Source organism: Dyella sp., from assembly GCF_051954575.1.
Classification (GTDB): domain Bacteria; phylum Pseudomonadota; class Gammaproteobacteria; order Xanthomonadales; family Rhodanobacteraceae; genus Dyella_B.
On the sequence record NZ_JBQCHP010000028.1, the window covers coordinates 1 to 115,343 of the forward strand.

General features: G+C 63.2%; 89 protein-coding genes, 2 pseudogenes and 1 riboswitch. Of the genes and pseudogenes, 34 read left to right on the forward strand and 57 right to left on the reverse strand.

Features of this window, described 5'->3' with window-relative positions; all coding sequences use genetic code 11:
- Positions 1-223 precede the first annotated feature (223 nt).
- From ACTHNE_RS03385 to ACTHNE_RS03410, 6 genes and pseudogenes are all read left to right on the forward strand, one after another.
- Positions 224-1,036 (forward strand): AraC family transcriptional regulator, encoded by an 813-nt coding sequence (locus tag ACTHNE_RS03385; protein ID WP_324937073.1) that lies wholly within the window; start codon positions 224-226, stop codon positions 1,034-1,036.
- 42 nt (positions 1,037-1,078) lie between these two features.
- Positions 1,079-1,693, forward strand: coding sequence for an NAD(P)H-dependent oxidoreductase (locus tag ACTHNE_RS03390; protein WP_324937071.1), 615 nt, complete (start codon positions 1,079-1,081; stop codon positions 1,691-1,693).
- A gap of 162 nt (positions 1,694-1,855) precedes the next feature.
- Positions 1,856-2,539: pseudogene (locus ACTHNE_RS03395) on the forward strand (DEAD/DEAH box helicase); the annotation flags it as partial.
- A 174-nt stretch (positions 2,540-2,713) separates the two neighbouring features.
- Positions 2,714-6,541: pseudogene (locus ACTHNE_RS03400) on the forward strand (Lhr family helicase); the annotation flags it as partial.
- A 91-nt stretch (positions 6,542-6,632) separates the two neighbouring features.
- Positions 6,633-7,124 (forward strand): YcxB family protein, encoded by a 492-nt coding sequence (locus ACTHNE_RS03405; protein WP_324940455.1) that lies wholly within the window; start codon positions 6,633-6,635, stop codon positions 7,122-7,124.
- Between the two features lie 52 nt (positions 7,125-7,176).
- On the forward strand, positions 7,177-7,527 hold the full coding sequence (locus tag ACTHNE_RS03410) for an STY0301 family protein (protein ID WP_440268562.1): 351 nt from the start codon (positions 7,177-7,179) through the stop codon (positions 7,525-7,527).
- Between the two features lie 128 nt (positions 7,528-7,655).
- Here the strand turns inward: ACTHNE_RS03410 and ACTHNE_RS03415 are convergent, their stop codons facing one another.
- From ACTHNE_RS03415 to ftrA, 3 genes are all read right to left on the reverse strand, one after another.
- The gene (locus tag ACTHNE_RS03415) at positions 7,656-8,027 is read right to left on the reverse strand and encodes a nuclear transport factor 2 family protein (RefSeq protein WP_440268563.1); all 372 of its coding nucleotides are present in this window, start codon (positions 8,025-8,027) and stop codon (positions 7,656-7,658) included.
- A 128-nt stretch (positions 8,028-8,155) separates the two neighbouring features.
- Positions 8,156-9,739 (reverse strand): S10 family peptidase, encoded by a 1,584-nt coding sequence (locus ACTHNE_RS03420; protein ID WP_324940464.1) that lies wholly within the window; start codon positions 9,737-9,739, stop codon positions 8,156-8,158.
- An 88-nt stretch (positions 9,740-9,827) separates the two neighbouring features.
- The gene (ftrA, locus tag ACTHNE_RS03425) at positions 9,828-10,817 is read right to left on the reverse strand and encodes a transcriptional regulator FtrA (protein ID WP_324940467.1); all 990 of its coding nucleotides are present in this window, start codon (positions 10,815-10,817) and stop codon (positions 9,828-9,830) included.
- 77 nt (positions 10,818-10,894) lie between these two features.
- On the opposite strand from ftrA, the gene ACTHNE_RS03430 reads away from it, so the two are divergent.
- Entirely contained in the window at positions 10,895-11,287 is a 393-nt protein-coding gene (locus tag ACTHNE_RS03430) for a rhodanese-like domain-containing protein (RefSeq protein ID WP_440268564.1), read from the forward strand.
- Positions 11,288-11,369: 82 nt separating this feature from the next.
- Here the strand turns inward: ACTHNE_RS03430 and eda are convergent, their stop codons facing one another.
- From eda to zwf, 4 genes are all read right to left on the reverse strand, one after another.
- Positions 11,370-12,020 carry a bifunctional 4-hydroxy-2-oxoglutarate aldolase/2-dehydro-3-deoxy-phosphogluconate aldolase gene (gene eda, locus ACTHNE_RS03435; protein ID WP_440268565.1) on the reverse strand — a complete coding sequence of 217 codons (651 nt, stop codon included), beginning with the start codon at positions 12,018-12,020 and terminating at the stop codon, positions 11,370-11,372.
- Positions 12,021-12,107: 87 nt separating this feature from the next.
- Positions 12,108-13,919, reverse strand: a complete 1,812-nt coding sequence (edd, locus tag ACTHNE_RS03440; RefSeq protein WP_440268566.1) for a phosphogluconate dehydratase — start codon at positions 13,917-13,919, stop codon at positions 12,108-12,110.
- A 243-nt stretch (positions 13,920-14,162) separates the two neighbouring features.
- The gene (gene pgl, locus ACTHNE_RS03445; RefSeq protein ID WP_324940478.1) at positions 14,163-14,858 is read right to left on the reverse strand and encodes a 6-phosphogluconolactonase; all 696 of its coding nucleotides are present in this window, start codon (positions 14,856-14,858) and stop codon (positions 14,163-14,165) included.
- Positions 14,855-16,345, reverse strand: coding sequence for a glucose-6-phosphate dehydrogenase (zwf, locus tag ACTHNE_RS03450; RefSeq protein ID WP_324940481.1), 1,491 nt, complete (start codon positions 16,343-16,345; stop codon positions 14,855-14,857). Before zwf ends, pgl begins: the two co-directional genes overlap by 4 nt.
- Positions 16,346-16,607: 262 nt before the next feature.
- On the opposite strand from zwf, the gene ACTHNE_RS03455 reads away from it, so the two are divergent.
- The 5 genes from ACTHNE_RS03455 to ACTHNE_RS03475 all read left to right on the forward strand — a co-directional run bounded on the left by ACTHNE_RS03455 (position 16,608) and on the right by ACTHNE_RS03475 (position 31,227).
- Positions 16,608-17,360 (forward strand): GntR family transcriptional regulator, encoded by a 753-nt coding sequence (locus tag ACTHNE_RS03455; protein WP_126684833.1) that lies wholly within the window; start codon positions 16,608-16,610, stop codon positions 17,358-17,360.
- Between the two features lie 130 nt (positions 17,361-17,490).
- Positions 17,491-17,717, forward strand: a riboswitch (cobalamin riboswitch).
- A gap of 130 nt (positions 17,718-17,847) precedes the next feature.
- Positions 17,848-19,749 carry a TonB-dependent receptor domain-containing protein gene (locus ACTHNE_RS03460; RefSeq protein ID WP_440268567.1) on the forward strand — a complete coding sequence of 634 codons (1,902 nt, stop codon included), beginning with the start codon at positions 17,848-17,850 and terminating at the stop codon, positions 19,747-19,749.
- A gap of 324 nt (positions 19,750-20,073) precedes the next feature.
- Positions 20,074-23,265, forward strand: coding sequence for an efflux RND transporter permease subunit (locus ACTHNE_RS03465; RefSeq protein ID WP_440268568.1), 3,192 nt, complete (start codon positions 20,074-20,076; stop codon positions 23,263-23,265).
- 234 nt (positions 23,266-23,499) lie between these two features.
- Positions 23,500-26,688 carry an efflux RND transporter permease subunit gene (locus ACTHNE_RS03470; protein ID WP_440268569.1) on the forward strand — a complete coding sequence of 1,063 codons (3,189 nt, stop codon included), beginning with the start codon at positions 23,500-23,502 and terminating at the stop codon, positions 26,686-26,688.
- Between the two features lie 507 nt (positions 26,689-27,195).
- Entirely contained in the window at positions 27,196-31,227 is a 4,032-nt protein-coding gene (locus ACTHNE_RS03475; protein WP_440268571.1) for an RHS repeat-associated core domain-containing protein, read from the forward strand.
- Between the two features lie 117 nt (positions 31,228-31,344).
- On the opposite strand, the gene ACTHNE_RS03480 is transcribed toward ACTHNE_RS03475, so the two are convergent.
- The 12 genes from ACTHNE_RS03480 to ACTHNE_RS03535 form a co-directional block, all read right to left on the reverse strand.
- Positions 31,345-33,459: an HlyD family efflux transporter periplasmic adaptor subunit gene (locus tag ACTHNE_RS03480; RefSeq protein ID WP_440268572.1), complete on the reverse strand. Its 2,115-nt coding sequence runs from the start codon at positions 33,457-33,459 to the stop codon at positions 31,345-31,347.
- A 6-nt stretch (positions 33,460-33,465) separates the two neighbouring features.
- Positions 33,466-34,854, reverse strand: a complete 1,389-nt coding sequence (locus tag ACTHNE_RS03485) for an efflux RND transporter periplasmic adaptor subunit (protein ID WP_440268573.1) — start codon at positions 34,852-34,854, stop codon at positions 33,466-33,468.
- 8 nt (positions 34,855-34,862) lie between these two features.
- Positions 34,863-35,618, reverse strand: coding sequence for an efflux RND transporter periplasmic adaptor subunit (locus ACTHNE_RS03490; protein ID WP_440268574.1), 756 nt, complete (start codon positions 35,616-35,618; stop codon positions 34,863-34,865).
- Positions 35,615-37,156 (reverse strand): TolC family protein, encoded by a 1,542-nt coding sequence (locus tag ACTHNE_RS03495; protein WP_324940507.1) that lies wholly within the window; start codon positions 37,154-37,156, stop codon positions 35,615-35,617. The genes ACTHNE_RS03490 and ACTHNE_RS03495 overlap by 4 nt, the downstream gene beginning before the upstream one ends.
- 27 nt (positions 37,157-37,183) lie before the next feature.
- Positions 37,184-45,541 carry a DUF4347 domain-containing protein gene (locus ACTHNE_RS03500; RefSeq protein ID WP_440268575.1) on the reverse strand — a complete coding sequence of 2,786 codons (8,358 nt, stop codon included), beginning with the start codon at positions 45,539-45,541 and terminating at the stop codon, positions 37,184-37,186.
- Between the two features lie 739 nt (positions 45,542-46,280).
- Complete coding sequence (locus ACTHNE_RS03505) at positions 46,281-46,895, reverse strand: phage tail protein (protein ID WP_324947116.1); 615 nt, start codon at positions 46,893-46,895, stop codon at positions 46,281-46,283.
- A 71-nt stretch (positions 46,896-46,966) separates the two neighbouring features.
- The gene (locus ACTHNE_RS03510) at positions 46,967-47,284 is read right to left on the reverse strand and encodes a DUF6916 family protein (RefSeq protein WP_324947114.1); all 318 of its coding nucleotides are present in this window, start codon (positions 47,282-47,284) and stop codon (positions 46,967-46,969) included.
- Positions 47,285-47,325: 41 nt separating this feature from the next.
- The gene (locus ACTHNE_RS03515) at positions 47,326-47,814 is read right to left on the reverse strand and encodes a GNAT family N-acetyltransferase (protein WP_440268576.1); all 489 of its coding nucleotides are present in this window, start codon (positions 47,812-47,814) and stop codon (positions 47,326-47,328) included.
- Positions 47,815-48,258: 444 nt separating this feature from the next.
- Positions 48,259-48,708 (reverse strand): hypothetical protein, encoded by a 450-nt coding sequence (locus ACTHNE_RS03520; protein ID WP_440268577.1) that lies wholly within the window; start codon positions 48,706-48,708, stop codon positions 48,259-48,261.
- An 80-nt stretch (positions 48,709-48,788) separates the two neighbouring features.
- Complete coding sequence (locus ACTHNE_RS03525) at positions 48,789-50,828, reverse strand: alkaline phosphatase family protein (RefSeq protein WP_324947108.1); 2,040 nt, start codon at positions 50,826-50,828, stop codon at positions 48,789-48,791.
- A gap of 198 nt (positions 50,829-51,026) precedes the next feature.
- Positions 51,027-52,673: a multicopper oxidase family protein gene (locus ACTHNE_RS03530; RefSeq protein ID WP_440268578.1), complete on the reverse strand. Its 1,647-nt coding sequence runs from the start codon at positions 52,671-52,673 to the stop codon at positions 51,027-51,029.
- 73 nt (positions 52,674-52,746) lie between these two features.
- The gene (locus tag ACTHNE_RS03535) at positions 52,747-53,277 is read right to left on the reverse strand and encodes a lipocalin-like domain-containing protein (protein WP_440268579.1); all 531 of its coding nucleotides are present in this window, start codon (positions 53,275-53,277) and stop codon (positions 52,747-52,749) included.
- Between the two features lie 94 nt (positions 53,278-53,371).
- Between ACTHNE_RS03535 and ACTHNE_RS03540 the strand changes: the two genes are divergently transcribed.
- Positions 53,372-54,232, forward strand: coding sequence for a LysR family transcriptional regulator (locus tag ACTHNE_RS03540; protein ID WP_324947101.1), 861 nt, complete (start codon positions 53,372-53,374; stop codon positions 54,230-54,232).
- 291 nt (positions 54,233-54,523) lie between these two features.
- Here ACTHNE_RS03540 and glnA read toward each other — a convergent pair whose 3' ends face one another.
- Positions 54,524-55,933 carry a type I glutamate--ammonia ligase gene (glnA, locus tag ACTHNE_RS03545; protein ID WP_324947099.1) on the reverse strand — a complete coding sequence of 470 codons (1,410 nt, stop codon included), beginning with the start codon at positions 55,931-55,933 and terminating at the stop codon, positions 54,524-54,526.
- Positions 55,934-56,209: 276 nt separating this feature from the next.
- Here glnA and ACTHNE_RS03550 point away from each other — a divergent pair, with 276 nt between their 5' ends.
- Entirely contained in the window at positions 56,210-57,007 is a 798-nt protein-coding gene (locus tag ACTHNE_RS03550; protein WP_440268581.1) for an undecaprenyl-diphosphate phosphatase, read from the forward strand.
- Between the two features lie 84 nt (positions 57,008-57,091).
- Here the strand turns inward: ACTHNE_RS03550 and ACTHNE_RS03555 are convergent, their stop codons facing one another.
- On the reverse strand, positions 57,092-58,072 hold the full coding sequence (locus ACTHNE_RS03555; RefSeq protein WP_324947095.1) for a LysR family transcriptional regulator: 981 nt from the start codon (positions 58,070-58,072) through the stop codon (positions 57,092-57,094).
- Between the two features lie 166 nt (positions 58,073-58,238).
- Between ACTHNE_RS03555 and ACTHNE_RS03560 the strand changes: the two genes are divergently transcribed.
- The 3 genes from ACTHNE_RS03560 to ACTHNE_RS03570 all read left to right on the forward strand — a co-directional run bounded on the left by ACTHNE_RS03560 (position 58,239) and on the right by ACTHNE_RS03570 (position 64,360).
- Positions 58,239-59,501 carry an efflux RND transporter periplasmic adaptor subunit gene (locus ACTHNE_RS03560; protein WP_440268582.1) on the forward strand — a complete coding sequence of 421 codons (1,263 nt, stop codon included), beginning with the start codon at positions 58,239-58,241 and terminating at the stop codon, positions 59,499-59,501.
- A gap of 220 nt (positions 59,502-59,721) precedes the next feature.
- Positions 59,722-62,907 carry an efflux RND transporter permease subunit gene (locus ACTHNE_RS03565; RefSeq protein WP_440268583.1) on the forward strand — a complete coding sequence of 1,062 codons (3,186 nt, stop codon included), beginning with the start codon at positions 59,722-59,724 and terminating at the stop codon, positions 62,905-62,907.
- Position 62,908: 1 nt separating this feature from the next.
- Positions 62,909-64,360 carry an efflux transporter outer membrane subunit gene (locus ACTHNE_RS03570; RefSeq protein ID WP_440268584.1) on the forward strand — a complete coding sequence of 484 codons (1,452 nt, stop codon included), beginning with the start codon at positions 62,909-62,911 and terminating at the stop codon, positions 64,358-64,360.
- 152 nt (positions 64,361-64,512) lie between these two features.
- On the opposite strand, the gene ACTHNE_RS03575 is transcribed toward ACTHNE_RS03570, so the two are convergent.
- From ACTHNE_RS03575 to ACTHNE_RS03595, 5 genes are all read right to left on the reverse strand, one after another.
- The gene (locus ACTHNE_RS03575; RefSeq protein ID WP_440268585.1) at positions 64,513-65,682 is read right to left on the reverse strand and encodes an AI-2E family transporter; all 1,170 of its coding nucleotides are present in this window, start codon (positions 65,680-65,682) and stop codon (positions 64,513-64,515) included.
- Positions 65,679-65,981, reverse strand: a complete 303-nt coding sequence (locus ACTHNE_RS03580) for a hypothetical protein (protein WP_324941044.1) — start codon at positions 65,979-65,981, stop codon at positions 65,679-65,681. The genes ACTHNE_RS03575 and ACTHNE_RS03580 overlap by 4 nt, the downstream gene beginning before the upstream one ends.
- Positions 65,978-66,448, reverse strand: coding sequence for an ABC transporter ATP-binding protein (locus tag ACTHNE_RS03585; RefSeq protein ID WP_324941041.1), 471 nt, complete (start codon positions 66,446-66,448; stop codon positions 65,978-65,980). The genes ACTHNE_RS03580 and ACTHNE_RS03585 overlap by 4 nt, the downstream gene beginning before the upstream one ends.
- 73 nt (positions 66,449-66,521) lie before the next feature.
- A complete protein-coding gene (locus tag ACTHNE_RS03590) occupies positions 66,522-66,884 on the reverse strand; it encodes a DUF883 family protein (protein WP_324941038.1) in 363 nt (120 codons plus the stop codon).
- A 363-nt stretch (positions 66,885-67,247) separates the two neighbouring features.
- Complete coding sequence (locus tag ACTHNE_RS03595; RefSeq protein WP_440268586.1) at positions 67,248-67,871, reverse strand: YbhB/YbcL family Raf kinase inhibitor-like protein; 624 nt, start codon at positions 67,869-67,871, stop codon at positions 67,248-67,250.
- Positions 67,872-68,002: 131 nt separating this feature from the next.
- On the opposite strand from ACTHNE_RS03595, the gene ACTHNE_RS03600 reads away from it, so the two are divergent.
- Positions 68,003-69,481 carry an AAA family ATPase gene (locus ACTHNE_RS03600; RefSeq protein WP_324941032.1) on the forward strand — a complete coding sequence of 493 codons (1,479 nt, stop codon included), beginning with the start codon at positions 68,003-68,005 and terminating at the stop codon, positions 69,479-69,481.
- 76 nt (positions 69,482-69,557) lie between these two features.
- On the opposite strand, the gene ACTHNE_RS03605 is transcribed toward ACTHNE_RS03600, so the two are convergent.
- From ACTHNE_RS03605 to ACTHNE_RS03615, 3 genes are all read right to left on the reverse strand, one after another.
- The gene (locus tag ACTHNE_RS03605) at positions 69,558-70,559 is read right to left on the reverse strand and encodes a YheT family hydrolase (RefSeq protein ID WP_324941029.1); all 1,002 of its coding nucleotides are present in this window, start codon (positions 70,557-70,559) and stop codon (positions 69,558-69,560) included.
- A complete protein-coding gene (locus tag ACTHNE_RS03610) occupies positions 70,556-71,356 on the reverse strand; it encodes a lysophospholipid acyltransferase family protein (protein WP_324941026.1) in 801 nt (266 codons plus the stop codon). The genes ACTHNE_RS03605 and ACTHNE_RS03610 overlap by 4 nt, the downstream gene beginning before the upstream one ends.
- A 67-nt stretch (positions 71,357-71,423) precedes the next feature.
- A complete protein-coding gene (locus tag ACTHNE_RS03615; RefSeq protein WP_324941023.1) occupies positions 71,424-72,026 on the reverse strand; it encodes a TetR/AcrR family transcriptional regulator in 603 nt (200 codons plus the stop codon).
- Between the two features lie 75 nt (positions 72,027-72,101).
- On the opposite strand from ACTHNE_RS03615, the gene ACTHNE_RS03620 reads away from it, so the two are divergent.
- On the forward strand, positions 72,102-73,391 hold the full coding sequence (locus ACTHNE_RS03620) for an MFS transporter (protein WP_324941020.1): 1,290 nt from the start codon (positions 72,102-72,104) through the stop codon (positions 73,389-73,391).
- Here ACTHNE_RS03620 and ACTHNE_RS03625 read toward each other — a convergent pair.
- Positions 73,388-73,864: an Lrp/AsnC family transcriptional regulator gene (locus ACTHNE_RS03625; RefSeq protein WP_324941016.1), complete on the reverse strand. Its 477-nt coding sequence runs from the start codon at positions 73,862-73,864 to the stop codon at positions 73,388-73,390. The genes ACTHNE_RS03620 and ACTHNE_RS03625 overlap by 4 nt on opposite strands.
- A gap of 140 nt (positions 73,865-74,004) precedes the next feature.
- On the opposite strand from ACTHNE_RS03625, the gene phhA reads away from it, so the two are divergent.
- The gene (gene phhA / locus ACTHNE_RS03630; RefSeq protein ID WP_324941013.1) at positions 74,005-74,898 is read left to right on the forward strand and encodes a phenylalanine 4-monooxygenase; all 894 of its coding nucleotides are present in this window, start codon (positions 74,005-74,007) and stop codon (positions 74,896-74,898) included.
- A gap of 72 nt (positions 74,899-74,970) precedes the next feature.
- Here the strand turns inward: phhA and ACTHNE_RS03635 are convergent, their stop codons facing one another.
- From ACTHNE_RS03635 to ACTHNE_RS03685, 11 genes are all read right to left on the reverse strand, one after another.
- Positions 74,971-75,633, reverse strand: a complete 663-nt coding sequence (locus ACTHNE_RS03635; protein WP_324941010.1) for an SGNH/GDSL hydrolase family protein — start codon at positions 75,631-75,633, stop codon at positions 74,971-74,973.
- 62 nt (positions 75,634-75,695) lie between these two features.
- The gene (locus tag ACTHNE_RS03640) at positions 75,696-76,382 is read right to left on the reverse strand and encodes an RES family NAD+ phosphorylase (protein ID WP_324941007.1); all 687 of its coding nucleotides are present in this window, start codon (positions 76,380-76,382) and stop codon (positions 75,696-75,698) included.
- Positions 76,383-76,476: 94 nt separating this feature from the next.
- Positions 76,477-76,872 carry an MbcA/ParS/Xre antitoxin family protein gene (locus ACTHNE_RS03645; protein WP_324941004.1) on the reverse strand — a complete coding sequence of 132 codons (396 nt, stop codon included), beginning with the start codon at positions 76,870-76,872 and terminating at the stop codon, positions 76,477-76,479.
- Between the two features lie 80 nt (positions 76,873-76,952).
- On the reverse strand, positions 76,953-78,698 hold the full coding sequence (locus ACTHNE_RS03650) for a DUF885 domain-containing protein (protein ID WP_440268621.1): 1,746 nt from the start codon (positions 78,696-78,698) through the stop codon (positions 76,953-76,955).
- A gap of 14 nt (positions 78,699-78,712) precedes the next feature.
- The gene (locus ACTHNE_RS03655; RefSeq protein ID WP_440268587.1) at positions 78,713-80,362 is read right to left on the reverse strand and encodes a SulP family inorganic anion transporter; all 1,650 of its coding nucleotides are present in this window, start codon (positions 80,360-80,362) and stop codon (positions 78,713-78,715) included.
- Positions 80,359-80,973, reverse strand: coding sequence for a ParB-like protein (locus ACTHNE_RS03660; protein ID WP_440268588.1), 615 nt, complete (start codon positions 80,971-80,973; stop codon positions 80,359-80,361). Before ACTHNE_RS03660 ends, ACTHNE_RS03655 begins: the two co-directional genes overlap by 4 nt.
- 146 nt (positions 80,974-81,119) lie before the next feature.
- Entirely contained in the window at positions 81,120-81,824 is a 705-nt protein-coding gene (locus ACTHNE_RS03665; protein WP_324939885.1) for a helix-turn-helix transcriptional regulator, read from the reverse strand.
- Positions 81,825-81,937: 113 nt separating this feature from the next.
- A complete protein-coding gene (locus ACTHNE_RS03670; protein ID WP_324939888.1) occupies positions 81,938-82,564 on the reverse strand; it encodes a glutathione S-transferase family protein in 627 nt (208 codons plus the stop codon).
- 22 nt (positions 82,565-82,586) lie between these two features.
- Positions 82,587-82,991: a GFA family protein gene (locus ACTHNE_RS03675; RefSeq protein WP_324939891.1), complete on the reverse strand. Its 405-nt coding sequence runs from the start codon at positions 82,989-82,991 to the stop codon at positions 82,587-82,589.
- A 22-nt stretch (positions 82,992-83,013) separates the two neighbouring features.
- Positions 83,014-83,253, reverse strand: coding sequence for a hypothetical protein (locus tag ACTHNE_RS03680; RefSeq protein ID WP_324939894.1), 240 nt, complete (start codon positions 83,251-83,253; stop codon positions 83,014-83,016).
- 9 nt (positions 83,254-83,262) lie between these two features.
- Positions 83,263-83,883: a DJ-1/PfpI family protein gene (locus tag ACTHNE_RS03685; protein ID WP_324939897.1), complete on the reverse strand. Its 621-nt coding sequence runs from the start codon at positions 83,881-83,883 to the stop codon at positions 83,263-83,265.
- Positions 83,884-84,024: 141 nt separating this feature from the next.
- Here ACTHNE_RS03685 and ACTHNE_RS03690 point away from each other — a divergent pair, with 141 nt between their 5' ends.
- Positions 84,025-85,041: a class 1 fructose-bisphosphatase gene (locus ACTHNE_RS03690; RefSeq protein ID WP_440268589.1), complete on the forward strand. Its 1,017-nt coding sequence runs from the start codon at positions 84,025-84,027 to the stop codon at positions 85,039-85,041.
- A gap of 245 nt (positions 85,042-85,286) precedes the next feature.
- On the opposite strand, the gene ACTHNE_RS03695 is transcribed toward ACTHNE_RS03690, so the two are convergent.
- The 3 genes from ACTHNE_RS03695 to ACTHNE_RS03705 all read right to left on the reverse strand — a co-directional run bounded on the left by ACTHNE_RS03695 (position 85,287) and on the right by ACTHNE_RS03705 (position 88,968).
- Complete coding sequence (locus tag ACTHNE_RS03695; protein WP_324944676.1) at positions 85,287-85,841, reverse strand: hypothetical protein; 555 nt, start codon at positions 85,839-85,841, stop codon at positions 85,287-85,289.
- A gap of 49 nt (positions 85,842-85,890) precedes the next feature.
- The gene (locus ACTHNE_RS03700; RefSeq protein WP_324944673.1) at positions 85,891-86,772 is read right to left on the reverse strand and encodes a 2OG-Fe(II) oxygenase; all 882 of its coding nucleotides are present in this window, start codon (positions 86,770-86,772) and stop codon (positions 85,891-85,893) included.
- A gap of 138 nt (positions 86,773-86,910) precedes the next feature.
- Positions 86,911-88,968, reverse strand: a complete 2,058-nt coding sequence (locus tag ACTHNE_RS03705; protein WP_324944669.1) for a M3 family metallopeptidase — start codon at positions 88,966-88,968, stop codon at positions 86,911-86,913.
- Between the two features lie 92 nt (positions 88,969-89,060).
- Here ACTHNE_RS03705 and ACTHNE_RS03710 point away from each other — a divergent pair, with 92 nt between their 5' ends.
- Both ACTHNE_RS03710 and ACTHNE_RS03715 read left to right on the forward strand, forming a co-directional pair.
- A complete protein-coding gene (locus ACTHNE_RS03710; protein WP_324944666.1) occupies positions 89,061-90,827 on the forward strand; it encodes a patatin-like phospholipase family protein in 1,767 nt (588 codons plus the stop codon).
- 9 nt (positions 90,828-90,836) lie between these two features.
- Positions 90,837-91,370, forward strand: coding sequence for a gamma carbonic anhydrase family protein (locus ACTHNE_RS03715; RefSeq protein ID WP_324944663.1), 534 nt, complete (start codon positions 90,837-90,839; stop codon positions 91,368-91,370).
- 636 nt (positions 91,371-92,006) lie between these two features.
- On the opposite strand, the gene ACTHNE_RS03720 is transcribed toward ACTHNE_RS03715, so the two are convergent.
- The 6 genes from ACTHNE_RS03720 to ACTHNE_RS03745 all read right to left on the reverse strand — a co-directional run bounded on the left by ACTHNE_RS03720 (position 92,007) and on the right by ACTHNE_RS03745 (position 98,590).
- Positions 92,007-92,522 carry a hypothetical protein gene (locus tag ACTHNE_RS03720; RefSeq protein WP_324944660.1) on the reverse strand — a complete coding sequence of 172 codons (516 nt, stop codon included), beginning with the start codon at positions 92,520-92,522 and terminating at the stop codon, positions 92,007-92,009.
- 152 nt (positions 92,523-92,674) lie between these two features.
- Complete coding sequence (locus tag ACTHNE_RS03725) at positions 92,675-92,971, reverse strand: hypothetical protein (RefSeq protein ID WP_324944658.1); 297 nt, start codon at positions 92,969-92,971, stop codon at positions 92,675-92,677.
- A 95-nt stretch (positions 92,972-93,066) separates the two neighbouring features.
- Positions 93,067-94,839: a peptide-N4-asparagine amidase gene (locus ACTHNE_RS03730; protein WP_440268590.1), complete on the reverse strand. Its 1,773-nt coding sequence runs from the start codon at positions 94,837-94,839 to the stop codon at positions 93,067-93,069.
- 104 nt (positions 94,840-94,943) lie between these two features.
- Entirely contained in the window at positions 94,944-95,204 is a 261-nt protein-coding gene (locus tag ACTHNE_RS03735) for a YkgJ family cysteine cluster protein (RefSeq protein WP_440268591.1), read from the reverse strand.
- 1 nt (position 95,205) lies between these two features.
- Positions 95,206-96,042, reverse strand: coding sequence for a shikimate dehydrogenase (gene aroE, locus ACTHNE_RS03740; protein WP_324940224.1), 837 nt, complete (start codon positions 96,040-96,042; stop codon positions 95,206-95,208).
- Positions 96,043-96,136: 94 nt separating this feature from the next.
- The gene (locus ACTHNE_RS03745; RefSeq protein ID WP_324940221.1) at positions 96,137-98,590 is read right to left on the reverse strand and encodes a TonB-dependent receptor plug domain-containing protein; all 2,454 of its coding nucleotides are present in this window, start codon (positions 98,588-98,590) and stop codon (positions 96,137-96,139) included.
- A gap of 439 nt (positions 98,591-99,029) precedes the next feature.
- Between ACTHNE_RS03745 and ACTHNE_RS03750 the strand changes: the two genes are divergently transcribed.
- On the forward strand, positions 99,030-99,287 hold the full coding sequence (locus ACTHNE_RS03750; RefSeq protein ID WP_324940218.1) for a hypothetical protein: 258 nt from the start codon (positions 99,030-99,032) through the stop codon (positions 99,285-99,287).
- Positions 99,288-99,436: 149 nt separating this feature from the next.
- Here ACTHNE_RS03750 and ACTHNE_RS03755 read toward each other — a convergent pair whose 3' ends face one another.
- The gene (locus tag ACTHNE_RS03755; protein ID WP_324940215.1) at positions 99,437-100,921 is read right to left on the reverse strand and encodes a RimK family protein; all 1,485 of its coding nucleotides are present in this window, start codon (positions 100,919-100,921) and stop codon (positions 99,437-99,439) included.
- 353 nt (positions 100,922-101,274) lie between these two features.
- Here ACTHNE_RS03755 and ACTHNE_RS03760 point away from each other — a divergent pair, with 353 nt between their 5' ends.
- Positions 101,275-101,751, forward strand: a complete 477-nt coding sequence (locus ACTHNE_RS03760) for a GNAT family N-acetyltransferase (RefSeq protein WP_324940213.1) — start codon at positions 101,275-101,277, stop codon at positions 101,749-101,751.
- A 6-nt stretch (positions 101,752-101,757) separates the two neighbouring features.
- On the opposite strand, the gene ACTHNE_RS03765 is transcribed toward ACTHNE_RS03760, so the two are convergent.
- Complete coding sequence (locus tag ACTHNE_RS03765) at positions 101,758-102,447, reverse strand: hypothetical protein (protein ID WP_324940210.1); 690 nt, start codon at positions 102,445-102,447, stop codon at positions 101,758-101,760.
- Between the two features lie 97 nt (positions 102,448-102,544).
- On the opposite strand from ACTHNE_RS03765, the gene lptM reads away from it, so the two are divergent.
- From lptM to ACTHNE_RS03800, 7 genes are all read left to right on the forward strand, one after another.
- A complete protein-coding gene (lptM, locus tag ACTHNE_RS03770; RefSeq protein ID WP_324940207.1) occupies positions 102,545-102,724 on the forward strand; it encodes an LPS translocon maturation chaperone LptM in 180 nt (59 codons plus the stop codon).
- Positions 102,725-102,740: 16 nt separating this feature from the next.
- Entirely contained in the window at positions 102,741-103,580 is an 840-nt protein-coding gene (dapF, locus tag ACTHNE_RS03775; RefSeq protein WP_324940204.1) for a diaminopimelate epimerase, read from the forward strand.
- Positions 103,581-103,671: 91 nt separating this feature from the next.
- Positions 103,672-104,355, forward strand: a complete 684-nt coding sequence (locus tag ACTHNE_RS03780) for a DUF484 family protein (protein ID WP_440268592.1) — start codon at positions 103,672-103,674, stop codon at positions 104,353-104,355.
- Positions 104,356-104,363: 8 nt separating this feature from the next.
- The gene (xerC, locus tag ACTHNE_RS03785; RefSeq protein WP_324940198.1) at positions 104,364-105,275 is read left to right on the forward strand and encodes a tyrosine recombinase XerC; all 912 of its coding nucleotides are present in this window, start codon (positions 104,364-104,366) and stop codon (positions 105,273-105,275) included.
- A gap of 97 nt (positions 105,276-105,372) precedes the next feature.
- The gene (gene hslV, locus ACTHNE_RS03790) at positions 105,373-105,924 is read left to right on the forward strand and encodes an ATP-dependent protease subunit HslV (protein ID WP_324940195.1); all 552 of its coding nucleotides are present in this window, start codon (positions 105,373-105,375) and stop codon (positions 105,922-105,924) included.
- A 59-nt stretch (positions 105,925-105,983) separates the two neighbouring features.
- Entirely contained in the window at positions 105,984-107,324 is a 1,341-nt protein-coding gene (gene hslU / locus ACTHNE_RS03795) for an ATP-dependent protease ATPase subunit HslU (RefSeq protein ID WP_440268622.1), read from the forward strand.
- A gap of 109 nt (positions 107,325-107,433) precedes the next feature.
- Positions 107,434-108,048, forward strand: coding sequence for a hypothetical protein (locus tag ACTHNE_RS03800; protein WP_324940192.1), 615 nt, complete (start codon positions 107,434-107,436; stop codon positions 108,046-108,048).
- A gap of 169 nt (positions 108,049-108,217) precedes the next feature.
- Here the strand turns inward: ACTHNE_RS03800 and ACTHNE_RS03805 are convergent, their stop codons facing one another.
- On the reverse strand, positions 108,218-108,904 hold the full coding sequence (locus ACTHNE_RS03805; RefSeq protein ID WP_324940189.1) for a glutathione binding-like protein: 687 nt from the start codon (positions 108,902-108,904) through the stop codon (positions 108,218-108,220).
- A gap of 122 nt (positions 108,905-109,026) precedes the next feature.
- Between ACTHNE_RS03805 and rbsK the strand changes: the two genes are divergently transcribed.
- Entirely contained in the window at positions 109,027-109,923 is an 897-nt protein-coding gene (rbsK, locus tag ACTHNE_RS03810; protein WP_324940186.1) for a ribokinase, read from the forward strand.
- On the opposite strand, the gene mnmE is transcribed toward rbsK, so the two are convergent.
- The 4 genes from mnmE to rpmH are packed head-to-tail and all read right to left on the reverse strand — an operon-like array spanning position 109,924 to position 113,610.
- Positions 109,924-111,276 (reverse strand): tRNA uridine-5-carboxymethylaminomethyl(34) synthesis GTPase MnmE, encoded by a 1,353-nt coding sequence (gene mnmE / locus ACTHNE_RS03815; RefSeq protein WP_440268593.1) that lies wholly within the window; start codon positions 111,274-111,276, stop codon positions 109,924-109,926. It abuts the gene before it with no gap.
- Between the two features lie 53 nt (positions 111,277-111,329).
- Positions 111,330-113,045: a membrane protein insertase YidC gene (gene yidC / locus ACTHNE_RS03820; RefSeq protein ID WP_440268594.1), complete on the reverse strand. Its 1,716-nt coding sequence runs from the start codon at positions 113,043-113,045 to the stop codon at positions 111,330-111,332.
- A 34-nt stretch (positions 113,046-113,079) separates the two neighbouring features.
- Positions 113,080-113,460, reverse strand: a complete 381-nt coding sequence (gene rnpA / locus ACTHNE_RS03825) for a ribonuclease P protein component (protein WP_440268595.1) — start codon at positions 113,458-113,460, stop codon at positions 113,080-113,082.
- A gap of 15 nt (positions 113,461-113,475) precedes the next feature.
- The gene (rpmH, locus tag ACTHNE_RS03830; protein ID WP_007510029.1) at positions 113,476-113,610 is read right to left on the reverse strand and encodes a 50S ribosomal protein L34; all 135 of its coding nucleotides are present in this window, start codon (positions 113,608-113,610) and stop codon (positions 113,476-113,478) included.
- A 181-nt stretch (positions 113,611-113,791) separates the two neighbouring features.
- Between rpmH and dnaA the strand changes: the two genes are divergently transcribed.
- On the forward strand, positions 113,792-115,135 hold the full coding sequence (gene dnaA / locus ACTHNE_RS03835; RefSeq protein ID WP_440268596.1) for a chromosomal replication initiator protein DnaA: 1,344 nt from the start codon (positions 113,792-113,794) through the stop codon (positions 115,133-115,135).
- Positions 115,136-115,343 lie beyond the last annotated feature (208 nt).

The following is a 115,343-nucleotide window of genomic DNA, read 5'->3' on the forward strand; positions in this document are numbered from 1 at the left end:
GAGGGCCTGTCTGCCCTGCGCCCCCCAACACACCCTGCGGGCCTTCTGGACGTCATGCCGGGTGCGTGGAATAGATCAGAGCATCCCTAGGTTTCATAGAAAAAGCCGCGAGCGGCAGCAGCGGCGGGGAATCCGACGGACGCATCGGACAGTGCTGACAGCTTAGGCAAAGCTGCTGACAAGCTGATAACGTTATTTGGCCAAATAATGTCGAGACTCGGCCATGCAACGGACCAAGCAGGAGCTTTACGAACTGATCGAACGCCTGGATGGCCCTGCCCTGATCGCCTACTGGGATGACGGCGAAGCCTTCAGCGAATACACCCAGGAAACCAAGCAGTACGACTGGCACAGCCACGCGCGTGGCCAGTTCTTCTGTGTGGAAAGCGGCCTGGTGCACATGCATACCGAGCACGGCTCGTGGCTGTTGCCGCCGCATCGCGCCGGCTGGATGCCGCCTGGCGAATTGCACAAGGTAAGCATCAACGGTCCGCTCACCGGCTGGGGCGTGTTCCTGCACCCGGACATCTGCCCCTGCCTGCCCGATCGGCCCGGCGTGATCGGTGTCAATGCATTAATGCGCGAGCTGGTCCACCGCGCCAGCTCCTGGACCTGGAACCCCGAGCTGACCGAGCGGCAGGAGCGCGTGATGACCGTGCTGCTGGACGAGATCCGCAACGCGCCGCTCGAGCCGCTGCATCTGCCGATGCCGATGGATCGCCGTCTGCTGCGCATCGCGCGCGCCGTGCTGGAACAGCCGCAGGACAACCGCAGCCTGGAGGAATGGGCAGCATGGGCCGGCCTTTCCGTGCGCACGTTGAGCCGCCTGTTCCGCGCCGAAACCGCGCTGAGCTTTGCGCAATGGCGCCAGCAAGCGCGGCTCACCAAGGGGCTGGAGCAATTGGCCGACGGCTTGCCGGTGGCGGCGGTGGCGGACGGATTGGGTTATGCCAGCACCAGCGCCTTTATCGCGATGTTCCGGCGCTGCTTCGGCCATCCGCCGGCGCGCTATTTCGGGCAACGCGCCACGGCCTGAGGGGCAGCGGCACTTTCAAAACCTGCCAACACGACGCCAGCCATGCGCATTTTTTCCCTGCTCGCACATCCGCGCCCGAACAGCTTCTGCCATGCGCTTTCTGAACGCGCCAGGCAGGCGCTCTCGATGGCCGGACACGCCATCTCGCATCACGACCTGTATGCCGAAGGCTTCGATCCCTGCCTGAGCGCGGAAGAGGCGTACAGCATCGGCGACACGCTCGAAGTTGCCTTGTCGCGCGCGGACGACCCGGTCCTGCAGGGTCATCGAACCGAGATAGGGCAGGCGGACGGCCTGCTGATCGTGCATCCGAACTGGTGGGGCAAGCCGCCGGCGATCCTGGCCGGTTGGCTGGATCGGGTGCTGGTGCCTGGCGTCGCCTATCGGCTGGCTTCCGCCGATGGCATGCCCGAGGGCCTGCTTTCGATCAGGCAGGCGCTGGTGCTCAATACCTCCGACACGCTCGCGGAGCGGGAAGCGCGCGACCTGGGCGATCCGCTGGAACTGATCTGGGGCCGCTGCGTGCTGCCCTATTGCGGCGTGCAGGCCTACCGGCGGCATATCTTCAGGCCGGTGGTAGGCAGTTCGGACGCGCAACGTCTGTCCTGGCTTGCGGAAACCGAAAGCCTGTGCGGTGCGGCTTTTTCGAGCGGCTGAGGCGCAGCACCGACGTCTCAACGCATGAGACGCCCGCGCCCGAGCATCGCGCCTAGCCGGCAAGCGCGGGACGCCGGTCGCCAGGGCCGGCCTTTACCGCGCTGCAAACCGTCCCTATATATGATTGACGCCCCGCCCCCGCACCGCAGCGGGTCATCATCCATGCCTCTGCACGATTTCCATCCCGCCGTCGCCGCGTGGTTCGAAACCACGTTCCCTGCGCCTACTTCCGCGCAGGCCGGCGCATGGCCGGCGATCAGGGCAGGGCGGCATACGCTGGTGGCCGCACCAACCGGTTCGGGTAAAACATTGACCGCCTTTCTCGCGGCGATCGACCAGTTGGTGCAGGAAAGCGTCGCGCGCGGCGGCACGCTGCCGGACGAAACGCGCGTGGTGTACGTGTCGCCGCTGAAGGCGCTTTCGAACGACATCCACATCAACCTGGAAGCGCCGCTGGAAGGCATCGGCCTCGAACTGGAAAAGCTCGGCCTGCCCGGCGCACCGATCCGCACCGCCGTGCGCACAGGCGACACCCCGCAGGCCGAACGCAGCCTGATGCGCAAGGCGCCGCCGCATATTTTGGTAACCACGCCCGAATCGCTGTACGTGCTGATGGGATCGCTGTCCGGCCGCGAAATGCTCAAAAGCGTGCGCAGTGTCATCGTGGATGAAATCCATGCGGTAGCGGCGAGCAAGCGCGGGGCGCATCTGGCGTTGACGCTGGAGCGGTTGGAGGCGCTGTGCCAGCGGCCGTTGCAGCGGATTGGCTTGTCGGCGACGCAGAAGCCGATCGAGGATGTCGCCAAGTTTTTGGTAGGCGAGGGCACCGGTTTGGCTCCCTCTCCCCTCCGGGGAGAACATTCCGTTTCTTCCCTTTCCCCAAGGGGAAAGGGGAGGGGTGAGGGGCAAACCTCGCTTGAAACCCCTGCAGAGCCACAGCCTGTTATCACCGACCTCTTCGCAAGAGTAACCCCTCACCCCAGCCCTCTCCCCGAAGGGGAGAGGGAGAAAAGCACGGCATGCACCATCATCAACGTCGGCCACACCCGCGCGCGAGACCTCGCCATCGAGGTACCGCCGGTACCACTCGAAGCGGTGATGTCCAACGACAGCTGGGACTTGGTCTACAACCAGCTCGCGCAACTGGTCGAGCAACATCGCACCACGCTGGTGTTCGTCAATACGCGGCGCATGGCCGAACGCGTGGCGCGGCATCTGTCCGAACGCATCGGGCTTGAACACGTCGCCGCGCATCACGGCAGCCTTGCGAAAGAACATCGCCTGGATGCCGAGCAGCGCCTGAAGCGCGGCGATCTCAAAGTGCTGGTGGCGACTGCATCGCTGGAACTGGGTATCGACATCGGCGACGTCGACCTGGTGTGCCAGCTTTCCTCGCCACGCTCCATCGCCGCGTTTCTGCAGCGCGCCGGCCGTTCCGGCCACGCGGTGAACGGCACGCCGAAGGCGCGGCTGTTTCCCAGCAGCCGCGACGACCTGATCGAATGCGCCGCCTTGCTCGACTGCGTGCGTCGCGGCGAACTCGACACCCTGGTGCAGCCACCGCAACCGATCGATGTATTGGCGCAACAGATCGTGGCCGAAATCGCCTGCGCGGAATGGGACGAAGACGCACTGTTCGACCTGGTGCGCCGCGCGTATCCGTATCGCACGCTGCCACGCGATACCTTCAACAACGTAGTACGCATGCTGGCCGACGGCTTCAGCACGCGGCGCGGTGCACGCGCGGCATACATCCATCGCGACGCGGTGCATCGCGAACTGCGCGCGCGACGTGGCGCGCGGCTTACCGCCGTTACTTCTGGCGGCACCATTCCCGACACCGCCGATTACCTGGTGGTGCTGGAACCGCAAGCGACCATCGTCGGCACCATCAACGAAGATTTCGCCATCGAAAGCATGGCCGGCGACATCATCCAGCTCGGCAACGTCAGCTATCGCATCCTGCGCGTGGAGCGCGATCGCGTGCGCGTGGAAGATGCGCAAGGCGCGCCGCCGAGCCTGCCGTTCTGGTTGGGCGAGGCGCCGGGACGCAGCAATGAATTGTCCACCGGTGTATCGCGCTTGCGCGAAGAAATTTCCACGCGCATCGATACCGATGGCGTGCAGGCGGCGTTCGACTGGCTGCGCAACACGCTGGGCCTCAACGAATCGGCCGCGCAACAGATCGTGGAATACCTGGCCAAGGCCAAGGCCGCGCTCGGTGTGATGCCGACGCAATCCACGCTGGTGTTCGAGCGTTTCTTCGACGAATCCGGCGGCACCCAGCTGGTGATCCACACACCGTGGGGCAGCCGCATCAACAAGGCGTGGGGCCTGGCGCTGCGCAAGCGCTTCTGCCGCCAGTTCAATTTCGAACTGCAGGCGGCGGCGACCGAAAACGCGATCGTGCTGTCGCTATCGACCAGCCATAGTTTTCCGCTGATCGAAGTGGCGCGTTACCTGCACAGCAATACCGCCGAACACGTGCTGGTGCAGGCATTGCTCGATGCGCCGCTGTTCCCGGTCCGCTGGCGCTGGAACGCAGTCACCGCGCTGGCGCTGCCGCGCTATGCCGGCGGCAAGAAAGTACCGGCGCCGCTACAGCGCATGAAGAGCGAAGACCTGCTCGCCACCGTCTTTCCCGACCAGGTGGCATGCCTGGAAAACATCGTCGGCGAACGGGAAGTGCCCGATCACCCGCTGGTCAACCAGACCTTGCACGATTGCCTGCGCGAAGCGATGGACGTGGATGGCCTGCTGGAGATTCTCAAGCGGATGGAGTCCGGTGAGATAACCGTCGTTGCACGCGATCTCACCGCGCCCAGCCCGCTCGCCAGCGAAGTGCTCAACGCTGCGCCGTATGCCTTCCTCGATGACGCGCCGCTGGAAGAACGCCGCACGCGTGCGGTGCAGACGCGGCATTGGAACGGTATCGAAGATTCCGACGACCTGGCCAAGCTCGATCCGGAAGCGATCGCCGCGGTGCGTGCGGAAGCGTGGCCCCAGGTGCGCAGTGCGGATGAAATGCATGAAGCGCTGAATGTGCTGGGCTTCGTGACCGAAGAGGAAGCGTGTGCCAACGATGGCTGGCTGGATTGGCTGCACAAGCTCGCGAACGTTCATCGCGCGACGCGTCTCACTCCCTCTCCTACGTGCAGTAGGGAAGGGCCGGGGAGGGGTGAAGCCCCCAACCTCGCGGCAAGCTCGGACAACCCCACCCCAACCCTCCCCTGCACGCAGGGGAGGGGGCAGGATGGTGGTGGCATATGGATCTGCGCCGAAAAACTCCCCATGTGGCACGCGGTGCACGCGCATGCATCCATGCAACCCGCAGTCACTGCTCCCGCCGAATACGCCGCGCAAACCTGGACCCGCGAAGACGCCCTGCTCGAAGTGGTGCGCGGCCGCCTCACCGGCCTCGGCCCCAGCACCGTCGCTGCACTCGCCGCATCGATGCACGTCGATGCCACCGACATCGATCTCGCCCTGATCCGCCTGCAATCGGAAGGCTACGTGATGCAGGGCCATTTCACGCCGGATGCCAGCGACATCGAATGGTGTGAACGCCATCTGCTCGCACGCATCCACCGCTACACCATCGGCCGCCTGCGTCGTGAGATCGAACCGGTCAGCCGCCGCGATCTCATGCGCTTCCTGCTCGAATGGCAGCACACCACGCCCGGCACCAAGCTCAACGGCCCCGAAGCACTCAGCGCGGTGCTGCGCCAGTTGGAAGGCTACGAAGCCGCCGCGGGCGCATGGGAAAGCGAACTGCTCGCTTCGCGCATCACCGATTACTCCAGCCGCTGGCTGGACGAACTGTGCCGCGCCGGCCGCATCGGCTGGAACCGGCTGCGCAGCGGTGGCGGCAGCAGTGGACCGGTACGCGCGACGCCGATCGTGCTGTTGCCGCGCCGGCAGTTGCCGATCTGGACGTCGTTGGCGGACCGCAACCAGGGGCAGGACGCGCTGCTTTCTTCTCGTGCGCAGGCCGTCGCCGATGCATTGGGCGCGCATGGCGCATTGTTCTTCGATGAACTCGTAGACGCCGCGCATTTGTTGCGTACCGAACTGGAAGATGCACTCGGCGAACTGGTATCCGCCGGACGCGTCACCTCCGACAGCTTCGCCGGTTTGCGCGCCTTGCTGACGCCGGCCGCGAAGCGCGACTCGCCGCGTCATCGGCGCGTGCGTCGGCATACGTTGAGCGAGATCGAAGACGCCGGTCGCTGGTCACTCGTACGAAAGCTTCCTGCGCCCTCTCCCCTCCGGGGAGCCCATGCTCTTTCTCCCTCTCCCCTGCGGGGAGAGGGGCGGGGTGAGGGGCCAACCTCGCCGGAAGCCAAAACCTCCGACGAAACCATCGAACACACCGCCCGCGTCCTGCTCCGCCGCTACGGCGTCGTCTTCTGGAAACTGCTCGAACGCGAAGCCCCATGGCTCCCCTCATGGCGCGAACTCCTGCGCGTCTACCACCGCCTCGAAGCCCGCGGCGAAATCCGCGGCGGCCGCTTCGTGGAAGGGCTGGTCGGCGAACAGTTCGCCCTCCCCGAAGCCATCGCCCACCTGCGCAGCATCCGCCTGCGTCCGCCCGAACAACAACGCATCACGCTGAGCGGCAGCGATCCCCTCAACCTGGTCGGCACCGTCCTCGCCGGCGACCGCCTGCCAGCGCTGGCAGGCACGCGAGTGCTTTACGAAGACGGCATGCCCGTGGCGGCCCTGGTTGCCAACAAACCGCAGTGGCTGATCGAGGGCGATCTTGCGCAGCAGCGGCGCTGGTACAACGCGCTATTGCGGCGACCGGAGCCGGATGGGACCAGCGATGTAACATACGTGCATCGCTGATCTCGCATAATCTTGACCATCGGAAACAAGCTGCTTTCCCGTGGCCTGCGTGACCAGGCCTGACCGTCGGCTCTTTACTCGGGCGTTAGCCATGGAACTTCGAGCAAGCCTCACATACAGCCCATCGTTGATTCGCCAAGCCGTATGGGCGTTTTGGCGGCGTGTCGTGGGCCTTCAATTTCCGGCGGCGTTAATCCTTATCACGATCGGCCTGGTTGCTTTGCTTCGCTCAGGAGATCGCTCCTGGCTCGTTGGCGTTGTGGCCAGCGTTCTGATTCTGGGCACGCTCTTCATGGTTGCTCTTTTTCTCGTCCATTACCGCAATTCAACCCAAAAGCTGCGCGCAATGGGAGCGCCGCAAGCGGAACTCATTGCCACGCACTCCAGCCTGTCCCTATCTTCTGGAGCGGGAACCGTATCGCTTCCCTGGTCGTCCGTTTCCGAGGTCTGGCAGTTCCCGACCTTCTGGCTTCTGCTGTTCTCAAAAAACCAATTCAGCACCCTGCCGCTTGCGGATGTCTCTACGGAACTTCGGAAGTTCATGCTTCAACGTGTAGGCGAAGCCGGCGGAAAAATCAGCTGATAGACGCTGCGCTGGAGCGCACATGGCGATTCGAATAACGGAGACAAATTCTATGTCATGGAATAAAGGCCTCGGGCTTCTGACATTGATAGCCCTGCTGGGCTGCTCGATGCAACAGCCGACCATGACGGCCGCCGTATGCCCCGCGCACCCCGATCATCCATTGCGTTTTGTGGAAGTGTTCGACGGCGCGCCCAGCGACATGGCCTCGCTCGTTCCTGATCAGCCCGGGGCATCGGCCGGCTATTGGCAGCTTGGATATGTCTATGACGCTGGCCGGTTTGTCACGGTCCGGTGCAAGTACGCCGATGGGAAGGTTTCGGACACGAAGTTACCCAACAAAATCAATCGATGTGATTACACGATCGATTCGAAGAAAATCCTGAAGCTGGATTGCAAATAGAAGGAATCGAAGCGCTGAGCAGACTGCTGCCGGGGTTCGGGGCGGCTAGCGCGCGCAGAATCGGCCGTATATGCACTTGCATTGCTATCGCTGGCCAGCGAGCGATAACAACTTTTCCCCGTAGCTGATCACTCGCTGTAGTCAGCGATATAAACCAGCAAACCATCACGCTCGCGGTATTCGCTGCGCCCATCCAACGCAATGCTTTGGCCTGCCCGAATGCCATTGGGCAGGTCCACCGCGAAGGTGCCCTGGAAATGAATGTCCGCGTACGCCACGCCTTCGGCTTCGCTGTAGCGGGCGATGGTCTGGTGGCGGGCTGAAAACAGGTGGCGGGAGCTTTCCGCCAGATGGCGCAGTTCGGCTGCACCCACGGTACGCACGCTGAGCACGCCGGCGGTGTAGTTTTCGAAGATCACTTCGCTGTGCATGGTGGCGAGCATGGCATCGATGTCGATGCGGTTGTAGGCGTCGATATAGCGGTCGATGAGCGCTCGCATGGTGTTCTCCGTGGGACCGTCGCGAGCATAGCGGAGTTGGGCGTATAGGGGACCGTCGTCCCTCCCGGGAAGGACGACGACGCACGACGTAATGCCATTCCGGCGAAACCGGAATGGCGAACGATGCCTCAGTGTTTCTTGACGTTGTCCGTCTGCGCAATGAACTGCGCCACGTTATCGTGCAGCAACTTCAACGATTCCTCGTGCGCGTACACCATGTGCCCCGACGGATACCACGCATAGCGGATATTGTTCATCAACGCCGGCTGGATCGGCATGTGCTGCATTTCGTAGTCGGCCGCGTAGAACGGCGTGGCCAGGTCGTAATAGCCGCCGTTGAGGAAAACCTTCAGGCCGGGGTTGGTCTTCATGGCTTTGGCCAGATCCGGCATCACGTTGACGGCGCCATCGTGACCGTTGTGCTTGAAGTTCCAGTCGTTGACGTCGGCGAATTCGTGATAGACCTGGTCCTGGCCGTATTTGAGATCCTTGCGCGCGTAGTCATTGAAGGCGGCGATGTAGGCGGAGCTGATCGCCGACGATTGCGGATCGTATTCCGCTTCCTTGCTCAACGGATCGAGCGAAGGGCCGGCGAAGCGCGAATCCAGGCGGCCGGTGGTGTCGCCGCTGTCGCCCAGCAGTTCGTGTTCGAACATGCCGCCGGTGACGCGCAGGTTGGCCTTCAACAGATATGGCACGGAAAGGCCGGTGTATTGATGCAATTTCTCGGCGATCGCCTGCTTGCGCGCATCGTCCAGGCGCGCGCCCTGCATCAGCGCCTGCGCATAATCGCCGAGCGCGAACTGTTCCACTTCCTGCAAGAACGGCTCCAATGCGGCCGGTTGCTGCGGCAGTTTGTGGTGGTAGTACGCGGTGGCGGCGAAGGTGGGCAGGCCAAGTTCGTAAGGCAGGTCGACGCCGGGGTTCTGTTCGGCGCCGTCGATGCTGGTGTCGAAGTTGAGAATCTGCGACAGCAGGATCACGCCGTTGAGATCGACGCTCTCTTCGTTTTCCAGGTCGTTGGCGAGCACCGCCGAGCGCGTGGTGCCGTAGCTTTCGCCGAACAGGTATTTTGGCGAATTCCAGCGGCCGTAGCGCGACAGGAACTGCGTGATGAATTGCGCAAAGGCGTGGCCGTCGCCGTCGACACCGTAGATTTCCTTGCGGCGGTCCTTCATTTGCTCTTCGCGCTTGGATGCATCCGGATCGTTGGCGATCAAGCGGCTGAAACCCGCGCCGGGTGCATCGATGAAGACCAGGTCGGAGGCGTCGAGCAGGCTGTAGTCGTTGTTGACCAGTTGATAGGGCGCGGCCGGCGTATGGCTATCGTCCATGGTCACCACGCGGCGCGGCCCGAATGCGCCCATGTGCAGCCACACCGTCGCCGAACCGGGCCCGCCGTTGTAGATAAAGGTGACCGGGCGCTTGGCGGCTTCTTCGCCCTTCTTGAAATAGGCCACGTAGAACATGCTGACGGTAGGCTCGTTTTCCTTATCGCCCTTGCCGTGCAGCACGATGGTACCTGCTACCGCCTTGTAGGCGATGCGCTTGCCTTCCACGCTGACCGAGCCTTCGCTGGCCGAGGCCTGCGGATGCAGCAGGTAGCTTTCCGGTTTCGCTTCGTCCGCGGGGGTCTTGTCTTTCTTGTCGGCGGCGTGGGCCGTGCCGAGCAGGAGCGCGGTCAAGGCGAGAACGAGCGGAAGCTTGCGCATGGGGAATCCTTGGCGATGCGGCGCAGGCAGCGCGCCGGGATCCGCAGCTTAGGCATTGAGCCCGTCCGGTTTCATACGCCAGAAGTCACTATGCGGCATGCGCGAAGCGCTCGCGGTAGCGCGCCGGGCTTACTTTCAACGTGCGCCGGAAGTGGTGGCGCAAGGTATCGGCGCTGCCGAAGCCACAGGCATCCGCAATGCGCTCGACTGGCCACTGGCTTCCTTCGAGCAATTCGCGCGCGCGGCCCAGGCGTTCCTGGATCAGCCATTGCTTGGGCGAGCAGCCGGTGGCTTCTTCAAAACGGCGCAAGAAGGTGCGTTCGCTCATGCGTGCGTGTTCGGCCAATGCATTCAACGGCAACGGCTGGTCCAGGTGAGCGCGCATCCATTCCAGCAGTTTGCCCAGTGCGGAGCCTTGCTCGGGCAGAGGCGCCGGAATGAATTGCGCCTGCCCACCATCGCGATGCGTCGGCACCACGGCCCGCCGCGCAACCTGGTTGGCGATGCGCGGACCGTAGTCGCGGCGGATCAGATGCAGCGAAAGATCGATCGCCGCGGCGCTGCCCGCCGAGGTCAGCACATGGCCGGCGTCCACGTACAAGACATCCGGCTCGATGCGGATGCGCGGATAACGCTCCGCCAGGGCCTGTGCATAACGCCAATGCGTGGTGGCGCTGCGGCCATCCAGCACGCCGGCCGCCGCCAGCACGAATACGCCGGAACAGAACGACAGCAGGCGCGCGCCGCGCTTGTGCGCGGCACGCAAGGCCTCGAGCAGGGCCGGCGGCGGCGCGGCATCCGCACCACGCCAGCCGGGCACGATCACCGTCTCGGCCTGCGCCAGCAGTTCCAAGCCGCCATCCGCCTGCACGCGTATGCCGCCCGCGGCGCGTAGCGGCCCGCGCTCCACCGCGCACGAGGCGAAGGTGTACCAATGCTCGAATTCCGGCCGCGGCAAGCCGAACATTTCCACCGCAATACCGTATTCGAAGGTGCAAAGGCCGTCGTAAACCAAGGCGACAACGCGATGGTTGCCCGGGCCAGGACGAGGGCGGGCGCGTTTTGGCGATTTCTTCATGGTGGCTGGCATTCTTGCCAATGTCGTGCTTGTGCGCCAGTGCCCAAACTGTGCCCATGTTCACCACGGAGCACCTCATGAGTACTGTCGTCACCCGCGTTCCGGCCGCACAGAGCGCACAAGCGTTGGCCCATTTCGAAGCACGCCTCGGCTTCGAAACCGATTGCGCCGATGTCTGGTATGCCACGCAGCATGAAACGAAGGATTTCGTACTGCTGGACGTGCGCACGCCCACGCTCTATGCGGCCGGCCACGTGCCCCGCGCGATCAACATGCCGACGCGCACGATCAGCGAACAGCGCCTGGCCGAGTATTCGCCCGATACGACGTTCGTGGTGTATTGCGCCGGTCCGCATTGCAACGGCGCGAACAAGGCCGCGGTGAAGCTAGCGCAGCTTGGCCGGCCGGTGAAGGAAATGCTCGGCGGTCTTACCGGGTGGATCGATGAAGGGTTCGGACTGGAGCGCTGAAATGCCGTGTAGGTTGGGGTGCAAACCCCAACATCGCAATCCTCACGGCATAGCCATGTTGGGGTTTGCACCCCAACCTACGTCAGGCGCGTAGCGCGGCGGCTTCGCGCGCCAACTGCTCGATGCCGGCCCAGTCGCCGGCCTTCAGCTTGTCGGCCGGCGTAAGCCACGAACCGCCCACGCACAGCACGTTCGGCAAGGAGAGAAAATCCTTCGCCGTGTTCAGCGCAATGCCGCCGGTCGGGCAGAAGCGGATCTGCGGCAGCGGGCTGGCCCAGGCGCCGAGCAGTTTCGCGCCGCCGGCGGGCACCGCCGGGAAGAACTTTAGGTGACGGTAACCGCGTTCGAGCAAGGCCATCGCTTCGCTGGCGGTGGCGATGCCAGGCAGCAAGGGCAGGGTGCTGTCATCGGCGGCGGCCAGCAGGTTCGGCGACATGCCGGGCGACACTGCGAAGCGCGCGCCGGCGCGTTCGGCGGCATGCAGATCGTTGGCGGTCAACACGGTGCCGACGCCTACGACCGCGCCTTCCACTTCTTGTGCGATGGCGCGGATCGCGTCCAGCGCCGCAGGCGTGCGCAGCGTCACCTCGATCGCCGGAATACCGCCGGCCACCAGCGCGCGCGCCATCGGCACGGCGTGCCTGGCGTCTTCGATGATCACTACCGGGATCACCGGCGCCAGGCGCATGGTGGCTTCGACGTGTTGTTGCTTGGTTTCGATGTTCATGGTCATTCGGGGCAATGTAGGTTGGGGTGCGAACCCCAACGTCGTGGTATCCATGTGGATGGCAATGTTGGGGTTTGCACCCCAACCTACGTGTTAGAGCACACCGGCGCCGAGATCGGCAGCTACCGCGTTACGACGGAAGATGCCGAACAGTTCGCGACCCATGCCGTGCTGGTGCCTGGAAAGATCCTCGACTACCGGCGTGCGCGCTGCGAATTCCGCGGCATCCACCAACACATCGAGCGTGCCCTTCTGCGCATCCAGGCGAATGATGTCGCCCTCGCGCACCTTGGCGATCGGGCCGCCATCGTCCGCTTCCGGCGTCACGTGGATCGCTGCCGGCACGCGACCGCTGGCTCCCGACATGCGGCCATCGGTCACCAATGCAATGCGATGTCCGCGATCCTGCAGCACGGCAAGCGTCGGCGTGAGCTTGTGCAGTTCCGGCATGCCGATCGCGCGCGGACCCTGGAAACGCACCACGGCGATGAAGTCCCGGTTGAGCTCGCCGCGGTCGAACGCGCGCTTGATGTCGTCCTGGTCGTGGAACACCACCGCCGGCGCTTCGATCACCAGGCGGTCATCCGGCACGGAGGACACCTTGATCACCGAACGGCCAAGATTGCCGTCGAGCATGCGCAGGCCGCCATCGGCGCGGAACGGTTCGCTCGCGCTGCGCAGCACGCCGCGATTGCCGCTTTCCTTGGACACCGGTCTCCAGATGAGCTTGCCCGCTTCATCCAGCGACGGCACCGTGGCGTAGCCGGAAAGATCGCAGCCGGCGATGGTGCGCGCATCGCCGTGCAGCAGGCCGGCGCTCAGCAGTTGATCGATCAGGAAGCCCATGCCGCCGGCTTCATGGAAATGGTTCACGTCGGCGTAGCCGTTCGGATACACGCGCGCCAAGAGCGGCGCGACCGACGACAGCGCGTCGAAATCTTCCCAGCGCAGCGCAATGCCGGCTGCCTGTGCGATCGCCACCAAGTGCAGCAGATGATTGGTGGAACCGCCGGTGGCGTGCAGGCCGACCACGCCATTGACGATGGCGCGCTCGTCCACGATATGGCCGATCGGCAAATGTTCGCCCGCCTTGCCCAGCGCGGCGCAGCGGCGCACCGCTTCGGCGGTGAGCGCATCGCGCAGCGGCGTTTCCGGCGCGACGAAGCTGGCGCCCGGCAGGTGCAGGCCCATGATCTCCATCAGCATCTGGTTGGAGTTGGCGGTGCCGTAGAAGGTGCAGGTGCCGGCGGCGTGATAGGACGCCGCTTCGGCTTCCAGCAATTCGTCGCGGCTCGCCTTGCCTTCCGTATACGCCTGGCGCACCTTCGATTTCTGCTCATTGCTGATGCCGCTGGGCATCGGGCCGCTGGGCACGAACACGCCAGGCAGATGGCCGAAGCTCAACGCGCCGATCAGGAGCCCCGGCACAATCTTGTCGCAGATCCCCAGATACAGCGCTCCGTCGAACATATCGTGCGACAGCGCCACCGCCGTGGTCATCGCAATCAGGTCGCGCGAGAACAGCGACAACTCCATGCCGGCGCGGCCTTGCGTAACGCCATCGCACATCGCCGGCACGCCACCTGCGACTTGTGCGGTGAAACCGGACTGGCGCGCCGCCTCGCGGATGAGTTCCGGATAGCGCTCGTACGGCTGGTGCGCCGAAAGCATGTCGTTATACGCGGTGACGATGGCCAGGTTCGGCGTGTGGCCTTCGCGCAGCGCGGCCTTGTCGTTTGCGTTGCAGGCGGCGAAGCCGTGCGCGAGGTTGCCGCAGGAGAGCCGGGCGCGATGCGGGCCGTCGATGATGGCGTTGTTGATGCGTTCCAGATACGCGGCGCGCGTAGCGCGGCTGCGTTCGCGCAGGCGTTCGGTGACTTCGGCGACGACGGGGTGCAGGCTCATTTCATGCTCCGGCCGAGCGGGCTCGGCGTTGATGCTGTTTGTTGCTCGTAAAAGCGCTTGTCTTTCCGGCCGTGTTCGAACGTGCCTAACCGTCATTCCGGCGAACGCCGGAATCCAGTTTGCAGACGTTGTGCGAAGCACTCAAAAACAATGCTGTGTGCTTCGCACGATTCACTCGGCTGGATTCCGGCGTTCGCCGGAATGACGAACCGTAAACGTGCGGGACCGCGAAGGCTCGCCCCATCACGGACACCAATAGATATCCAGTGGACGACCCGATTGCAGCACGCTGGCAACCGGCAACGTGCTGCCGGGCTTTTCCGCCGCCGCCAGTACGTCGCGCTTATCGTTGCCCTGGATATGCAGATAAAGCGAATGCGCCTTCAACAGCACCTCCAGCGTGAAGGTGATGCGCGGCTCGCCGGCGCCCGGCGCGCGCATCGGCAACACCAGCGCGGTATTGGAGATATCGAGCGCTTCGCTCAGGCGATCGCCGCCTGGAAAGAACGAAGCCGTATGCCCATCCGGACCCATGCCAAGCACGATCACGTCGAACGGTTGTCCCAGCGCCTTCACCCGCGCGCGCACTTCGCCGATGCCGGCTTCCGGCGTGGCGGCATCGGCATACAGCGGCACAAATTCGGCGTCAGCGGCCTTGTGTTGCAGCAGCAGGGATTTCACCAGCCGCGCGTTGGAACGTTCATCGGTCTCTGGCACCCAGCGTTCGTCGACCAGGGTGACGGTGACGCGCGACCAGTCCAGCGCTTCGTTCGCAAGTGCTTCGAACAGGCGCTTGGGCGTACTGCCGCCGGATACCGCGAGCAACGCCTCACCGCGCGCATCGATCGCTTCGCGCAGCTTGCCCGCGATGCTGGCCGACAAGGCCTCGGCCAGCGCATCGCCGTCATCGAAAGCGTGCAGGGCGTGCTGCCCGCTCACTGTTCGAAATCCTCGTCCCAGGTGCGGCCGTCGCGTTCGATCAAGGCCACCGCGGCGCTCGGACCCCAGGTGCCGGAAGTGTACGGACGCGGCGCTTCGCCGCTCGCCGCCCATGCGGCCAGGATCGGATCGGCCCAGTTCCATGCCGCTTCCACTTCGTCGCGACGCATGAACAAGGTGGGATTGCCGCGCACCACGTCGAGCAGCAGGCGCTCGTACGCATCGGGCTGCTGCACGCCGAAGGCCTCGGCGAAGCTCATGTCCAACGGCACGTGGCGCAGGCGCAAGCCGCCAGGGCCAGGATGCTTGATGGTCAGCCACAGCTTCACGCCTTCATCCGGCTGCAGGCGCAGCACCAGGCGGTTCTGCGCCAGCGGGCCGGCGGAGGCGGTGAAGATGGAGTGCGGCACCGGCTTGAACGCCACCACGATCTCCGACACGCGATCGGCCAAACGCTTGCCCGTGCGCAGGTAGAACGGCACGCCGGACCAGCGCCAGTTGGCGATTTCCGCCTTCAGCGCGACGAAGGTTTCGGTATTGGAGTGATCGACCTTCGACTTGGCGGTGCTGTTCAAGTCGTCGATATAGCCGGGCACGCTCTTGCCTTCGCCGACGCCGGCACGGTACTGGCCGCGCACGGTGAGCTGGGAAGCATTGCTTTCGTTGATGGGTTTGAGCGCGTGCAGCACCTTGAGCTTTTCGTCGCGCACCGCATCGGGCGACAGCGAGGACGGCGGCTCCATCGCCACCATGCACAACAGCTGCAGCATATGGTTCTGCACCATGTCGCGCAGCGCGCCGGCGTGGTCGTAATAGGGGCCGCGACGTTCCACGCCCAGCGTTTCGGCCACGGTGATCTGCACGTGGTCGATATGGCCGGCGTTCCACAGCGGCTCGAACAGCGCGTTGCCGAAGCGCAGCGCCAACAGGTTCTGCACCGTTTCCTTGCCGAGATAGTGATCGATGCGGAAGGTCTGCGATTCGGCGAACACCTGGCCGACGTCGTCGTTGATGCGATTGGCGCTGGCCAGGTCCTTGCCGATCGGCTTTTCCAGCACCACGCGCGACTGGCCCTGGTTGAGGCCGTAGCCGCCCAGGCGCTGGCAGATGTCCACGAACAGGTCGGGCGAGGTGGACAGATAGAACACGCGCACGTGATCGGGACATTCGCCCATCAACTTGGCGAAGTCGTCCCAGCCGGCGTCCTTGCGTGCGTCGAGGGGGCGGTAATGCACCAGCTTGAGGAAAGCGTCCAGCTGGTCGCCCTGCTTGGCCGCCGCGCCGTTGAGCGCGCTGCGGATCTGCGCGCGGTAGCCGTCGTCGTCCAGGCCTTCGCGGGCCACGCCGATGATGCGGCTGCCCGGCTGGATCTGGCCGTCGGCGAAGCGGTGGAAGAGGGCAGGGAGCAATTTGCGGACGGCCAGATCGCCAGTGCCGCCGAAAATCACCAGGTCGAACAGCTCGACCGGTAGCGCGGGTGCAGTCACAACTCACCTCTATGCATGCGGGCAGCCGCGACAATGCGGCCGCCGGGGAACCCCGATGGTACCAATGCCGTACCAGGCAATACCAGTCCTTTGTGCGGTGCAAACGTATGCATTGTTTTCATAAGCCAGGAATCGTAAATCGAGAATCGTAAATCGTAAAAAATGACTTGCGCGGGCGACGGCTCTGCTCGATTTCCGATTGACGATCCCCGATTCACGGACAGGTTGTCCCACTGGTCACGCATTGGTATGGTTCGCAACTATGCAGAACGCCCTGGCCGAGGAATACCGGCGACTGAGCCGCGATACCACCACCCACCAGCCGCTGGCTTACCTGCGGTTGCGGCGGGCCATTCGCAACGTGATCCAGCATCGCGACATCGAACCGGGCCAGACCCTGCCGAGCGAACGCGATTTATCGCAGGCTTTGGGTTTGTCCCGCGTGACCGTGCGCAAGGCCATTTCGGGTTTGGTCGAAGAAGGCCTGCTCACCCAGCGCCACGGCGCCGGCACCTTCGTGGCCGAGCGCATCATCAAGCCGATGTCGCGCCTGACCAGTTTTACCGAAGATTTGCGCGCGCGCGGCCTGCATCCACGCTCCGAATTCTTCGAGCGCAGCGTGGGCGAGGTGACGCCGGAGGAATCGATGGCGCTCAATCTTTCGCCCGGCGTGCTGGTGGCGCGGCTGCATCGCGTGCGTTATGCCGAAGACGAACCGCTGGCGATCGAGCGCAGCGTGGTGCCGGCCAGCGTGCTGCCGGATCCGCATGAAGTGCACGACTCGCTGTACGAGGCGCTGGAGAAATACGACTGCCGCCCAGTGCGCGCGCTGCAACGCTTGCGCGCGGTGTTGCTGGGTGCGCGACAGGCGCGCTTGCTGCACGTGAGCGCCGGCAGCGCCGGCCTGCATATCGAGCGCCGCGGTTTTCTCGACGATGGACGCGTGGTGGAATTCACCACCTCGTGGTACCGCGGCGATATTTACGATTTTGTGGCTGAGCTACAGACCGATTGATGGTGCATCACCGTCATTCCGGCGAAAGCCGGAATGACGACTAGGTAAGGTCACACATGGCCGCAAGTATGTAGATGGTTGTGCTCGTTGGGGAAAAGCGACCGAATTGCCCTCACCGCCCCCACCCGCTACAGTTGCGCCCGTTCCAGGTGTCCCTAGGCCCAAGCCTACGGGATGAAACGGGAAGCCGGTGCGCTGTTCGCACAGCAAGGCCGGCACTGCCCCCGCAACGGTAAGCGAGTTCTTTTCGAACGATCGACACGCCACTGTGCTTTGCATGGGAAGGCATCGTTCGATGGCGTGCATTGATGCGCGCCACTCGCGAGTCCGGAGACCGGCCCGGAACAGGTTCTGGCACTCGCGGTGGGCGGGGCACGGAGATCGCGCCGCGGTACCGCCGCCTGCCCGCCTTCCGTTTCCTTCGAATCATTCGAGCGCCGGCTTGCTCATGCTTACGCCGCGCGGGGACGCGCGGCAGGGGATAGCCATGTCGTTGAAGAAGAACACGCTCGCAGCCGCGCTGCTGCTTTCGTTGGCCGCGCCGGCCGCCCATGCCGAATCCGCGCCCGACCAGAACGGCACGCTGGCGCCGGTGATCGTCACCGCTACGCGTACCGCCATCACCGCCAACGAGGCGCTGTCGTCGGTCACGGTGATCACGCGCGAGGACATCGATCGGTTGCAACCGGTTTCCATCGCCGACCTGCTGACCGGTCTGCCGGGCGTGTCGATCGGGCAGACCGGCGGTATCGGCCAGCAGACGTCGCTGTACCTGCGCGGCACCAATGCCACGCACGTGCTGGTGCTGATCGACGGCATCCGCGTCGGCTCGGTCAGCATCGGCTTGCCGGCGCTGGAGCAGATTCCGGTGCAGGCGATCGATCGCATCGAGATCGTGCGCGGTCCGCGCGCCAGCCTTTATGGTTCCGACGCACTCGGCGGCGTGATCCAGGTCTTTACCAAACATGGACAGCCGAACGGCGGCATCGCGCCATCGGTGAGTGTGACCGGCGGCAGCCATGGTTATGCGAGCGGGCAGGCGGGTGTTTCCGGCGGCGATGCGCATCTTTGGTACAACGCCAGCCTCGGCGGTACCTATACCGGCGGCATTCCTGCCTGCCGCATGGGTGCGGCGGAAGTGGGCGTGGCGTGTTTCGTCGACGATCCGCGCAACGACGCCTATCGCAACTGGAACGGCTTCGCCAACATCGGCTATCGCTGGGACAACGACACGGAGCTGGCCTTCAACTGGCTGCGCAGCAAGAGCAATGCGCAATACGCCGGCAGCCCCTACGGCGGCAACGACGGCATCGAAGAACAACGCGTGGCCGGCGCGCGCTTGAGCTTCTCGCCGCTGTCGATCTGGAAGGTCACGCTCAATGCGGGTCAAAGCCGCGACGACAACGCCACCTTCTACCAGGGCAGCTATTACGGCCAGTATTACCCGCGCATGGGCACCGGTTACTTCAATTCGCGCCGCAACCAGGCGTCGTGGCAGAACGACATCACACTGGCTATCAATCAATTGTTGACGGTGGGCGTGGACTACCAGCAGGAACATATCGCCAGCGATATCGCGTTCCAGCAGACCACGCGCGGCGACACCGGCACGTTCGCGCAATACCAAGCCACGTTCGGCCAGCACGAAGTGCAGCTGTCCGCGCGTCACGATCACAACGACCAGTTCGGCAACCACAACACCGGCGCGGCGGCGTGGGGGTATCACTTCCGGAACGGCCCGGTGCTGTCGGTGAGCTATGGCACCGCGTTCCATGCGCCGACCTTCGACGATCTTTATTTCCCGGCGTTCGGCGGCGTACCCACCGCCAATCCCAACCTGAAGCCGGAAACCTCGCGCAGTGCCGAAATCGGCCTGACGCAGCAGCTGGAGCACTGGAACTGGGGCGTGAATGCGTACCAGACCAACATCAATAATCTGATTACCTTCGACAGCAACTTCGTGCCGCAAAACCTGAGCCGCGCGCGCATCCGCGGGCTGGAAGGGCAGTTCGGTTTCAACCTGGACGACTGGCGCGTGCAGAGCTATCTCACCCTGATGCAGCCGAAGAACGACGATGGCGGACCCAACAACGGCAAGCTGCTGGCACGGCGTGCGCAGCGCACGGGCCGCGTGGATATCGACCGCAAGCTGGGCCAGTTCAACCTCGGCGCCACTTTCTTCGCGGCCAGCAAACGCTACGACGACACCGCCAACACCCGCCGCATGGGTGGCTACGCCACCACCGATCTGCGCGCCAGCTATGCCTTCGCGCCCGGCTGGCAGGTGGAGGCCAAGCTGGCGAACGTGTTCGATCACCGCTATGAGACGGCCTATTACTACAACCAGCTGGGTCGCACCTGGTATGTGACGGTGCGGTACGGGCTGTAAGCCGTAGGTTGGGGTGCGAACCCCAACGTTGCCACGCGAAACGGGATGGCGATGTTGGGGTTTGCACCCCAACCTACAAAGCTACGGATTACGGCGCTGGGGTTCGGGTTCGGCTGCGCCTCAGCCCAGCCTACAGAGGGTTTATGGCTGAATAAGGTGGCCATGCCTTTCGGCACGGCCGGACTTCAGGCACATTTGCACGGTTGGCCCCCAAGGCATAAAGGTGCCCATGAATGTGCCCTCCTTCTGGATTGCGCCACGGACCGCGCTGGATGGGCGGGGCCATGGCTTGCGTCTGCCTGGCGCGCCTGCGCGGGTGATGCCATGAATATCTTCGCGCCCATCATCCGCCGCCCCATCGGCACATCGCTGTTGGCGATCGGGCTGGTCATCGCCGGTTTCTGCGCCTATCTGATGCTGGGCGTGGCGGCGCTGCCCTCGATGGATTTTCCCGTCATCGTCGTCAACGTGGCCCAACCCGGCGCCAGTCCGGAAACCGTCGCCACCACAGTGCTGGCGCCCTTGGAGCGCCACCTTGGCCGCATTGCCGGGGTGGACGAGATATACGGCAACGCCTACCAGGGCGGCGCATCGGTATTCGTGCGCTTCGAGCTCAGCCGCAAGCTGGACAAGGTGGCCGAGGATGTGCAGACCGCGATCAACGCGGCGCAACCCGATCTTCCGCAGCTGCCGAGCCCGCCGCAGTACTTCAAGGCCGATACCTCGCAGATCCCGGTACTGCACCTGGCGCTGACTTCCACCAGCCTGGCGCCAGACAAGCTGTTCGATCTCACCTCCACCCTGCTCAGCCCGGTCTTCGCGCAGATTCCGGGCGTCTCGCAAGTGCAGGTGTTCGGCGGTACGCCGCATGCCGTGCGCGTGGATGTGAACACCTCGGCGCTATCGGCCAAGGGCCTGACCGCCAACGACATCCGCAACGCGCTGATCGCCGCCAACGTCACCTCGCCGCAGGGCACGCTGAGCGATGGCCTGACGCAGATGACGGTTACCGCCAACGATGCGCTGCATACGCCGCAGGACTTCGCCAACCTGGTGATCGCCACGCGCAAGGGCGTGCCGGTACACCTGTCCGACGTGGCCACGGTCCGCAGCGGCGAGCAGGACAAATACCAGGCCGCCTGGTTCAACGGCATGCGCACCGTCGGCGTGCAGATCAACAAGCGTCCCGACGCCAACGCCGTGGCGACCGCCATGGCCGTTCGCGCCAAGCTGCCGATGCTGGGCCGCTATCTGCCGGCCGACGTGCAGATGACCCCGATCTTCGATTTCACGCAAGGCACCAAGTCGGCCTTGCATGAGGTGGAGGTTGCCCTGCTGATCAGCATCGTGCTGGTGATGCTGGTGATGCTGGTGTTCCTGCGCAAACTGCGTCCCACGCTGATCGCCGCGCTGAGCGTACCGCTGTCGCTGGCCGGCGCGTTCGTCGTGATGTGGGCCTTCGGTTACACGCTCAATACGCTGTCGCTGGTGGCGCTGGTGCTCTGCATCGGTTTCGTGGTGGATGACGCCATCGTGGTCATCGAGAACATCGTGCGCCATATGGAGCATGGTGAAACCGCGCTCGATGCGTCCTTGCGCGGCGTGAGCGAAATCGGCTTCACGGTCATCTCGATCACGCTGTCGCTGATCGCCGTATTCGCGCCGTTGTTGTTCGGCGACAACATGCTGACGGTGCTGCTGCGAGAATTCTCGGTCACGCTCTCGGCCGCGGTGGTGATTTCCGCGATCATCTCGCTGACCCTTACGCCGGCGCTGTGCGGCCGCTTCCTGAAACCGGAAAAGCCCTCTACCAAGTCGTCGCGCCTGGAGCAGGCGCTGGTGCGCTTCGATCGTTGGCTGCATGGTCATTACGAGCGCGCGCTGGACTGGTCCATGCACCATCGCCGCCTGATGCGCTGGCAACCGCTCACTCTGTTGATTCTCACCATCGTGCTGGCCATGGCCGTGGTGAAGACTGCGGGCGGCACCTTCATGCCCGACCAGGACACCGGCCAGCTCGCCGTGCGTATTCGCGCGGACGCCAATATCTCGCCCGCCGCGCTCACCAAGCTGGTCGAGCAGGCCAACAAGCTGTTGAAGGACGATCCGGCCACGCTCGACGTATTGACCATCTTGGGCGGCGACCAGGGCAATGGCGCCGCCGTGGGCAACAGCGCCTCGATCTATGCGGATCTCAAGCCGCGCGGCAACGGCCCGGGCGAGCGTCCCGACGACATCAAGGAAGTGATCAAGCGGTTGCAGAAGAAGTTCGATCCGCTGCCCGGCATGAAGGCCTATTTCAACCCGATCCAGTTCTTCAACGGCGGTGGCGCCGGCGACAATACCGGCCAGTACGAATTCCAGATCGTCGACACCACCGGCCGCAACAATCTGCAGCCGATCACGCTGAGCATGGTGCAAAAGCTGCGCACCATCCCGAAGTTGAGCGACGTCAGCAGTAATTTCGACCTGGTCGGCAAGCAGCAGCAGATCCGTATCGACCGCGAGAAAGCCGGCCGCCTGCACGTGGGCATCGGCGACATCGACTCGGTGCTGCTCAATTCGTTCGGGCAGAACCAGGTATCCGTGATCTATTCGGATATCAACCAGTACCGCGTGGTACTGACCTCCTCCAGCTCCGAATCGGTCAACGCGCAAGGCCTGCTGAACCTCTATGTGCGCAATACCCAGGGCCAGATGATTCCGCTGTCTGCGCTGGCGACGATCGAGCCGGATCTCAGCCCGCTGGGCATACGCCATCACAACCAGCAGCAGGTGGCGACGATCAACTACAACCTGGCGCCGAAGATCCAGCAGAGCGAAGGCATCGCCTTGGTGGAGCAGGCGGCGCTGGCCGTGCATCTTCCGCCCGGGGTGAAGCTGGATTTCACCGGCGCCAACCAGCAGATGCAGCAGGCCAAATCCAATGGCACCATCCTGCTGATCTCCTCGATCGTGGCGATGTACATCGTGCTCGGCATTCTTTATGAAAGCCTGGGTCATCCTTTGACCATTCTTTCCACCTTGCCGGCCGCAGGCGCGGGCGCTTTCCTAGCCATGCTGGTAACGCATACGCCGATCTCCTTGATGGCGATCATCGCCGTGCTGATGCTGATCGGCATCGTGAAGAAAAACGCGATCCTGATGGTGGACTTCGCCCTGGTCGCGCAGCGAGAGCATGGCTTGCCGGCGCCGGAAGCGATTCGCCAGGCAGCTTTGGTGCGCTTCCGGCCGATCACCATGACCACGCTGGTGGCGATGGGCGCGGCGTTGCCGCTGGTGATCGGCTTTGGCATCGGATCGGAGATGCGCCAGCCGCTGGGTATCGCGATCGTCGGCGGCTTGCTGGTATCGCAATTGCTCACGCTGCTGAGCACGCCGGCCATTTACTTGTGGTCGTACGATCGCGGTTTGCGCAAGGCAGCGCGCAAGGCGCGGCGCGAAGCGAAGCGGCGTTTGCGCGAACTCGGCCAGCAGGCGCCTGCCATCGAAGCCCTGGCCGACGAGGCCACATAATGTAGGTTGGGGTGCAAACCCCAACGTTGCCATGCATGACGATGTTGGGATTTGCATCCCAACCTACGGCAGGCTTACGGTGCGCGCCATGCCTTTCGGCACGGCCCGACTTCAAGCACATTGCGTGGCACACGCGGCAGCGTATGAAGTGCATATGGATACTTTCGATACGCGCAACAGCCGTTCACGCGGTTTGTACATGGCCGTCATTCGTGCGCACAGGCAGGCGCCGGCATGAATATTTTCGAGCCGATCATTCGCCGCCCAACCGGTATTTCGCTGCTTGCCATCGGCTTGGTGCTGGCGGGCTTCTGCGCCTATCTGCTGATAGGTATCGCCGCTTTTCCCTCGATCCAATTTCCTGTCATCGCAGTGGCTGCCACGTTACCCGGCTCCAGCGCGCAGACCGTGGCCGCAACCGTCACGGCACCGCTTGAACGTCAGCTGGCGCGCATTTCCGGCATCCAGCAGATGACTTCCAATTCGAACGCCGGCGGCACGCTGATCCTGATCCAGTTCGACATGTCGCGCAGCGCGGATCAGGCCGCGCGCGACGTACAGGCAGCACTCAATGCCGCCTCACCGGATCTGCCGGCCGTCATGGCATTGTCTCCGCCACAGTATTTCAAGAACGATACCTCGCAGATTCCCGTGCTGCTGATCGCCATGACGTCGACCAGCATGCCGCCAGACAAGCTTTACGACCTGGCCAACACATTGATGCTTCCGGCCGTGGCGCAGGTCACAGGCGTGTCGCAGGCGCAGTTGATCGGCGGCTCGCCGCACGCTGTGCGCATCTCGCTTAACAACAGCGCGCTGACTGCCAAAGGCTTGACCGCCAACGATGTCGCCAACGTGCTGCGCGCTGCCAATGTCACCTCGCCGCAGGGCGTCCTGAGCGACGGCATGACGCAAATGACGGTATCGGCCAACGACGGTCTTCAGACGCCGTCCGATTTCGCCTCCCTCGTCATCGCCAACCGGAAAGGCGTACCGATACATCTTTCCGATGTCGCCACCGTCAGCAGCGGCCAGCAGGATTCCACCCAGGCAGCCTGGTTCAACCATCGCCGCGGCGTGATCATGCAGGTGCAGAAGCGTTCCGATGCAAATGCCGTGCAAGTGGTGCAGGCCATCCGCGATGCGCTGCCCAAACTGCAGAAGCTGGTGCCGGCCGACGTGCAGATCACCCCGATTTTCGACCTGACCCTGTCCACCAAATCCGCCCTGCACGAGGTGGAGATCGCACTGCTGATCAGCATCGTCATGGTTGCGCTGGTGATGCTGCTGTTTCTCAGGCGCGTTCGCCCCACGCTTATCGCCATGCTCAGCGTGCCGCTGTCGCTGGCCGGCGCGTTCGTGCTGATGTACACGCTCGGCTTCACGCTCAACATGCTGTCGCTGATCGCGCTGGTGCTGTGCATCGGCTTTGTGGTGGACGACGCCATCGTGGTGATCGAGAACATCTTTCGCCATATGGAGCAGGGCGCGAAACCATTGGATGCCGCCTTGATCGGCGTGGGCGAGATCGGCTTTACGGTGGTCTCGATTACCCTGTCGCTGGTGGCGGTGTTTGCACCGATGGTGTTCGGCAACAGTCCGATGGTGATGTTGCTGCGTGAGTTCTCGGTCACGCTGATCGCCACCATCGTGATTTCGGCGCTGGTGTCGCTCACCCTCACGCCAGCCCTGTGTGGCCGCTACCTGGTGCAGGAGACGCGCGAACGGCCAGCGCCCGGCAAGCTGGAAATGGCCGTGGAACGCATGGACCGCTGGATGCTTCGCATCTATGCGCGCGCGCTGGATTGGGCGATGCACCATCGGCGCGTGATGCGCTGGCAACCGCTGATCCTTATCGTATTGACGGTCGGCTTGGCGATGGCCGTGGTGAAGACCGCGGGCGGTGCACTGATGCCGGAGGGCGATACCGGCATGTTGCAGGCGGACATGGTGGCCGATCCGAATATTTCTCCCGACGCGCTCGCCAAGCGCGCGCAGGCGGTACAAGCCGTGATGCTGGCCGACCCGGCGGTGATCGACGTCGCGTCGTTCCTGGGCGGCAACAATACCAATGGCGCGGTGGGTAACGAAGCCTCGTTCTTTATCGACCTCAAGCCGCGCGGCGATGGTCCCGGGCAGCGCCGCGATGCGGCGGACAAAGTGATCAAGCGGCTCAACGAGCACTACAAGAAGCTGACCGACGTGAACGTCGCCGTCACCAGCCTGGGCTTTTTCAACGGCGGCGGCGGAAGCAGGGCGAAAGGCCAGTACGCCTTCTCGCTCACCAGCACCACCAGCCAGCCCCTGCAGCAACCCAGCCTGCGGCTGGCGCAGGTGATGCGCAAGATGAAGCAGTTCAAGGACGTCAGCACCAGCTTCGACAATATCGGCAAGCAGCAACTGGTGGAGATCGATCGCGATGCCGCGTCGCGGATGCAGGTCACTGTCGGGCAGATCGACCAGGCGCTGACCGATGCATTCGGGCAGACGCCGGCATCGGTGATCTATTCGGACATCAACCAATACCAGGTGATCCTGATCGCTGACAACGCCTATTCACTGAGCCCCGGCACCTTGCTGAACCTGTATGTGCGAAGCAGCACCAACAAGATGGTGCCACTCTCGGCCATGGTGCATATCCGCCCACGCATCGAACCCATCGGCATCCAACACTACAACCAGCTGGAATCGGCAAGCATCAACTACAACCTCGCCGACGGCGTCAGCCAGGCCGATGGCCTGAAGTACGTCGACCAGGCCATGTTCGCCGCACGACTGCCGCCTGGCGTGATGAAACAGTACACCGGCGACAACCAGAAGCTGATGGAAGCGGCCACCAACACGCTCGTCATGTTCATGGCGGTGATCCTGGCGATGTACATCGTGCTGGGCATTCTGTACGAGAGCCTGATCCATCCGCTGACCATCCTCTCCACCCTGCCCGCCGCTGGCATGGGCGCCTTTCTCGCCATGCTGATCACGCACACGCAATTGAGCACGATGTCGGTGATCGCGGTGCTGATGCTGATCGGCATCGTGAAGAAGAACGCGATCCTGATGGTGGATTTCGCCCTGGTCGCCGAACGCGAAGGCGGCCTGACACCACCCGAAGCGATCCGCGAAGCGGCACTCGTGCGCTTCCGTCCCATCACCATGACCACCCTGGTGGCAATGGGTGCGGCGCTGCCGCTGGCGATCGGCTTCGGCATCGGCTCGGAGATGCGCCAGCCGCTGGGCATTGCGATTCTCGGCGGACTGCTCGTATCGCAGCTGCTGACCTTGCTCAGCACGCCTGCGATTTACCTGTGGCAGCACGACCGGCGTGTGCGCAAGGCGGTGCGCCGCGCACGGCGAGAGGAGAAGCGTCGCTCGCATCAATTGGGTAAATCGGCCGTGACGCCTAGCGCCGAACAGACTGGGTGAGATGCAACAGTCTTCTTGCGGCTATATATATCCGCCCTGACAGCCGAGGATGATTTGCGACAGGTGCGCCGCTGACGTCCTCCGTTTCCGAGGCGCTGACGAAATGTGACACCCCTGTTTCCATCGCCTAACGGCGCCGGCTTCATGTGATATCGTGGCGCGGTTCACGGCTGGCTATGCAGGGGAGCTACGGCCATGGTTGTTCCATGTTTCATCGCGTTGTCGATACCGACCTTGTGCGGAATGCGAGTGCTGCATCAGCGCGACCGAATTCCGCTTCGCACGCACCGCTTCGTGCACCGGTCGATGGCAATCGCCGTCGCGCCGCCGGATTGATATATCCCCTATTCAAAATCCCAGCAGGCAATAGGAACGCCGGGCGCACGTCTCTGTGAGATTTTTTGCCCCGGCCCTGCTTCGCAGATGAATTCGGTGCCGGCGATCGTAGCGCGTCGGCATATTTGCGGCGGGCCGGGTTACTTGGACGGTAACTTTGGAGAATGATGGATGAGTATTCCTTTTCGCGCATTATCGCTGGCCATTCTTTTTGCATGCACCGCCCAGGCTGTGCATGCCCAAACGACCAGCGGCCAGTCGTCTTATTTTGGGGCTCCTTACACAGCCAGCAATCTTCCCGGACCGAACTCGTTCCAGGATATCGCCAGCGCGATGCGCGCCATCGATAACACTTACCTTGTCATCGATCCCACGCACGGCTGCGCGCCGATCGTGCATAAGCTTACAGACCCGCTCTCGTCAAAGCCGTACGGCAACGTGCTGACCGATAGTCCTAATGCACCTTGCAGCGGCAGCAACAGCGTAATGGCGTCGCTTTACTCTTATGCACCTGGAAAGAACCTGGGCAGGATCCGCGATGGACAACCGCAAGCGTCTTCTCTTGACGGCAGCATCCATTACGGCACCGGCAACGAATTTCTGGAAGAGGAAGACGCTTCGCTTGGTGCGCTCAGTTTTCGGCGCTATTACAACAGCCACCCCGCGACGGCCAGCTCGCATATCGGCAACCATTGGCGGCACAGCTTCGATCGCAGTCTGTCGTACGTCGCCTCGTCGGACGGCGCGGCGGCTATCGTGACGGCGTTTCGCGCCGACGGTTTGCAGGAGACCTTCAACCTGCAATCCGGTCAGTGGGTGGCCGATCCCGATATCGCCGATCGCCTGACTTCGCAGACGGACAACAGTGGCCACATCACCGGCTGGACGCTCCTCGATGCGGTCTCGCGCAATGTGGAAACCTACGATGCCAACGGCCTGCTGCAATCCATCGTACGCCCAGATGGGCAAGCGGTGGTGCTCAGCTACAGCACTGCGGCCATGCCGGCGCCCGGTACGTCGGCACTGGGCTTGCTGTTGCAGGTATCCGATTCGCATGGACGAGCCATCCGCTTTGCCTACACCAACCAAGGACAGATCCAGACGATACAACTGCCTGATGGCCTGATGCTCGGCTACAACTACGACGCCAACGGCAATCTGTCTGCCGTACGCCAGACTGACGGCTCGAATCACTCCTATATGTACGCCGAGATGCAGTATTCGAGCACCAATCTGCCGTATCTGCTGACCGGCGAAACCGATGAAACGGGCAATCGCGTCGCTACCATGACATACGATTACAGCGGTCGCGCGACAAGTTTGAAGTTGGCATACAACAGTTCGGCGCTGCAGGTCTCCTATGCAGGCCCCGGCCAGGCCACGGTGACATACCCGTCAGGGGTGCAAGTGGGACTCCAGTTTGTCGCACCCTTTGGCACCCTGCATGTGAATGCGTTGAACGCATCCTGTTCGTCCTGCACTCAATCGTATTACGCCACGGCTGCGTTTGACGGAAACGGTTACCCATCAAGCAGAACGGACTTCAACGGTAATACGACGCAGATGCTTTATGACGCGAACGGCCTGTTGCAACAACAAATTGAAGGGGCGAATTCACCCACGTCGCGCATTACGAAGTTCACCTGGGATACCAACTTCCGTGTACCTCTTACACGCACTATCAGCGATGCCTACGGTACGGTGCTGAGCAGTACCCAATGGGCGTACGACGGCAATGGCAGGATGATGGCGCGTTGCGAAACCGATCCAGCGCAAACAGGATCGGGTTATAGCTGCGCCTCTAGCGGCCCTGTGCCCGCCAGTGTGAGGCGCTGGACTTATGTCTATTGCACTGCGATAGACAACGTGCAATGTCCGCAAATCGGTTTGTTGACGGCCGTGATAGGGCCGCGCACCGACATACAAAGCAGGACGACTTACAGCTATTACGCCAATGGAGACCTGCATTCGATCACCGATCCACTGGGGCATGTCGCCACGATGGTCGGTTACGACGGGGATGGACGCGTCACACATATGATCGACGCCAATGGCGTCGCTACGGATTTCAGCTATACGCCGCGTGGTTGGCTGGCCTCTCGCGCCGTGAATGGTGCAACAACCACCCTTTCCTATACTCCCTTTGGCATGGTGGCCTCGATAGCCGATGCGGACGGCGTTACCACGCGCTACAACTACGACCCCGCCCATAACCTCGCTCTGGTCATGGATGCGATGGGCAATGCCGTGCAATACAACGTGGACCCGTTCGGCGAAATCATTGGGGAATACACCTATGACAGCAGCAATCAACTGCGCCGCACTCAGTCTCGTTCCTGGAACCCTCTGGGGCAAATCACCCAGCTTACCGATGGCCGAAACCAGGTATTCAATGCCAACTGGGGCGACAGCTACGACCGCGATGGCAACCTGACGCACAGCGCGGATGCGTTGAACACCCAGCATATGGCGGCTTACGACAGCCTCAATCACCTGCTCCGTACGGTGGACAACGGCAATGACGGATCCACGTCGAACGTAACGGTCAATTACATGTACGACCCGCTGGGTCATCTCATGAGCATGACGGATCCATCCGGCTTCATGAGCAGCTATCACTATGACGGGCTGTCCGATCGTATCGACGAAATCACGCCCGATGCGGGCCACGTCGGCAGGGCGTATGACCAGGCCGGCAACCTGATGACGATCTGGGATTCGATGCGCAGTGTCAATTACAGATACGACGCACTGAATCGCATCACGCAAGCCAGCTATGTCGATGGCAGCAGCAGCGTCTTCTATTACGACGAACCGAACGGCACCACCGGTTGCAGCAACTCCTACCCCATAGGTCGCCTGACACGTGTAATGGAAGCTGCGGTGACGACGACGTATTGTTACGACGCGCAGGGACGCGTAATCCAGAAAATGCAGACCGTCGTCAACGGCAAGATCGACAGCACGACATACGATCGCACTCCAGCAGGACGGATCAAGGGCATCACCTATCCCAGCCAGAACCATCTGTACTACAGCTTCGATCCTGATGGCCGCATTCAGGGCATCTCGATGTCGCTGGCCAATGGCGGCGCCAACACTCCGGTCGTCAGCAATGTATCGTATCTGCCGTTTGGTCCAGTGCAGTCTTATACGCTCGGCAACGGCCAGATGATCACCCGGACCTACGACACGAGCTACCGGGTCAGCGATCTGAGCAGCCCTGCCTTCCAGCTGCATATGGCGCGAGACCCTGCCGGCAATGTGATCGCCATCGGCAGTGGACCGAATGCAAACCCTGTCATCGAAACCTATCGTTACGATGGACTGAATCGCCTGACCACCATCGCCGATGCCAACAACAATGTCATCGAAAGCGTTTTCTACAATCAGGCAGGTGACCGCCTGAGCAAGAGCGGGACTGGCCTGGCGACCGGCAGTTACAGCTACAACAATGGCACGCATCAATTGATCGCCGCAGGCAATGCCATGCGTAATGTGGATCCTGTCGGCAACACGACGTCGATCGCACAGGCCGGCAACACCTACGGTTTCAGCTACGACCCGCAGAATCATCTGGGCCTGCTGCAACTCAATCAAACGCCGCTGGCGTTTTACAGCTACAACACCAAGGGCGAGCGTGTTGCCAAGACGATCAACAATGTCTCACAACGATACGTCTATGACGGTCAAGGTCGCCTGCTCGGTGAGTATGGCAACAGCAATCGCGACTATATCTGGCTCGACATGATTCCAGTGGCAAATGCCGACATGAGCCCGGCAACGAGCTCTCTGGTTTTTGTCACCGCAGATCATCAGGGCACGCCACGCGCCATCAGCGACGCCAGCGGCAATACGATCTGGCAATGGCCTTATGCCGGGGGCAATGCCTGGGGTGAGCTGTCGCCGAAGAGCAACGGGTATGTGTATAACCTGCGCTACACCGGCCAGTACTTCGATAGCGAAAGCAATTTGGTATATGCAGCCGGCCGTTTCTACGATCCGACCACAGGGCGTTTTCTGCAAAACGATCCGTGGGGCACCGGCAACAAGATGGGGGCGTATATCTTTGCGCGGAACAATCCCCTGGCTGATCAGGATGCCAGGCCGTTGCCCACGAGCCAAGGCAATATCCTGAGTGGCTGGCTCGCCACCTCGCCGGCATGGATGGAATCCGCGATCGAGCCGTCGATGCCTCATTGAGCTCAACGTCGAGCATGGGCAGACAGGAAGTCTGCCCATTGCTGCCAGCACCGTTGGACAAAAGTCCTTCGCCGGTATGGTTATCGGCCTAGGAAATGTGTCGTATCTGCACGTACCTCAGCTGCTGGCCTCCCGCTCCAGTGCCGCTGTCAGGCGCATCAGCATGCGCCAGGCGTAACTTTCGTGGGCGTTGCCAAGGTTTGCCGTACCTGCCATCTGTCGGCTGAGTCCCGCATGTTCCTGGCAGTCGCCAATGCGTACCCGATAGGTGGTGACGAGCGGTATCAGTTGATGCGTGGTCGGCTGCTTCTCGGCCGGCACCGGACCGCCGTAAGGGCTGCCGATCGAAGGCTCGTCGAGCGTGGCGAGATTGACACGGTCCACCGCCGTAACCCGGCAATGCAGCGTGCCTGTCTCCGCGATGGTGGCCACGAAACGGGCCGCATCGCCCGCAGCGACATGGCCGACGCCTTCTTCGCCGACAAACGCCTCGCCCTTGATGCCGTCCGGGCCGATCACGTCGAACAGATGCTCGCCGCGCGCCAGCCACGTGCCGGCGGCGAGCCCTTCGTTATCGATCTGCACAGCGCCATCGAACGGCGCGCGCAAGGTGAGCTGCCGGGTTTCGCGCTCCAGGCCCGCCACGGTTTCGCGAGCCGCTTCCCAGCGCTTGCGCAAGGCGACGCCTTCCTGCAGCAATTGCGGGTTGAACGGCTGCTGCTCAACTTGCCAGCGCAGCTGTGCTTCCTCCACGCGCGCGGCGTTCAGGCGATAGGCGAGGTCTGGCGAAACGAGCATGGCAAGCACATCGCCTGCATGAACGTGCGCGCCATCGCGTGGCAACGGAGCATCTGCCGATATATAACCGGCTTCCGGTGCGTACAGCCCTTGCGCACGCAACGGACCCAGTACCGCTGGCGCTCCGATACCACCGTGCCAGGGCAGGACCAGCCATGCCACCAGCAAGCTGGCCAATACCGTGCTGCGCACCGTCTGCCTGCGCCAGCGCAGTGCGTCGCGCCTGCGCCAGCAGGCTTTCACTTCGGTAACGACCGGCCGCACGATGAACCAGCCAAATTCCACCGCAAACAGCAGTACGCCCAGCGCCTTGAAGAAGGCGTGGTAGACGATCAGCGCGATCGATAGAAATACCACCAGCCGGTACAGCCAGGTCACGAAGGTGAAGGCGATCAGGAAGCGGCGACGTGCTGGCGTGCACGGTTCGGGCTGGGGGTCGCCAAAGCCGAACAGCCATTCGCGCATCCACCAACGGCCGAAGGCAAAGGCACGATCATGCAGATTGGGCATGCCCAGCCAATCGGAAAGCAAGAAGTAACCGTCGAAACGCATGAACGGGCTGGCGTTGATGGTGAGCGTGCTGATCCAGGTAGTGGTCGCCAGCAGAAAGGCGGCGGCACTGAGCGGCCCGTCGGGCAGCAGGCTCCAGGCAAGCGTGGCGAATGCGGCCAGCGCAAGTTCGGCAAGCATGCCGGCGGCGCCAATGTGCAGTCGCGCGCGGCGGCTGCGCACCTTCCACGCTTCGGTGGTATCGGTGTAGAGCATCGGCACCATCACCAGCAACGCAATGCCCATCGTGGGCACGCGACAGCCATAGCGATAGGCCGTAAAAGCGTGGCCGAATTCGTGCAATACCTTGGCGAACGCAAGCGTAAGGCCAATCGCCAGCAACCCATGCCAATCGGCATACGCGCGAAAGGTGTGGGTGAAGGCATCCCAGCGGCGCGAGACCAGCGCCAGCCCAAGCACCGCACACACACCTACGATCGCCCAGAACGCAGGCCGATAGACGAACTCGACGTAACGCGCACCGCGGCGCAGGAACGGCATCGGGCGCCACAGCGGAACGCGGATCAGCAAATAATGCTTGAGCAGCCACATGGCGCGCGTCACACGACTTGCCTCCGCCACCGCACGCAGGCGCTCGGTGCTGTCAGCGGTAGCCGCTACAAACAGGTTCGCGCTCTGCAGCAGGCGCAGCAGAGCGTCGAAATCGTCCAGGCTTACCGTGAGCGTGGTGTCGCGGTTGACGGCCTCGACGATCTTCTGCGGGTCATCGAGCGACCAGCGCGAAAGTATTTCGAAGGCAGGCCAGCCCAACTGGTAGAAATGGTTGGCGGCCGGGTCGTGCAGCATCCAGGTAGGGGAACCATCGGGTGCGGCCGCACCGCGCGACACGCTCAATTCCTGGCGCAATGAAGGCAATCGTGCCATGCGCGCTTACCAGCCCAGCCACTGCCGCAGGGTCGCCAGCGGCCGGCGCAGCAGGTAATACGCCAACGGTACCCAGCGGCCATGGATGCGCGTGGTGCCCATCATGCCCAGCGCCGGGCGCGATCCATCGCCGATGAAACTGGCCTTGATGCGATAGGCAAGCACACCATCGGCGGTGGGTTCGGCCCGATAGGCAATGGTGTCGATGCGCGCCTCGTAGCTCACCAGGGGAGAGCTCTTGGGATAGAGCGTCAGAGTACTGCCCGGTTTCACCTCGACGTTTTCCGCCACCGGCAGATAGGCGGTCAGTTCCACATGCGCAGGATCGGCCAACAACATGACTTTCTCGCCCACCGATACGGCGCGGCCGTTCCAGTCGTTGGGATCGGAAAACACCGCTACGCCGGCGCGCGCCGCCGTAACGTGCAGGCGCGCCAGCTGCGCCGCCGCATAATCGAGTTCCACTGCACTCGCTTCGAGCTTGCCTTTCTTCAGTGCAAGGTCGAGGCGATCCTTGTCGTCTGTCACGGCGAGCTGCGCCGTCTGGCGATATTCTTCCTGCGCCGCGTCGAAATTCTTGCGCGCCAGCGCGTTGCGCGAAGCAAGCGTCGTCGCGTCAAGCGAAAACAGCGGTGTGCCGGCGCTGACGCGCTGGTTCGGCTGTACGTCGAGCCGATCGATCACGCCGTCCAACGGCGAGCGCACCACGAACGGATCCTTGGCCGTCACCTCGCCCGGCGCCAGCACGCTCAAAGGCACTGGCGCGAAACATGCGAGCGCCAGCGCGATCAACACGCGTTTGCGCAGCTTGCCCTTGCGCAAAGCATTCGACGCGCGTGCGAACGATGAGGCGTGCGGTTCCAACGCACGCAGTGCATGCACCCAAACTTGCGCCAGCTCGGCCAGCAAGACCGTATCGTGGGCGCCGAAGGGCTCTTCGCGCGCAAACACGATCGCGCCCATCACGCGCTGCGAATCGACCAGCGGCAACCATAGCGCGTGGGCTGGCCACCATTCGCCCCAGTCGGCGGCGAGTTCGGCCGGCAGATCAGTGGCCGCAAATGGACGAGGCTGCACGTACCCGGGAACGGCGTCGGATGGCTGTACTGATGCTTGCTCGGGCAGCTGTCGCGCCAGTATGCGGCACACCGCGCCCAGCCACTGCACATAAGGAGCGCCTGGATCGCATTGCGGCAAACCCGAGACCGCGGCGACGGCGCCCGGCAACGCGCCGCCCGCACGCCACCACGCTGCCTGGCGATACGGCACCAGGGCCTGGGTTTCGTTGACGATCGTAAAGGCAAGCGCCGCTTCGTTGGCCGCCGCGCGCGCGCGCGCCGACAGCTGCCACAGCAACGCAAGCCGGCTCGCTTCGATATGGATGTTCCCGGTCATGATAGTCGCTACTGGCCGGCGAACTTGGCCCAGCCGCTCATGCCGGGCAACAGCTCGGGTGCGTCGCCCGCCAGCGCGGCGGTCACATCCACCGTCTGCGATACCGGATCGACGCGCGCCCCGATGCGTACGACGCGCGCCGCATAAGTTTTGCCCACTTCATCCACCTGCACACTGAGCGCATGACCGGTCTTCAGCCATGCAAGCCATTTCGACGGCACGATCATCTTCCACTCCAGATGACTGGTGTCCACGATCGTCAGCAACGGCTTGCCCGCTTCCACGAACTGATCCGGCGCGGCCGACCGCTTCACCACGCGGCCGGAAAACGGCGCGCTGATCGTGCAGTTGCGCACGGTGGCCTGCATGTAGGCGACTTCTGCGGCACTGGCCTTGGCCTTGCCGCGCGCCTGCGCCACTTCCAGCTCGCCCACCGAATGGAACTGGGCCAGCTTGGTATCGGCCTGCAGCAGTTCCTGCGCGGCTTCCGATTCGGCCTGCGCCCGGTGCAGTTGCGCGTTGTACAACGCGCAATCGAGCGAGACGAGCGTCTGCCCCGCATGGAACGCATCGCCGTCGCGAAACGGCAGCGTGGCGATCCTGCCGGCGATCTGGCTGGACAGCTCTACCTCGTCTCGCGAAACGAGCTGCACGCGGATACGTCCATCTTCTGCCGAGGCATGCGGCGCGTCCGTCGCCATACCATGCTGCACCGGCCACAACACGACGGCGATGCAGCCGAAAACGATACTGCGCAAACTCATGACTTGCTTCCGTCTCCCTGGGCGAGCTCATCCCAGCGTTTCTGCTCTTCGGCGATTGCCTGCTCCAGCGCCGCCAGGTCGTGCGATTGCACGCTGTCGGGTACCGGATCCAGGCCGAGCGTGGCCAGCAACTGCCCATAGGAACTTTCCAGTTCACCGTAGCTTTCGTACAGGCGCAGCTCCGCCATCATGGCGCCGGCCGCGGCGCGGATTTCGTTGAGCTTGCCGATCGCGTTCGCGTTGGCGGCGTTGCGCGTGTGCTCCAGGATCTGCTGGTCCACATCGTTCATCTGCTTGAGCAGTTCGAACTGCCGGCGCTTGGCGTCCAGCTCGGTGCGCGCGACGTGCACCTGTGTCAGCACCGCCATGGCCAATGCCTCGCGTTGCACCTTTGCCACATCGAGCTGGGCCTTGGCCGCACCGCGGATGTTCTTGATGTTCAGTACGTTGAGCAGGTTCCAGCTCACGCTCAGGCCTGCATCGCGCCAGGCATGGAAGGCCAGAAAGCTGTTGCTGTCGTAATGCTCGCCCAACTGCACCTGCAGGCCCGGCAGCAGCCGCGCCATCGCCTTGTGCGTTTCGTTGACGCTGATGCGCTCGTTGTAGCCCGCTTCGAGCAGCTCCGGCCGGCGTTCCAGCGCGGTGGTTTCCATCTGCGCGATCGGCATGTCGAAATGCGGTTCGTCGAAACCGGCCGGCGGCGACAAGGTGAATTCCTGGCCGGGATCGAGGTTCATCAGCGAGGCAAGCCGCGGCTTGGCTTCTTCGAGCTGATCGCGCACCAGTTCCAGCTGGCGCATGATGTCGAGCATTTCATGGCGATAGTTCAGCGTATCCAACGGCGAAGCCACTTGCGCCTGTTGCGCGCGGCTGGAATCGTCGAGCGCCGCCTGGGCCTGCTGCAGCAACGGACCGATGCGATCGTGGATGCGTTCGGCGCCGGCCGCCTGCCAATACGCTTCGCGCACCTGCTGCATCAGCAATTGCACCACCTTGCGGCGGCGCTGCTGCAATACCAGCACCCGGTCGGCCTGCTCCTTCGCCTCGTAGTAGCTGACGCCGAAATCGAGCAGGTTCCAGGAGAAGCCCAGATCCGCGGTGCGCATGTTCTTGTCGGTGGAATACGAGGGCGGCACCGTCGTTTCGCTGGGGTTGTCGAGCAGTACCGAACGCGAAGCCAGTTCGCGATTGCGCGTGGTATAGCCGGCCGCCGCGGTCAACTTCGGCAACAGATCGAAGTTGGCAAGGTCAAGCTGCCGCTGCGCCAGTGCCTCTTCCATCATTTTCTGGCGGTTGTCGAGATTGAAACGGATGGCGCGTGCCAAGGCTTCATCCAGCGTGATCGGACCTTTCGGCGGCTGTTGCTGGCTGAGCATGTCGCTGCGCTCGGTCGCGGCCAGCTGCTGGCGCTCGGCATCCGTGAAAGGTTTCGGATGGATGGCGCAGCCGGACAGCAGCACTCCCGCCGCTATCGCAAGCATCAGCGGGGAGCGGGCAAGCCAGGTATGGATATGCGCGGCAGAAGAAGACGAGTTCACGTTGATAGCCCCAGTTCTATGTTCGTGTCAGTGGTGGTTGGCGGAGATGGAAGAGCGTGCCGCTAGCGTTTGCTCTTCAGGCCGTGCGGAGGTGGAACGAACCACGTGGAAGCTTTGCCGCTCGCGCTCGAACTGCTCGCTCAGCGAAGGTTTCGTACCGACAGGCGATGCATGCGCTGCGGCGCGATGAAGCGTGGCGTGCGAAGCATGCCCCTTGCCGAAGTCGACCACGATTTCGCGATACATCTGGTGCCCTTGCTGGTCGCGCGTGGCGACGAGCAGGCGCAGCTGATGCGGGCCGTGTGCGGGTGCGTGCCCATGCAGCTCGCCGGTTACGGCATCCACGTGCACCCAGCCCGGCAAGGCACCGCCGTCAGGCTGCGCTACCTCGACGATGCGCGCGTTGGCGCCGATCCACGGAGCAAGCGCAAGCGTGAACGCGGCTCCCGGCGGGGCCGCATGATGCACGGTAGTGACCGGTAGATTGAACGGCGCCGTGATCGGTTCGGGCGCCGTCAACGGCTGTGCACGGACTTGCGTCTCACCCAGCACGTCGCGGTGGCTACCGCCTTGCGCGCCGGGCACCGCGAATGTCGCGGTATGGAAAAGCAAAGTGGGCTCACCCAGCACGGGGTCTGCGGCCAGCGCGTTCAGCACGACCGGGTCGCTTGCCAAAACCACCTCGGCACCTGCTGTCGTGAGCACGGTGGACAGATTGGACGGTCCGGCAGGCACAAAGGTCTGGCCCTTGAAGCCGGCATTGACGGTGATCGTGCGCGTGGCAGCGGCGCTGGCTTCGGTGCCGTCATTCACCACGAAGGCAATCGTGCGACTGCCGGCTGCGGCGGTGAGCGATGTGTCCATATACGCCACCGCAGCCAATGCGGCCTGCCATTGTGCCAGCGTGGCGGTACCGCCGGCAGACGTAAGCGTCAACACGCCGGTCGACACGCTGTATGCGCCCGTGATGTCGCCCATGGTCGTGCTGTTATTGACAAACAACAGACGGTCTTCGCCGCGACGGAAGCCGGAGACGATAGATACCGTGGCGCTCGCCAGCGTGGCGTTGTCGCGATCGGAGACAGTGATACCCGGATCGATCAATACCGGCGCGGTATGGCCGACGCCGCCGAAGACAGCCGAACCGCTGGAGGTGGTGACAACCGGCGTCTGGTCGACATCCGTGACCGTCACCGTGCGTGCCGCGGCCGCACTGGTCTTGACGCCGTCATCGAGCATGAAGCTGACCGTGCGCGTGGCGTTGTTCGGCGTGACGGCCGTGTCGGTATAGGTGACGGATTTCAGCGCAGCCTGCCATTGCGCCAACGTAGCCGTGGCACCGGACGAGGTGAGCGTGAGCACGCCGGTTGCTGCGTTGTACGAAGCGGCGATATTGCCCATCGTCGCGCCATCGTTGGTGAACGCGAGCACGTCCTCGCCGCTGTGGAAATGGCCGGTAATCGCCACGGTCGCCGAGGCGAACGTGGCATTGTCGCGATCGGACAAGCTGATACCGGCATCCACCGGCACCGGTGTCGATACCGTGTTGTCGCCCGCCACGAAGGAAGCGCTGCCGCTTGACGTGGTCACGATCGGCGTCTGATCCGTATCGGTGACGGTCACCGTGCGCGTCGCCGCAATGCTGGCCTTTACGCCATCGCTGACCGTAAAGCTGATCGTGCGTGTGGCGTTGTTCGGCGTAATGGCTGTGTCGGTGTAGGTGACCGCGTCCAGCGCCGCCTGCCACTGCGCCAGCGTAGCCGTGGCGCCCGATGATGTCAGCGCGAGCACACCGGTGGTCGCGTTGTACGACGCGGCGATGTTGCCCATCGTCGCGCCATCGTTGGTGAACGCAAGCACGTCTTCGCCACTGCGGAAGTTGCCGGTAATGGCCACGGTTGCCGAGGCCAGCGTGGCGTTGTCGCGATCGGACAAGGTGATGCCGCTATCGACCACCACAGGCGTCGATACGGTGTTGTCGGCGGCCACGAACGAAGCGCTTCCAACCGAGGTCGTCACGAGCGGGGTCTGGTCGGTATCAGTGACGGTTACCGATCGTGTTCCGGCTACGCTGCTCTTCACTCCATCGCTGACCGTAAAGCTGATCGTGCGCGTGGCGCCGGCGGGTGTTATCGCGGTATCGGTATAGGTGATCGACTTCAGCGCTGCCTGCCATTGCGCCACCGTCGCCGTGGCACCCGAGGAGGTGAGCGTGAGCACGCCGGTCGCCGCGTCATAGGAGCCGGCGATGTTGCCCATCGTCGCGCCATCGTTGGTGAACGCAAGCACGTCTTCGCCGCTGTGGAAGTTGCCGGTAATGGCCACGGTTGCCGAAGCCAAGGCAGTGTTGTCGCGATCGGACAAGGCGATACCGTTGTCGATCACCACCGGCGTCGACACCGTATTGTCGCCGGCCACGAACGAGGCGCTACCGCTGGAGGTCGTCACGATCGGCGTCTGGTCGGTGTCGGCCACCGTCACCGTCCGTGCTGCCGTGTTGCTCGTATTGGCGTTGGCATCCAGCGCGGAGAAGCTGATCGTGCGCGTCGCCGTGTTGGGCGTGATGGCCGTATCCGTATAGGTGACGCTATCGAGCGCCGCCTGCCATTGCGCGAGCGTCGCCGTGCTGCCAGCGGATGCCAGCGTCAATACACCAGTCGCTGCGTTATAAGAGGCGGCAATGTTTCCATACGCGGTCGAACTCGTATTCGTGAACGAGAGCACGTCCTCGCCGGCATGGAAGTTGCCCGTGATAGCAACGGTTGCCGACGCCAAGGTCGCTGCGCCATCCGTCAGCGTCAGCCCTGCATCGATCGCCACCGGCGTCGATGCCGTGTTGTCTCCCGCCACGAACGAAGCCGAGCCAGGATCGGTCGTGATCGTCGGCGGGCCGAGCACGTCGACCGTGTCGGTTGCCGCCGCGCTGGTCTTGGTGCCGTCGCTCGTCGCGAACGAAATGGTGCGGTTGCCCGGCGTTGCGCTTGCGCCGGCCGAAAACGTCACAGCGCTCAGCGCGTGCGACCACTGCGCATCGTTCGACGTTGCGCCTGACGAGGTCAGCGTCAAGACGCCGGTCGCCGCGTTGTACGAACCGACGATGTTGCCGAAGATCGCCGAACTCGTATTGATGAACGTGAGCGTGTCGCCAGCATGGAAGCCGCTCGTAATCGAAACCGTCCCCACCGATTGCGTCGTGTTGTCCCGATCGCTGACCGAAATGCCGCCATCGATCGTCGCGGCCGACGTGCCTGCTACGTAGTTCGTCGTCCCGCCCGTCGTCGTCACGATCGGCGTTTGATCGGTGTCGGTCACCGTCACCGTGCGCGTGGCGGTATTGCTGGTGACAGCGGCCGTATCGACGGCCGCGAAACTGATCGTGCGCGTGGCGGTATTGGGCGTGACGGCTGTGTCGGTGTACGTCACCGCATCGAGCGCCGCTTGCCATTGCGCCAGTGTGGCCGTTGCGCCCGACGACGTCAGCGTCAGCACACCCGTCGCCGCGTTATACGAGGCGGCGATATTACCGTACGTCGTCGCATTCGTATTCGTAAACGCGAGCACGTCTTCGCCGCTATGGAAATTGCCGGTAATCGCGATGGTTGCCGACGCGAGCGTCGGTGCGGCGCCATCGGTGATGGTCAGCCCCGAGTCGATCGCGACCGGTGTCGACACGCTATTGTCGCCCGCTATGAACGCGGCCGAGCCCGAGTCGGTCGTGATCGTCGGCGGACCGAGCACGGCCACCGTATCCGTTGCCGCGGCGCTAGTCTTGGCGCCATCGCTCGTCGCGAACGAAATCGTGCGGTTGCCCGGCGTGGCGCTTGAGCCCGCCGAGAACGTCACCGCGCTCAATGCGTGGGACCACTGCGCATCGCTCGCAATCGCACCGGGCGAAGTCAGCGTCAATACGCCAGTTGCCGAGTTGTACGAGCCGACGATATTGCCGAACGTCGTCGAATTGGAGTTGACGAAGGTCAGCGTGTCGCCAGCGTGGAAGCCACTGGTAATCGAGACCGTCCCGACGGACTGCGTCGTGTTGTCGAGGTCACTGACCGAGACGCCTCCGTCGATGGTGGCGGCCGAGATGCCGCCGACGTAGTTTGTAGTGCCGCCCGTGGTCGCCACGATCGGGGTTTGATCGGTATCGGTGACCGTCACCGTGCGTGTAGCGGTGGCGCTGGTATTGCCGCCGCCGTCGACCGCCGTGAAGCTGATCGTGCGGGTCGCATTGTTCGGCGTGACCGCCGTGTCGGTATACGTGACCGACTGCAATGCGCTCTGCCACTGCGCAAGCGTCGCCGTCGCGCCGGAAGAGGTCAGCGTCAGTACGCCGGTGGCTGCGTTGTAGGAGCCCGCGATGTTGCCCATGGTCGAGCCATCGTTCGTGAACAACAGCAGGTCTTCGGCGCTTTGGAAACCACCCGTGATCGCGACCGTCGTCCTGCCCAGCGTGGTGGCGCTGCCGTCGGTCACCGTCAAGCCCGCATCGATCGCCACCGGCGTCGAGGCCGTGTTGTCGCCCGCGACGAACGCAGCCGAACCCGAATCGGTCGTGATGACCGGCGGCGCCGTCATATGGATCGTGTCGGCCGCTTGCGTGCTGTTCTTCGTCCCGTCGTTGACCTGGTACCAGATTGCGCGGTCGCCGTAGGTCGTGCTCGTGCTCGAGAACGTGACGGAGCTCAACGCGCTGGCCCATTGCGCATTCGTGGAGCCGCCGGCCGAAGTCAGCAGCAACACGCCCGATCCTGCGCTGTACGACGCTGCGATATCACCCATCGTTGCGCCGTCGTTCGTGAAGTTGAGCACATCGCCGCTGTGAAAGCCCGTCGTAACCGCCACCGTGGCCGACGTCTGTGTCGTGTTGTCCAGATCGCTCACCGTGACATGGCCATCGATCGTCACGCCCGATGATGCGCCGACATAGGCGGTCGTTCCCCCGGTCGTTGTAACGATCGGCGTCTGGTCGGTGTCCGTCACCGTCACGGTACGCGTAGCCGTCGCGCTCGTATTGCTAGCTCCGTCGACCGCGGTAAAGCTGATCGTGCGTGTTGTGTTGTTCGGCGTCACCGCCGTATTGGTAAAAGTCACCGATCGCAGCGCGCTCTGCCACTGCCCGAGCGTCGCCGACGCACCGGAGGATGTCAGCGTCAACACACCCGTCACCGAGTTGTACGACTGCTCGGTGATGTTGCCCATGGTCGAGCCGTCGTTCGTGAACGCCAGCACGTCTTTGCCGCTTTGTAAGCCGCCCGTGATCACGACGGTCACCTGGGAGAGCGTCGTGGCACTACCGTCGGTCACCGTCAAGCCCGCATCGATCGCCACCGGCGTCGAGGCCGTGTTGTCGCCCGCGACGAAGGCGGCCGAGCCCGAATCGGTGGTGATCGCCGGCGGCGCCGTCATGCTGACGGTGTCCGTCGCGGCCGCGCTCGTCTTGGTGCCGTCGCTGGTCGCAAACGAAATCGTGCGATTACCGTACGTCGTACTGGTGCTCGAGAACCTCACTGACGATAGCGCGCTGGCCCACTGCGTCGTATCGGCCGTCGCCCCCGCGGACGTTAGCGTCATCACGCCCGTCGCCGCGTTGTACGAACCCACGATGTTGCCCATCGTCGAACCGTCATTGGTGAACGAAAGCGTATCGCCGCTGTGGAAGCCTGCACTCACCGATGCCGTGCCCGATGCTTGCGTCGTGTTATCGAGGTCGCTGACCGAAATACCGCCGTCGATCGTCACGGCGGACGTGGCGCCGACGTAATTCGTCGTGCCGCCGGTCGTCCTCACAATCGGCGACTGGTCGGTCACCGTCACCGTTACGTCACGCGAGACCGTGCTGCTCGTGTTGCCGGCACTGTCCACCGCCATGAAGCTGACGGTGCGCGTGAGGGCGTTAGGCGTCACCGCCACGTCGGTGTATTTGACCGAATCGAGCGCGCTCTGCCATTGCGCGAGCGTGGCGGTCGAGCCGGCCGAAGTGAGCGTCAATGTACCGGTGACCATATTGAACGAGCCCGCCGCGATGTTACCCATCGTCGCGCCGTCGTTCGTGAACTGCAGGAAGTCCTCGCCGTCCGTAAAGTTGCCGGAAATGGTGACCGTGGCCGATGACAGCGTACCGGCGGCCGCATCGCTCACCGTCAAGCCTGGATCGACCGTGACCGGCGTCGACGGCGCGTTGTCGCCGGCCACGAACGCGGCCGAGCCCGCATCTGCCGTCAGTTGAAGCGGATTGACGACGTTGACCGTATCGGTCGCCGCCGTGCTCGTTTTTGTGCCGTCGTTCGTGGCGAACGAAATCGTGCGGCTACCGAACGTGGAACTCGTGCTGGAGAACGTGACGGCCGACAATGCATGCGCCCATTGCGCATCGGTCGCCGTGGCACCGGAAGACGTCAGCGACAATACGCCTGTCGCCGAATTGTACGAGCCTGCGACGTTGCCCATCGTCGAGCCGTCGTTGGTGAAATTGAGCGTATCGCCGCTGTGGAAACCCGTGCCGATCGAAACCGTGGCCGAGGATTGCGTTGTGTTGTCGCGATCGCTGACCGAAACATTGCTGTCGATGACCGTGGCCGTAGCACCATCCCGGTACGTTATGGTGCTGCCCGTCGTCGTGACGATCGGTGTCTGGTCGGTCGCTGCCACCGTTACGTTTTTTGTAACGGTATTGCTGGATGAGAGATAGGCGTCGCTCGTCAGCGCGAAGCTTACGGTACGTGTTGCTGTACTCGGCGTCACCGCCGTATCGGTGTAGGTAACCGCGCGGAAAGCGTTCTGCCATTGCGCGATCGTGGCGGTACCGCTCGCTGACGTGAGCGTCATGATGCCCGTGGAAGCGTTGTACGAGCCTGAGATGTCTCCAAATTGCGCGGCGCTGGTATTGGTGAATCCCAGCACGTCCTGGCCGCTCGCGAAGTTGCCAGTGATACTGACCGTACCCTGCTTCGCCGTGGTCGCATCACCATCGGTCAAAGTCATTCCAGTATCGATCGCGACGGGCGTGGATGCGACGTTATCGGCCTCAACGAAGGAAGTGCTTCCGCCGCTAGCCGTCAGGGCCGGTGGCGAAGAGAGATCGACGTAGGCGAAATTGTTGAGTGTTGGCGACAGGAATCCGCTATCCGTCTCAGTGAACTTCAGACTCCGGATGCTCGAGAATGCCGCATTGGCCGACAGGTTCACATGAAATACGGAGCTATTACCATTTAGCGAAGTGTCGAGCGTGATCGTGCCAACGACAGTTCCGTTGGCATCAAGCGCCTGGACATCAACCACCGACGGACTGAAGATGTCGATGTCGAAGCTCTGCACTGCCATCTTGTCACCGTTTGCCAACGCCATCGTCATCGATTTCAACGAGGTGGCTTGCACGTTGCCAAACAGCACGCCATCACCAGGGCCGGTACTTAATGGCGGCGGACCAAACTGATTAACTGTAGTGCTATCGACGGCGAACTCGGAGGGCTGATCCAGCGTATAGGTGATGCCATCGAGCGTAAACGTCGTGACGCCGGTTGCGCCGCCGGCCGTGTCGTAGCCGACCTGGCTGTCGTACGTTTCGTCGGTAACACCTAGCAACGCACCATATTGCCTTTCTGCCGCCGGTGAAAAAATCACCGCCGTATGCACGGCACCTGTGTCGTATTCCAGTGTCCAGTTGCCACCTAGCGCAGCCGTACCCGTCGCATCGATCGATGCCGCCACGTTCAGGTGTGACGCTGATGCGATCTGTTGCACCAGCGCCTTTCCGTCCGCGTTTTCGGCAACGTCGCAGCCATAGATCAGGAAATCGCCACCCGGCTTCATTGCCGCGCCGATTTGCGCAAGCTCGCCTTTGTAAGCCGAAAAATCGCCCGGCGTCAGCCACGTGGAGCCCACCTGGATGGCGCCGTTTTCACCATGAGAGACCAGATGAATCGACTCGACACCCGGATGGTGCTGAAGGTATTGCGCCATTTGCGCCAGCCCGTCGCTGCTGGAATTGAGCACGACGTAGGCCGTTCCCTGCGGCAGACCAGAAATCAATTGCTGATAGTTGGCCACGCTTGAATCAATGAAGACGACCTGGTGTGCCTGACTGTCGTTGCCGGCATCGCGGTTGGTCTGGGCGACGCTGCGCACCAACGTGTTCACACGCGACCCCGCGCTGTGGTCGCTCTCTATTGCCGCCACCTGGCTCGCGTGCTCGATCGTCGGCCTAACGACGGCCGCGTGCGCGTGGATGTCAGCATGATGCTGCGCCGCACCCGCTGCAGCCACCGATGCGTCATAGACGATGCGTGGTTCCAGCGCCATCAGCAAAGGTGCCGGCCTCACTGCGGGTGCGGTATTGCGTTTATCGCGAGCGCCAAGCCGCTTGAGAAATTCCAAGGCGATCTTCATAACGATGAATCTCCAATAGCGGCACGCCACAGAGTGCGCGCAAGCGATGCAATCGCTCGACGGAACGGTTGTTTGCTAACAGATCCAACAGACACAGGGAGGGAATGCCGGCGAGACAAGCGGGCACGGCGCGCTTCGCCGCAGCCGTGATCCGGCGCTTCCGATAAGAACTGTTGGCCGATTGACGAGGCCAGTGCTACAGGCATTGAAACACGCGGCACATCTCCCCCTGATGTCGCTGTGGTCTGTGTTGCAGCTGTGCGCAATCAGCTCGATTCGCGGTCGAACGTCATGCTATGAAATACCCCTGCTGCTCCCCTCGCCAGAGTCGACTCATCCGGCACGCCCCGTTCTGTGAATACCGTCTACCCTTCACGTATCGCAGTCCGCGGCCATGGACGAACGAATCCCGCTTAGACTACCGCGGCGCCGACCGTCTTGCGTGAAGCTTTCAAGCCGCGAAATTTACTCGACTACCCGCATCGGCACAATCAAGATTTATGCCAGCTAACGTTTTTTCCGAGCTTGCCATGCCGAAGGGGCGTGCTTGCCAATACTTGCAAAAACTTTCCAGGATCTATTTCCGCAATAAGGAGTCGGGCTCCGTGTCTGATAAGCGATAGGCGCCTCCACGCGCGGCAAGCCCACTCCGTTCTTTGCGGTGGTCAATGATGGAGGCTGCCGCCACGCTCGGCACGGACGGCAGGCATAGCCATCGAGCAACCACTGCTCCAATCGCCTAGGGACGGCTCGGGAAAACGCCCTGCAACGCAATGATGCACGTGATCCCAAGATAGGGGTTGCGCACGGAAAACGGCTGGCTGCCGCCAGTGGTACCGACCGTGATGCTGGGAGCCGTGCCGGTGGACTGCACATTGAACGGCAACAGCGTGGTGTTGGGTGCGGTTGTGGTGTATAGCTCGCCTGGGCGACCGCCAGCCAACATCGTCCCCAGCACTGTGTTGTTCGCTGGCGTTCCCGATGGCGTTCCCGTCGGTGCAGAGCAGGCAGGCACCGCAACACTCGCGCTTACCGTCAGGCCACCATTGTTCTGCGCCGTATGCGTATGCTGCGGCATCTGGTTGATCGTGAGCTGCGAGTTTTCAGCGCCGGCCTTCTCGCCCGCTACTACCGGACTGAGCCCCAAGCCATTGCCCGTGCCGACCGGCGAGCGCCCCTGCAGATCGGGCAAGGCGAAGGTGCTGACCCCGTTGCCGCCATAGGTCGTGCCGAGCAAGGCAAACAACGCCTGGTTCTGGCTGATCGCCATCAGGCTGCCGGCGCACAAGGCCCAGCCGGTCGGTGCAAAGGTGAAGCCAACCATACGGATTTCGCCAATATACGGATCACTCATGATGTTCCCCTGTTGGACTGTGAAGGTTCGATGGGTTGCGTCGACGTCCGGCACGACCATCCTGCGTCGGGCTAGACGGCGTCTCTGGAACGCTGGTAATGCATGACTGCAGTAAGGTTGGCCCGGCCATCGGCACTGGGCTGGGTCGGCGTGGCAAGCAGGTCCCAGGACATGCCGTCGGGCGCCGTGATGCGATAGGTATCCTGCGGAAGCCAGACACCCATGGGCAGTTCGAAGGTGGCGGAGTAGCTCACATACGTTGCATCCATGGCGATGCCGGCTGGTGCAGCAGCCAGACGCACTTCGACACGGCGGCCGTCGGCTATTTCCAGCACAAAAAGCCGATGTAGCGATGCGATGAGCGCTTCATGAGTTGGCACAGCTTGCATGTGTCCCCCTTGCGGCGTCTGCGGCCATGCGCAAACGTCGACTACTGAACGTGGCTGTTTAAACCTTTTATGGACGCCTGCGCCTCTTCATCGTCAAAAGGCATGACGTCTCGACGCATCAATTCGTAGATACCGTTTTCGCCGGTCGGCACGAATCCCAGCGTGCGATACAGCGTGCGGACCGGATTGCTGAATTCCACATACAGCTGTATCGGCATGCGCTTGCTGGCCGCTCTGGCCACGATCGCCCTCATCAAGCGCGTGCCGATGCCGGCGCCGCGGTAAGCCGGCAGGAGCGCGATGTCGATCACCCGCACTACGTCACCGCTCCAATCGTGATAAAGCCGGCCCACGCTTCGCCCACCCTGCATGATGATGTCGAAACGGCCATGCGGGTAATGCCGACGGTAGTAATCGTGCTGAGTCAGGAACTGGCTGGCAAGCAAGGACTCGATCTGTTCGACCGGCAAGCCTGTGCTCAGGAATTCCTGTATGCGCGTGGATGAAAAGACGTCACGAAGGAAATCCATGTCCACGTCTATGGCAGCGCGGAGCGCGATGTCTTCATGCGATGCGCAAACGCTGCCATCCACCGATGAGCTTTCGGCGGACGGTTTCAACTCGGTATCACGGCCATCCATCCCCATGGAAAACCAACCTGTCCCCTGTCCCTTGCGGCCTGGAATCTACCCGGCCGATTGTTAAGGTTAGATCAAAGTGCGCCGCACATACCTGACCCGAAAAGCGGCACAGAAACGAAAGGCATTGCGATGTGCCATCGCACAACACGATTTACACGAGAAAATCGATCTATCCGCCGACAACCACTGCAATGCACCACGAACTGGCCTGTTCGCTTGTCGCATGGCCCACCCTCAGCAGATCGTGGGGCTTGTACCCCAATATCAGGTGGACATCCACGAATCGTTGGGACGGTAAGGAATAGATCAGCGCATTCTTAAAGAGGTTCGCCGTCAGTCGGCAGGGCCCGTGCAGGCCGCGTAGCGCTTGCCGTCAATATCCAGCGCCGGCTCTCCATCCTGCATCACCTTGCCGGCGAAATGCTGGGCCGAATCCAGCTCGATACGCGCGGTGCCCTTGTGCGGGCCGCAGCTCAGCTGCCATGCCAATGCCGTACTCGTGCGATGTTCGCCGCCACGTTGGCACGCCGTTTCGGGCTGCATGGTGTCGGCAAATGTGGTCCACGGATCTGCACCGTCATAGAAGCATTTCCACTTCACCTGATCCTGCGCATGGCCATCCTTGAGCGTGTGCAGGGTGATCTTCCACAAACCCGGCATGGCCTGGAAATCGGCCGGATCGGCGTGCGCACCGGTGCTGATTGCACCGGATGCACCGATCAGCATCAGCGCGGCAATGGGGTTGGACCAGCGGTGCAGGTGGCTTGCGGAGCGTGCGAACAAGGTCATCGTGACGATCTGCGATAGAGAAAAAACAGCATACCCCACCTGCCGAAACAGGCAGGGTATGCAGCGGGGTTTACTCAGTTTTTCGCCGAGGCGACGTTGGCATCGTCATCCCAGTGGCGGTGGAAATCGAACATGTCCATCAAGTCGCCGATGGCCGGTGGGTTGACCGGCACATACGGGTTGTTGGGCAGTGCGATCGGGTTCGGCAGGTTGTCGCGGCTGCGGTGGGAGATGGTTTCGTCCAGGTCCCAGTTCGCTTCCACGAATTTGTCGAAGGAGACGTGATCGCCATACGTGTGCACCACGCGGCCGCCGGTGGAGTATTTCGACACCACGATCAACGGGATGCGCGTGCCGTCGCCGAAGAAGTCGATCGGCTGCACATAACCGGAGTCGTAATAGCCGCCGCCTTCATCGAAGGTGATCATGATGGCGGTGTTGTCCCACAGCTTTGGATTGGCCTTCACCATCTCGACGATCTTCTGCGCATAGCCTTCGAACAGTTGCAGCTTGCTCGAGGCCGGATGGCCATCCAGCAATGCGTCCGGCTTGGCGATCGATACCGCCGGCAGCGTGCCGTTCTGGATGTCGCTGTAGAGGTTGTTGAGATCCTGGTTGCGCGCGCGCAGCGCCGGGTTGGTCATCACCTGCGTGGAGTACAGGAAGGGGTCGCAGATGTTGCAGAAGGTGCCGGCTTCACCGTCTTCCTTGCCGCCGTCCCAACCTTCGCCGTAGTACTTCCAGCTCACATGGTGACGTGCGAGCAGCAGCGCCAGGTTTTGCTGGTTGGTGGGTGGAATGGTGAACTGGTCGGCGCCCAGCGGCGCAGGCGTGCCGTCGCCCAGGTAGCCTGGGTTGTAGTTGTTGACCAGGTAATACGCACCCTTCTTGCAGTCGCCGTGCTTGAACGCGTGGTACGGCAGGCTCTTGAGATACTTGCGTACCGCTGCCACGCCGGGCTGGCCTTCATCGGCGCAGTTCACGTAGGAACCGCCGCCGTAACCATCCTGCACCCACCAGTTGTTGGTGCCCGGTTGCGAGTTCGGGTTTTCGATCTGGTTGGAAGGCGGTGTGGCGGGCTCGCCGTTCGCATCGGCGTAGTACACCAGGTCGCCGAAGCCCAGCATGATGTGGTTGGCGCCGGTGCCGCCCATCACCGACTGGTGGAAGTTGTCGCTCAGCGCGTATTTCTCGGCCAGTTCCTTGAAGTACGAGGCGTCGCCCTTGGCCATGTTGAGGAAGGTCATGGCGGTGGAACCTTCATGCGTGCTCTGGTCATTGAAGTTGGCCGGTTGCGGCTTGCCGTTGTTGCCGGCGCCCAGGGTCACTTCCACCCACGGGAACAGGTCGGCGCGGCAGCCGCTGGGGTTCTTCCAGGTTGCATGGCTGACGTCGCAATCGAGCTGCTGCCACATCTGGAAGAAGCGATGCACGGGGCTGTTGGCGTAGTCGTTGTAGCTGATCGATGCGTGCATATCGACCGGCGCATTCGGCAGCGTAGTAGGGAAGCGCGTATCGACTACGTCGTTCGGCAAACCCGTACCGCCTTCGGCCAGTTCCACATAAGCGCTCGAGGGCAATCCCGGTTCGATGGCTGCGGCCTGCGCGGCTGAGGCAAGGTAAGGCTGCGTCGGTGCGCCACCGGTATTGATCGAGGGGAGGTTGGAGTAAGGGCTGGTGCGCGGCGGCGCGAGCTGGAAATCACCGGTCTGGCTCGCCTGCCACTGCTGCGCCTTGGCCACCTTCGGGCCGGGCGTGCCATCGGCATTGACGATGCCTTCGGAGAGCAGATTCTCGACGGTCTGCCCATGCGGCGGTGTGTAGGTGGCGAACACGTGATCGAAGGTACGGTTTTCACCGATCAACAAAATCACGTGCTTGATCGGCGTGCGGGTACGGTTGCTCGCGTCTTCGCCGGCATTGGGGTTGTAGAGCGTGACAGCACCGCCGGGCTCGCCGCGCACCGGCTTGGCGGCCGTGGCCGGCACGTTCTTGCGGAACTGCGCATCATTGGGAGCATTCGTGGTTTGCGCGTTTGCCAGCCCGACAAGGCTGGTAACGAGCACGCCGAGTACAAACGGTTTCAACCGGGTACGGCCAAACTGACTGGGCATAACGGGTGTCTCCTGCTGGCATGTTGCCAAAGCCTGCAATCGAGTAATCCCCCTGATTACGGCCTGCGTCCCCACAGACCGCACGAAAGTCTGCGCCGGCTATGTGACGCGACGTTGGCAGGCGCGCGACATTGCGTCAGCGCGCGATGACAGTGCTGCGACAAACGTGCTTTTGTGCGAAGCGCATTGACGCGACGTTTACGAATGCGCCGGCAACAGCTCGAAAGGACGCATCATCTCGTTGTCTTCGTGCTCAAGCAGATGGCAATGCCACACATAGCGACCCGGCTCGCCTTCGAAGCGCATGGCGATGCGCGTGACCATGCCCGGGTCGGCGCGCACCGTATCTTTCCAACCAAGTTCTTGCGATTCGGGCGCTATCGCCGGCCCGGTGAACACCAGCTTGCGATGCGCGTTCCATGCGAACAGGTCGAACGGCCGGCGATCGATGATCTGGAAGCGCACCAGGTGCAGATGGATCGGATGCGCGTCGCCAGTGAGATTGACGAAGCTCCACGTCTCCACGCTGTTCTGCCGCGGCTTTTCCGTGACCGGATCGGACCAGCGTTTGCCGTCGAGCAGCATGGTCATGGCATTGCCGTTGGCATCATCCGTTTCGTTCAAGGTGAGGATGCGGTTTTGTACTGCCTTCGCCGGATCGATGCGCGGCACCGCGCGCAAGCTTGCCGGTAGCGACGAGGTATCACGGCCACCGTGCTCACGCACACGAAATTCCAGAATGCCTTCGGCTTGATGGCGCAGTTGTATCGATTGGCCGGCCAAGCCCGCAAAGTCGATCACCACGTCGGCGCGCTCGGCGGGATACAGTTCAATGCGCGTGCGTGGCAGCGGCGCGGGCAACAAGCCCTGGTCGCTGGCGATCTGCTGCAGCGGTTGATCGCGCGAGAGCGAAAGATCGAAGAAGCGCGTGTTGGCGGTATTGATCAGGCGGAAACGATAGCGGCGCGGCTCCACCTCGAAATACGGATAGATCTTGCCGTTGCACAGCACGAGATTGCCGTTGCATTGCATGACCCATGGCGCGGCGGGATCTTCCGACACCGGGTAATAGAGCTGGCCGTCCTGCGCCACCAGGCGATCGCACAGCATCAACGGAATGTCGTAGTCGCCGGTGGGCAGGTTGAGCCCCTGTTCGTCGTCATCGCGCACGAGGTACGTGCCGAACAGACCGGCGTAGATGTTCAGCCGCGTGATACCCATGGCGTGATCGTGGTACCACAGCGTGGCGGCATCCTGTCCGTTGGGATAGTGGTACAGCGCCGAATGGCCTGGCGGATACCAGTCTTCCGGAAAACCGTCGGACGTGGCCGGCGCACGCGCGCCATGCACATGCGTGACCGTGCGCACTTCCGGCTTGTCGTGTTCCGCGCCGTGGATGGTGTGATCGATGGGCAGGAAATGCTTCGATGGCAGGCCGTTGATCCATTCGACCAACAGTGGTTCGCCGCGCCGCGCTTCGATGGTCGGGCCGGGAAACTGGCCCTCGTAGCCCCACATCGGTGTCGCCGGTAGATCGCGGTGCAGGCGTACCTTGCACGCGCGCATCGTCATGCGATAGCACGGCAATGTGCGGCCTGGATACATCGGATGCGTGCGCGTGACGGATGCGCGCGCCAGCGCCGGCACGGGGAGCGGATCGACAAAGCGCGCCAGCGAGCTCGGGTTGACCAGCGCCACCTTGGGTGCCGCGAGCATGGCCGCACTGGTTCGCGCGGGCATCGCCATCGGCATGGATGCGCGTGCCTGAGGCCAGGCATCGGCGAGTGTATACACGCCGACGAGCGCGCCGGCGCTGCGGAGAAAATCACGCCGCGTGAGGGCCATTCGCTGGAGAACTCAATCGCTGAATCGTCCAGCCACCCTAAGCGCCGCAAATGACAAAACCATGGCAGCGCTTTCAGTGAGCGTTCGCAGCCGCATCGACGCGCCGCCATACCGAAATCGGCACATCGCCGTTCGGGCGCGGCGGCACGCGATAGCTCAGCACGTCGCCCTTCAACTCATATTGCCGGTGTTGTTGCTGGCCTTCCCAATTGGGAAACGAGGCGCCTTCGATACGGAAGACCAGTTCGTTGCGCGCCGAGTCCACGCTGACGGTGCCGAAGTGCGTGCTGGAGCCCATCACGGCGGCCTTGTATTCGGCATCGCTGCCCTTGGCCTTGTCGCCGCCGCTGAAACGTGGTCGATCGGCGCTGAAAATCTGCAAGGAGTAATGCCCTTGCTTGTCGATCAGCAGCAGGCCTTTTGGCGTGGCGCCGAAATCGGAGGTACGTGAGCCGTCCGAGTGCAATACGTCCGCCGCCGCCAGCGTCCAGGTTCCGGCGAGCGTCGGCGGCATCACGGGTGGCATGGCCAGCGCAGCCGAGGCCGGCAGGATCAGGTTGCCCAGTAGTGTTCCGAGCAGCATGGACCAGGTCGATCGTTTCATTGTGGTGTTCTCCGATGCGTCATGCGGCAAAGGCTAGCGGCGATCGGTCATGTGATATACCTATCCCATCCGCTTTCAATGATTCGAATTCCACATGACTGATTCCACCCGGATGCTGGACATGGAAGCGGTGCGCGCCTTCGTTTGGATCGCGCAGATGCGCAGCTTCACTCGCGCCGCCGAAGCCTTGCACAGCACGCAATCCGCGCTCAGCCTGAAACTGAAGAAGCTGGAAGAGCACCTGGGTCGCCGCCTGCTCGAACGCACGCCTAGGCAAGTGCGGCTTTCCGCCGAAGGCGCGGTTTTTCTGGATGCCGCGCGCGCACTCGTCGACGCCCACGAACAGGCTATCGGCACGCTGCACACGCCGCAGCGCCGACTGGTCATCGGCCTGAGCCACCAGATCGCAGGCATGCAGTTGCCGGCGGTGTTGCGCCATATGCACAGCCAGCAGCCGCAGATCCAGTTCGAATTGCGCGTGGCCGGCTCGCGCGAATTGTTGAGCTCGCTCGACGCCGGCACGCTGGATGCTGCGCTGATCATCCAGTTCGATGACATCCGCCGGCGCGGCGAGAAACTTTTTGCCGAACCCTATGGCTGGGTCGCCTCCATCGATGCGGCCAACCGCATCCGCGAACCGATTCCGCTGGCCACGCAAGGCGAGCATTGCAGCATTCGCAACCAGGCCGTGCGCCTGCTCGATCGCGCCGGCATAAGCTGGAACGAAGTCTACGTAGGCCAGGGCGCCGCGGCACTTGGCGCCGCCGCCGCGGCAGGCCTCGCAGTGGCCGTATTGGCGCGCGCCGCCACGCCGCAGGGAACCATGGACGTCGGGCCGATGCTCAAGCTGCCCGCGCTGCCCGTGCCCAACGTGTTTCTGTATTCGAACCTGACGGACAGCGGCTCGCGCAGCGTGTTGCGCACGTTGGCGAAGGCGTTCAAGAGCGCGGGGTGATCGAGAGTTCCACCGATTGCACGGCAACCGGAAGCGCCGTGCCCTGTAAGAACGGCGCGGCCGGCGTCAGCTCGACCTGCATGGCGTAAAGTCAAGCAGATAAGATAACGGTGGCCGTCGATCCAATCGGCGCATTGACCAGAATCTGCTTTCCACGGGACAAAACATAGGTAGGGGTGCAAACCCCAACACAATCGCGACGATGGCGAGACGATGTTGGGGTTCGCACCCCAACCTACGAAAACGGGCGCCGCGGCGCCCGTTTTCTTCCACATTCAAATGCAAGCGCAATCAGATCGCGTAGTACATCTGGAATTCCAGCGGATGCGTGCTGGCGCGGTAACGCGTCACTTCCTGCATCTTCAGTTCGATGTAGGCATCGATGAAGTCGTCGGTGAATACGCCGCCGGCCTTGAGGAAGTCGCGATCCTTGTCCAGCGCTTCCAGCGCGCCGTCGAGGCTGGAGCATACCTGCGGGATGTTCTTCTCTTCTTCCGGCGGCAGGTCGTAGAGATCCTTGTCGGCCGGCGCGCCCGGGTCGATCTTGTTCAAGATGCCGTCCAGGCCCGCCATCATCAGTGCGGTGAAGGTGAGGTAGCCGGACTGGATCGGGTCGGGGAAGCGCACTTCGATGCGGCGGCCCTTCGGGTTGGAGACGAACGGAATGCGGCAGCTCGCCGAACGGTTGCGCGCCGAATAGGCCAGCATCACCGGCGCTTCGAAGCCCGGCACCAGGCGCTTGTAGCTGTTGGTGGTGGAGTTGGCGAAGGCATTGATCGCCTTGGCGTGCTTGAAGATGCCGCCGATGTACCACAGCGCGAGCTGCGACAGGCCGCCGTACAGGTCACCGGAGAACAGGTTCTTGCCGTCCTTCGATAGCGACTGGTGCACGTGCATGCCGCTGCCGTTGTCGCCAACGATCGGCTTGGGCATGAAGGTGACGGTCTTGCCGTTCTGGTGCGCCACGTTCTTGATTACGTACTTCAGCGTGAGCAGTTCGTCGGCCTTGGTGACCAGCGTGTTGAACTTCACACCGATCTCGCACTGGCCGGCATTGGCCACTTCGTGATGATGCACTTCCACCACCTGGCCGAGCGATTCGAGCACTTTGCACATGTCGGCGCGCAGGTCGCCCAGGGAATCGACCGGGCTCACGGGGAAGTAGCCGCCCTTCACGCCCGGACGATGGCCGCTGTTGCCTTCGTCGTACTTGAAGCGCGAGCTCCATGCCGCTTCCTGCGATTCGATTTCGTAGAACACGCGACCCATGTCGTTCTGCCAGCGCACGGAATCGAAGATGAAGAATTCCGGCTCCGGACCGAAGAAGGCGGTGTCGGCGATGCCGGTGGACTTCAGGAACGCTTCGGCGCGCTTGGCGATGGAGCGCGGGTCGCGGCCGTAGGCCTGCATGGTGCTGGGTTCGAGCACGTCGCAATGCAGGACCAGCTGGGTGTGCGCGCTGAACGGATCGAGGTAAGCGGTCGCCGGATCAGGCAGCAGCACCATGTCCGATTCGTTGATGCCCTTCCAGCCGGAAATCGACGAACCGTCGAACATCTTGCCGTCTTCGAAAGTGGATTCGTCGATGGCGTGGGCCGGGAACGTGACGTGGTGATGCTTGCCGAGCATGTCGGCGAAACGCAGGTCGACGAACTCGACCTCTTTTTCCTGGATCAGGTCGAGCACTTTCTTGGCGGACATGTAAACCTCGATGAGTACGTGAAAGGGGGTCGCGCGTGTTCTAGAGGCAAACACCGTACCAACTCTAAAACACTTTGCGGTTCAAAAGATTACCTGAAAAGCGGCCAGCCGCACGAACCGCCTTTGCACCATATGCGTGCAAATTTGCACGCACGTGGTGCAGCGGACGGGCTCGGCTTAACCCGCCAGGAAGCAATAACTAAGCCTTAAGCTATACCGTTTTTCACACCGGCCAAGCCAAGCTGTTCCGCCGCCCGTCCCAATGGAGTTTCCTGCGTGCCTGACCTCGTCCATGTAGTCCTGCTCGGCGTCATCGAGGGTATTACCGAATTCCTGCCGATCTCCAGTACCGGACATCTGCTGATTGCTGAAAGCCTGGGGCTAGGCGCCCGTTCCGACCTCTTCAACGTGGGCATCCAGGCGGGCGCGATTCTCGCCATCACCCTGATTTACTGGAAGCGCATCTGGGAACTCCTTACGCAGTGGCAGGTGCCGGCCAACCGCGCCTACCTGCTCAAGCTGCTGGTGGCGTTCCTGATTACCTGCGTGCTGGGTTTCGTGGTGACGCACTACGGCTTCAAGCTGCCGGAAACGATAACGCCGATCGCGTGGGCCTTGCTGATCGGCGGCTTCTGGATCCTCGGCGCCGAAGCGATCGCCGCGCGCCAGGTGGACCGCACCGAAGTGACCTGGCGCGTGGCGATCCTGGTCGGCATTGCGCAGATCGTGGCCGGCGTGTTTCCCGGCACATCGCGTTCGGGCGCAACGATTTTCACCGCGATGCTCGCGGGCACCAGCAATCGTCCAGCAGCGACGGAGTTTTCGTTCCTCGTGGGCATTCCGACCATGTATGCCGCGACCGGCTACGAGCTTTTGAAGGTGCTCAAGAACGGCGGCGCCGCGCATGAAGACTGGGGCGCGCTGCTGGTTGGCTTCGCGGTGTCGGGCGTGGTGGCGTTTGCCGCGGTGAAATGGTTGCTGGGCTACATCCGCACGCATCGCTTTACCTGGTTTGCGTGGTATCGCATCGCGCTGGGTGTGGCGTTGTTGTTGCTGATGCCTGCGGGCGCCTGACGCGTAGGTTGAGGTGCAAACCCCAACACGAGGTTGCACCAGAAGATGGCGATGTTGGGGTTTGCACCCCAACCTACGAATGCGCTACTGCGCGCGCAGCTTTTCCTTGTGCAGCACCGGCGGCAACTGCGGCCGGAACGCCTCGACCACCGGTGGCATCGGGCAGACCGATTCCAGGGGCCGCTCGAACAACTCGCGCGCCCATTCGATAAAGGCCTGCACGCGCGCCGAAAGATGCTTCTTCTGCGGATACACGATCCACACATTCTTCCCGGTGGACACCGTGTCGGTAAGGATCGGCTCGAGCTTGCCCATTTCCAGTGCGCAGGCGGCCAGCACGTGCGGCGCCTGGATGATGCCCAAGCCCGCGGCCGCCGCCTGGATCACCGACTCGCCATCGTTGATCAGCAGATGCGCGTTGACGTCCACCTCCAGGCGCCCGTTGGGCGTGTCGAACTGCCACTGGCGCGGCCGGCCGTTGGGGTAGACATAGTTGATGCAGCGATGGTTCTTCAGATCTTCGATGCTGGTCGGGGTGCCGTAGCGCTCCAGGTATTCGGGCGAGGCCAGCAGCACGTTGCGCAGGTAGCCGATCTTGCGCGCGATCAGGCTGGAATCCTCCAGCTCGCCCAGGCGGATGGCGCAATCCACCCCTTCCTCGTTGAGGTCGTAGGGGAAATCGCACATCATCAGTTCCAGGCGGATCTCCGGGTAGCGGTGCTGGAATTCGCCCAGCTTGGGCACCAGCGCGGTGCGCCCCACCGAAGCCGACATGCCCACCCGCAGTTTCCCTTGCGGCTTTTGATGGGCATAGCCCAGGGATTCGGTTGCCTCGGCCAGATCGGCCAGGATCTCCTTGCATCGTGTATAGAAAGAGGCGCCATCGTCGGTCAAACGCAGGGCGCGGGTGGAGCGGAACAGCAACCGCACGCGCAGCTGTTCCTCCAGCCGGGAGACGGCGCGGCTGACGCCGGAAGGGGTCATGCCCAGCTGGGCGGCGGCGGCCGCGAAACTCTTCGCTTCCACGACCCGTACAAATGCGGAAATAGCAGAAAAATCTTCCATAGCTCGTTCCAGAACACGTTCTATTGACGATTATGCGCTCATTCGTGATTCATAGTCACGACTGGCTTGAGCAAGAAGCGGATTTTCTAAACTGTACGGTATACCCATTATTCGTTCCCTCTAAATCGTGCTGCATTGCGGCAACGAAGATCGAAGGGAGCGAACGATGTTGAAGAAAGCCATCTTGGCCAGTCTGGTCGTAGCAGTCATTGCCGGCAGCTGGGCGCTGCTGGGCAGCCATGGCGGAGGCGCCCACGCCCAAGGCGCCGGCGGACCAGGCGGCCCGCCCGAGGTCACCGTCGCCCCGGTCATGGTGCGCCCGGTCAGCGATAGCGCCGATTTCACCGGCCAGTTGCAGGCGGTCGATTCGGTCGACGTGCGCCCGCGCGTGAGCGGTTACGTGGAAACCGTGCAATTCAAGGAAGGCACCGAAGTGCACAAGGGCGATGTGCTGTTCCGCATTGACCCGCGCCCGTTCCAGGCCGAAGTGGATCGGCTGGCCGCCAACGTCGCGCAGGCCCAGGCGCAACTGGGCCTGGCCCAAGCCAACGCGGCACGCGCACGCAAGCTGCTGGCCCAGCACGCGATCTCGCAGGAAGAAGCCGACAGCCAGAACACCAACGAGCAGGCTGCCAAGGCCACGCTGGCGGCATCCACCGCGGCGCTGGCTTCGGCCAAGCTCAATCTCGACTGGACGGAAGTACGCGCGCCGATCGACGGCCGCGTCAGCAATGCACGCATCCAGCCGGGCAACCTGGTGTCCAGCTCGGACGTGCTCACCACTGTGGTGTCGGTGAACCCGGTCTACGTGTACTTCGACGTGGACGAGCAGACCTGGCTGAAGCTCGACCGCCTGCGTCGCGACACCATCAAGAATGGCCACACGCCGCGCATCGAAGCCACCATGGGCCTGGCCGACGAACAGGGCTATCCGCATGCAGGCCGCATCGACTTCGTCGACAACCAGGTGCGCCCAGGCTCCGGCACGATGCGCCTGCGCGCGGTGTTCGATCACGAGGACGGCCTGCTTACGCCCGGTTTGTATGCACGCGTGCACCTGCAGGCTGGCCAGCCGCGCCCGCGCGTGCTGATCGACGATCGCGCAGTCGGCACGGATCTGAGCAACCAGTTCGTGTACGTGGTGGACGGGCAGCACAAGGTGGAATACCGCAAGGTCGACACCGGCCCGTTGTTCCATGGCCTGCGCGTGATCGACAACGGCCTCAACGCGGGCGACGTGGTGGTGGTGAACGGTTTGCAGCACGTGCGGCCCGGTGCGCAGGTGAATCCGCAGCAGGTAGCGATGGATGCCCGCCTGGATGCGCAGGACAAGGCGCTGGTGGATGCGGCGGAGACGAATCCGGATGGGAAGGATTCGCGTACGGCGCAGGCGGAGAACAGGAATCCGCAGAAGCATTCGCAAGGTTGATGTCGAAACTTCCCACTACGCGAGATGTGCTCCCTCCCCTGCCATGGCAGGGGAGGGTTGGGGTGGGGTTGCACGAGCTTGCCGCATGGTTTGAGTTCGTCGCGAGATGGCTTCACCCCACCCCAACCCTCCCCTACTGCACGTAGGGGAGGGAGCAGAGAGATGACGCACCCATCCACATTCCGGTGCACGCGTCTTCAAAAAGAATTCGAGAACTCACATGAAAAACATCGCACAGTTTTTCGTCGACCGGCCGATCATGGCCGCCGTGCTTTCGCTGATCTTCGTGATCGCCGGCAGCATCGCGGTGTTCAAGCTGCCGATCAGCGAATATCCCGAAGTGGTGCCGCCTACCGTGGTGGTGCGCGCCAACTATCCTGGCGCCAGCCCCGAGGTGATCGGCGAAACCGTCGCCACGCCGCTGGAAACGCAGATCAACGGCGTGGAAGGCATGCTGTATTCCTCCTCGCAGGCGACCAGCGACGGGCAGATGACGCTCACCGTCACCTTCGCGCTCGGTACCGATCTCAACAACGCGCAGGTGGAGGTGCAGAACCGTGTGGCGCAGGCTTTGCCGCGCCTACCCGAAGAAGTGCAGCGCCTGGGCGTGACCACGCAGAAGAGTTCGCCTGACCTGACCATGGTGGTGCATCTGACCTCGCCGGATAAGCGCTACGACATGCTGTACCTGTCGAACTATGCGCGCCTGCACATCAAGGACATCCTCGCCCGCCTCGACGGCGTCGGCGACGTGCAGCTGTTCGGCGCCGGCGAATACAGCATGCGCGTGTGGCTGGACCCGAACAAACTGGCCCAGCGCAACATGACCACCGGCGACGTGGTGCATGCGATCCAGGAGCAGAACGTGGCAGTGGCGGCCGGTGCGCTGAATGCGCCGCCGGTGCCGGGCAATACGGATTTCCAGCTCAACATCCACACCCAGGGCCGCCTGAGCACCAAGGAAGAATTCGGCAACATCATCGTGCGCACCGATGCCGACGGCAGTGTGGTGCACTTGCGTGACGTGGCGCGGATCGAGCTGGGGTCCAACCAGTACGCGCTGCGCAGCCTGCTGGACAACCAGCCGGCAGTGGCGATTCCGATCTTCGCGCGTCCGGGATCCAACGCGATCCAGATCTCCAACGAAGTGCGCGCCACGATGGAGGAACTCAAGAAAGAATTCCCCCAAGGTGTCGAGTACCACATCGTGTACGACCCCACGGTGTTCGTGCGCGGCTCGATCGAGGCGGTGGTGCACACGCTGCTGGAAGCGATCTTCCTGGTGGTGCTGGTGGTGATCCTGTTCCTGCAGACCTGGCGCGCCTCGGTGATTCCGCTGGTGGCGGTGCCAGTGTCGCTGGTGGGCACGTTCGCCGTGATGTACCTGGCCGGCTTCTCGCTCAATGCGTTGTCGCTGTTCGGTCTGGTGCTGGCGATCGGCATCGTGGTGGACGACGCGATCGTGGTGGTGGAGAACGTCGAGCGCAATATCGAGCTGGGCCACACACCGCGTGAAGCGACCCGCCGCGCGATGAACGAAGTGACCGGACCGATCATCGCCACCGCGCTGGTGTTGTGCGCGGTGTTCATCCCGACCGCCTTCATCAGCGGCCTCACCGGCCAGTTCTATCGCCAGTTCGCGCTGACGATCGCGATCTCCACCGTGATCTCGGCGTTCAACTCGCTCAGCCTGAGCCCGGCGTTGGCCGCCGTGCTGCTGCGCGGTCACGATGCGCCGAAGGATCGCGTGTCGATCCTGATGGACAAGGCGTTCGGCTGGCTGTTCCGCCCGTTCAACCGCTTCTTCCATCGCAGCGCGGATCGCTACGTAGGTGGCGTGCGGCGCATTGTCGGCAAAGGACCGGCCGCGCTGGTGGTGTATACGGGCCTGATCGCGCTCGCCGGCTTCGGCTTCTATCACGTGCCGACCGGCTTCGTACCGCAGCAGGACAAGCAATACCTGGTGTCGTTCGCGCAGCTGCCGGATGCCGCCTCGCTGGATCGCACCGAAGACGTGATCCATCGCATGTCGGAAATCGCCTTGAAGCAGCCGGGCGTGCAGAGCGCGGTAGCGTTCCCCGGCCTGTCGATCAACGGTTTCACCAATGCGACCAATGCGGGCATCGTGTTCGAGACGCTGAAGCCGTTCGAAGAGCGTCGTGATCCGTCGCTTTCGGCCGGTGCGATTGCCGCCGCCTTGAACCAGAAGTTCGCGACGATCCAGGATGCGTACATCGCCACCTTCCCGCCGCCGCCGGTGCAAGGTCTCGGCACGATCGGTGGCTTCCGCATCCAGATCGAGGATCGCGGCCAGCTCGGTTTCGATGAACTGTACAAGCAGACGCAGAACCTGGTGGCGGAAAGCCACAAGGTGCCGGCGCTGGCGGGGTTGTTCTCCAGCTACCAGGTGAGCGTGCCGCAGATCGACGCGAACGTGAACCGCGAGAAGGCCAAGCAGGAAGGCATCGACCTCAACGACGCCAACGAAACGCTGCAGGCGTATCTGGGTTCGCTGTACGTCAACGACTTCAATCGCTTCGGTCGCGTGTATCAGGTGAACGTATCGGCCGAACCAGCATTCCGCCACGAGCCGGAAAACATCCTGCAGTTGAAGACGCGCAATGCGAAGGGCGAGATGGTGCCGCTGGGTTCGTTCGTGACCGTGCGCCGCAGCGCCGGCCTGGAACGCGTGCAGCACTACAACGGCTACATCACCGCGGAAATCAACGGCGGTCCGGCGCCGGGCTTCAGCTCGGGCCAGGCGCAGGCGGCGATGGAAAAGCTGGCGCAGGACAATCTGCCCAACGGCATGAGTTACGAGTGGACCGAACTCACCTATCAGCAGATCCTCGCCGGCAACACCGCCATCCTGGTATTCCCGTTGTGCGTGCTGCTGGTGTTCCTGGTGCTGTCCTCGCTGTACGAGAGCTGGTCGCTGCCGCTGGCGGTGATCCTGATCGTGCCAATGGTGCTGCTGTCCGCGATTGCCGGCGTGTGGCTGTCGGGCGGCGACAACAACATCTTCACCCAGATCGGCTTGATCGTGCTGGTGGGCCTGGCATGCAAGAACGCGATCCTGATCGTGGAGTTCGCGCGCGAACGCCAGCATGAAGGCATGACGCGTTACGACGCAGTGCTGGAAGCGGCTCGCCTGCGCCTGCGCCCGATCCTGATGACGTCGATCGCCTTCATCATGGGCGTGGTGCCGCTGGTCACTTCGCACGGCGCCGGTGCGGAAATGCGTCACGCGATGGGCGTGGCGGTGTTCTCCGGCATGCTGGGCGTGACCATCTTCGGTTTGATCTACACCCCGCTGTTCTATGTGCTGATCCGCGCCGTGGTGGAACGCCGCGAAGCGCGCAAGAAGCAGCACGCATCGAACCTGCCCGCCTTGGAGGGGCATTGAGATGACCCAGTTCTTTGTAAGTAACGTGCTTCGTAACACCGCGTTGTTCGCCGCACTCGCGCTGGCCGGTTGCGTCAGCGTGGGGCCTGATTACAAGAACCCGGACACGGCACCGGCCAATGTGCAGAACGTCGACGCCGCGCGCGAAAGCCACGCCCAGTTCCAGGCCGACTGGTGGAAGCAGTTCAACGATCCCACGCTGGATGCATTGATCCAGCGCGCCGCCAAGGGCAGCCTTGATCTGCGCATCGCGCAGGCGCGGCTGGCCGAATCGCGCGCGCTGCTCGGCACGGCGAAATCCAACCAGATCCCCACCATCGGCACCACCATTTCCGCCAGTCGATCACTCGAGCAACAACCTGGTTTCGGTACCTCGCAGCGTGTGGGGATCGATGCGTATCAGGCAGGCTTCGATGCATCGTGGGAGCTGGATCTGTTCGGCGGCATCCGCCGCTCGGTGGAAGCGGCGCGCGCGGACCTGGGTGCGAGTGAAGCATCCATGCACGATGCGCAGGTGAGCCTGTTCGCCGAGGTCGCGCGCAATTATTTTGAATTGCGCGGCACGCAACAACGCCTGGCGATCGCCCAGCGCAATATCGCCAACCAGGCTGATTCGCTGAAGCTGATCAGCGCGCGCGCGCAAATCGGCACTGCATCCGAACAAGACGTGGCCAGCGCCAGCGCGCAATTGAGCGCAGCCAAGGCGCAGTTGCCGGTGCTCGATGCGGCCGTGCACAGCTATGAATATCGCCTGGCGGTGTTGCTGGGCGAGCGTCCTGGCGAACTTGATGTCGACGTATCGCCTGGCACATTCAAGCCGATCGCCACCGTGCTGCCGATCGGCGACAGCGGTGAGGTGCTGTCGCGCCGGCCCGACGTGCGTATCGCAGAACGCCAATACGCCGCAGCCAACGCACGCATCGGCGTGGCCAAGGCGGAGTTCTTTCCGCATATTTCGCTGGGTGGCTTCGTCGGCTTCCTGGCGGGTCGTCCCAACGACTTCGGCGGCCCGGCATCGCGCGCATGGTCGTTCACGCCGAGCATCACCTGGAACGGCTTGAATGTGGAACGCGTACGCTCCAACCTGCACGCCAGCGAAGCGCGCGCGAATGCAGCCGAAGCGAATTACCAGCGCACCGTGCTGCAGGCGATCGAGGATGTCGACAACGCCGTCACCAACTACAACGCCGAGCATGCGCGCGTGGAGCAGTTGATGGCGCAGGCCGAACAGAGCCGCCGCGCGGCGGAGCTGGCGCGCATTCGTTACCAGGAAGGCGCGACCGGTTATCTGGAACTGCTGGATGCCGAACGCGTGCAATTGGCGGCGGAAGATGCGCTGGCGCAATCGGAAAGCGCGATCGATACGCGTGCGGTGGCCTTGTACAAGGCGCTGGGCGGTGGCTGGCAGGCTTGCGGCGACGCCGATTGCTCCAGGGTTGCCCAGGCGCAGTGACGTTCGCTCCCTCCCCTGCTTGCAGGGGAGGGCTGGGGTGGGGTTGCATGGACTTGCGGCCTTGTTTGGATTTACCGCGAGATTGCTTCACCCCACCCTGACCCTCCCCTACTACACGTAGGGGAGGGAACGGTTCGCGCAAGATTTAGGAATCAGCGCTCCACCATCCGCGCAAACCACTCCCATCCGCGCACGCGCTCGGCGATCAGCTTCGCGCTGGTCAGCATCGGTACCGCCAGCAGTGCGCCGGGTACGCCCCACAGCCAGCCCCAGATCAACAGCCAGATCAGGATCGCAATCGGGCTCACGCGCATGCGCCGGCCGAGGATCATTGGCGTGATCAGGTTGCCCTCCACCGCGGTGATGCAGGCGAAACACACCGCGGGCAACAAGGCATTGGTCAGCACGTCGAAATGGATCATGCCGACGAACAGCAGCGTGGTGGTGGTGACGATCGCGCCCACATAGGGAATGAAGTTGGCGAACATCGCCACCGTGCCCCACAGCAGCGGGTCGGGCATGTGCAGCAGGTAAAGCATGACGGCGGTAGTGATGCCGAGCGACACGTTGATCAGCACGGTAGTCAGGATGTAGCGCGACACCTCGGTCTGGATACCGCGCACGATGCTTACCGCATGGCGCTTGTAGCCGAAGTTGGGCGCGATCTCTACCAGGCGGCGCAGGATCAGGTCGCCGTAGACCAGAAAGAAATACACCAGCAGCAACACGGTGAGCACCGCCGCCAGCACCTTGGGCGTATTGGCCAGCACGTCCCATACGCTGATTGCGACGTCGCTGGGATTCTGCGCGGCAGGCGTCGCATGGCCGTTCACCAGTGTCTGCGTGGCGCGGCCGGCGGCCTCCAGCGGGCGGGTGAAGTGTTCGAGCTTGGGAATGAAGCTGCGGATCTGCGACGGCGCGCTGTGCAGCCATCCCAGCGCCGGCTGGGTGAGCATGCTGATGCCGGTGGCGATGCCGGCGATCAGGCTCGCCATCAGCACGCTGGCGCCCAGCCAGCGCGGGATGTGATGGCGCGTGCCGCGCGCCACGATCGGGTTCAGGGCCAGGCCGATGAACGCCGCCAGCACCAACGGAATGATCAATGCCTTGACCAGGGTGACGGTGTAGAGCAGCGCCAGCGTGAGCAACGCGTTGAGCGTCATGCGGATGGCGCGCAGGTGGCCGCGCAGCCGGTGGACGCCGTGCGTCGCCTGTTTCACCTGGGCGACCACGGCAGACGGCGAGGCAACCGATACGGTTGCCTGCGGTGTTTCGTCCACGGGCGTCGTACTCGACAGCACCGTGGGGTCGATGGCGCTCATGGCTGTTCGCCGGTATCGCCATCCTCCATGAGGCCCAGTTCTGCAATCAGGCGCGTGCCATAGGCCACGGCTTCCGCTAATCCTGCGCTTACTGTGGAAATGAGCCCTGGTACGCGCAGCGGGCCGACGCCGAGACTGCCAAGCACGAAGCCCGCGCCCGCGGCGGCGCCGACGGTGGTGAGCGGATGCCGATAGCCGCGTTCCAGCAATGCCGCAGCGGGCGCGGCCATTTCGCCACGATGGTGCGCTACGCGCTCGCGCGCCACGCGCACCTTTTCAAGCTGCTTGAACAGACTCATCTTGGACCTTCCCCTTTGCCGGCTTCGATATCGTGCTCGGCTCGCCGCAACGTGTCGTGCATGATCGCACGCCACTCCTGGCGCGTGGCCGGCAGGCTCATCCAGTGCATGCAACGCCGGAACAGCATGATGGCGCCGAACAAGGCCAGCACCTCCAGCACGGCCATTCCCACGAAGGCCCAGATCCAGGAATGGAACCACTTGGCCAGCAACAGGCCGATCAGGCCGAGCAAAGTAAGGCCCAGGCCGACGCCCGCCACGGTGGCGGCCAGCCCAGCGCCGAGCAGCCAGGAGACCGCGCTGCGCGCCAGCCCCAGCTCGGCCGCCAGCAACGTGATCTGGGCGCCGAACAGGCTGCGCACGGCATGGGCGAGCCGCCCGATGTCGCTGAGCAGGCCGCTCGATGCAGGCTCGCCGGAAGGCTCCGGTTGCGCTGCGGTTTCGTCTTCGCGCACGGAATCGTGCATCACTCGCCTCCGTGCCCGACAGGCAAACAGACTCGGCGCGGGCCACGCCGAGGCCCTACACAGGCCCTAAGTTTCAGCGACGCAGGATGCGGCCAAGCAACCAACCGGCGCCGAGTGCGATGGCTACGGCCTGGACAGGTTTTTCGCGCACGTATTCGCGCACTTCTTCCAGCCACTCGTCGGCGCGCTCCCTGGCGTGACCGTAAGCCTCACGTCCACGCTCGGTGGCTTCGGCGACCTTGTCGGTGGCGCGATTGGCGGCATGCGCGGCCTTGTCGGTGGCGTGATGCACGCGTTCTTCGACGCGGTCGGCGGCGCGGTCGAATTTTTCCTTGCTGGTGGCTACGGCGTCGGACGTGGCCTGCTTGATGCGCTCGGCGCCTTGGTCGATGCGTCCGTGAACGTTGTTTTCGTTGGCCTGGACTTCATTGCTCATGACGTTGCTCCGTGAGAACTCGAGGGTGTTCACTCTAACGGTTTGCCGCGTTGTTGGCTGAACGAAAAATACCGTCGTTCGGCCGGCTCGCCTGAAAAATCCGCTCAGGGTCACACTCAGGGACAACACCCTCGGCGGCTTGGCGAACCACGCGGCGTTACCGACAATGCCGGTAAAACCGGGTAGGGCTGCGATGACAACGGGAGGGAGCAGATCCGAGGCGTCATTGCGCATGACGGCGATCTCCTCACATCCGGTGGCATCCTGTCGCGACCCTTCATGCCATGTGCCACAGACTGTGCTGTGCTGGCGTGAAGGGCCGCTCCAGCGTGCGCTCGCCGCCGCGGGGGCGCTTGACCTTGGTCAAGCCGGCACGTTGGGATTGAGGCTGTAGGTGCCGGTAAGCACGGCCTCGGACAACACGTGCCCAGACATCGCTGCACGCAGTTCTTCCAGCGAGAATCCCGGTTTCAGCGGTAAGGACGGCACGTCCAGCGCGTAGATGCGGAAGTGGTAGTGGTGCACAAGCGAATCGTTCCACGGCGGGCATGGGCCGTCGTAGCCCCGGTAGGTGCCCTGCATCTGTACGTCGCCCTTGAACCAGTCGGTATAGCTGTTGACGCCCTGCACGCTGTCGGGCGGGCCGTAGGGCTGCTGCTTGCCGCGCGGCGTGATCTCGTCGCTGCATGCGCCCTCGGCAAGCTCGCCGCATTCGAGCGGAATGTTCGCCATCAGCCAATGCACGAATTCCACACGCGGCAGATCCGGCGGCACCACGCGGCCTTCCTGGTTGACGTCATCGGGCTTGCTCGGCACGTCGTTGTCGATGCAGGTGAGCACGAACGATTGCGTGCCGGCCGGCGCATCCTTCCATGCCAGGTGCGGGCTGCGGTTGTCCGACAGCGCCACCGGCTTGGCTGGCCTGGCGAAGGCGAACTGCGGCGGAACCGGCTTGCCGTGCTGGAAGTTGTCGCTGCGTAGCTGCATGGGAATCTCCGTGACGCCGTGGAAAGACCGACAGTTTGGGGCAGGGTTGCGTTGACGCAAGTTGCTGTCCGCATTGAGCATAACGATCCGGTCGTGACAGCTCTGCTAACGTATCGCTCTTGGGAGGATCCATGAGCGAACTGGAAGACCTGAGCACGCTGGTGCGTGCCGCAACGCCTTTGCTGGTGATCGAGACGATCGACGAGCAGCGAGTGATCGAATGCTTTCGGCACGTCATCGCTCAGGCGCTGCATCCGCTATGGCGCTGGACGCTCACTACCGGCCTGGAACGGCTGGATTTCAATGGACCGCGGAATCTGGACGTGCCCGCCGACGCCACCGCCACGCTGCATGCGATCCGCGAGGCGGAACAGCGCGGCATCTACCTTTTGTTCGATTTCCAGCCCTGCCTGCAATACGCGGTGACACTGCGCCAGATGCGCGAAATCGTGCAGCGGCAACGCACGGCCGCGCACACGCTGGTGCTGGTCGGGGCCAAGGTGGAACTGCCGCAGGAACTCGATGCGCTGGCTACGCGCGTGCCGCTGGCCCTGCCCGACATCAAGGAACTGGCCGGCATCCTGCGCGGCGAAGCCGCCGCCTGGCAGCGCGAGCACAACCGCAACTTGGAAGTGGACAACGAAGCGGCGCGCACCATCGTGCGTAACCTGGTGGGCTTGAGCGCGCCGGACGCACGGCGCATCGTGCGCAAGCTGATCTACAACGACGGCGCGCTCGGCGCGAGCGACCTGCCCGAGCTGATGAAGGCGAAGTTCGAACTGCTCAACCGCTCCGGCCTGCTGCATTACGAATACGCCACCGCCAGCTTCGCCGACGTGGCCGGCGTCAGCCAAGTGCGCGAGTGGGTGCAGCGGCGGCGCGCGGTGTTTCTCGATCCGAACCCTGCGCCGGCGCTCGATCCGCCCAAGGGCGTGTTGCTGCTGGGCGTGCAGGGCTGCGGCAAAAGCCTGGTTTCCAAGGCCATCGCCGGCGGTTTCGGCGTGCCGCTGGTGCGCATGGATTTCGGCGCCCTCTACGACAAATACCAGGGCGAGACCGAGAAGAATCTGCGCGAAGCCTTGGCCAGCTGCGAAACGCTGGCGCCGTGCGTGCTGTGGATCGATGAGATCGAAAAAGGCCTGGCCAGCGGTGGCGAAGACGGCGGCGTGTCACGCCGGGTGCTCGGTTACCTGCTCACCTGGATGGCCGAGCGCAAAGCCAAGGTGTTCGTGGTGGCCACGGCGAACGCCGTGCACGAGCTGCCGGCGGAGCTACTGCGCAAAGGACGCTTCGATGAAATCTTCTTCGTCGACCTGCCCAGGCCGGCCGTGCGCGCGGCGATCTTCGCGATGCATTTGAAGCGGCGCAAGCTGGATGCCGCTACGTTCGATTTCGACGCCCTGGCGCAAGCCAGCGAAGGGTTCTCCGGCGCGGAGATCGAGCAGGCCGTGGTCAGCGCGCTCTACGATGCGGCGGGCAACGGCGGTGCGCTCGATCAGCCGACGCTGCTGCATGCCTTGCAGACGACGCGGCCGTTGTCGGTGTTGATGCATGAGCAGGTCGGTGCCTTGCGTGCATGGGCGCAAGGGCGTTGCGTTCCAGCAGACTAGTAGGTTGGGGTGCAAACCCCAACATCGCCATCCACACCACATTCCGATGTTGAGGTTCGCACCCCAACCTACGGTGTTATTTCGCGATCGCGTTGAAGCGCGCCGCGATGTAGTCGTCGCAGAAACTGGTCATGTCCCAGCCGCGGATAAAGCCACAATGGCCGCCGTACGTGGCGATATCCAGCTCCACATTGTCCGGCAGTTCCAGTTTCTCGAACGCCGTCACCGGAATCACCGGATCGTCGCGTGCCGTAAGAATCGTCGCGGGAATCTGCATCTGCGCCAGCGCGCGGCCGGCGACCGAATAGCCTTCCAGATACGCTTCGAGCGAATCGAAATCGGTATGCCGCAGCACCAGCGATTCGGTCAGGCCGCGCAGGTTCTGCTTCAGTTCCTGCAACTCGAAGTACTGCACTTCCGGAAACGCTTTTTGTTTGGCGCGCAGCGAACGGCGCCACTTGTTCATGAAGTAGGCCTGGTAGAACCACGGCGCCGTCGCTTCCAGCGAAAACAGGCCTTCGCTGGGATCGATGATCGGACACACCGCCAGCGCATAGTGCAACGCAATGCCGTGCGCCGGCGCCTTGAGCGCCACACGCAGCGCGAAATTGCCGCCAAGCGAGAACCCGGCCAGCGCCATCACGCGCGCCGGCCAGCGGCGCGCGATATCGCCCAGCGCGTGCACCACTTCATCGATGCGGCAGGAATGGAACAGCGCTTCGTTGAGGCCGTGGCTCTCGCCGTGGTCGCGGAAATTGAGGCGGAAGATGTCCCAGCCATCCTCCAGCAAACGGCTGCCGGTCTGCAGTACGTAGGTAGAATCGACGCTGCCTTCCCAACCATGGAACAGCACTGCCAGGCCACGCGATTGCGGCTGGCTTTTCTGCGGCGTGAACGAACCGGTCAGGCGGATGCCGTCGCCGCCGTCCACCATCACTTCCTGCGCGCCTTCCGTGACGCGATACGCGCGCTTGGGCAGCAACGTGCGCCGCACGCCGCTGGAGGAAAGCATGGTCTGGATGTGTCCGCTGGTCAGCGGCCAGGGCGGCTGGAAGTCGCGTCCTTGCGGCAAGCTCATGCAGCGCGCCCCTCCAGCGCCGTGGCGATGCGTTCCCGCGCCAGCTCAGCCATGCGACGCCGGCCGTCCGGATTCACCGGCACCGGTTCGAGGAAATGCACTTCGGCGTCCATCGCAGGACCGCCGAGCATGCGCAGGAAGTTCTGCAGGAAGTTCTCGTGGTGCCGGAAACCTGCATCGATCTGCCGCTTGCCGTCGCGCACGAAGCGCAACGCCACCGGCTGCACCGGCACCTCGGCGTCGAGCGCGGCCTGGAAGATGCGCGCATGGAACACTTTCAGCACGCCGTCGTGGCCTGTGCCGCCTTCCGGGAACACCGCCACTGAACGTCCCGCGCGCAGCCGTTCCACCATCACCTGCATCACCGCCGCCAGCGAATGGTTACTGCCGCGGCGATGGAAAATCGTGCCGCCACTGGCCGCCAGCCAGCCGACCAGCGGCCAGCCGGCGATTTCCGCCTTGGCCACGAAGCAGGCTGCGCGCTGGCTGTGCAGCAGTTCGATGTCAATCCACGAGGTGTGGTTGGCGACGAACAGCACGGCGTCCTGCAGCGGCTGGCCAACACGCACCGAACGCAGGCCAAAGATGCGCATCAGCCCGGTGGACCACGCGCGGATCATGCGATGGGTGAACGGCTCGCGGCCGTTCTTCATGACCGCACCGCGATTCCAGGTGAGGATCAACCCGCACAACAAAATGCCGAGCACGACGTGCAGCAGCAGCAGCGGCACGCGCCACAGGTAGCGCAACGGGCGCAGCAGGTCTCGGTCCGGGGTGGAAACGGCTTCAATGCTCATTAGTGGGTTAGTTTAGCGTTAATCGATGGCGCTTCGTAGGTTGGCGCACGATGCCGCCGAAACCAACCTACGCTTGCGTCGATGCATCGATCAATCGCCGCACCATGCTGCCCAGCACGCGCGCGGGACCGCCTTCGCCAAAGGTCTGGCCAGAAACATAGCTGCCTTCGAGCAGCAGCAGGATGCCATCGGCCAGATCATCCGGATCGCGCGCATGCATCGCGCGGCACATCGTGCGCAGGCGTTCGCGCAATGCCTGCTTGCTCTGGACCGCGACCTGATGCGCGGGGTGATCGCTGTCTGGATATTCGATCACCGCATTGGTGAGACCGCAGCCACGGTAGCCGTCGCGACTGGCGCGCGTGGCCAGGCGATCGACGTAGGCGAGCAGTTGCGCCTTCGGATCGTCGGGATGCTCCGCCGCCGGCGCTTCGAAGCGTTGGCAGAAACGCTGATCGTAGTCGCGCAGGTAGGCGGCGATCAGTTCGTCCTTCGATTCGAACGCGCGATAGAGACTGGGCTTGGTGACGCCGGCCTGGGAGACGATTTCCTCCACGCCCACGGCGCGGATGCCTTCGCGATAGAACAGATCGAACGCCGTCTCGCGGATGCGGTCGGCTGCGCGGCGCGGGGTTTCGTCGGTGGGCACGGGGGCAGGTTTGGAACGCATGGGCATCAAGGAACCGGTTGACAATGTTACCGATCGGTACGTACTCTGCACACCCATCCCGTACCGATCGGTAACATGACTATACAGCGCTCCCGGCCGTTCGGCCAAAAGTATGCCTTTGTGGTGGTTGCCGTGGTGTTCCTGGCGCTGCTCGCCTCGGCCGGCATGCGCGCCACGCCCGGCGTGCTGATGCTGCCGCTGGGTCGCGCATTCGGCTGGAGCCGAGACGACATTTCCTCTGCCGCAGCCGTCGGCATCCTGCTGTACGGCCTGATGGGCCCGTTCGCCGCCGCGCTGATGCAGCGCTTCGGCATCAAGCGCGTATTGCTCACGGCGCTGGCCGTGATGGCGCTGGCCGCCGCATCCAGCGCGCTGATGAGCCGCCCGTGGCATCTGCTGCTGACCTGGGGTGTGCTGTCCGGCGCCGGCACCGGCTGCGTGGCGGTGGTGCTGGGCGCGACCGTGGTCGGCCGCTGGTTCAGCACGCACCGCGGCTTGATGATGGGCCTGCTCACCGCCAGCACCGCCACCGGCACGCTGATCTTCCTGCCGGGCCTGGCCGCGATCGCCCAGTATTTCGGCTGGCGCCCGGTGGTGCTGACCATTGCCGCAGTGTGCGTGCTATTGCTGCCGCTGGTGCTGTGGCTGATGCCGGAGCGGCCATCCGACATCGGGCTAACGCGTTATGGTGCGTCTTCCCATGAACCGGTCGAAGCGGGCGCGCCGGCGGGCAATTTGTTCATGCTGACACTGGGCACGCTGCAGCGCGCCAGCAAGCGCGGCGTGTTCTGGCTGCTGTTCGCCACCTTCTTCGTGTGCGGCTTCACCACCAACGGCTTGATCGGCACGCACTTCATCGCGCTGTGCGGCGACCATGGCATTCCCGAAGTGCGCGCGGCCGGTGTGCTGGCGATGATGGGCGTGTGCGACCTGATCGGCACCACTGCATCGGGCTGGCTGACCGACCGCTTCGATCCGCGCAAGTTGCTGTTCGTGTACTACGGGCTGCGCGGCTTGTCGCTGATGTACTTGCCCTATTCCGATTTTTCGCTCTACAGCCTGTCGCTGTTCGGCGTGTTCTACGGCTTGGACTGGATCGCGACGGTGCCGCCCACCTTGCGCCTGACCACCGACGCCTTCGGCGAACGCGACGCGCCGGTGGTGTTCGGTTGGGTCGTCGCCGGGCATCAAGTAGGCGCGGCGACGGCCGCCTTCATGGCCGGCGTGTTGCGCGTGCAGCTTGGCAGCTACCTCACGCCGTTCGTGATTGCCGGCGCAACAGGTGTGGTCGCGGCGTTCCTGGCGCTGCGCATCCGGCGTCGCGCCGAGCAGATGCCGTTGGCCGTGGCGGGTGATAATGCCTAACGCTCGAGTTGGCTTAAAGGCAGTGCGGGCGAACGTTTCACCGTGCGCAACACGAAGCTGGAATTTACGTCCGCCACGCCGGATGCGTTGAGCAGGCGATCGAGCAGGAAGCGCGAGAAGTGCTGCAGATCCGCCACGTAGATGTGCATGAGGTAATCCATGTCGCCGGTGAGCGCGTAGCAGGCGACCACTTCGTCCCAGCCATTGACCCGTTCCACGAAACGCTCGATCACGTCGCCCTCGTGCCGGGTGAGCTGCACGCGCACGAAGGCCTGCAGGCCCAGCCCGACCGCTTCGGGGTCCACCTGGGCGCTGTAGCCCGTCAACACGCCCTCGCCTTCCAGCCGCTGCAGCCGGCGCAGGCAGGCAGAAGGCGACAGGTTCACCCGTTCCGCCAGCTCGGCATTGGTGATACGCCCTTCGGCCTGCAGGACGGCCAGCATGCGCAGATCGGTGCGATCGAGCTCGGTCATTGCAATCTTCGTCTATGAAATCGCCCTATGGCGACGGAATATTGCACCTAACCCGGCACTACGGACAACAAAACAATCATCTTGCGCCCTGGCAAACCTATGATGTTGCTCAGGGTCAGTCCTATAGCGCCGGAGCCTCCATGGAAAACAGCACCCCTCGTCGCGTCGAACACCAGCAGACCGACCGCGGCTATGTGCCGGTCTACGCCACCGGCGTGGTGGAGCAGCCCTGGGCCGGCTACAGCCGCACCGATCACGACGTCTGGGACACGCTGTACAAGCGCCAGCGCGAGCTGCTGCCTGGGCGCGCCTGCCGGGAGTTTCTCGAAGGCGTGGAACGTTTCGGCCTGGGCGATGGTGGCATTCCCAAGTTCGCCGATCTCAACCAGGTGCTGGGTAAGGCCACCGGCTGGGAGCTGGTCGCCGTCGAAGGACTGCTGCCCGATGAAGTTTTCTTCGATCATCTGGCCAACCGCCGCTTTCCGGTCAGCTGGTGGATCCGCAAGCCGGAACAGCTCGACTATCTGAGCGAGCCCGATCTGTTCCATGACCTGTTCGGCCACGTGCCGCTGCTGCTCAACCCGGTCTTCGCCGACTACATGCAGGCCTATGGCCGCGGCGGCATGAAGGCGTTCGGCATCGGTCCCGAGGCGCTGATGAACCTGACGCGCCTGTATTGGTACACGGTGGAATTCGGCCTGATCAACACTGGCGAAGGCATGCGCATCTACGGCGCCGGCATCGTCAGCTCCAAGGGCGAATCGATCTACTGCCTGGATTCACCCGCGCCGAATCGCATCGGCTTTGGCCTGGAGCGCGTGATGAACACGCGCTACCGCATCGACACCTATCAGCAGACCTACTTCGTGATCGACAGCTTCGAGCAATTGTTCGAAGCCACGCGACCGGATTTCACGCCGATCTATGCAAAGCTGAAGCAGCAGACGGCGCACGCCGCGGCCGATGTGCTCAAGAGCGACCGCGTGTTCAATCGCGGTACGCGCGAAGGGTTTGCGAGGGATGCTGATACGTAAAGCGTAGGTTGGGGTGCAAACCCCAACATCCGTGGCACATGGACATGGCGACGTTGGGGTTTGCACCCCAACCTACGAGTGCGCGTCTACCCACGGCTTGAGGGTGCGTATCCACAACTCGTAACCCGAGCGGTTCATGTGCAGCCCGTCCTCGATAAACCATTTGGGCTGCGGCTGGCCATCTGCGCCCAGCATCGGCGTGAACGTATCGATATAGGTGACGTTCTTCTGCTTGCGCGCATACGCACGCACCAGTTCGTTCGCTTGGCGAATCTTCGGCAGCAGCGCCTTGCGCGCCATGCTCGGCTTGATCGAAACGAAGGCGATCGCCACACCCGGGTCGAACGCCCGCACGGTGCGGACGAATGCGGCGAAGTCATTGCGCACCTGTTCCGGCGTATGGCCATCGTATAAATCGTTGTCGCCCGCATACAGCACGATCGCGCGTGGGTGATACGGCTTGATGATGCGATCGGCAAAATAGGTCGAATCGCCGAGCTCCGAGCCCCCGAAGCCGCGATTGATCACCTTTACTTCCGGAAAATCCGCCGCCAAGGATTTCCAGTGCTCGATCGACGAACTGCCGATAAACAGCACCGCATGCTGCGGCGGTGGATTGGCGCGATCGGATGCTTCGAAGGCTGCGATGGCGCCGTTCCAATACGCGTGATTGGTTTGCGCCATGCACGCGACAGACGGCAGCAGGGCAAGCAACAGCGCTAGCAGGACTCTCATGACGCTCCGGCTCGATCGTTATCACCAGCCGCGATCATAACGTTGCGCCATCCACGCATGTGTCAGTGCCGCTTCAACTCGCTGACTTCCCACACCTGCGCGATGCGTTGGCCATCCCAGCGATAAATCAGGTGCTGCGCCTGCACGCAGGGCGCCACCACATCGGGAAAGAACGCGGCCACGCATTCGCCGCCGGGATGGCGCACGCTGTCGTACACGATGCCGTTGGAATCTTCTTCCCGCAGCTTGCGCGCCAGCTTGATGCTTTCGGCGTAGCTGTCGGCGTCATGCGCCTGCGACCAGCCGCCGCGGATATCGTGCAACTTGCAATCGATGCTGCTGCGGTAGCAGCGCATTTCGATATCGCAGGCGGGCTCGGAGGTGGCCGCAAGAAATCGCTCGCGGTGATACACCGTTTCTTCCACCGCCGTAATCACGTTGCGCGCGGCATAGAACACGCCCCACGTGCCATCGGAAAAACGGCTGCCTTCGGGATTCAGATGCGTGAAGGCGGCCATCACCGGTGTGGAGCCCGGGCCGCTGATGCGCCGATCTTTCGGTACTAGGCGCAAGGTATCGGCCTCCTCGCGCAAGCGCGGATTGGTCAACGCTTCAAGGGCGAAGACCGCATCGAGATCGGCCGGATCGGCAATGCGATCGAACAGGCCGGCCGGCGGAAAGCGGCTGGGGATGATGCGGTAGATGTGGGTCCAGCGGATGCGTCGAAGGGGAGGCATGTCGATAGGCATGGCGTAGTCCGCGGCGCAGGCGCGCCAGGTTTTTCGTTCTTCCCTGTCCGACGCCACATAGTGCCGAAAGAGGTTCTCGCCGACTGCGACCGCTTTACCAGCCGCGCTGCGCGTCCAGATACTGCCGTACCACGTACAGGTCGCTGACGTTGCCCGACAACATGCGATCCAGCGCCGACTGCCCGCCGAACAGCGGCGACCGGTTGGGCCGGTGCAGCCAGGCGTCAGCCTGTTCGTTGTTGGGGAAAAGAATCTGCAGGGCCTTGTAGATGCCCAGCAGGTAACTGATGCGTTCCAGCGTATCGCGCCCCAGCGTGCCATCCTGGTGGCGCTTCCATTTGTAGAAGGTGGATTCGGGCGGCTCGCCAAGCAGCCTGCGCTGTTCGGCGATGCGCAGGTTCCAGCGTTCGGCCATGTTGAAGAAGGCGCGCAGGGCAGGGCCGCTCATCTCTTCGGCAGGGGTTGCCCGATGCAAGGCGTGGGCTGTCATGGACCGACTCTCCCAATGAAGTTTGTGGTCATACTACTTTATTGGTGAAGTTCTTGCCAATAGCCCGGATAAGTGCCGGATTAACGCTCGGCCGCGCCGTAATCTGGCTCCCGCCCGCCTTCGGCGATAAACCGGTCGATCCGCTGCTCCAGCACCGGCAAAGGTACGGACCCCAGCGACAGCACGGTGTCATGGAAGGCGCGCAGGTCGAACTTAGGTCCGAGCGCCTTTTCGGCCTTGGCGCGCAGATCGAGCATTTTCAGGTAGCCCAGCTCGTAGGACAGCGCCTGCCCGGGCCAACTGATGTAGCGGTCGACCTCGTTGGCGATTTCGCGGTCGGACAGCGCCGTGTTGTCGGTCATGTAGTCGATCGCCTGCTGGCGGGTCCAGCCCAGGTGGTGGATGCCGGTGTCGACCACCAGGCGGCAGGCACGCCACATCTGGTAGGTGAGGTAGCCGAAGCGCTGGTAGGGCGTCTTGTAGATGCCCATTTCGTTGCCCAGGTATTCCGAATACAGCGCCCAGCCTTCGCCGTAGGCGGAGATGTAGCTGTTGCGGCGGAACGCCGGCTGCTCGCGTTGTTCCTCGGCCAGCTCCAGCTGCAGCGCATGGCCGGGGTAGGACTCATGCAAGGTCAGCGCCGGCATGTTGAACAGCGGACGCGAGGGCAGGTCGTAGGTGTTGACCAGGTACACGTCCGGGCCGCCGCGGCCGGAGGTGTAGTACGGCGCGATCGCCGCCGGCACCGGTTCGATGGTGAAGCGCTTGCGCGGCAGATGGCCGAAAAACCTGGCTAACTGGCCATCCACTTCTTTGGCCACCCAGGCGGTCTTGTCGAGCAGCTCCTGCGGCGTCTTGGCGTAGAACTTGGGGTCGGTGCGCAGGAAGTGCAGGAATTGCGCGAAGCTGCCCTTGAAGCCGGTGTCCTGCATGGTCTGCAGCATGGCCTGGTGGATCTTGGCGACCTGCTCCAGGCCGATGCGATGGATCGCATCCGGATCGAGATCCAGCGTGGTGTACTCGCGGATCTGCTGACGGTAGTACGCCTTGCCGTCCGGCATCGCTTCGGCTGCCAGCGTGGTGCGCGCCTGCGGCACGTAGTCGTTGCGGAAGAAGGCCAGCAACTTGGCGAACGCGGGGATCACGTCCTTGCTGATCTTCGCGCGCGCATCGGCTTGGATCGCCGCCGCCGTGACGGCGGGGATGCTCGAGGGCATGTGCTGCAGCGGCTCGTAAAACGAGGTCTGGGTGGGATCCTTCACATCCGCGACGGCCGCGATGGATACGTCGCGTCCCACCAGCACTGCACGCGGCACGCTGAAGCCGCGCTTCAAGCCGGCGCGCATGTTGGCGATCTGCTGGTCGAAATACGCCGGCACCTGGGCGAGCCGGTCCACGTAGCGGCGATAGTCCGTTTCGTTGCGCAGGCTGTCCGCGCCGAGATCGTTGTAGAGCTCGCTCCAGAACGCCGAGTCGCTGTTGAACGGCATTTGCCATTGCTTGAACTGCTGGTCGGCGATGAAGTTGCGGATCTGCTCGCGGTAGATCGCGTCATTCACCTGCTCGGCCGGCGACAGTTGCTTTGCGTCGATCGCGTCGAGCTGTTCCATCACCTTTCGCCAGTAGGCGAGGCGCTCCTGCTGGCGCCTGGCGTCCACCTGGTCGAGCCGGCCGTTGTTCGGCTGGGCTTCGCCCGAGGCGCTGACGCCGGCCTGTCCGGTGCGCCACGCCCATTCCTTTTCGTAGATCTGCTTGAAGCGCGCATCGGCGCTTTGCTGCGCGACGGCAGGCAGGCTCAGCAGCAGGCCTAGCCCTAAGGCTGTGATACGTGTGCAGTGAGTCACTCGGTGCGGTTCCCGGTTGCGGACGAGGCGTCGATCGACGCCAGCACGGCATCTTCCACGCTCCAGCTATCGAGCGCCTGTGACGAAAGCTGGGGCAGGGCGGCGCGCTGCAGCAGATCGCGCGTTTCGTCCTTGAGGCGCGCCACGCGCAAACCGATGCCGCGCGCCTGCAACCAGCCGGAGAAATCGCCGAGCGATTCGAGCGCGGTGCTGTCCAGGTTCGGCGATGCCTCCAGGCTCAGGATCACCTGCCTGATGTCGTTGCGCTGTTCGATCAGCTTGCGTGCCAGCGTCATCATCGATTCGGCATTGGCGAAGAACAGCGGCTCTTCCGGACGCAGGATCAGCATGCCGGCGGGCTGCACGGCATTCGGATGCTGGGCGATATCCACGAAATCGTGGCTGTTGGCCAATCGCCCCAGCACACTCACCCGCGCCGAGGCAAGCTGGCGCAGCAAGAGGATCAAGCTGAAGCCGATCGCAAACAGCAAGCCATTGAGAATGCCCAGGCACAGCACCGCAATCACCGCGCCAAGCGCCAGCAGGCGATCGCGCTTCCATTGCAGGTACGGCCGGAATACCGACAGGCGCCAGGACTTGCTCACCGCATGGATCACGATCGCCGCCAGCACCGCCAGCGGAATGCGTTCGATCCAGCGCAGCAGCAACCACACCATCAGCAACACGGTAACGGCCGCCACCAAACCGGCCAGGCGCGATTGCGCGCCGCTCGCTTCGTTGGCGGAAGTGGCGGAATAGCCGGCGCCCACCGGCATGCCCTGGCACAGGCCGCTCAGCACGTTCGCCAGGCCCAGCACCAGCAGATCACGGTTCGGCGCCACCGCGTCGTTGTGCTTGAGCGCGAAGCCGCGAATGGCACTGTACGACTCGGCATACAGGATCAGCAGCAACGCCGCCGCCAGCTCCACGCTCGGCAACCATTGCCCGTCGCCTGGCCAAGCCGGCATGCCGAACGTCAATTGCAGTTGGATCGACCCGGTCAACGGCACGCCGCGCGCCGCCAGCCAACCGGAAGCGGCCACACCCAGCGCAATCACCAGCAGGCTGCCGGGCAGGCGGCGCACGCGCTCGCACGCATACAGCAACAGCAGCGCCGAGAGGCCAGTGCCCAAGGTCACCACGTGGACCTGCCCGGATGTCTTGACCAGGTCCGCGATCAGCAGCGGCACGAAATCGCCGTGCAGCGCCGGCCAGCCGCCCAGATGCGGCAACTGCTTGAGCGCGATCACGATCGCCAGTCCGAAGGTGTAGCCACGCAGCACGGGACGCGCGATCAGATGGGACAGCCCACCCAGGCGCGCCGCACCGGCCAACAAAAAACACAAGCCGCCCAACAGCACCAGCATCGCCGCCACCGCCGTGCGATTGGCGCCGCCACCGGCCAACAACAAGGTGCCCGCGGCAAGCACCGCCGCGGACGACGAAGTGGACGACACGATCGCAAACCGGCTGGTGCCGAGCACGCCGTAACACAGCAGGCCGATCAGCAGCGCCACCACGCCCGCTTCCGGCGGCATGCCCGCGATGCCCGAATACGCCACCGCTTCCGGCACCAGCAGGCCCGCGAGCGCAAGACCCGCCAAGACATCGGCGATGCGCGCCGACGAAGCCGCGGCGTTGCTCATTCGATCTGTCCGCTCCAGCCAGGCAGATACGCCGTGTCGTGGGAATGCGCGAACAGCAAGGCGTCCTGCAATTGCCTGGCGCTCACGTTGCTGCCCTTGAGCTTGAGGTTGCGCCGATAGAATTCGGCCCACAGGAATTCCGAATACGGCGTCGCATCCTTGGAGTACCCGCCCGCCATGCGCACGCGCGCAGCCAGGGTGCGATAGGGATCGTCAGCCAGCTCGTTGAGGCTGCGCGGAATCGCGTCGTAGTCGCGCCGCTGGCCGTGCTCGTCGTAGGGATGCGCCCAGCGGTTGAACTCCATCGTGCGCCAGAACACCTCCGGTTCCAGCCATGAAAAATCACGCTGGATCATCACCGGAACTTCCTTGACGCGCTCCTCGCACAAGGCAAGCCCAAGGTGATGATGATCGACGATATACACCTGCCGCTTCGGCCCCAACACGCCGGGAAACCAGTGCGCCGCCAGCAGTTCCTTGCGCTTCTTCTTGCCGAGTTTTTCCCATTCGGCGCGCTTCTGCGCCACTTCGGCCTTGCCCACCGTCATCTGGGTGGGGCGCAGTTTCGCAGGAGCTATCGACAACAGAGGATGACGCACGCCTGATGACATGTGGGTGTTCCTGCGGTAGCCCTGGTTGGCGCAGGTTAGCCCAAAACGTAGGCGTTGTAGTTCGTAGGTTGGGTTAGCGCAGCGCAACCCAACAGCCGTCCGCGGAAATCGTTGGGTTACGCTGCGCTAACCCAATCTACGTGAGCTCACTCCAGACCTGAGTAATACCCGCGCATCGCCTGCAAGTAAGAGCTCAGATCACGATTGGGCGCAGTCTCGAACACCAGGCCGGTGTTCTCCAGCCGATCGATGCGATCCGGCCGGAAATTGCGGAAATCCTTGCGCAGGCGGCACCAGGTGCCGAGCGTCCATTTGCCGCCCCAGAACGCCAGGCACAGCGGTTCCACTTCGCGCTCGCTTTCGCGGCCTACCTCGTCGCGGTAGTACAGGCGCAATACGTGCTGCGCTTCGATCGCCGCATGCAGGTGATCGATGCGCTCGGCGAAGGCGGTGGATTGCTCGCTGCGCCAGATCGGCGCGTAGATGCGCGTGCGCGAGGAACGCTCGCGCAGTTCCGGCGGCAGCACTGCTTCGATCTTCATCAATGCGGCTTGCGCACCGGCCGCCAGCTTCTCGCCGGCGAACGCGCGTACGAAGCGCGTGCCGACCACCAGCGATTCGAGCTCGTCGGCGGTAAACATCAGCGGCGGGATGTCCGAGCCCTTGCGTAGCATGTAACCCACGCCGGCTTCGCCTTCGATGGGTACGCCGGAAAGCTGCAGGTCCGCGACGTCACGGTAGACCGTGCGCAATGACACGCTGAGCATTTCGGCAAGCTGACGCGCCTGCAGCGCGGTACGGCGACCACGCAGGGCGTTGATGATGAGGAACAGGCGATCGGCGCGACGCATCCGCGCATGATCGCCCAGGTCGCCATGGCGGACCAGCGTCCGAAGTCATGGGGGCCAATCCCAGCAGATGAGACGGCCCCGTGCGAGTTCGGCCAGGACATGGCCATGCCGCCTTATGCCGCCTGCTGCGCGAGCAGTTCGGCATCCTTGGCCGCTGCGCGCTGCATGCCCGGACGCGTGATCACGCGGTCGATATAGGCGCGAATTGCCGGCGTTTCCGGCACCAGCTTGAACAGCGTGGTCCAGTGCAGGGCGCCGCCCCACAGCACGTCCACCGCGGTGAACCGCTCGCCCAGCATATAAGGGCCCTTGGCGAGTTGCCCTTGCAGCGCGTGCATGACGTCTTCCCAGGTGCCATAGGGTGAGGTGGAAGGCGGCGCTGGATCGCGGTTGAGCGAACGGTCGACCAGCGCGGGCTCAAAGCACGAGCCGTAGAAAACCAGCCAGCGCAGATACGGGCCGCGCAAGGGATCGTCGATCGCCGGCGCAAGTCCCGCTTCCGGATACAGGTCTGCCAGATACATGAATACCGCGGGCTGCTCGGTGATCAACGCATCGCCATGCCGGATCGCCGGCACCTTGGACATCGGGTTGATCGTCTTATAGGCGCTCTGGCGTTGCTCGCCGCGCTTGAGGCTGAGCAGATGCAGTTCGTACTCTGCATCCAGTTCTTCCAGCAAGGCCAGGGTGCCGCCGGAGCGGCTGTTCGGTGCGTGATAGAAATCGATCTTGCGAGTCATGCCATCGCCTCCGTGATAAGGCTTACAGGTGCCGCGTTTCGGCAGGCGTGGAGTGCCAGTCGTTGTTGCGTCCATCGGAAAACCGCAGCGGTGCTTCAATCAGTTCACCCGGTTCGACATCGTCCAGGCAGAACACATTGACGAAGTAGAAGTCGCCGCCGAGGACATCCAGATGGCCCTTGCCAAACGGCCTTACGCCGCAATGCCGGCAGAACAGGTGATGCATGCTGTGCGTGCCGAACTGGTAATCGGAAAGCTCGCCCTCGCCGCGCGTCAGGCGAAACGCATCCGGTTTCACCACCACGCCCCACTGCCGCGCCTTGGTGCAGATCGAGCAATTGCAGCGTCCGGTGCCCTGGCTGAGGTCGATATCCGCCTCGAACGCCACCGCGCCGCAATGGCAACTGCCGTGATAGGTCTTTTGCATGATGCTGTCTCCTTGGAAAATGTCAGGCGCGGCTCAAGCCGTCGGATGGATCATCGGCGCATGCGTTGCGGGCGGCCGTGGCGGGTGTGAGCAGCACGCGCTTGCGTTCCGGCTCGAATGCCGGCGTGAGCTGCACTACCCGATCGCCTTTCTCCGGTTTCTTTTCCGGCGCGGCGGGCAGGCGGTATTGGCCATCCATCAGCAGGCCGCGCAGATACAGCGGCCGATAGGCCATCAGAATGCGATCGATCAACTGGCTCATGGCGTAACCTCATGCAGCGCGAACGACTTCGACGGATTCACCGGCAAGCCACGGTGGCGGCACGGCGTGCTTGAACAGGCGGTACCAGTGTTCGCGATCGCTGGCGCTGTAAAGATCCAGCGTGTGGATGATTTCGCGCGCGAACTCGATCGTGCCCAGATGGCTTGCAGTGATGACACCGCCATCGCTGACGGCAAGCACGTTGGCGTCGTATTGATCCTGGCCTTGGTAATTCACCGCTTCGCGACCGATCTGGCCCGGCCAGTTGCCGGTATGGCGGCAGCGATCGAGTAGGCCGGCGCGCGCAACATGCAGCACGCCCTGATCGATGGCGGCCACCGGCGCGCCCGCATCATGGACGCGACGCGCCAACGCCGCCGCCTGTTCGATCTGCGCGCACTGCCACAGATGGCCGCCCGGCAGCAGCAGCAACGCGGCGGCCTGCAGATCAAGCTCATCCATGCCGATGTCGGGCAGTACCTGCAAACCGCTCATCGACATGACCGGCTCGCGCGTGAAGCCGACGCTGCGCACGTCCCATTCCCCAGGCCGGCGGATCTCCGCCAGCGCCAACGCCACCTGCCAATCCGCAAAGCCTTCGAACACCAGCACATGGACCGTGTCACGCATGATCGTTCCTCCTTTCCGATGCTGGGAGCTTGAACCCCTGCTGCTGCCAGCGTGTTGTCAGCAGGAGGGGTTTAGTTCCCTGACTGGCTTCCGTAAGGCTGAGCCAGGACAATGGCGACCTCTTTTGCCAGCAGCTAAGCCATGAAGCCCATCTCGCTGATCCAGTTCCTGATCGAAGAACGCCGCGCCGGCCATATCAACGCCGAGCTCACCCTGCTGATCGAAGTGGTCGCACGCGCCTGCAAGCGCATCGCGGTGGCCACCAACAAGGGTGCCATCGGCGGCGTGCTGGGCGAGGCTGGCACCGGCAACATCCAGGGCGAGGCGCAGAAAAAGCTGGACGTGATCTCCAACGAGATCCTGCTAGAAGCAAACGCCTGGGGCGGCCAGCTCGCCGCGTGCGCGTCAGAGGAAATGGAAGATCCGCAACCGATTCCCGACATGTATCCGAAGGGCAATCACCTGTTGCTGTTCGATCCGTTGGATGGCAGCTCCAACATCGACGTGAACATTTCCGTCGGTACCATCTTCTCCGTGCTGCGCTGCCCCGACGGCATCAGCGAGCCGAAGGCCGAACACTTCCTGCAGCCGGGCACCACGCAGCTGGCCGCCGGCTACGTGGTCTATGGCCCGGCGACCGTGCTGGTGTTGACCTTCGGCTACGGCACACACGAGTTCACGCTCGATCGCGAAGTCGGCAGCTTCACCTTAAGTCGCCGCGACATCCGTATCCCTGAGGAAACCGCCGAATTCGCCATCAACATGTCCAACCAGCGTCATTGGGAACCACCCATGCAGCGCTACATCGGCGAATTGCTGGCCGGCAAGGATGGCCCGCGCGGCAAGGATTTCAACATGCGCTGGGTCGCCTCGATGGTGGCCGACGTGCACCGCATCATCACCCGCGGCGGCGTGTTCTTCTATCCGCTGGATGCCAAGATCAAGAGCAAAGGCGGCAAGCTGCGCCTGATGTACGAGGCCAATCCGATGGCCTTCATCGTCGAACAGGCCGGCGGTGCAGCGACCACCGGGCGCGAACGCATTCTCGAATTGCAACCAACCGGCCTGCACCAGCGCGTGCCGGTGTTTCTGGGCTCGAAGACCGAAGTGGGCGTGGCCACGCATTACCACTTGGAAGCGGATGGCGCACGCGCGTAGGTTGGGGTGCAAACCCCAACGACGGAACGTCGCACGAGCGTAGGTGCTGCCCCAACGTCGAAACGCATGCATGCCAACGTTGGGGTTTACACCCCAACCTACGTGCTATGTGCTGACCAGGTCGAAACAGCCACCGTAGGTTGGGTTAGCGCAGCGTAACCCAACGTTCGCGCGATATCCTCGGGTTACCCTGGATCAAGTCCAGGTAACCCATTCCACACAACTGCGCACGGTCTTCGGATCGCTCAAGCAGGATTATCAGGCATGAACGTGCCGAAAATGGCCAGCGCAAACACCAGGCCGCCCAACACGATACCAATCCAGTTCACGCCCCGGATTTTGCTATTGGGATCATGCTCGGGTGCCTCGACGCGATTGATGTCGTTGACGACCTTCTGCACCGGCACCAAGAAGAATACCGAGCCCATGCTGATCAGCCAGAGTGGATCCGGCAATCTGCATAGCAAAGTGGTAATGATCCATCCCGCGGCGAGCCAGCCGGCAGGGATTTGCCCTTTGCCGAGCTCTTTCTGCCATTCGCGTATTTCGCTGAAAAGCGAATGGCAAAAGAAAATGCCGAAAATCGCACGCCAGAATGGCGAGATATTTTCCTTTTCGCGCAGTTTGAAGTACTGCCAGTTCTTATAGAACCAATAGACCTCGTACAGTCCAAACGTAAAAAGAGACATCACCACCAGCTTGAGCGGTGAAACGGCGAAGAATGGTGTTTGCGAGCCGACTTGCTGATCCGCCGGCAATGCCAGTTCGGCGGTCGGCGGTGAATATGGATTTTCCTGCATAAAGAACGAGCTCCCCTGTTCAAATGTTCGCGTGGATCACTTCACACGGTTACGTTGGCGTGCTGCTTTCCCCGTACCGCCGCTGCCGCATCCACTTGGTGACGATCCACTTCTCCCCGCGCGTCACCGGCGATCCGCCATGCAAGGTCAGCTTGTCGAGCTGGTTCTGGCTGTTGGTGTATTCGAAATAGACGGCCGAACCTTTCTTTGGCACAACTTCCAGGCCGATTTCGGGAAAGATGGTGGTGCCGCCTTCTTCCACTTCGTTCAAGTACATCACCAAGGTGGAAACACGTTGGCCGCCGATAGTCATCTGTACCTGGCTGCCGGGATCTTCCGGCGGGAAATAATCGAAGTGCGGCTTGTATTCGCCGCCGACGCCGTAATGCAGGATCTGCAGGCCTTCGCCGTTTTCGACTGGCCAGTTCATCACTTCGGAAATACGCCGGTCCAGGCGTGCGATGAAAGGGTCGGCATTGAGGGTGAAGAAGGTGCCTTCGCTGCTGCGATCGGCAATGACTTCATGCTTGCCGGTGGCCGGATCCACCGTGGTGGAGCGGCGCATCTTATCACTGGAGCGACGGATCAGTTCGTCGCATTCCTCATCGCTCAGCACGCCATCGAGCACGGCGATCAGGGGACGGCGAACGCGCATGGTGACACGCACATCGCGGTCGAAGGTGCGGATCAGGTTGCCGCCGTGCAGGCGCGGCTTTTCGTACACGTAGCCGCCCGCCTGGTTGGCGGCCCTGGTTTGCGTCGGCGTGGTGAACGGGCCGCTCATCACGCCGTTCACCGCGGCGCGGGCGAACACCGGATCGAAGTGATTGCGCACCATGTCGTCGATCAGCGATTGCGGCGCGCAGCCGCGCGCGAGGTTTTCCTGGATCCAGTGCTGCCACTCGGGTGACAGTTGCGTCATCGCATTCATCGCAGACTCCTTAAGGTCCACCGCACTGTCGGGTCGATAACCCCATGCGCCGCCGAGGGTGGCAGGGCAGCGCGAAGATGATTGTGACCCGGTTGGGCGGGGAAGTGCGAGCGTCTTCCCCGCCCCCCGCCAACCGGATCACGCCAGCCCATGGCTTCTCAGCAGCGCCTCCGGCTCAGGCTTGCGGCCGCGGAAGGCGATGAAGCTTTCCAGCGCCGGACGGCTTGCGCCCACGGCGAGGATCTCGCGGCGGAAGCGGTCGCCGGTGGCGGCGTCGATCGCACTCTGGCCGGCGTGTGCGCGTTCTTCGAAGGCGCCGAACGCGTCCGCGCTCAACAGCTCCGCCCATAGATAACTGTAGTAACCGGCAGCGTAGCCTCCGGCGAAGATGTGCGTGAACGCGTGCGGAAAGCGCTGCCAGGCGGGCGGATGCAGTACGGCCACTTCATGCCGCACCTGCTCCAGCACCTCGAGCGTGCGTGCGCCCTGGTCCGGCGCGTATTCCAGGTGCAACAGGAAATCGAACAGGGCGAATTCGAGCTGGCGCACCAGGAACAGGCCGGCGTGGAAATGGCGCGCGGCCAGCATGCGTTCGAACAGCTCATCGGGCAGGCGCTCGCCGGTTTGCCAATGCCGGGCGAACAGATCCAGCGCCTCGCGGTTCCAGCCGAAGTTCTCCATGAACTGGCTGGGCAGTTCCACTGCGTCCCATTCCACGCCCTCGATGCCACCGACGGAGGGCAACGGCACCTCGGTCAGCAGGTGATGGAAGCCGTGGCCGAATTCGTGGAACAGGGTGAGCACGTCATCGTGCGTGAGCAGGGCCGGGCGGCCTTCGGTGGGCGGCGCGAAGTTGCAGGTGAGGAACGCCACCGGCAACTGCATGTGCGTGCCGTCGTCGAAACGCGCGCGGCACACGTCCATCCACGCACCGCCACGCTTGCCGCTGCGCGCATACAGGTCGATATAGGCGCCGGCGAAGATATGGCCGTCCGCATCGATGGCGTCGTAGTAGCGCACGTCCGGATGCCACACGTCGATGCCGTCGCGCGGTTTCAGGGTGATGCCATAGAGCCGCTGCACCAGGCCGAACAGGCCGTCGATCACCGCCGGCAGCGGGAAATACGGCTTGAGCTGTTCTTCATCCAGTGCGTACTGTTTTTGGCGCAGCTTTTCCGATGCGTAGGCGACGTCCCAGGATTCGAGATTGTCGAGCTTCAGTTCGCTGGCGGCGAAGTCGCGCAAGGTGGTCAGTTCGTTGTGCGCTACCGGCTTGGCGCGCGCGGCGAGATCGCGCAGAAAGTGCAGCACTTCATCGGGCGTGCCAGCCATCTTGGTGGCGAGCGATTCTTCCGCCGCGTTGGCAAAGCCCAACAGCTGCGCTGCTTCGTGACGCAGGGCGAGAATCTTTTCGATGCGCGCGCTGTTGTCGTACTTGCCGCCATGCGGGCCTTGATCGGAAGCGCGCGTCTGGTAGGCCCAGTACACGCGTTCGCGCAGGCCGCGGTTGTCGGCATAGGTCATCACGGCTTGCACGCTGGGCTGCTTGAGCGTGACCAGATAGCCGTCCAGACCTTTTTCCTTCGCGTACTGCCTCAGCACGGCACGGCCGGAGTCGGGAATGCCGGCCAGGTCGCGCTCGTCGGTGATGTGCTCCTGCCAGGCGTCGGTGGCGTCCAGCACGGCGTTGGAAAATTCGGTGGAAAGCTTGCTCAGTTCCACGCCGATGTCGCGGAAACGCGAGCGCGCCGGCTCTTCCAGCGCCACGCCGGAAAGCTTGAAATCGCGCAAGGCATGTTCGACCAGCGCACGCTGCGCGCGGGAAAGCGTGGCGAACGCCGGCGCATCGGCCACCGCCTGCACGGCGGCGTACAGATCGCGGTTCTGCCCCACTTCGATCGAGTAATCGGTGAGCTTTTCCTCGGCCGGGCCATACACCTCGCGCAATGCTTCGCTGTCGGCCACCGAATGCAGGTGCGAGACGGGCGACCACGCCTGGGAAATGCGCTGTTCGAGGCGCTCCTGCGGCAGCATCACCGCGTCGAAGTCATGCCGCGCGCCGGGCGCGGTCAACGCAGTGATCGCGGCGCGGCTTTCCGCCAGCAAGGTATCGACGGCGGGTAGCACGTGCTCGGGCTTGATCCGGGAAAACGCAGGCAGGGTGATGTCGGCCAGCAGCGGGTTGTCTTGGCTCATGGATTTGGCTCCTTCAGGCCTCGAAGCGTGCTGGCGGCGTGCGGTGAAATCAAGCGGGACGATGTCATCATGCGCGTCGTACCATCGCGCGCATGGTGCCCGCCGACGTTTCCGCCCTGATTGGCCGCATTCCCCTGTTCGCGCATCTCACCGCTGCGCAACGCACGACGCTGGCCGAGCACCTGCGCTGGATCTGCCTGCCGGGCGGGCAATATCTGCTCAAGGCCGGCGAAACCGCGGATGCCCTGTACCTGCTGCGCAGTGGCAGCCTGGGTGTCTTCGATGGCCCGACCACGCTGGTCCGGCAAGTCTCCGCCGACGATTGCCTGGGCGAGATCAGCCTGCTCAGCGGCGAGGCGCTGCGCTACAACGTGCGCGCCTTGCGCGACTGCGAGCTGCTGCGGCTGGATCGCCAGCATTTCGAGCAGCTGCTCGAGCATCATCCGCACGCCATGCTGGACGTAGCGCGGCAGGCGATCGACCGGCTGATCCGCCGTGAACGCCACGTGGAACCGCCGGACAAGCCGCGCACCTTCGCGATCCTGCCGGTGGATCAGGGCGTGCCGGTGCGCGGCCTGGCGATGCAGCTGGCCCAGGCGCTGGAAACCTACGGCAGCTGCGTGGTGATCGATGCCGAGCACGGTGCGAACCGCGGCAGCGACTGGTTTGCCGAGCGCGAGGCGCAAGCGCGTTTCGTGGTGTACCTGGACAGCACCGGCGATGCCTCCTGGCGCCTGCGCTGCCTGCGCCAGGCCGATGTCTTGCTGCTGCCCGCGCTGGCGGCGCAGCCGGCGCGGCCATGGCCCGAAGCCGCACCGGGGCATCCGGCGCGCGTGCGGCATCGGCCTCGCCATCTGTTGTTGATCCATCCCGCACACCGCGTGCTGCCGGGCGCCGCGCGACGCTGGCGCGCGCAGTTCAGTGGTGAGCTGGAGCATCACCATATCTGCGGCGAAGGCGATATTCCGCGTATCGCGCGCCTGATCAGCGGCCATGCGCGCGGGCTGGTACTGGCCGGTGGCGGCGCGCGCGGCCTCGCTCATCTGGGCGCCCTGCGCGCCTTGCGCGAAACCGGCCACGATTTCGATGCCATCGGCGGCACCAGCATCGGCGCGATCATCGGCGCCGGCGTGGCCAACCGCTGGAGCTTCGAAGAAATGATGCGCGTGTATTACGAAGCCTTCGTGCACGGCAAGCCGCTGTCGGACTGGACCGTGCCATTGGTGGCGCTCACGCGCGGACGGCGGGCGGCGTTGATGCTGCGGCGCGCGTTCGGGGCGATCGACATCGAGGATCTGGAGCTGCCGTTCTTCTGCGTTTCCACCAATCTTTCCGGGCGCGGCAAGGTCGTGCACCGCCACGGTCCGTTATGGCTGTGGCTGCGCGCGAGCAGCTCGATTCCAGGCATTCTTCCGCCGGTGCTGCATCACGGGCAGGTGTATGTCGACGGCGCGCTGGTCGATAACCTGCCGGCGGACGTGATGGCCGACGACGGCATCGCGCACATCACTGCGGTGAGCATTCGCGCGGATATCGAGCTGCGCGCGCAGACCGAGGAATTTGCCACGCCGCCGTGGTGGCGACTGTGGCTGCGCCAGCGCCGCGGCACCGGCTGGCCGCGCCTGGTTTCCACACTGACGCGCGCGGCGATGGTCAACAGCGAGGAGACCAGCGAGCACTGCCGCGCCCGCGCGGATGTGCTGATCACGCCGCCGCTGGAACACGTCGGCATGCTCGACTGGCGTGATTGGCAGTTGGCCATCGATGCCGGCTATGAGGAAACGCTACGCGTGCTGGAAGCAAGGGAACATGCGCCGCTGCCTTCGGGCGATGCCGCACATCTTTCGCCCGAGGGCTAAAATGCGGACATGAATCCCCTACGTACCTTCAAGGGCGTCCTGCCCACCCTCGGCGCCCGCGCCTATGTCGATCCGGCGGCCACTGTCATCGGCGATGTCGTGCTGGGCGATGACGTTTCCATCTGGCCCGGCGCAGTGTTGCGCGGCGACGTGAACTACATCCGCGTCGGCGCACGCAGCAATATCCAGGACGGCACCGTCGTGCACGTGACGCACGACGGCCCGTATTCGCCGGGCGGCTTTCCCACCGTGATCGGCGAAGGCGTCACCATCGGCCATGCCGCGGTGATCCACGCCTGCACCATCGAGGACTATTGCCTGATCGGTATGCACGCGACCGTGCTCGATGGCGCGGTGGTCAAGAAATACGGTTTCGTCGGCGCCGGCAGCGTGGTGCCGCCGGGCAAGGTGGTCGGCGAGCGCGAGCTGTGGCTGGGCAATCCGGCGCAACGCGTGCGTGTGCTGACCGACGTGCAGATCGAGCAGCTGCATTATTCGGCGGATCACTACGTGCGGTTGAAGGACGTCTACCTCGCCGGTTGACGTAGGTTGGGGTGCAAACCCCAACATATCCCCACGTTTTTGTAGTTTAAGAAGGTGATTCTGCGAAGGAAGTTAGCCCCGCGTGGGGGTGGACCATTGCCTGCGGCGCTTTCGATCGCCGAAGGCGACCGAGTCACTTTTCTTTGCTGGCCCAAAGAAAAGTAACCCAAAGAAACGGCCTGAAGAGCTTGTGGCGCTGCGCAGGGTACAAGCCTGAAAGCTTGAGGCACTACGATGAGCGTTAATACGCCCGCTTCTACCTTGTCGCGATACCGCGAGGCGTCATAGCCCTGAGGGCTTAAAGCAGGCCTTGAAGGTCGGCAAGCTTGCTTTAAGTCCTCAGCGCCACAGCGCCTCGCGGTATAGCCGGGACGTGGAACCTTTGGAGGCTGCCTTTCTGGCTAGACGTGAGCGTTCAGGCTCTTAACCTTCCCATGCCGTGAGCCTTTGAGGCCATTTCTTTGGGTTACTTTTCTTTGGGCCACCCATGTCTACGGTCTGTACAGGCCAGCAAAGAAAAGTGACTCGAGCGCCTTCGGCGATCGAAAGCGCCGCAGGCAATCGTTCACGCTCACGCGTGGCTCTGTTTTCTCAGCAAATTGTGGGGATATGTCAGGGTGCGAACCCCAACCTACATCAATTTCCGCCAGCTTGCTGCGCCTGGATGCGCGCCGCTTCCGCCTCGTGCCGGCGCCGCTCGATGATGCGCTGCGCATCGAGCACGCTGCCGAGCAGGGCGAGCTTGTAGTTGTGCGGATCGTATTGGCGCAACAGGGACAGCTCGCGCTGCGCTTCATCCAGGTCGCCACCATTGAGTGTGCTTTCGACCACGTCGCAGGCCGGCTTGAAAGCGTCGCGCAAACGGCGCTGGGCGACCGCGTTATTGGGATCGAGCTGCAGCACGCTGAAATAGAACTCGTAGACGTTGCTGCCAACCGGCGCGACCAGGTGCTTGTCCTGGTACGCCTTGTCGGCCAGGTCCAGCATCACGCCGACTTCGCTGCCGTCGTTCGCGGTATGCCCTTGCGCGGGTGTGCTGTGGATGGCTGCATGTGCGTACCACAACCCGCCACCGACCAGGACCAACGCCGCAGCGAGCACGACAAAAAGCAAACCGCGCCGGTTCGCAGTGGTGGATGGGGATGTAGACATGCTGACTCGCGCACTGATCCTGGAACCATCGCCGTCCACGTATGCGGCCGGCGCCCTGTGCCGCGCAGGCTAACCCCGCAAGATGTCAACGACGTGACTCTTGCGGTCGAACATGACAGTTCGGGTACGTGCTGCGAGTCGTTCTCGGCAAGTCAGTGGAAGTCGCCGCCGACGATGCGGCCGTCTTTATCCATCTGCGGGAAGAAGCGCGAGTTGTCGTAGCGCATTTCCATCGTGCTCATCATGCCCGGCAGCATCAATTGCACGTGGGGGTACATCTTCTTGAATTCGTCGGGCGTGGGATGCGTGGCGATGAAGCTTTCGAACGCGGCCATGTCGACGACGCCCTTTTTGTCCGCCGACGAGCCGTCCGGACGCGCGCCATGGTGGCAGCCACCGAGGGCAACAGCTATGCCAAGCACGGACAGGGCAAGTAGACGGGTACGCATCGGTAAAGCTCCATGGCGCGGGTCAACGTGGCGCCAAACCTAGCATGTCGGCGCCCCCTCGGACCATCCGAAAAGGCGCCGCATTCATGCCGCTCTTACCAGGGCAGCAAGCCGCTGCCTTGATAGGGCGATCCATCCGGATGCGTAAACCAATACACGCGATTGTGGCCGCCAGGGCAGGCCTGGCCGCTGCTGTACGCCGTCACGACATTGTCGGCCGAGCTCACGCTGCCGCTGTAGCAACCACCCAACGAATCGCTGAACGCAAAGTCTTGCGTCGTTTGTTGGCCGTTGTGGCTGATGATGTGGAAGCCGCTGTCCAGCACCAGGGTGTCGGAACCCGCCACCTGGTTGTGCACGTCGGCCGCGTAGAGCGGAAATCCACCGAGGCTCAAGCCAGTGTGCTGGTCGTAGCCCTGCTTGATCGCGGTGAGAATGGAATAATCTCCATTCGATTCCGCGGTCTGGTTGTAGTCCACATGCAGCGGATAGTTGAAGCTCGCCTTGAACTCATCGCTCACGAACCTGCCGATCGTACTGCGGCTCACACCTTGTACGGTGGTGAGCTGATCGCTGATCTGGTGGTAATCGGTGGCGGTGATATCGAAGGTCTGCGTATCGGCAAAACCCACGGTTTGATCCACGGTGGTGGTCACGCGGCCGTGCGAGGTATTGGCGTAACCCTGGATCACGAAATGCCGGCTCAGGTTGGTGGTGACCGCACCGGTGACGTTGCCGGATGCATCCTGCGTCAGCGTGCTGCCGATGGTCGGCGTCGGCGGCTGGCTGGCCAGCGTGTTGCCCAGCAGGCCACCGGTGACCTGCTTGCGATGCGGATCCCTGTACACCAGGAGTGCAGCGGTCGCGGAGAAGTAGTTGCTCGCGCCTTGCACGCTCACCGCCACGGTGTGCGGCGAACCATTGCTGAGGATGCCTGCGAACGGCGTGAGGTCCACGCGGTACGGCATGAAGTTCAGCGCCTGCACGCCCGGCGTCGGCTTCCAGATGAAAAGATCGATGCCGCCGGTATAGATCCACGGATACACCGGCGCCACGCCCGCGGCCTGGCCGTCGATGCTCACTTCAGCCTCGCGGAAATTGCCGCCGCCGCATTCCTGTGTTTGGGCCGCGTATTGATCCGGTACGCACGTGTACCAGAACTCGTCGTTGTGCTGGCTTTGCGTGAACACATCGAGGTAGGCACGTTCGACGTTGCTGGGCAAAGTCAGCGTGGCGGCGATCTGGTCGCCGGACGTGTTCAAGGTGACCGTATTGCCGACCGGGTCGCTGCCCAGCGGATAGATCGCATCCGGCACACGTAGAGCGGGCGCTATCGGCGAAGCGGGATAGAACAGCAGGCGCGCACTACCATGGATAACGCCCGTATAGGTGCTATCGACAATGTTGTAGAGAACTGCCTGACCTTGGCCGGCGTTGCGGAACAAGGCGCTGTAATCGGTCAGATCGCGCTCGACATGCCAGTTCGGCGCCAGATTGGATCTCGGTTCCTGCGTGGTGCCGAAGTAGAGATTTACGCCGCCCAGCCAGATCGAAGCCGTGCGATCGAACTGCACGCCGGCGGTGACCGAGAAATCCGCTTCCAGCACCACCTTCGACCAGCGCGTGCCGCATCCGGCTGGCGGTGCGTAGCTGTAGGGACGTGTGCCGAAATCGTTGAACGTGTCATCGCTGAAAAGCTGCACCACGCACGGCTGGCCCAGTGGACGCGGCACGGTGGGATCGGCCACGGTGACATTGGCCGATCCAATGGGACTGCTATCCGGCGCCGCCTGCGCGACACCACCCAACACCAAGGACAACCCAGCTACCGCCAGGCAACGGCTGAAACACCCCATCGGCAACAACATGGTGCAACTCTCCCCACAGTGATGCCCCCTGTCCAACCAAACTAGCATGGGCCTGTGTTTAGAAAGGCCAAATTCCAGGTGAGCCAGTTGCGTTGCAACACATGTCACGCAACACGGGTGGACACTTCCAGTTCGGTCAACCAACGCAGCGCATGCAAGCGATCCGTTCCGCACATCGCCGACTCAGGCTTAAGATTGGCGCATACCGCAGGACGGCGCGGATCGCCGAAGATCGCACAGCGATTGTCCTCGGTAAGTTGCACGCAGCGCATGCCGGCGGGTTTGCCCTGCGGCATGCCGGGAATCGGCGAGCTGATCGACGGTGCGATGCAACACGCGCCGCAGGCTGCACGACAAGCTGTCATGTCAGGCCACTTGCAGCAGCAATGACTGGTACACCGGTTCGGTGTCCGGACGCCGGCCGTGCCACAGCTCGAACGCATCGGCCGCCTGTTCCACCAGCATCCCCAGGCCGTCGTAGGCATAGCGCGCACCGGCAGCGCGTGCCCAGGCAAGGAAGGCGAACGCGGATTTGCCGTAGGCGAGGTCGTAGCACGCCGCACGCGATCCAGCCAGCGACATCGGCAAGCTCAACGCCTGCCCCAGAGTGCCGGCCGAGGTGGCGTTGACGATCAAATCAAAGCTGCCGATGCTCGCCAGGTCTTCCCAATAGCGCGTATGCACGCGCGCGGGTTGGCCGATCGCATCGGCCAGCGCGTCGGCGGCTTCGGGCGAACGGTTGACGATGGTGAGGGTCTGCACACCCGCTTCGCACAACGACCAGGCGACCGCGCGTGCGGCGCCGCCGGCACCGAGCAGCAGGGCATCGTGACCGCGCAGGTCCAGGTCGTGACGCTCGGTCAGGTCGCGCACCAGCGCGTCGCCGTCGGTGTTATGGGCGGATAGACGTCCATCTGCAAGACGCGTGAGCACGTTGGCGGTGCCGGCGCGCGTGGCCGCCTGTGTGCGTTCGTCGGCCAGGGCGAAGGCAGCCGCTTTGTGCGGCAGCGTGACGTTCGCGCCACGCCCCTGTTCGTGCTGGAAGAAATGCCTGACCGTCTGCGCGAACACGTCCGGCGCCGCATCGATGGCGCGGTAGTCCAGCGCAATCCCCAATTGCTGCGCAAACGCCTGATGGATGCGCGGCGATTGGCTATGCGCGATGGGATGGCCGAAGACGGCGAACTGCAAAAGTTGGGACATGCGGGCGCTCCAGCGTGGTGCGCCATTGTAAGCGCGCCGCCGGGTTTTTATGTGCTCCTCCCCCGCAAGCAGGGGAGGAGCTGTTCGCCGGTGCTTACCAGCGGTAAGTCACCTTGCCATACCAATAACGGCCGTCGAAACCGAACGGCGAAAGTGCCGAATATTGCAGGCCATTGCCGCGGTCTTCGTAGCCGCCGTTGTTGGTCAATGCCACCTTGTTCGGGTACTGGTTGGTGACGTTGTCGACACCGGCCGCGAACACCCAGTTCTCCAGGCTGTAGTTGGCCGAGAGATTCAGCAGCCAACGCGCAGAGAACTTTTGCCCGACCAGGCCGATGTCCGGATCGGAAACATCGGTAACCGAGCCGTAGCGGGTCAGGTCGGCATGCACGTCGAAGCCACCCTTCAACCAATCGGTGTAGAGCACGTACTTGGTGCGTGGCGTGCCCTTGGTCAGCAGACCCTGGTTGTAGGGGCCAAGCAGCGCCGGGTTGCTGATCTGTTCGATATGCACCTGGTTGTAGTTGGCGCTGACGCCGTTGTTGAGGCGTCCCCAGTCACCCAGTTCCTGCGTGTAGTTCACCACCAGGTCGGCGCCGCGCGTGCGCGTATTGCCGCCATTGACGAAGAACTGCAACTGCGCGATCTGCGGGAAGTTCGGATTGGTGTTGGTGAGCGGATCGCTGTAAAGGATCTGGTGCCAGATGCGGATCTGGTACACGTCCAAGGTGGCATTGAGCCGATCGAACGGCGTGAACACGAAACCGATCGAGTAGTTGGCCGATTTCTCCGGCGACAACGGTTTGGCGCCGTAGGCGATCGCCAGCGGATCGTTCGGCCGCAATGTGCCTACCTGCACGAGTTGCCCGTTGGTCACCAGCGTCACGGTGGAACTGTAATTCACCTGCGCCATCGACGGCGCGCGGAAACCGTTGGACGCGGTGGCGCGCAAGGCGAAGGTGTCGGTGAACTGATAGCGCCCGGACAACTTGCCAGAGACCACCGAGCCGACACCGCCGGAATAATTTTCGTAACGGCCCGCCACGCCGGCGGAGAACTTGTCGGTGACGTCGTTTTCCAGATCGAAATAGGCCGCGTAATTGTGGCGGCTGAAACTGCCGGCGAGATTGGGCGTGATGCCCGGCCACACCTGCGAGCCGCCCGGATAGACGTTGCCGCTGGCGTCGAGCGCATTCGGATTGAAGTACCACGACGACGGCTCACCCGCGCCCACGTCGTATTCGTCTTTCTTGTATTCCACACCCCAGGCGACGGTCAGCGGATTCTTGAGAAAGCCCAGGCTGAATTCGCGCGCGGCATCGAAATCCACCACGCTGAGCTTGGTGGCGTAACGACCGGAGTAGAAGGAGGTCGGGGAGTAGCCGGTTGAATGGTAGAGATTGGTGTTGATGGAATTGGTGATGTCGAAGACCAGATTGTTCTCGCCGTGGCCGGCGGACAGATCCCAGTTCCACCCCAGCGCCTGCCCCTTGATGCCCAGCGTGCCCTGGTAATCCTTGGTCGGGTTGACGATGTGCGGCAGGAATCCATTGGGATGCACCGCGATCACGTTGCGATCCGGGTTGTTCCACATGCGCCAGTAACCGTTGGACGTTACGTCGCGCTTGCCGAAGATCAGGTCACCGTAAAGTTCGAGGCTGCCGCCAAGGTGATAATCCATATTGATTACGCCTTGCAGGATCTTCTGCGCCGGTTCGCCATAGCGCTGATACGGCGTCGGTGGCGGATAGGGATTGTTGATGAAATCACGCGGCGGGTAGTTGAAAGTGGGATCGGTGTTCTCAGCGCGATTGGTGTTCATCACGCTCTGGTAATTCCAGGAAAAGCGCAGCCAGCCCGGTGCCTTGCCTTCCATGCCACCCAGTGGAATCGCTACCGAACCTTCCACGCCGTTGTTGGCGCCGTCGCCGACATCCATCACGCCGCCGTAGACGTCGATGCTGTTCTTGCCGGGGCCGGGCGCGCCTTTGAGGATGATGTTGATCACGCCGGCGATGGCGTCCGAACCGTATTGCGCCGAAGCGCCATCGCGCAGCACTTCGATATGGTCGATCGCAGCGATCGGTATGGAGTTTAGGTCCACCGGCGCCGAACCGCGGCCCACGCTTTCGTTGTAGTTGACCAATGCGGAGGTGTGATAACGCTTGCCGTTGACCAACACCAGTACGTCGTCCGGAGAAAGGCCGCGCAGCGTGGCCGGTCGCAATGCATCGTTACCGTCGTTGATGGCGGGCCTGGGGAAATCCAGTGAAGGCAACAGGCGATTGAGCGCGGTGGCCAGGTCGCCGGCACCGGTCGCCGCCAGGTCCTTGGGTGTCAGCACGTCGATCGGCGCGAGCGATTCATCCACCGTGCGGCTGGTGGCGCGCGTACCGGTTACCACAACTTGCTGCAATTGCTTGACGTTCTTGTTGTCTTGCGTGGTGGTGTCTTGTGCGTGAACGCATGGAATGGAAACCAGCGCGGACAGCATCGACAGCCACAGTGCGTGCCGTTTTAACAACGAGGTATGCAAACGCGTAGGCATGAGTGACCCCTCCCCTCTCTCGGAGATAAAAGAAAGATGCGAAATGAGAGCGTGCCTCCCCGACACGCCAGCCTTACCTTCCCCAAAAGGCATTGCCGGCTCGCAAAGTAGGTCGAAAGTCATGCGCGGGTCAAGACAACTTGACGTGAATTCAAACCTTTCTTGACGGAATGCACAAACGCCGCCTCGCATGCGCACGCGGCAATGTCAGTCATGCGCAAGCTCGCGATCGACACTGCGGATTTCTGCGGAGGCGCGACGGCTTTCACGCGAAGTTGACGAAGCTCTGCTACGCAAAATTTTTTGCTCGATCCAAACGGCGTCGCGCGGTTCTCCCGCAAGCGCGATGCCTTGGCCGGGACAAGCCGTGGCGAGCCATCGCAAGCTATGAGACCGGCGCCCTGCAAGCTGCATCCATCGTGCAACCAAGGAGTTCTGCATGCGCCATTCAATCGACGATTCCGATCGCCACACACGTCTACTCGCCGCGGCATTGCTGTGGCTGTGCAGTGGCAGCGTGTTACTGGTGACGACGCTGGTGCCCGCCCATACCGAACTGTTCGGTTGGGCGCCGTTCTTCTGGTTGTTCATCGCGCCGTTGGTGGTCGCGCTTGCCCTGGAACCGACGTTGCCGCGTCAGCTACTGAATTTGTGCAAGCTGCGCCGCCGCAACAACGCGCAGTTGATCTGGACCTGATTTCCGCTTGGCAGTGGAGCTAGGTGCGGCCGGAGGCGCCGCACTTGAGGATGACCGGCAGCTAGAAGGGAGTGGTCGCGGCTCACGGTCGGCGCGAAGGAACGCGCGTGCGATTCCGGTTCGCCCAGGGAAGGGTGGCCGGAATAGCCCTATGCCACGATGCCCATGCGCTTGCGTTCCATGCGGCGCATCAGCTCCTGCATGATGCGGCGATAGAGATCCTCGCCCAGGTAGCGGTCTTCCACGCCTGCATCGATCGATGGATTGTCGTTCACTTCGATCACCACGACCTTGTCGCCAACCTGCTTCAGGTCCACGCCATAGAGACTGTCGCCCACCGCGTTGGTGGCCTTGAGCGCCAACTTGATCACGTCGGCGGGCGCATCGCGCACGGGAATGGTTTCGAAACCGCCCGATTTGTCGGTGCCTTTCGCGCCGTGGTTGTAGATCTGCCAATGGCCGCGCGACATGTAGTACTTGCAGGCATACAGCGGCTCGCGATTGAGCACGCCGATGCGCCAGTCGAAATCGGTGTAGACGAATTCCTGCGCCAGCAGCAAGGCGCTGTGCTGGAACAGTTCGCTCGCCGCTTTTTCGAAATGCGCTTCGCTTTCCACCTTGACCACGCCGCGCGAGAACGAGCCGTCGGGAATTTTCAGCACCAGCGGAAAGCCGAGTTTTTCGGCGACCTCCTTCAAGCCCTTGGTGTCGTCGCGATACAGGATTTCGGTGCGCGGCACGGCGAGCTTGCGGGAGATCATCAAATCGTTGAGGAAGATCTTGTTCGTACAACGCAGGATCGAACTGGGATCGTCGATCACCACCATGCCTTCGCGTTCGGCGCGATGCGCAAAGCTGTAGGTGTGGTTGTCGCTGGCGGTGGTTTCGCGAATGAACAGGCCGTCGTATTCGGCCAGGCGCTGGTAATCGTTCTTACCGATCGGATCGACTTCGATGCCCAGCTCCTTGCCCGCCGCGATGAACGACTTCAGCGCCTTTTTGTTCGACGGCGGCATCGCTTCGTTGGGATCGACCAGCATGGCCAGGTCGTAACGGTACAGGCGGCGCGCGCGCGGCTTGCGCCACAGCTTCTTGGAGAAGCGGTCGAGCTCTGCGGCGAAGGCGTCTTCCTGCGCATCGTCCAGCGTGTGCAGGCCGACCGGTTTGACCGAAGCGATCTGCCACACGCGCTCGCGCTCGAACTCGATGCGCAGCAACGGGCATGGATAAATTTCGAACACCTGCCGCGCCAGATCCTGTAGCGCGGGGTAGGCGGTTTCGCCGAAATAGACCAGGGTGCCGAAGTCGGTGGTGTCGCGCCCGCCCGCTGGCAGAAAGTGGGTGAGCTTGGCGTTGAGGTCTTCGATGGCCAGGCCGTACAGCGATCGGCGGCGCAGATCGTTCACGGTGCGCACGGAGGGCATCACGCGATGTCCGCGCGCCTCGGCCAGCAGCGACACGTAATATCCCGTACCCAGGTATTTGTAGCTGCGGCACAGGTTGATCACGTGGGTGCGTTCCTCATCCCCGCCTACCGGCTCGCGCAGGTAGTCCATGGCGGTGACGACGTCGACGGACGGATAGTAGGAGCCCCAGTCGGAAGCTTTCTCGACGACGATGACGAGTCGGGTCATGACACCTCAATAGACCAGCAGGATGGACGTCGTCGCGTAGGGGAAACGAGGCGGCGCAGCGCAAGGCGGCAGTGTCTTGCAGCTTGGCGAAGCGCACAAGGGTGCGTGATGAAGATGGAATAAATGTGGGGGAGGGGGAAATGGGCGAGCGTGCACGCCGGCGCTCCGCGCCGTGCATGGTACGGCGAAAAGCCTGTGTGCTCGCTGCGGCCCGACGTATTCCCTTCTGCCTATTCCCTCCCCACCCCGGCTGCACTAGAGTGCCGCGCTTGCTCGACCCGAGCTTGAGCCAAGAGCCCGTCCCGTCCCATCGTGCCTGCCGCAGGCGCATTGTTTCGCGAGAAGAACCACTGATGACCGCATCGCCAGCCACCGCCTCCGTGCGGGTGCGCCGCGCCGAACTTTCCGATCTCGACGATCTGGTCGCACTCGAACAGGCCACGTTCGACAGCGATCGGATCAGCCGTGCGCAGTTTCGCCGCCACCTGGACAGCGATAGCGCGCGGGTGTTGGTGGCCAGCGCCAACCATCGGCGCTTTCTCGGCACCGCGATGGTGTTCTTCCGCAAGGGCAGCCGCGTGGCCCGGCTTTATTCGATCGCCAGCCTGCCCGAGGCGCGCGGCAAGGGCGTGGGCACGGCGCTGATCGAAGCGGCCGAATCCGCGGCACGCCAGCGGCGCTGCCAGGCGCTGCGACTGGAAGTGCGCACCGACAACGACAGCGCGATCCGCTTGTACGAGCGGCTGGGTTATCACCGCATTGGGCCGGTGAAGGCAGGGTTCTACGAGGATGGTTCAGACGCGCTCCAGTACGAGAAGACGCTCGGCTGAGCCGCATCAACCACCGAACGGCTGCCCCATGCGCTGCGCAGTGGCTTCGTCCGGGCGCGCCACCAGCGCGCCGGTGCGCATCAGGCTCACATTGTAATGGCCGCCATCGACCAGCGGCAGGAACGCCGCGCTCCCGAACACCACGTCCACTTCGGGAAACCAGCGCGGTATCTGTTTCTTCAGATCAATCAGATCGCCCATGCCGGCCTGGCTGAAGTCGATCACGGTGCGCGGCGCGCTGGTCTCCTGGCTGATGTCGTCGTAGCGCCCGGACATGCGGTCGAGCCGATACAGCGGCGGCAGGCCGGCGAGCATGGCCGGCAGTTTCCACTTCAGCACGATAGCGTCGAGCTGGAAATCGTCGCCGGTCAGCATCAGGTTGCGCGTGGCGCCATCGGGCCAGGTCACGGTCAGCGCCCAGCGTTGGGGCGACAGGATGTGCGCATCGATCTGCACCACCGGCGTTTCTTCGCTCAGAAACCGGTAGCCGCGCAGCGACATGGCCATGCCGCCGAGAAACGTCGCCAGCAGCAGAAACACCACCAATAGCAATGTATGCCCCGCCGCAGTGACATGGCGACGCTGGCGCACGTGCTGGCGCGCCGCCAAGAGCTGCACCAGGGCAAGCAGCAACAGCACACCGGTCAGGATGACCAGCAGGGTGGTGGGCAGACGCAATACTTCGTTCCAGTTCATCGGTTACTCCAGACGTTCTGCAGATCCGTTGCGAGGCCCACATGATAAATGGGTCGCCTTGGCTATACTGCGGGCGTTTTCCGAGGATTCCCTTCCCATGCGCCGATCGATTCTGCTGCTGCCGACCTGTCTCGCCTTCGCTGCGATCGCCGGTTGCGGCAACAAGGGCCCGCTGTACTATCCGCCGCCGACGCAGGCGCCCGCTCATGCCGCGCCAGCTCCCGCATCGGCGCCGGCCAGCTCCAGCAGCGCAGCGGCCAAGCCGAGTGGAAACTGAGAGCCCGATCGACAGCATGGCTCTGCGTTTTTCCAAGATGCACGGCAGCGGCAACGACTTTGCCGTGATCGACAGCCGTGACGGCGCGCTCGCGCTCGATCCGGCCACCATCCGAGCGATGGCCGATCGCCATACCGGCATAGGTTTCGATCAGCTGCTGAGCGTGGAGCCGGCGCGCGATGGCGCCAGCGCCTTTTATTACGGCATCTGGAATGCCGACGGCTCACCGTCGGGCCAATGCGGCAACGGAGTGCGTTGTGTCGCGGCGTGGTTGCAGCGCGCAGGCAGGCTGGCGATCGGCGACACGGTGCAGGTGCAAAGCCCCTCCGGCCCGGTGGCGGTACGCGTGGTGGCGGCAGACCGCGTCACCGTGGACATGGGCGAGCCGGTGTTCGAACCGGCGCGCATCCCGTTCGAGGCCACGCAGAAGGCGGATCGCTATCCGATCGAGGTGGATGGCCAGACGCTGGAGATCGGCGCCGTATCGATGGGCAATCCGCACGCGGTGGTCGTGGTGGACGATCTGCAGGCGCCCGTATGGGCCCGCCTCGGTCCAGCTTTGACCCGCCACGCGCGCTTTCCCGAAGGTGTGAATACCGGTTTCGTGCAGAAGCTGAGTCCGCAACACCTGCGCCTGCGCGTGCATGAACGCGGCTCCGGCTGGACCCTGGCCTGCGGCACCGGCGCCTGTGCGGCGATGGCGGTGTTGCGCCAGCGCGGCGAGGTGGATGCGCAGGTGCGGGTGGATCTTCCGGGCGGCACGCTTGAGATCGATTGGGCCGGTTCCGGCGAACGCCTGTGGATGACCGGCCCGGCGACATTCGTTTATGAAGGGGAATGGTTAGGCCAACATTGATCACGTATCGTCATCCATGTTGCCCCAGGAGATTGATGCGCACGCGCGTCCATCGCACACTCCGTTCCAGGGGTACTCAGAGGTTCCACGCATGACCAACGCCCTGCTCAATGAAACCATCCAGGCCGGCGACGTGGCCGCGTATCTGCGGCGACATCCCGGTTTTCTCAGCGACTATCCGGAACTGGCCACGCTGCTCACACTGCCGCGCGAGCAGGGCGCGGTAGCGTCGCTGGCGGCGTACCAATTGCAGGCCTTGCGCGAGAAGAACACCGAGCTGGAACGCAAGCTGGCCGAATTCACCGCCATCGCCGCCGAGAACGAACGGCTGATGCAGCGCGTGCATGAGCTCAACGTCGCGGTGCTGCGCGCCAATACGCCGATCGTGGCCGCGCGCAGCGTGGTGGCGCGTTTGTCGGAGGATTTCGGCACCGACCAGACCCGCCTGGTAGTGTTCGGCGAAACCATGCTGCCGCCAGCCGACTGGCTGACGCATGAGCCGAGCGGCCGCGCGGCGATGCCGGAATTTGCCGATTTCCTCGCGCATCACGAACCGATTTCCGGACGGCTCTCCGCCGAACGCCTGCAACGGCTGTTCGGCGCGCAAGCGCCGCACATCAAGTCCGCCGCGCTGATGCCGCTGGGGGAACTGGGCCTGCTGGCGCTGGGCAGCCGCGATCCGGATCACTTCCAGCCCGGCATGGGCACGCTGTTCCTGAAGATGATCGCCGCCACCGTCACCGCCGCACTGGCGCGCATGCAGGACGGCGCTTGAGCGCAGCGATGGACGCGCAGCCCCAGGTCGAGGCATGGCTTGTGCGACTGGGTAGCGAACGCAAGGTTTCACCACACACGCTTGAAGGTTATCGCCGCGATCTGGACAAGCTGCTGCGTCACATGCAGAAGCAGCAGATCGCATCGTTCGCGCAATTGCATCCCCAGCACATGCGCGGATTCATCGCCGCCGAACATCGCGCCGGCTTGTCGCCGAAAAGCCTGCAGCGCCTGCTCTCATCCTGCCGCAGCCTGTTTCGCCAACTCACGCGCGAAGGCCTGCTTGCGCACGATCCGCTGGCTGGCGTGCGCGGACCCAAAGTGCATCGCAAGTTGCCGCAGGTGCTGGATGTCGACGAAGCCACCGCGCTGGTGGAAGGCGACGGCAACGATGATGCGCTGGGCGTGCGCGATCGCGCGATGCTGGAACTGTTCTATTCCTCCGGCCTGCGCCTGTCCGAATTGACCGGCTTGCGCTGGCTGGATCTGGATCTGAACGCCGGCGAAGTGCGCGTATTGGGCAAGGGCCAGAAAACACGCATCGTTCCGGTGGGCCGCCATGCCGTCGCCGCCTTGCGCGCCTTGGGCGACGTGGAAGGCCGCGCGCCGGATGCGCCGGTTTTCCGCGGACGCCACGGCGCGCCGATCAGTCCGCGCACGGTGCAGGCGCGCCTGAAACTGCTCGCGTTGCGCCAGGGTTTCGCCAAGCGCGTGCATCCGCACTTGCTGCGTCATACGTTCGCCAGCCACATGCTTGAATCATCCGGCGACCTGCGTGCGGTGCAGGAGTTGCTCGGGCACGCCGACATCGCCACCACGCAGATCTATACGCATCTGGATTTCCAGCACCTGGCCAAGGTCTACGACGCGGCGCATCCGCGTGCGCACAAGCGCACGAGCGGGGGAAACGGCAAAAGCTGATCCCGAAACGCCGGTGTTCCCGCCCGCTTGTGCTTGCCATTGAACAGGCTGCCGCACGGCCCCACATCGTCGGTTCGTATCAAGTGCGGAGTCACCCATGGAATCCTTCCACGCCACCACCATCGTATCGGTGCGCCGGAACGGCCGCGTCGTGATCGGCGGCGACGGCCAGGTCACGCTGGGCAATACGGTGATGAAGGCCAATGCGCGCAAGATCCGCCGCCTCGGCAAGGGCGAGATACTGGCCGGTTTCGCCGGCGCTACAGCCGATGCGTTCACCCTGTTCGAACTGTTCGAGCAGAAGCTGGACAAGCACAGCGGCAACCTCACCCGCGCCGCCGTGGACATGGCCAAGGAATGGCGCACCGATCGCCGCCTGGGCCGGCTCGAAGCGATGCTGGCGGTGGCTGATAAAGAAGCCTCGCTGCTGATCTCCGGCAATGGCGACGTGCTGGAACCCGAACACGGACTGATCGCGATCGGCTCCGGCGGCCCTTACGCACAATCGGCCGCGCTCGCTTTGATGGAAAACACCGATTTGGACGCTCGCGCCATCGTCGAGCGCGCGCTGAAGATCGCCGGCGACATCTGCATCTATACCAATCACAACACCACGATCGAAGAGCTGGGAGTAGCGAACAGCGAATGAACCCACGCGAGGTTCCGCTTTCCATTCCCTATTCCCTACTCACTATTCCCTCGACCGCCATGTCCGAACTCACTCCCCGCGAAATCGTCAACGAACTTGACCGCTTCATCATCGGGCAGCACGACGCCAAACGCGCCGTCGCCATTGCGCTGCGCAATCGCTGGCGCCGCATGCAGCTGGAACCGGCGCTGCGCGAAGAAGTGACGCCGAAGAACATATTGATGATCGGCCCCACCGGCGTCGGCAAGACCGAAATAGCGCGCCGCCTGGCGACGCTGGCCAATGCGCCGTTCGTCAAGGTGGAAGCGACCAAGTTCACCGAGGTGGGCTATGTCGGTAAAGACGTTGAATCGATCGTGCGCGACCTGGCCGACGTGGCGTACAAGCTCACCCGCGAGCTGGCCATGAAGCGCGTGCGTTCGCAGGCCGAAGACCGCGCCGAAGACCGCATCCTCGATGCGCTGCTGCCGCGTCGCATGTCGCCCACCGACTGGACTCACGATCCGACGCCGGCCGCTTCGCTCGAAAACGAAACGCGCCAGAAACTGCGCAAGCAATTGCGCGAAGGCGCGCTGGACGACCGCGAGATCGAGCTCGACTTCGCCATGAACGTCGGCGTGGAAATCATGTCGCCGCCCGGCATGGAAGAAATGGGCCAGCAGTTGCGCCAGATGTTCCAGAACATCGGCGGCGCACGCACGCAGAAGCGCAAGCTGGCGATCAAGGTGGCGCGCCCGCTGCTGGTTGACGAGGAGGCCGGCAAGCTGCTCAACGAGGAAGAAGTGCGCGCGCAGGCAGTGGAGGCGGCCGAGCAGAACGGCATCGTCTTCATCGACGAGATCGACAAGATCGCGCAGCGCTCCGAATGGGGTGGCGCCGGCGTAAGCCGCGAAGGCGTGCAGCGCGACCTGCTGCCATTGGTGGAAGGCTCGACCGTGTCCACCAAGTACGGCCCGATCAAGACCGACCATGTGCTGTTCATTGCCTCGGGCGCGTTCTCGCTGGCCAAGCCGTCGGACCTGATCCCGGAACTGCAAGGCCGCCTGCCTATCCGTGTCGAACTGGACGCGCTCTCGGTAGACGACTTCAAGCGCATCCTGCGCGAGCCGCACAACGCGCTGACCAAGCAGTACGTGGCCCTGCTCAGCACCGAGGGCGTGACCCTCACCTTCAACGACGCCGGCATCGACCGCCTGGCCGAGGTGGCCTATCAGGTGAACGAGCGCACAGAGAACATCGGCGCCCGCCGCCTGCACACGGTAATGGAACGCCTGCTGGAGAAGATCTCCTATGAAGCTGCAGACAAATCCGGCGAAAATTACCTTATCGACGCCGAATATGTGGACAAAAACCTGGGCAGCCTGGTCAAGGACGAGGATTTGAGCCGGTACATCCTCTGATCGCGCGGCTTTCTATTAACTAATTGAATTTCCTTTATATATTTCCTGAACAACGGGAGTTAGCGAGCTGTAAACAAGCGGCCAGACCCCCTCTGATAAAATGGCGGCTATGGGTACGATCATTGAACTGAAGACCACTGGCCCGCGTGCGCAGCTCCGCGAAGCGCAACAGAAACAGCAGCTGGTGCGTCTATGGCGCGGCGAATTGGAACACGGCAGCTTCTGCGGTTATGTCGGCAGCATCGGCCGTGAATTTTTCCTGTTGTGGGTGGTAGGTGACGGCATTACCTACGACGGCATGTATGTGATGCGTCACCGCGACATCACCGAGCTGGAAACCCCGGACAAGCACGCCAGCTTCATGGAAAAAGCGCTGGTGCTGAAGAACCTGGTGCCGCGCCTTCCGCGCAGCTTCCCGCTCGACAACATCCGCGATGTGGTGCAAGCCGCCAGCGCGATGGCGCCGGTGATCGGCGTGCACGTGGACAGCGAGGACGAGTCGGAGGTGTGCTACATCGGCCGGCTGATCAGCGTCGAGGACGACGGCTTCAACCTGCAGGAAATCACGCCCGACGCCGAATGGCTGCGCGAGCCGTCGTTCTTCTCCTGGGACGAGGTGTCCACGGTGACGATGGAAGATGGCTACGCGCAATCCCTGCTGGCTGTCGCGGGCGCGCCGCCGCCGCTGTTGCAGGGCGATTCCGGCGTGGGCCGGGCGCAGTGATGAAATGAGATGTTGCATAAAACAGCCCGCCAATTGGCGGGCTGTTTTTCTTCGCTTACTCCCTCCCCTGCTTGGCGGGGGAGGGCCGGGATGGGGTTGCATGAGCTTGCCGCGCCGCTGAAATTCACGGCGCACTTGCTCGGGCTGCAAGCGCGCATCAAGGCGATTCTCATCGGCCGAACAAATGCCGCCGCGCCTCTTCATCGGTACGCAAATCCGTACGCCCTTCGATGGTGTCGGCAATCGCATAAGCACGACGCGTTGCTTCGCGCGCACCGATCCGCTCGAACCATTGCTTCAACTGCGGAAAATCCGCCAGCCGCATGCCCTGGTTTTCGTAGGGCACGATCCACGGATAGGCCGCCATATCGGCAATGCTGTATTCGCCGCCCGCAATGAAATCACGGCCTTCCAGCCGCTTGTCCAGAACGCCGTACAGGCGGCGTGTTTCGCGCACGTAGCGGTCGATCGCGTAAGGAATCTTTTCCGGCGCGTAGCGATTGAAATGATGGTTCTGTCCCAGCATCGGGCCGAGACCACCCACCTGCCAGAACAGCCACTCCATCACCGTGGCACGGCCGCGCAGGTCCGTCGGCAGGAAGCGTCCGGTTTTTTCGGCCAGGTACTGCAGGATCGCCCCCGACTCGAACACGCTGACCGGTTCGCCACCGTCCGCAGGTTTGGTATCGACAATCGCAGGCATGCGGTTGTTGGGCGAGATCTTCAGGAACGCCGGCTCGAATTGCTCGCCCTTGCCGATGTTCACCGGTTTGATGGTGTAGGGCAGGCCGGTTTCTTCCAGGAACAGCGTGATTTTGTGGCCGTTCGGCGTAGGCCAGTAATAGAGCTCGATCATGATCGGTTCCAGCGCGCAAAGCATTCACCGTCGGGGCGGCGAGCTGCGCTTTCAAGGCACGCTACCCTCGCCGTGCTTCTGCGTTTACGCTCTCGCTTGTCTTTCCTCCCTCTGAGAGCGTCATGACCCGCCTGGTCGTCGTCGGCAGCATCAACATGGATTTGGTCACGGTGGCGAAACGCTTTCCGTCACCGGGTGAAACCTTGCTCGGCGAGCGCTTTCTCTCCGTGCACGGCGGCAAAGGCGGCAACCAGGCTGTCGCCGCCGCGCGACTCGGCGCCGAGGTGCACATGATCGGTGCGGTGGGTGACGATGCATTCGCTCAACCGCTCTGCGAAGGGCTGGCGACGGAAGGCGTTGCGCTAACGCATGTCGAGCGCATCGCCAACTGCAGCAGCGGCACTGCATCGATCACTGTCGCCGGCGGCGAAAACGAAATTGTCGTCGTACCCGGCGCGAACGCGCGACTGCAGCCATTGCATGTCGCCAAGGCGCAGCACCTTATAGGAAGCGCGAATGCGGTCCTGGTGCAGATGGAAATTCCGCTCGAAACCGTGGAAGCCACGCTGCGCATCGCACATGCGCAACAGGTACCCGTCATTCTCAACCCCGCGCCTGCGCAACCGTTGCCGATGGAATGGCTGCGCCTGGCGCACTACATCACTCCAAACCAGCACGAACTGGCGATCCTGCTCGGTGCCGATCCGGCTGATGATTTTCGCGATCTGATGCGCCGCGCACCGTGTCCGGTGGTGCTGACACGCGGCGCTGAAGGCGCGTGGTTCCGCGAAGAAGACGAACCACATCATCAGCCTGGCTTCGACGTGGAAGTGGTGGACAGCACCGGTGCGGGTGATACGTTCAACGCGGCGCTCGCCGTGTTCCTTCACGAAGGCCTGCCCATTGCCGTGCGCAAGGCTTGCGCCGCCGCGGCTTTGTCCGTCACGCGTCTCGGCGCGCGCGGCGGCATGCCGCATCCTGCTGAAGTGGATGCCTTGCTGGCGCGTCAGCGAGTTTGATTACTTGCCGATGCAGAAGGAACTGAAAATCGCCCCAAGCAGGTCATCGCTGGTATAGGTGCCGGTGATTTCGCCAAGTGCGTGCTGCGCATGGCGAAGTTCTTCGGCAGCGAGTTCGCCGGCATGGCTATCGGCCAGTACCTTCGCAGCGCGATGCAAATGCTCGGCCGCCTGTTCGAGTGCGAGCACGTGCCGCCGGCGTGCGCTGAAGGCGCCTTCGCCGCTGCCGGCACCGGCCAGTTGTTTCAGATGTTCGCGCAAGGCATCCAGGCCTGCGCCGGTCTTGACGGAAAGCCACAGCCACATCGCATCATGGTGTATTTGTGCGTGTGCGTTGGTATTGCCGAGGTCGATCTTGTTGATCACCACGATGCGCTCGATGCTGGGCGGAAGATCGCGCAACCAGGCGAGATCATCGTTCGCGTTCTGCGCATCGGTGACCAGCAGCACGACGTCGGCGCGCTCGCGTTCGCTGTGCGCACGGCGTACGCCTTCGCGTTCGACCGGATCGTGCGTGTCGCGCAGGCCCGCGGTATCGGCGAGTTCCAGTGCGATGCCATCGAGCGAAATGCTTTCGCGCAAGACATCGCGCGTGGTGCCGGCGATATCGGTGACGATTGCGCGTTCGCTGCCGGCAAGTGCATTGAGCAGGCTGGATTTGCCGGCGTTCGGACGGCCGACAATGGCGACGCGCAAGCCATCGTTGAGGCGCACGCCGCGTTGCGCTTCGCGCAACAGCTCGAAAAGTTGTGCACGCAGCAATGCCAGCTTTTGCGTGATCGCGGGATCGGCGAGAAAGTCGATTTCTTCTTCGGGAAAATCGATTGCCGCTTCGATATGCACGCGCAAGGCGATCAAGGCTTGCAGCAAGGCCTCGACCTTGCGCGAAAACACGCCTTCCATCGACTGCAGCGCAGCGCGCGCACCGGCTTGCGAACGTGCGGCGATCAGGTCCGCGACGGCTTCCGCCTGCGCAAGATCGAGCTTGCCGTTGAGAAACGCGCGCTCGGTGAATTCACCTGGACGGGCGAGACGCGCGCCGAGTTCGCACACGCGGCGCAGCAATGCATCGAGCAACACCGAACTGCCGTGGCCTTGCAGCTCCAGCACGTGTTCACCGGTGTAGGAAGCCGGAGCAGGGAAGTACAGCAGCAGGCCACGATCGATCAGCGCCGCGTCAGCGCCGCGGAACGCCGCAAAATGCACGTGGCGTGAGGTCGGCGTACGACCCAGCAGCGCTTGCGCAATGCGCGGTACGTGTGGGCCGGATACGCGCACGATGCCGACGCCGGCCGCACCGGGTGCACTGGCGATGGCGGCGATGGTGTCGTTATCGAAAGCGGGTGCGGTCATGGCGTATCAGCATAACCGCAGCAGGCGGCCCATGGCCGCCCGCGCGATAGCTATCAGGTGGCCGCCTTGGCCGGCGCGGCGTCGGCGCGGCGCATCATCCACCACTGCTGCAGCAGGCGGCAGATGCCGTTGACCGCGTAGTAGAGCACCAGGCCGGATGGGAAGAACAGGAAGATCACCGCGAACATCAGCGGCATGAACTTCATCATCTTCTGCTGCGCTGGATCCATGCCGGGCTGCACCGGCATCAACCACTGCTGCGCGAGCATCACGATGGTGTACAGCACCGGCAGCACGAAGTACGGATCGGCGGCGGACAGATCGTGGATCCAGCCGAAGAACGGCGCCTGGCGCAGTTCCACGCTGTCGCGCAGCACGTAATACAAACCATAGAAGATCGGGATGGTGATCAGCAGCGGGAAGCAGCCAGCGGCTGGATTCACTTTTTCCTTCTTGTACAGCTCCATCATCGCCTGCTGCATCTTCTGGCGATCGTCGCCGTAGCGTTCCTTCAAGGAATCGATGCGCGGCTTGAGCTTGCGCATCTTGTTGGCCGATTCGAACTGTGCATTGGTGAGCTTGAAGGTGGCCAGATTGATCAGCAGCACCAGCAGCACGATCGCCACGCCCCAGTTACCGGTGAGCTTGTGCAGCTGCGCGAGCGTCCAGTGCAGTGGCTCGGCGAAGATCTTCAGCATGCCGTAGTCGGTGGTCAGATCCAGTCCCGGCGCAATGGCGCCGAGCTGATCGGAGAGCTTCGGGCCCACATACAGCCGCGCCGTGCTGCTGGCCTGCTGGCCCGGTGCCACGCTGAACTGCGCGCCGACACTGCGGATCACGTAGTGCGGCTTGCCGTTGGCCTGGTCGATGACGGCGGTGGAGTAGCTGTCGGTTTCCTTCGCTGGCGGAATCCACGCCCCGAGGAAGTAGTTCTGCATCATGGCCACCCAGCCGCCGGTCACCTGGCGCTGCTCCAGCGGCTTTTTCTGGAACTCGGTGAATTCCAGCTTGTTGAATTTTTCTTCCGGGCTGTACCACGCGGCGCCGAAGAAGCCGTAGCGCGACTGGTCGGAAATGCGCTGTAGGAAGTTGCTGTAGACCGGCGCCGGGCGATCCACGCGCTGCAGCTGGCGATACGCCTGGCCGTTCCAGGGCTTGCCGCTGCCGTTGTCGACCTGCTGGTCGAGATCGATCACGTAGCTGCCGCGATGGAAGGCGTACCGCTTGACGACCTTGATGCCGGAAGCGTCGGTCCAGGTCAGGTCGACATTCAGCGCATCCTGACCGGGAGCCAGCTCGTAGCTGGTCTGGGCTGCCTGGAAGATCGCGCGATGATCGGGCGCTGCGCCGTCAGCGCTGACCAATCCGCTTTGTGCGGCGAAGTAATCGTTGGCGCCATCGTCGAGCAGGCGGATCGGCGCGGGGTTGGGATCTTTCTTCGTGCGCGGCGTCACCGGGTATTGCAGCAACTCCGAACGCACGATGCTGCCGCCACGTGTATCGATGGTCAGCCGCAGCACGTCGGTGCTGACGGTGACGAGCTGGGCCGTTCCCGTTTCGCCGCCGGCGCTGTTGGCGATCGTCGGCGGCGTGCCCTGCGTGGCGTTGTTGTCAGCGGTGCTGCTGCTCGCCGTGGTTTGCGCAGGCGGGTGCGGGCCGTAATCCTGTTCCCATTGCTGGAACAACAGATACGCCACAGCCAGCAGGGCAAAGAGTAGGAAGGTGCGCGTTTGATTCATCGCGTAGCGATCCGGATAAGGCCCTGCCATGGGGGACCCAGGCGAAGGACGGAAAGAGGGAAGGTCAGCACGCCATTGTGGAGGTGTCGCCTTCACGCTTCAACGGCGGCAATTTGCGCCACAGCGCATCGAGCTCGGCCAGCAGTACGGCGCCGGGCAGGGCGCAGGCCTGATCGCGCGCCATCACCATCAAGTCGACCGGAGGCAGCGTGTGGCGGGCGCGGCGAAATGACTCGCGTACCAATCGCTTGATGCGATTGCGATCCACCGCGCGCTTGGAGACCCGCTTGGAAATGGCAAGACCGAGCCGCGCGTGGCCCAGTTCGTTGTGCCGATAGCGCACAGAAAAACAGCGGCCGCCGAGGCGACCGCTGGCTTGACGCAAGACCGCAAAGTCACCGGCTCGGCGAATCCGCGCCTTGCGCGGCAGGCCGGCGGTGCCCATGGACGCGGTCGCTTGTTACGGGATCAGGCGCTTACGGCCCTTGGCGCGACGTGCATTGAGCACCTTGCGACCATCGGCCGTGGCCATGCGAGCACGAAAGCCGTGCGTGCGGGCGCGCTTGAGCTTGCTGGGCTGGAAGGTCCGCTTCATGGCTTCCTCCTAAGTGTATGGGTGAAAAAGATCGCGGAGTATGCGCAATCGGACCGCCTCATGTCAAATGTGGCGGCGCTCGAAGCTTGTGGATATCCGTGTGGATAGTTGCCCCGTTCCTGCTGGTAGACTTCCCGGTCCACCCTGCGCGAAAGCGCCCCTGCTGTGGTTGAAAGTATCCATGAGTGACTTGTGGCGGCGCTGTCTGGAGCGTCTTGAAGGTGAATTGAGCGCCGAGGACCTGCACACCTGGCTGATGCCGCTGCAGGCGCGTGACGATGCGGAAGGTTTGCAGCTTTACGCGCCAAATCCCTACACGTTGGATGCTGTTCGCGACCGTTATCTGCCGCGCATCGAGGCCGTGCTGGCCTTGCTCAACGGGCACAGCCTGCCGGTGCGGCTGGAAGTGGGTTCCAGCAGTGGTGCCGCAAACAACGCCGGCCGTCCCATGTCGGCGCCGGTCGCCAAAGTGGGCAGCGTTGCGGAAGCGGCGCCGGTGCATTTTCACCACAACCTCGACCCGCACTACACCTTCGAGACCTTCGTGGAAGGCAAGTCCAACCAGCTCGGCAAGGCCGCTGCGATGCAGGTGGCGCAGAACCCTGGGCGCGCTTACAACCCGCTGCTGCTGTACGGCGGCACGGGCCTGGGCAAGACCCACTTGATGCACGCCGCCGGCAACCTTATGCGCGAGCACAATCCGAACTTCAAGGTGCTGTACCTGCGCTCGGAGCAGTTCGTGGGCTCGATGATCGAAGCGCTGCGCACCAAGAGCATGGACGAATTCAAGCGTCGCTTCCGTTCGGTGGATGCGCTCTTGATCGACGATATCCAGTTCTTCGCCGGCAAGGACACTACGCAGGAAGAGTTTTTCCACACCTTCAATGCATTGTTCGAATCCAAGCAGCAGATCATCCTGACCTGCGACCGTTATCCCAAGGAGGTCGACAAGCTTGAGCCGCGCCTGAAATCGCGCTTGGGGTGGGGCTTGTCGGTGGCGATCGAGCCGCCGGATTTCGAAACCCGCGCTGCAATTTTGCTGGCCAAGGCGCACGATAAGGGCGTACGCGTGAGCGAGGACGTCGCGATGCTGCTGGCCAAGCGCATCCGTTCCAACGTGCGCGATCTGGAAGGTGCGCTCAACACGCTCGCCGCCCGCGCCAATTTCTACGGCCGTCCGATTACCACGGATTTCGCGGAGGAAACCTTGCGCGATCTGCTGGCCACGCACGCGCAAGCGGTCACGGTGCCGAACATCCAGAAGATCGTCGCCGAATATTTCGGTGTGCGCCTGCAGGATCTGCTCTCCAAGCGTCGCGTGCGTTCACTGGCACGGCCGCGTCAGATTGCAATGGCCTTGTCCAAGGAATTGACCGAACACAGTCTGCCTGAAATCGGCGAAGCCTTCGGCGGCCGCGACCACACCACGGTGCTGCATGCCTGCCGCACCATCCGCAAGATTTGCGAGACCGATACGCGCATGCGCCAGGACTGGGAACAGCTGATTCGCAGCCTCACCGGTTAAGCAATGCAGGCGATGGGCGATCTCGTCGCAGTGCATACTTGAACAAGTGCTTGAAAAGTAGGCGGGTATCCTGTGGATAATATGAAGACGCCTTGACCCGCCAAAGTTATCCACCGGCGATGCACAAGTCGCGAAGCGTTCAAGGCACAAGGGGATCTGTGGCAACCCTCTGTATCTTAAGGATAATTTGGACTTTTCAAGTTATCCA

Excerpts from the sequence above, each read along its gene's own strand:
- ACTHNE_RS03385 (WP_324937073.1), top strand. The coding sequence starts at position 224 with ATGCAACGGACCAAGCAGGAGCTTTACGAACTGATCGAACGCCTGGAT.
- ACTHNE_RS03390 (WP_324937071.1), top strand. The coding sequence starts at position 1,079 with ATGCGCATTTTTTCCCTGCTCGCACATCCGCGCCCGAACAGCTTCTGC.
- ACTHNE_RS03405 (WP_324940455.1), top strand. The coding sequence starts at position 6,633 with ATGGAACTTCGAGCAAGCCTCACATACAGCCCATCGTTGATTCGCCAA.
- ACTHNE_RS03410 (WP_440268562.1), top strand. The coding sequence starts at position 7,177 with ATGTCATGGAATAAAGGCCTCGGGCTTCTGACATTGATAGCCCTGCTG.
- ACTHNE_RS03415 (WP_440268563.1), bottom strand. The coding sequence starts at position 8,027 with ATGCGAGCGCTCATCGACCGCTATATCGACGCCTACAACCGCATCGAC.
- ACTHNE_RS03420 (WP_324940464.1), bottom strand. The coding sequence starts at position 9,739 with ATGCGCAAGCTTCCGCTCGTTCTCGCCTTGACCGCGCTCCTGCTCGGC.
- ftrA (WP_324940467.1), bottom strand. The coding sequence starts at position 10,817 with ATGAAGAAATCGCCAAAACGCGCCCGCCCTCGTCCTGGCCCGGGCAAC.
- ACTHNE_RS03430 (WP_440268564.1), top strand. The coding sequence starts at position 10,895 with ATGAGTACTGTCGTCACCCGCGTTCCGGCCGCACAGAGCGCACAAGCG.
- eda (WP_440268565.1), bottom strand. The coding sequence starts at position 12,020 with ATGACCATGAACATCGAAACCAAGCAACAACACGTCGAAGCCACCATG.
- edd (WP_440268566.1), bottom strand. The coding sequence starts at position 13,919 with ATGAGCCTGCACCCCGTCGTCGCCGAAGTCACCGAACGCCTGCGCGAA.
- ACTHNE_RS03455 (WP_126684833.1), top strand. The coding sequence starts at position 16,608 with ATGCAGAACGCCCTGGCCGAGGAATACCGGCGACTGAGCCGCGATACC.
- ACTHNE_RS03460 (WP_440268567.1), top strand. The coding sequence starts at position 17,848 with ATGTCGTTGAAGAAGAACACGCTCGCAGCCGCGCTGCTGCTTTCGTTG.
- ACTHNE_RS03465 (WP_440268568.1), top strand. The coding sequence starts at position 20,074 with ATGAATATCTTCGCGCCCATCATCCGCCGCCCCATCGGCACATCGCTG.
- ACTHNE_RS03470 (WP_440268569.1), top strand. The coding sequence starts at position 23,500 with ATGAATATTTTCGAGCCGATCATTCGCCGCCCAACCGGTATTTCGCTG.
- ACTHNE_RS03475 (WP_440268571.1), top strand. The coding sequence starts at position 27,196 with ATGAGTATTCCTTTTCGCGCATTATCGCTGGCCATTCTTTTTGCATGC.
- ACTHNE_RS03480 (WP_440268572.1), bottom strand. The coding sequence starts at position 33,459 with ATGGCACGATTGCCTTCATTGCGCCAGGAATTGAGCGTGTCGCGCGGT.
- ACTHNE_RS03485 (WP_440268573.1), bottom strand. The coding sequence starts at position 34,854 with ATGACCGGGAACATCCATATCGAAGCGAGCCGGCTTGCGTTGCTGTGG.
- ACTHNE_RS03490 (WP_440268574.1), bottom strand. The coding sequence starts at position 35,618 with ATGAGTTTGCGCAGTATCGTTTTCGGCTGCATCGCCGTCGTGTTGTGG.
- ACTHNE_RS03500 (WP_440268575.1), bottom strand. The coding sequence starts at position 45,541 with ATGAAGATCGCCTTGGAATTTCTCAAGCGGCTTGGCGCTCGCGATAAA.
- ACTHNE_RS03505 (WP_324947116.1), bottom strand. The coding sequence starts at position 46,895 with ATGAGTGATCCGTATATTGGCGAAATCCGTATGGTTGGCTTCACCTTT.
- ACTHNE_RS03510 (WP_324947114.1), bottom strand. The coding sequence starts at position 47,284 with ATGCAAGCTGTGCCAACTCATGAAGCGCTCATCGCATCGCTACATCGG.
- ACTHNE_RS03515 (WP_440268576.1), bottom strand. The coding sequence starts at position 47,814 with ATGGATTTCCTTCGTGACGTCTTTTCATCCACGCGCATACAGGAATTC.
- ACTHNE_RS03525 (WP_324947108.1), bottom strand. The coding sequence starts at position 50,828 with ATGCCCAGTCAGTTTGGCCGTACCCGGTTGAAACCGTTTGTACTCGGC.
- ACTHNE_RS03530 (WP_440268578.1), bottom strand. The coding sequence starts at position 52,673 with ATGGCCCTCACGCGGCGTGATTTTCTCCGCAGCGCCGGCGCGCTCGTC.
- ACTHNE_RS03535 (WP_440268579.1), bottom strand. The coding sequence starts at position 53,277 with ATGAAACGATCGACCTGGTCCATGCTGCTCGGAACACTACTGGGCAAC.
- ACTHNE_RS03540 (WP_324947101.1), top strand. The coding sequence starts at position 53,372 with ATGACTGATTCCACCCGGATGCTGGACATGGAAGCGGTGCGCGCCTTC.
- glnA (WP_324947099.1), bottom strand. The coding sequence starts at position 55,933 with ATGTCCGCCAAGAAAGTGCTCGACCTGATCCAGGAAAAAGAGGTCGAG.
- ACTHNE_RS03555 (WP_324947095.1), bottom strand. The coding sequence starts at position 58,072 with ATGGAAGATTTTTCTGCTATTTCCGCATTTGTACGGGTCGTGGAAGCG.
- ACTHNE_RS03560 (WP_440268582.1), top strand. The coding sequence starts at position 58,239 with ATGTTGAAGAAAGCCATCTTGGCCAGTCTGGTCGTAGCAGTCATTGCC.
- ACTHNE_RS03565 (WP_440268583.1), top strand. The coding sequence starts at position 59,722 with ATGAAAAACATCGCACAGTTTTTCGTCGACCGGCCGATCATGGCCGCC.
- ACTHNE_RS03570 (WP_440268584.1), top strand. The coding sequence starts at position 62,909 with ATGACCCAGTTCTTTGTAAGTAACGTGCTTCGTAACACCGCGTTGTTC.
- ACTHNE_RS03575 (WP_440268585.1), bottom strand. The coding sequence starts at position 65,682 with ATGAGCGCCATCGACCCCACGGTGCTGTCGAGTACGACGCCCGTGGAC.
- ACTHNE_RS03580 (WP_324941044.1), bottom strand. The coding sequence starts at position 65,981 with ATGAGTCTGTTCAAGCAGCTTGAAAAGGTGCGCGTGGCGCGCGAGCGC.
- ACTHNE_RS03585 (WP_324941041.1), bottom strand. The coding sequence starts at position 66,448 with ATGCACGATTCCGTGCGCGAAGACGAAACCGCAGCGCAACCGGAGCCT.
- ACTHNE_RS03590 (WP_324941038.1), bottom strand. The coding sequence starts at position 66,884 with ATGAGCAATGAAGTCCAGGCCAACGAAAACAACGTTCACGGACGCATC.
- ACTHNE_RS03595 (WP_440268586.1), bottom strand. The coding sequence starts at position 67,871 with ATGCAGCTACGCAGCGACAACTTCCAGCACGGCAAGCCGGTTCCGCCG.
- ACTHNE_RS03600 (WP_324941032.1), top strand. The coding sequence starts at position 68,003 with ATGAGCGAACTGGAAGACCTGAGCACGCTGGTGCGTGCCGCAACGCCT.
- ACTHNE_RS03605 (WP_324941029.1), bottom strand. The coding sequence starts at position 70,559 with ATGAGCTTGCCGCAAGGACGCGACTTCCAGCCGCCCTGGCCGCTGACC.
- ACTHNE_RS03610 (WP_324941026.1), bottom strand. The coding sequence starts at position 71,356 with ATGAGCATTGAAGCCGTTTCCACCCCGGACCGAGACCTGCTGCGCCCG.
- ACTHNE_RS03615 (WP_324941023.1), bottom strand. The coding sequence starts at position 72,026 with ATGCGTTCCAAACCTGCCCCCGTGCCCACCGACGAAACCCCGCGCCGC.
- ACTHNE_RS03620 (WP_324941020.1), top strand. The coding sequence starts at position 72,102 with ATGACTATACAGCGCTCCCGGCCGTTCGGCCAAAAGTATGCCTTTGTG.
- ACTHNE_RS03625 (WP_324941016.1), bottom strand. The coding sequence starts at position 73,864 with ATGACCGAGCTCGATCGCACCGATCTGCGCATGCTGGCCGTCCTGCAG.
- phhA (WP_324941013.1), top strand. The coding sequence starts at position 74,005 with ATGGAAAACAGCACCCCTCGTCGCGTCGAACACCAGCAGACCGACCGC.
- ACTHNE_RS03635 (WP_324941010.1), bottom strand. The coding sequence starts at position 75,633 with ATGAGAGTCCTGCTAGCGCTGTTGCTTGCCCTGCTGCCGTCTGTCGCG.
- ACTHNE_RS03640 (WP_324941007.1), bottom strand. The coding sequence starts at position 76,382 with ATGCCTATCGACATGCCTCCCCTTCGACGCATCCGCTGGACCCACATC.
- ACTHNE_RS03645 (WP_324941004.1), bottom strand. The coding sequence starts at position 76,872 with ATGACAGCCCACGCCTTGCATCGGGCAACCCCTGCCGAAGAGATGAGC.
- ACTHNE_RS03655 (WP_440268587.1), bottom strand. The coding sequence starts at position 80,362 with ATGAGCAACGCCGCGGCTTCGTCGGCGCGCATCGCCGATGTCTTGGCG.
- ACTHNE_RS03660 (WP_440268588.1), bottom strand. The coding sequence starts at position 80,973 with ATGTCATCAGGCGTGCGTCATCCTCTGTTGTCGATAGCTCCTGCGAAA.
- ACTHNE_RS03665 (WP_324939885.1), bottom strand. The coding sequence starts at position 81,824 with ATGCGTCGCGCCGATCGCCTGTTCCTCATCATCAACGCCCTGCGTGGT.
- ACTHNE_RS03670 (WP_324939888.1), bottom strand. The coding sequence starts at position 82,564 with ATGACTCGCAAGATCGATTTCTATCACGCACCGAACAGCCGCTCCGGC.
- ACTHNE_RS03675 (WP_324939891.1), bottom strand. The coding sequence starts at position 82,991 with ATGCAAAAGACCTATCACGGCAGTTGCCATTGCGGCGCGGTGGCGTTC.
- ACTHNE_RS03680 (WP_324939894.1), bottom strand. The coding sequence starts at position 83,253 with ATGAGCCAGTTGATCGATCGCATTCTGATGGCCTATCGGCCGCTGTAT.
- ACTHNE_RS03685 (WP_324939897.1), bottom strand. The coding sequence starts at position 83,883 with ATGCGTGACACGGTCCATGTGCTGGTGTTCGAAGGCTTTGCGGATTGG.
- ACTHNE_RS03690 (WP_440268589.1), top strand. The coding sequence starts at position 84,025 with ATGAAGCCCATCTCGCTGATCCAGTTCCTGATCGAAGAACGCCGCGCC.
- ACTHNE_RS03695 (WP_324944676.1), bottom strand. The coding sequence starts at position 85,841 with ATGCAGGAAAATCCATATTCACCGCCGACCGCCGAACTGGCATTGCCG.
- ACTHNE_RS03700 (WP_324944673.1), bottom strand. The coding sequence starts at position 86,772 with ATGAATGCGATGACGCAACTGTCACCCGAGTGGCAGCACTGGATCCAG.
- ACTHNE_RS03705 (WP_324944669.1), bottom strand. The coding sequence starts at position 88,968 with ATGAGCCAAGACAACCCGCTGCTGGCCGACATCACCCTGCCTGCGTTT.
- ACTHNE_RS03710 (WP_324944666.1), top strand. The coding sequence starts at position 89,061 with ATGGTGCCCGCCGACGTTTCCGCCCTGATTGGCCGCATTCCCCTGTTC.
- ACTHNE_RS03715 (WP_324944663.1), top strand. The coding sequence starts at position 90,837 with ATGAATCCCCTACGTACCTTCAAGGGCGTCCTGCCCACCCTCGGCGCC.
- ACTHNE_RS03720 (WP_324944660.1), bottom strand. The coding sequence starts at position 92,522 with ATGTCTACATCCCCATCCACCACTGCGAACCGGCGCGGTTTGCTTTTT.
- ACTHNE_RS03725 (WP_324944658.1), bottom strand. The coding sequence starts at position 92,971 with ATGCGTACCCGTCTACTTGCCCTGTCCGTGCTTGGCATAGCTGTTGCC.
- ACTHNE_RS03730 (WP_440268590.1), bottom strand. The coding sequence starts at position 94,839 with ATGTTGTTGCCGATGGGGTGTTTCAGCCGTTGCCTGGCGGTAGCTGGG.
- ACTHNE_RS03735 (WP_440268591.1), bottom strand. The coding sequence starts at position 95,204 with ATGACAGCTTGTCGTGCAGCCTGCGGCGCGTGTTGCATCGCACCGTCG.
- aroE (WP_324940224.1), bottom strand. The coding sequence starts at position 96,042 with ATGTCCCAACTTTTGCAGTTCGCCGTCTTCGGCCATCCCATCGCGCAT.
- ACTHNE_RS03745 (WP_324940221.1), bottom strand. The coding sequence starts at position 98,590 with ATGCCTACGCGTTTGCATACCTCGTTGTTAAAACGGCACGCACTGTGG.
- ACTHNE_RS03750 (WP_324940218.1), top strand. The coding sequence starts at position 99,030 with ATGCGCCATTCAATCGACGATTCCGATCGCCACACACGTCTACTCGCC.
- ACTHNE_RS03755 (WP_324940215.1), bottom strand. The coding sequence starts at position 100,921 with ATGACCCGACTCGTCATCGTCGTCGAGAAAGCTTCCGACTGGGGCTCC.
- ACTHNE_RS03760 (WP_324940213.1), top strand. The coding sequence starts at position 101,275 with ATGACCGCATCGCCAGCCACCGCCTCCGTGCGGGTGCGCCGCGCCGAA.
- ACTHNE_RS03765 (WP_324940210.1), bottom strand. The coding sequence starts at position 102,447 with ATGAACTGGAACGAAGTATTGCGTCTGCCCACCACCCTGCTGGTCATC.
- lptM (WP_324940207.1), top strand. The coding sequence starts at position 102,545 with ATGCGCCGATCGATTCTGCTGCTGCCGACCTGTCTCGCCTTCGCTGCG.
- dapF (WP_324940204.1), top strand. The coding sequence starts at position 102,741 with ATGGCTCTGCGTTTTTCCAAGATGCACGGCAGCGGCAACGACTTTGCC.
- ACTHNE_RS03780 (WP_440268592.1), top strand. The coding sequence starts at position 103,672 with ATGACCAACGCCCTGCTCAATGAAACCATCCAGGCCGGCGACGTGGCC.
- xerC (WP_324940198.1), top strand. The coding sequence starts at position 104,364 with ATGGACGCGCAGCCCCAGGTCGAGGCATGGCTTGTGCGACTGGGTAGC.
- hslV (WP_324940195.1), top strand. The coding sequence starts at position 105,373 with ATGGAATCCTTCCACGCCACCACCATCGTATCGGTGCGCCGGAACGGC.
- hslU (WP_440268622.1), top strand. The coding sequence starts at position 105,984 with ATGTCCGAACTCACTCCCCGCGAAATCGTCAACGAACTTGACCGCTTC.
- ACTHNE_RS03800 (WP_324940192.1), top strand. The coding sequence starts at position 107,434 with ATGGGTACGATCATTGAACTGAAGACCACTGGCCCGCGTGCGCAGCTC.
- ACTHNE_RS03805 (WP_324940189.1), bottom strand. The coding sequence starts at position 108,904 with ATGATCGAGCTCTATTACTGGCCTACGCCGAACGGCCACAAAATCACG.
- rbsK (WP_324940186.1), top strand. The coding sequence starts at position 109,027 with ATGACCCGCCTGGTCGTCGTCGGCAGCATCAACATGGATTTGGTCACG.
- mnmE (WP_440268593.1), bottom strand. The coding sequence starts at position 111,276 with ATGACCGCACCCGCTTTCGATAACGACACCATCGCCGCCATCGCCAGT.
- yidC (WP_440268594.1), bottom strand. The coding sequence starts at position 113,045 with ATGGCAGGGCCTTATCCGGATCGCTACGCGATGAATCAAACGCGCACC.
- rnpA (WP_440268595.1), bottom strand. The coding sequence starts at position 113,460 with ATGGGCACCGCCGGCCTGCCGCGCAAGGCGCGGATTCGCCGAGCCGGT.
- rpmH (WP_007510029.1), bottom strand. The coding sequence starts at position 113,610 with ATGAAGCGGACCTTCCAGCCCAGCAAGCTCAAGCGCGCCCGCACGCAC.
- dnaA (WP_440268596.1), top strand. The coding sequence starts at position 113,792 with ATGAGTGACTTGTGGCGGCGCTGTCTGGAGCGTCTTGAAGGTGAATTG.